General features: G+C 38.3%; 108 protein-coding genes, 1 pseudogene and 3 riboswitches (2 of these 112 cut by a window edge). Of the genes and pseudogenes, 32 read left to right on the top strand and 77 right to left on the bottom strand.

The features are described 5' to 3' along the window. From ACO1DI_RS15215 to nei, 12 genes are all read right to left on the bottom strand, one after another. Positions 1-376 carry the 5' portion of an ABC transporter substrate-binding protein gene (locus ACO1DI_RS15215; RefSeq protein ID WP_243548807.1) on the bottom strand. It extends 635 nt beyond the left edge of the window, so the window shows 376 of its 1,011 coding nt (coding positions 1-376); it begins with the start codon at positions 374-376; the stop codon falls past the left edge of the window. Continuing rightward, positions 373-1,116 (bottom strand): ABC transporter permease, encoded by a 744-nt coding sequence (locus tag ACO1DI_RS15220; RefSeq protein ID WP_014461408.1) that lies wholly within the window; start codon positions 1,114-1,116, stop codon positions 373-375. The genes ACO1DI_RS15215 and ACO1DI_RS15220 overlap by 4 nt, the downstream gene beginning before the upstream one ends. Next, positions 1,113-1,877, bottom strand: coding sequence for an ABC transporter ATP-binding protein (locus ACO1DI_RS15225; RefSeq protein WP_042992303.1), 765 nt, complete (start codon positions 1,875-1,877; stop codon positions 1,113-1,115). Before ACO1DI_RS15225 ends, ACO1DI_RS15220 begins: the two co-directional genes overlap by 4 nt. Continuing rightward, positions 1,870-2,541: a thiaminase II gene (gene tenA, locus ACO1DI_RS15230; protein WP_371905375.1), complete on the bottom strand. Its 672-nt coding sequence runs from the start codon at positions 2,539-2,541 to the stop codon at positions 1,870-1,872. The genes ACO1DI_RS15225 and tenA overlap by 8 nt, the downstream gene beginning before the upstream one ends. Before the next feature lie 5 nt (positions 2,542-2,546). Then, the gene (locus ACO1DI_RS15235) at positions 2,547-3,824 is read right to left on the bottom strand and encodes an acetylornithine deacetylase (protein ID WP_371905374.1); all 1,278 of its coding nucleotides are present in this window, start codon (positions 3,822-3,824) and stop codon (positions 2,547-2,549) included. 114 nt (positions 3,825-3,938) lie between these two features. After that, positions 3,939-4,041: riboswitch (TPP riboswitch) on the bottom strand. Positions 4,042-4,260: 219 nt separating this feature from the next. Next, positions 4,261-5,271: a MupG family TIM beta-alpha barrel fold protein gene (locus ACO1DI_RS15240; RefSeq protein ID WP_014461412.1), complete on the bottom strand. Its 1,011-nt coding sequence runs from the start codon at positions 5,269-5,271 to the stop codon at positions 4,261-4,263. Next, complete coding sequence (locus ACO1DI_RS15245; RefSeq protein WP_423145447.1) at positions 5,268-6,629, bottom strand: PTS transporter subunit EIIC; 1,362 nt, start codon at positions 6,627-6,629, stop codon at positions 5,268-5,270. The genes ACO1DI_RS15240 and ACO1DI_RS15245 overlap by 4 nt, the downstream gene beginning before the upstream one ends. Positions 6,630-6,718: 89 nt before the next feature. Further along, positions 6,719-7,573, bottom strand: a complete 855-nt coding sequence (locus tag ACO1DI_RS15250; RefSeq protein WP_371905373.1) for a MurR/RpiR family transcriptional regulator — start codon at positions 7,571-7,573, stop codon at positions 6,719-6,721. 12 nt (positions 7,574-7,585) lie between these two features. Beyond that, the gene (murQ, locus tag ACO1DI_RS15255; protein ID WP_423145448.1) at positions 7,586-8,440 is read right to left on the bottom strand and encodes an N-acetylmuramic acid 6-phosphate etherase; all 855 of its coding nucleotides are present in this window, start codon (positions 8,438-8,440) and stop codon (positions 7,586-7,588) included. A 205-nt stretch (positions 8,441-8,645) separates the two neighbouring features. After that, positions 8,646-10,025 (bottom strand): DUF6612 family protein, encoded by a 1,380-nt coding sequence (locus ACO1DI_RS15260; protein WP_423145449.1) that lies wholly within the window; start codon positions 10,023-10,025, stop codon positions 8,646-8,648. Between the two features lie 215 nt (positions 10,026-10,240). Then, the gene (locus ACO1DI_RS15265) at positions 10,241-10,618 is read right to left on the bottom strand and encodes an FAS1-like dehydratase domain-containing protein (RefSeq protein ID WP_014461415.1); all 378 of its coding nucleotides are present in this window, start codon (positions 10,616-10,618) and stop codon (positions 10,241-10,243) included. A 104-nt stretch (positions 10,619-10,722) separates the two neighbouring features. Continuing rightward, a complete protein-coding gene (gene nei, locus ACO1DI_RS15270; protein ID WP_014461416.1) occupies positions 10,723-11,541 on the bottom strand; it encodes an endonuclease VIII in 819 nt (272 codons plus the stop codon). A gap of 249 nt (positions 11,542-11,790) precedes the next feature. On the opposite strand from nei, the gene ACO1DI_RS15275 reads away from it, so the two are divergent. Further along, a complete protein-coding gene (locus ACO1DI_RS15275) occupies positions 11,791-12,792 on the top strand; it encodes a DUF3231 family protein (protein WP_014461417.1) in 1,002 nt (333 codons plus the stop codon). Positions 12,793-12,818: 26 nt separating this feature from the next. Here the strand turns inward: ACO1DI_RS15275 and ACO1DI_RS15280 are convergent, their stop codons facing one another. The 13 genes from ACO1DI_RS15280 to ACO1DI_RS15340 all read right to left on the bottom strand — a co-directional run bounded on the left by ACO1DI_RS15280 (position 12,819) and on the right by ACO1DI_RS15340 (position 28,658). Beyond that, positions 12,819-13,835 carry a FecCD family ABC transporter permease gene (locus ACO1DI_RS15280; RefSeq protein WP_115653127.1) on the bottom strand — a complete coding sequence of 339 codons (1,017 nt, stop codon included), beginning with the start codon at positions 13,833-13,835 and terminating at the stop codon, positions 12,819-12,821. Positions 13,836-13,841: 6 nt separating this feature from the next. Beyond that, positions 13,842-14,876: a FecCD family ABC transporter permease gene (locus tag ACO1DI_RS15285; RefSeq protein WP_277549202.1), complete on the bottom strand. Its 1,035-nt coding sequence runs from the start codon at positions 14,874-14,876 to the stop codon at positions 13,842-13,844. Between the two features lie 79 nt (positions 14,877-14,955). Then, complete coding sequence (locus tag ACO1DI_RS15290; protein ID WP_423145450.1) at positions 14,956-15,900, bottom strand: ABC transporter substrate-binding protein; 945 nt, start codon at positions 15,898-15,900, stop codon at positions 14,956-14,958. A gap of 302 nt (positions 15,901-16,202) precedes the next feature. Continuing rightward, the gene (locus ACO1DI_RS15295; RefSeq protein ID WP_423145451.1) at positions 16,203-17,390 is read right to left on the bottom strand and encodes an acyl-CoA dehydrogenase family protein; all 1,188 of its coding nucleotides are present in this window, start codon (positions 17,388-17,390) and stop codon (positions 16,203-16,205) included. A 15-nt stretch (positions 17,391-17,405) separates the two neighbouring features. Beyond that, positions 17,406-18,539, bottom strand: coding sequence for an FMNH2-dependent alkanesulfonate monooxygenase (ssuD, locus tag ACO1DI_RS15300; RefSeq protein WP_042992310.1), 1,134 nt, complete (start codon positions 18,537-18,539; stop codon positions 17,406-17,408). 107 nt (positions 18,540-18,646) lie between these two features. Further along, on the bottom strand, positions 18,647-19,828 hold the full coding sequence (locus tag ACO1DI_RS15305; protein ID WP_115653124.1) for an acyl-CoA dehydrogenase family protein: 1,182 nt from the start codon (positions 19,826-19,828) through the stop codon (positions 18,647-18,649). Then, complete coding sequence (locus ACO1DI_RS15310; RefSeq protein WP_328575073.1) at positions 19,825-21,210, bottom strand: LLM class flavin-dependent oxidoreductase; 1,386 nt, start codon at positions 21,208-21,210, stop codon at positions 19,825-19,827. Before ACO1DI_RS15310 ends, ACO1DI_RS15305 begins: the two co-directional genes overlap by 4 nt. Before the next feature lie 306 nt (positions 21,211-21,516). Then, positions 21,517-22,176, bottom strand: coding sequence for an HAD family hydrolase (locus tag ACO1DI_RS15315; protein ID WP_014461428.1), 660 nt, complete (start codon positions 22,174-22,176; stop codon positions 21,517-21,519). A 113-nt stretch (positions 22,177-22,289) separates the two neighbouring features. Then, positions 22,290-23,669 carry an APC family permease gene (locus tag ACO1DI_RS15320; RefSeq protein ID WP_014461429.1) on the bottom strand — a complete coding sequence of 460 codons (1,380 nt, stop codon included), beginning with the start codon at positions 23,667-23,669 and terminating at the stop codon, positions 22,290-22,292. 300 nt (positions 23,670-23,969) lie between these two features. After that, complete coding sequence (speB, locus tag ACO1DI_RS15325) at positions 23,970-24,926, bottom strand: agmatinase (RefSeq protein WP_014461430.1); 957 nt, start codon at positions 24,924-24,926, stop codon at positions 23,970-23,972. A gap of 122 nt (positions 24,927-25,048) precedes the next feature. After that, the gene (locus ACO1DI_RS15330) at positions 25,049-26,425 is read right to left on the bottom strand and encodes a putrescine aminotransferase (RefSeq protein WP_028412134.1); all 1,377 of its coding nucleotides are present in this window, start codon (positions 26,423-26,425) and stop codon (positions 25,049-25,051) included. A 25-nt stretch (positions 26,426-26,450) separates the two neighbouring features. Further along, the gene (locus ACO1DI_RS15335; RefSeq protein WP_014461432.1) at positions 26,451-27,938 is read right to left on the bottom strand and encodes an aldehyde dehydrogenase family protein; all 1,488 of its coding nucleotides are present in this window, start codon (positions 27,936-27,938) and stop codon (positions 26,451-26,453) included. 135 nt (positions 27,939-28,073) lie between these two features. After that, on the bottom strand, positions 28,074-28,658 hold the full coding sequence (locus tag ACO1DI_RS15340) for a TetR family transcriptional regulator (protein ID WP_014461433.1): 585 nt from the start codon (positions 28,656-28,658) through the stop codon (positions 28,074-28,076). Positions 28,659-29,252: 594 nt separating this feature from the next. On the opposite strand from ACO1DI_RS15340, the gene ACO1DI_RS15345 reads away from it, so the two are divergent. Genes ACO1DI_RS15345 through ACO1DI_RS15355 form a run of 3 tightly spaced genes read left to right on the top strand, consistent with a single transcriptional unit; the run spans position 29,253 to position 32,195 of the window. Next, complete coding sequence (locus ACO1DI_RS15345; protein WP_339995000.1) at positions 29,253-30,116, top strand: glycine betaine ABC transporter substrate-binding protein; 864 nt, start codon at positions 29,253-29,255, stop codon at positions 30,114-30,116. A 35-nt stretch (positions 30,117-30,151) separates the two neighbouring features. Beyond that, entirely contained in the window at positions 30,152-31,357 is a 1,206-nt protein-coding gene (locus ACO1DI_RS15350; RefSeq protein ID WP_013081886.1) for a quaternary amine ABC transporter ATP-binding protein, read from the top strand. After that, positions 31,350-32,195, top strand: a complete 846-nt coding sequence (locus ACO1DI_RS15355) for an ABC transporter permease (protein ID WP_014461436.1) — start codon at positions 31,350-31,352, stop codon at positions 32,193-32,195. The genes ACO1DI_RS15350 and ACO1DI_RS15355 overlap by 8 nt, the downstream gene beginning before the upstream one ends. A gap of 38 nt (positions 32,196-32,233) precedes the next feature. Here the strand turns inward: ACO1DI_RS15355 and ACO1DI_RS15360 are convergent, their stop codons facing one another. Both ACO1DI_RS15360 and ACO1DI_RS15365 read right to left on the bottom strand, forming a co-directional pair. After that, on the bottom strand, positions 32,234-33,007 hold the full coding sequence (locus tag ACO1DI_RS15360) for a class I SAM-dependent methyltransferase (protein ID WP_115653121.1): 774 nt from the start codon (positions 33,005-33,007) through the stop codon (positions 32,234-32,236). A gap of 64 nt (positions 33,008-33,071) precedes the next feature. Continuing rightward, complete coding sequence (locus ACO1DI_RS15365; RefSeq protein ID WP_339994997.1) at positions 33,072-34,190, bottom strand: AbrB family transcriptional regulator; 1,119 nt, start codon at positions 34,188-34,190, stop codon at positions 33,072-33,074. 140 nt (positions 34,191-34,330) lie between these two features. Here ACO1DI_RS15365 and ACO1DI_RS15370 point away from each other — a divergent pair. Next, positions 34,331-35,204 (top strand): annotated as a pseudogene (locus tag ACO1DI_RS15370) (LysR family transcriptional regulator). 346 nt (positions 35,205-35,550) lie between these two features. Here the strand turns inward: ACO1DI_RS15370 and ACO1DI_RS15375 are convergent. The 9 genes from ACO1DI_RS15375 to ACO1DI_RS15415 all read right to left on the bottom strand — a co-directional run bounded on the left by ACO1DI_RS15375 (position 35,551) and on the right by ACO1DI_RS15415 (position 45,224). After that, positions 35,551-36,519: a tripartite tricarboxylate transporter substrate binding protein gene (locus ACO1DI_RS15375; RefSeq protein WP_423145452.1), complete on the bottom strand. Its 969-nt coding sequence runs from the start codon at positions 36,517-36,519 to the stop codon at positions 35,551-35,553. Positions 36,520-36,543: 24 nt separating this feature from the next. After that, entirely contained in the window at positions 36,544-37,215 is a 672-nt protein-coding gene (locus ACO1DI_RS15380) for a response regulator (RefSeq protein ID WP_014461441.1), read from the bottom strand. Positions 37,216-37,242: 27 nt separating this feature from the next. Further along, a complete protein-coding gene (locus ACO1DI_RS15385; RefSeq protein WP_226556120.1) occupies positions 37,243-38,832 on the bottom strand; it encodes an ATP-binding protein in 1,590 nt (529 codons plus the stop codon). A 153-nt stretch (positions 38,833-38,985) separates the two neighbouring features. Then, positions 38,986-40,290: a CitMHS family transporter gene (locus tag ACO1DI_RS15390; RefSeq protein WP_028407583.1), complete on the bottom strand. Its 1,305-nt coding sequence runs from the start codon at positions 40,288-40,290 to the stop codon at positions 38,986-38,988. A 327-nt stretch (positions 40,291-40,617) separates the two neighbouring features. Then, positions 40,618-41,181, bottom strand: a complete 564-nt coding sequence (locus tag ACO1DI_RS15395) for an ImmA/IrrE family metallo-endopeptidase (RefSeq protein WP_014461444.1) — start codon at positions 41,179-41,181, stop codon at positions 40,618-40,620. Positions 41,182-41,409: 228 nt separating this feature from the next. After that, positions 41,410-41,916: a CBO0543 family protein gene (locus tag ACO1DI_RS15400; RefSeq protein ID WP_014461445.1), complete on the bottom strand. Its 507-nt coding sequence runs from the start codon at positions 41,914-41,916 to the stop codon at positions 41,410-41,412. Positions 41,917-42,060: 144 nt separating this feature from the next. After that, complete coding sequence (locus ACO1DI_RS15405; protein WP_115653119.1) at positions 42,061-42,693, bottom strand: fumarylacetoacetate hydrolase family protein; 633 nt, start codon at positions 42,691-42,693, stop codon at positions 42,061-42,063. Between the two features lie 99 nt (positions 42,694-42,792). After that, positions 42,793-43,728, bottom strand: coding sequence for a homocysteine S-methyltransferase (gene mmuM / locus ACO1DI_RS15410; RefSeq protein WP_115653118.1), 936 nt, complete (start codon positions 43,726-43,728; stop codon positions 42,793-42,795). A 134-nt stretch (positions 43,729-43,862) separates the two neighbouring features. Next, positions 43,863-45,224 (bottom strand): PLP-dependent aminotransferase family protein, encoded by a 1,362-nt coding sequence (locus tag ACO1DI_RS15415; RefSeq protein ID WP_226556122.1) that lies wholly within the window; start codon positions 45,222-45,224, stop codon positions 43,863-43,865. Positions 45,225-45,371: 147 nt separating this feature from the next. Here ACO1DI_RS15415 and ACO1DI_RS15420 point away from each other — a divergent pair, with 147 nt between their 5' ends. Both ACO1DI_RS15420 and ACO1DI_RS15425 read left to right on the top strand, forming a co-directional pair. After that, a complete protein-coding gene (locus tag ACO1DI_RS15420; RefSeq protein ID WP_014461449.1) occupies positions 45,372-45,842 on the top strand; it encodes a GNAT family N-acetyltransferase in 471 nt (156 codons plus the stop codon). Positions 45,843-46,071: 229 nt separating this feature from the next. Continuing rightward, positions 46,072-46,272 carry a YolD-like family protein gene (locus ACO1DI_RS15425; protein ID WP_074893948.1) on the top strand — a complete coding sequence of 67 codons (201 nt, stop codon included), beginning with the start codon at positions 46,072-46,074 and terminating at the stop codon, positions 46,270-46,272. Positions 46,273-46,348: 76 nt separating this feature from the next. Here the strand turns inward: ACO1DI_RS15425 and ACO1DI_RS15430 are convergent, their stop codons facing one another. After that, on the bottom strand, positions 46,349-48,277 hold the full coding sequence (locus ACO1DI_RS15430; RefSeq protein ID WP_226700936.1) for an LTA synthase family protein: 1,929 nt from the start codon (positions 48,275-48,277) through the stop codon (positions 46,349-46,351). Positions 48,278-48,670: 393 nt separating this feature from the next. On the opposite strand from ACO1DI_RS15430, the gene ACO1DI_RS15435 reads away from it, so the two are divergent. From ACO1DI_RS15435 to ACO1DI_RS15460, 6 genes are all read left to right on the top strand, one after another. Next, complete coding sequence (locus ACO1DI_RS15435; protein WP_013081871.1) at positions 48,671-48,853, top strand: YolD-like family protein; 183 nt, start codon at positions 48,671-48,673, stop codon at positions 48,851-48,853. A gap of 149 nt (positions 48,854-49,002) precedes the next feature. Beyond that, on the top strand, positions 49,003-49,221 hold the full coding sequence (locus tag ACO1DI_RS15440; RefSeq protein WP_013081870.1) for a helix-turn-helix transcriptional regulator: 219 nt from the start codon (positions 49,003-49,005) through the stop codon (positions 49,219-49,221). Then, positions 49,211-49,681, top strand: coding sequence for an MFS transporter (locus ACO1DI_RS15445; RefSeq protein WP_182421355.1), 471 nt, complete (start codon positions 49,211-49,213; stop codon positions 49,679-49,681). Before ACO1DI_RS15440 ends, ACO1DI_RS15445 begins: the two co-directional genes overlap by 11 nt. A gap of 214 nt (positions 49,682-49,895) precedes the next feature. Continuing rightward, a complete protein-coding gene (locus ACO1DI_RS15450; protein WP_014461453.1) occupies positions 49,896-50,321 on the top strand; it encodes a hypothetical protein in 426 nt (141 codons plus the stop codon). A gap of 12 nt (positions 50,322-50,333) precedes the next feature. Continuing rightward, entirely contained in the window at positions 50,334-51,257 is a 924-nt protein-coding gene (locus ACO1DI_RS15455; protein ID WP_115653115.1) for an FAD:protein FMN transferase, read from the top strand. Beyond that, on the top strand, positions 51,232-51,810 hold the full coding sequence (locus tag ACO1DI_RS15460) for a ferric reductase-like transmembrane domain-containing protein (RefSeq protein WP_226556124.1): 579 nt from the start codon (positions 51,232-51,234) through the stop codon (positions 51,808-51,810). The genes ACO1DI_RS15455 and ACO1DI_RS15460 overlap by 26 nt, the downstream gene beginning before the upstream one ends. Before the next feature lie 32 nt (positions 51,811-51,842). Here ACO1DI_RS15460 and gdh read toward each other — a convergent pair whose 3' ends face one another. From gdh to ACO1DI_RS15480, 4 genes are all read right to left on the bottom strand, one after another. After that, positions 51,843-52,628, bottom strand: a complete 786-nt coding sequence (gene gdh / locus ACO1DI_RS15465; protein ID WP_014461456.1) for a glucose 1-dehydrogenase — start codon at positions 52,626-52,628, stop codon at positions 51,843-51,845. 17 nt (positions 52,629-52,645) lie between these two features. Next, a complete protein-coding gene (locus ACO1DI_RS15470) occupies positions 52,646-53,506 on the bottom strand; it encodes a RhaT/GlcU family sugar-proton symporter (protein ID WP_014461457.1) in 861 nt (286 codons plus the stop codon). A 219-nt stretch (positions 53,507-53,725) separates the two neighbouring features. Continuing rightward, positions 53,726-54,412, bottom strand: coding sequence for a response regulator (locus tag ACO1DI_RS15475; RefSeq protein ID WP_014461458.1), 687 nt, complete (start codon positions 54,410-54,412; stop codon positions 53,726-53,728). Between the two features lie 12 nt (positions 54,413-54,424). Next, positions 54,425-55,993 carry an ATP-binding protein gene (locus ACO1DI_RS15480; protein ID WP_140451632.1) on the bottom strand — a complete coding sequence of 523 codons (1,569 nt, stop codon included), beginning with the start codon at positions 55,991-55,993 and terminating at the stop codon, positions 54,425-54,427. A 108-nt stretch (positions 55,994-56,101) separates the two neighbouring features. Here ACO1DI_RS15480 and ACO1DI_RS15485 point away from each other — a divergent pair, with 108 nt between their 5' ends. Together ACO1DI_RS15485 and ACO1DI_RS15490 are read left to right on the top strand one after the other, a co-directional pair. Continuing rightward, positions 56,102-57,160, top strand: coding sequence for a DctP family TRAP transporter solute-binding subunit (locus ACO1DI_RS15485; protein ID WP_014461460.1), 1,059 nt, complete (start codon positions 56,102-56,104; stop codon positions 57,158-57,160). 147 nt (positions 57,161-57,307) lie between these two features. Next, the gene (locus tag ACO1DI_RS15490) at positions 57,308-58,576 is read left to right on the top strand and encodes a dicarboxylate/amino acid:cation symporter (protein ID WP_014461461.1); all 1,269 of its coding nucleotides are present in this window, start codon (positions 57,308-57,310) and stop codon (positions 58,574-58,576) included. 36 nt (positions 58,577-58,612) lie between these two features. Here the strand turns inward: ACO1DI_RS15490 and ACO1DI_RS15495 are convergent, their stop codons facing one another. Further along, positions 58,613-59,278 carry a TerC family protein gene (locus ACO1DI_RS15495; RefSeq protein ID WP_014461462.1) on the bottom strand — a complete coding sequence of 222 codons (666 nt, stop codon included), beginning with the start codon at positions 59,276-59,278 and terminating at the stop codon, positions 58,613-58,615. 376 nt (positions 59,279-59,654) lie between these two features. Between ACO1DI_RS15495 and ACO1DI_RS15500 the strand changes: the two genes are divergently transcribed. Continuing rightward, positions 59,655-59,837 carry a YolD-like family protein gene (locus tag ACO1DI_RS15500; protein WP_243557481.1) on the top strand — a complete coding sequence of 61 codons (183 nt, stop codon included), beginning with the start codon at positions 59,655-59,657 and terminating at the stop codon, positions 59,835-59,837. A gap of 79 nt (positions 59,838-59,916) precedes the next feature. On the opposite strand, the gene bioA is transcribed toward ACO1DI_RS15500, so the two are convergent. The 5 genes from bioA to ACO1DI_RS15525 form a co-directional block, all read right to left on the bottom strand. Further along, positions 59,917-61,290, bottom strand: coding sequence for an adenosylmethionine--8-amino-7-oxononanoate transaminase (gene bioA, locus ACO1DI_RS15505; RefSeq protein WP_243557483.1), 1,374 nt, complete (start codon positions 61,288-61,290; stop codon positions 59,917-59,919). Continuing rightward, on the bottom strand, positions 61,271-61,993 hold the full coding sequence (gene bioD / locus ACO1DI_RS15510; protein ID WP_423145454.1) for a dethiobiotin synthase: 723 nt from the start codon (positions 61,991-61,993) through the stop codon (positions 61,271-61,273). The genes bioA and bioD overlap by 20 nt, the downstream gene beginning before the upstream one ends. 32 nt (positions 61,994-62,025) lie before the next feature. Further along, positions 62,026-62,589 (bottom strand): biotin transporter BioY, encoded by a 564-nt coding sequence (locus tag ACO1DI_RS15515; protein WP_014461466.1) that lies wholly within the window; start codon positions 62,587-62,589, stop codon positions 62,026-62,028. A 137-nt stretch (positions 62,590-62,726) separates the two neighbouring features. Next, on the bottom strand, positions 62,727-64,163 hold the full coding sequence (locus ACO1DI_RS15520) for an amino acid permease (protein ID WP_013055535.1): 1,437 nt from the start codon (positions 64,161-64,163) through the stop codon (positions 62,727-62,729). Positions 64,164-64,477: 314 nt separating this feature from the next. Beyond that, positions 64,478-65,671: a NupC/NupG family nucleoside CNT transporter gene (locus ACO1DI_RS15525; RefSeq protein ID WP_013055534.1), complete on the bottom strand. Its 1,194-nt coding sequence runs from the start codon at positions 65,669-65,671 to the stop codon at positions 64,478-64,480. 138 nt (positions 65,672-65,809) lie between these two features. Further along, positions 65,810-65,911, bottom strand: a riboswitch (purine riboswitch). 397 nt (positions 65,912-66,308) lie between these two features. On the opposite strand from ACO1DI_RS15525, the gene liaG reads away from it, so the two are divergent. Next, positions 66,309-67,169 (top strand): LiaG family protein, encoded by an 861-nt coding sequence (liaG, locus tag ACO1DI_RS15530; RefSeq protein ID WP_014461467.1) that lies wholly within the window; start codon positions 66,309-66,311, stop codon positions 67,167-67,169. Between the two features lie 26 nt (positions 67,170-67,195). On the opposite strand, the gene ACO1DI_RS15535 is transcribed toward liaG, so the two are convergent. Both ACO1DI_RS15535 and folP read right to left on the bottom strand, forming a co-directional pair. Beyond that, the gene (locus ACO1DI_RS15535) at positions 67,196-67,390 is read right to left on the bottom strand and encodes a hypothetical protein (RefSeq protein WP_013055532.1); all 195 of its coding nucleotides are present in this window, start codon (positions 67,388-67,390) and stop codon (positions 67,196-67,198) included. Positions 67,391-67,674: 284 nt separating this feature from the next. Further along, positions 67,675-68,523, bottom strand: coding sequence for a dihydropteroate synthase (gene folP / locus ACO1DI_RS15540; RefSeq protein ID WP_080564783.1), 849 nt, complete (start codon positions 68,521-68,523; stop codon positions 67,675-67,677). Between the two features lie 353 nt (positions 68,524-68,876). On the opposite strand from folP, the gene ACO1DI_RS15545 reads away from it, so the two are divergent. After that, a complete protein-coding gene (locus tag ACO1DI_RS15545; protein WP_014461470.1) occupies positions 68,877-69,863 on the top strand; it encodes a S8 family peptidase in 987 nt (328 codons plus the stop codon). Positions 69,864-69,960: 97 nt separating this feature from the next. Here the strand turns inward: ACO1DI_RS15545 and ACO1DI_RS15550 are convergent, their stop codons facing one another. The 4 genes from ACO1DI_RS15550 to ACO1DI_RS15565 are packed head-to-tail and all read right to left on the bottom strand — an operon-like array spanning position 69,961 to position 73,657. Beyond that, on the bottom strand, positions 69,961-71,157 hold the full coding sequence (locus tag ACO1DI_RS15550) for an ABC transporter permease (RefSeq protein ID WP_014461471.1): 1,197 nt from the start codon (positions 71,155-71,157) through the stop codon (positions 69,961-69,963). Beyond that, positions 71,154-71,843: an ABC transporter ATP-binding protein gene (locus ACO1DI_RS15555; protein WP_014461472.1), complete on the bottom strand. Its 690-nt coding sequence runs from the start codon at positions 71,841-71,843 to the stop codon at positions 71,154-71,156. Before ACO1DI_RS15555 ends, ACO1DI_RS15550 begins: the two co-directional genes overlap by 4 nt. Beyond that, positions 71,840-72,970, bottom strand: a complete 1,131-nt coding sequence (locus ACO1DI_RS15560; RefSeq protein WP_115653104.1) for an efflux RND transporter periplasmic adaptor subunit — start codon at positions 72,968-72,970, stop codon at positions 71,840-71,842. Before ACO1DI_RS15560 ends, ACO1DI_RS15555 begins: the two co-directional genes overlap by 4 nt. Then, positions 72,971-73,657: a Yip1 family protein gene (locus tag ACO1DI_RS15565; RefSeq protein WP_014461474.1), complete on the bottom strand. Its 687-nt coding sequence runs from the start codon at positions 73,655-73,657 to the stop codon at positions 72,971-72,973. Between the two features lie 345 nt (positions 73,658-74,002). Between ACO1DI_RS15565 and ACO1DI_RS15570 the strand changes: the two genes are divergently transcribed. From ACO1DI_RS15570 to ACO1DI_RS15580, 3 genes are all read left to right on the top strand, one after another. After that, positions 74,003-75,310 carry a homocysteine synthase gene (locus tag ACO1DI_RS15570; RefSeq protein ID WP_014461475.1) on the top strand — a complete coding sequence of 436 codons (1,308 nt, stop codon included), beginning with the start codon at positions 74,003-74,005 and terminating at the stop codon, positions 75,308-75,310. Between the two features lie 97 nt (positions 75,311-75,407). Beyond that, positions 75,408-76,145, top strand: coding sequence for a phosphate ABC transporter ATP-binding protein (locus ACO1DI_RS15575; RefSeq protein WP_423145455.1), 738 nt, complete (start codon positions 75,408-75,410; stop codon positions 76,143-76,145). Then, a complete protein-coding gene (locus ACO1DI_RS15580) occupies positions 76,142-76,897 on the top strand; it encodes an ABC transporter permease (protein WP_014461477.1) in 756 nt (251 codons plus the stop codon). Before ACO1DI_RS15575 ends, ACO1DI_RS15580 begins: the two co-directional genes overlap by 4 nt. A 31-nt stretch (positions 76,898-76,928) precedes the next feature. Here ACO1DI_RS15580 and ACO1DI_RS15585 read toward each other — a convergent pair whose 3' ends face one another. From ACO1DI_RS15585 to ACO1DI_RS15615, 7 genes are all read right to left on the bottom strand, one after another. Then, complete coding sequence (locus ACO1DI_RS15585) at positions 76,929-77,936, bottom strand: aromatic ring-hydroxylating oxygenase subunit alpha (RefSeq protein ID WP_042992318.1); 1,008 nt, start codon at positions 77,934-77,936, stop codon at positions 76,929-76,931. A gap of 392 nt (positions 77,937-78,328) precedes the next feature. Further along, positions 78,329-78,772, bottom strand: a complete 444-nt coding sequence (locus tag ACO1DI_RS15590; protein ID WP_014461480.1) for a hypothetical protein — start codon at positions 78,770-78,772, stop codon at positions 78,329-78,331. A 218-nt stretch (positions 78,773-78,990) separates the two neighbouring features. Beyond that, positions 78,991-81,759, bottom strand: coding sequence for a phosphoenolpyruvate carboxylase (gene ppc, locus ACO1DI_RS15595; protein ID WP_014461481.1), 2,769 nt, complete (start codon positions 81,757-81,759; stop codon positions 78,991-78,993). 135 nt (positions 81,760-81,894) lie between these two features. Continuing rightward, a complete protein-coding gene (locus tag ACO1DI_RS15600) occupies positions 81,895-82,047 on the bottom strand; it encodes a hypothetical protein (protein WP_181170519.1) in 153 nt (50 codons plus the stop codon). 129 nt (positions 82,048-82,176) lie between these two features. Continuing rightward, a complete protein-coding gene (locus tag ACO1DI_RS15605; RefSeq protein ID WP_014461483.1) occupies positions 82,177-82,686 on the bottom strand; it encodes an acyl-CoA thioesterase in 510 nt (169 codons plus the stop codon). A 151-nt stretch (positions 82,687-82,837) separates the two neighbouring features. Further along, the gene (locus ACO1DI_RS15610) at positions 82,838-83,884 is read right to left on the bottom strand and encodes a DUF5105 domain-containing protein (RefSeq protein WP_226313317.1); all 1,047 of its coding nucleotides are present in this window, start codon (positions 83,882-83,884) and stop codon (positions 82,838-82,840) included. A gap of 182 nt (positions 83,885-84,066) precedes the next feature. Beyond that, entirely contained in the window at positions 84,067-85,662 is a 1,596-nt protein-coding gene (locus tag ACO1DI_RS15615; protein ID WP_108674395.1) for an APC family permease, read from the bottom strand. 56 nt (positions 85,663-85,718) lie between these two features. Then, positions 85,719-85,797: riboswitch (ZMP/ZTP riboswitch) on the bottom strand. A gap of 385 nt (positions 85,798-86,182) precedes the next feature. On the opposite strand from ACO1DI_RS15615, the gene ACO1DI_RS15620 reads away from it, so the two are divergent. Then, positions 86,183-86,782, top strand: coding sequence for a cupin domain-containing protein (locus ACO1DI_RS15620; RefSeq protein ID WP_014461487.1), 600 nt, complete (start codon positions 86,183-86,185; stop codon positions 86,780-86,782). 110 nt (positions 86,783-86,892) lie between these two features. Here ACO1DI_RS15620 and ACO1DI_RS15625 read toward each other — a convergent pair whose 3' ends face one another. Then, entirely contained in the window at positions 86,893-87,060 is a 168-nt protein-coding gene (locus tag ACO1DI_RS15625; protein ID WP_423145456.1) for a hypothetical protein, read from the bottom strand. Between the two features lie 99 nt (positions 87,061-87,159). Between ACO1DI_RS15625 and ACO1DI_RS15630 the strand changes: the two genes are divergently transcribed. Both ACO1DI_RS15630 and ACO1DI_RS15635 read left to right on the top strand, forming a co-directional pair. Next, positions 87,160-87,363: a DUF3311 domain-containing protein gene (locus ACO1DI_RS15630; RefSeq protein ID WP_013055514.1), complete on the top strand. Its 204-nt coding sequence runs from the start codon at positions 87,160-87,162 to the stop codon at positions 87,361-87,363. Then, positions 87,363-88,862 carry a sodium:solute symporter family protein gene (locus ACO1DI_RS15635; protein WP_014461488.1) on the top strand — a complete coding sequence of 500 codons (1,500 nt, stop codon included), beginning with the start codon at positions 87,363-87,365 and terminating at the stop codon, positions 88,860-88,862. Before ACO1DI_RS15630 ends, ACO1DI_RS15635 begins: the two co-directional genes overlap by 1 nt. Positions 88,863-88,892: 30 nt before the next feature. On the opposite strand, the gene ACO1DI_RS15640 is transcribed toward ACO1DI_RS15635, so the two are convergent. Then, a complete protein-coding gene (locus ACO1DI_RS15640; protein ID WP_014461489.1) occupies positions 88,893-90,323 on the bottom strand; it encodes an alanine/glycine:cation symporter family protein in 1,431 nt (476 codons plus the stop codon). Between the two features lie 103 nt (positions 90,324-90,426). After that, positions 90,427-91,416: a glutaminase gene (locus ACO1DI_RS15645; RefSeq protein ID WP_014461490.1), complete on the bottom strand. Its 990-nt coding sequence runs from the start codon at positions 91,414-91,416 to the stop codon at positions 90,427-90,429. Between the two features lie 266 nt (positions 91,417-91,682). Here ACO1DI_RS15645 and ACO1DI_RS15650 point away from each other — a divergent pair, with 266 nt between their 5' ends. Both ACO1DI_RS15650 and ACO1DI_RS15655 read left to right on the top strand, forming a co-directional pair. Further along, a complete protein-coding gene (locus tag ACO1DI_RS15650) occupies positions 91,683-92,933 on the top strand; it encodes an ATP-binding protein (RefSeq protein WP_115653095.1) in 1,251 nt (416 codons plus the stop codon). Positions 92,934-92,937: 4 nt separating this feature from the next. Continuing rightward, complete coding sequence (locus ACO1DI_RS15655; RefSeq protein ID WP_115653094.1) at positions 92,938-93,876, top strand: response regulator; 939 nt, start codon at positions 92,938-92,940, stop codon at positions 93,874-93,876. A 39-nt stretch (positions 93,877-93,915) separates the two neighbouring features. On the opposite strand, the gene ACO1DI_RS15660 is transcribed toward ACO1DI_RS15655, so the two are convergent. The 8 genes from ACO1DI_RS15660 to ACO1DI_RS15695 all read right to left on the bottom strand — a co-directional run bounded on the left by ACO1DI_RS15660 (position 93,916) and on the right by ACO1DI_RS15695 (position 102,494). Further along, a complete protein-coding gene (locus tag ACO1DI_RS15660; RefSeq protein WP_042992320.1) occupies positions 93,916-94,524 on the bottom strand; it encodes a malonate decarboxylase holo-ACP synthase in 609 nt (202 codons plus the stop codon). Further along, the gene (gene mdcD / locus ACO1DI_RS15665) at positions 94,512-96,212 is read right to left on the bottom strand and encodes a biotin-independent malonate decarboxylase subunit beta (protein ID WP_243557490.1); all 1,701 of its coding nucleotides are present in this window, start codon (positions 96,210-96,212) and stop codon (positions 94,512-94,514) included. Before mdcD ends, ACO1DI_RS15660 begins: the two co-directional genes overlap by 13 nt. Then, positions 96,199-96,501 (bottom strand): malonate decarboxylase subunit delta, encoded by a 303-nt coding sequence (locus ACO1DI_RS15670; protein ID WP_014461493.1) that lies wholly within the window; start codon positions 96,499-96,501, stop codon positions 96,199-96,201. The genes mdcD and ACO1DI_RS15670 overlap by 14 nt, the downstream gene beginning before the upstream one ends. Positions 96,502-96,524: 23 nt before the next feature. Continuing rightward, complete coding sequence (locus ACO1DI_RS15675; RefSeq protein WP_423145457.1) at positions 96,525-97,394, bottom strand: triphosphoribosyl-dephospho-CoA synthase; 870 nt, start codon at positions 97,392-97,394, stop codon at positions 96,525-96,527. 5 nt (positions 97,395-97,399) lie between these two features. After that, a complete protein-coding gene (gene mdcA, locus ACO1DI_RS15680) occupies positions 97,400-99,052 on the bottom strand; it encodes a malonate decarboxylase subunit alpha (RefSeq protein ID WP_423145458.1) in 1,653 nt (550 codons plus the stop codon). 37 nt (positions 99,053-99,089) lie between these two features. Next, positions 99,090-100,016: an ACP S-malonyltransferase gene (locus tag ACO1DI_RS15685; protein ID WP_014461496.1), complete on the bottom strand. Its 927-nt coding sequence runs from the start codon at positions 100,014-100,016 to the stop codon at positions 99,090-99,092. 264 nt (positions 100,017-100,280) lie between these two features. Then, a complete protein-coding gene (locus ACO1DI_RS15690) occupies positions 100,281-101,237 on the bottom strand; it encodes an LLM class oxidoreductase (protein ID WP_014461497.1) in 957 nt (318 codons plus the stop codon). Positions 101,238-101,294: 57 nt separating this feature from the next. Beyond that, positions 101,295-102,494, bottom strand: a complete 1,200-nt coding sequence (locus ACO1DI_RS15695) for an MFS transporter (protein WP_014461498.1) — start codon at positions 102,492-102,494, stop codon at positions 101,295-101,297. A 329-nt stretch (positions 102,495-102,823) separates the two neighbouring features. Between ACO1DI_RS15695 and ACO1DI_RS15700 the strand changes: the two genes are divergently transcribed. The 6 genes from ACO1DI_RS15700 (at position 102,824) to budA (ending at position 107,315) form a co-directional block, all read left to right on the top strand. Next, positions 102,824-103,192 (top strand): winged helix-turn-helix transcriptional regulator, encoded by a 369-nt coding sequence (locus ACO1DI_RS15700; RefSeq protein ID WP_014461499.1) that lies wholly within the window; start codon positions 102,824-102,826, stop codon positions 103,190-103,192. Between the two features lie 83 nt (positions 103,193-103,275). Continuing rightward, positions 103,276-103,455: a hypothetical protein gene (locus ACO1DI_RS15705; RefSeq protein WP_014461500.1), complete on the top strand. Its 180-nt coding sequence runs from the start codon at positions 103,276-103,278 to the stop codon at positions 103,453-103,455. Further along, positions 103,455-103,652: a YwbE family protein gene (locus ACO1DI_RS15710; protein WP_014461501.1), complete on the top strand. Its 198-nt coding sequence runs from the start codon at positions 103,455-103,457 to the stop codon at positions 103,650-103,652. The genes ACO1DI_RS15705 and ACO1DI_RS15710 overlap by 1 nt, the downstream gene beginning before the upstream one ends. A gap of 862 nt (positions 103,653-104,514) precedes the next feature. Then, positions 104,515-104,679 (top strand): aspartyl-phosphate phosphatase Spo0E family protein, encoded by a 165-nt coding sequence (locus ACO1DI_RS15715; RefSeq protein WP_014461503.1) that lies wholly within the window; start codon positions 104,515-104,517, stop codon positions 104,677-104,679. Positions 104,680-104,908: 229 nt separating this feature from the next. Further along, positions 104,909-106,585 carry an acetolactate synthase AlsS gene (gene alsS, locus ACO1DI_RS15720; RefSeq protein ID WP_014461504.1) on the top strand — a complete coding sequence of 559 codons (1,677 nt, stop codon included), beginning with the start codon at positions 104,909-104,911 and terminating at the stop codon, positions 106,583-106,585. A gap of 16 nt (positions 106,586-106,601) precedes the next feature. Further along, positions 106,602-107,315 carry an acetolactate decarboxylase gene (gene budA, locus ACO1DI_RS15725; protein WP_014461505.1) on the top strand — a complete coding sequence of 238 codons (714 nt, stop codon included), beginning with the start codon at positions 106,602-106,604 and terminating at the stop codon, positions 107,313-107,315. A gap of 107 nt (positions 107,316-107,422) precedes the next feature. Here the strand turns inward: budA and ACO1DI_RS15730 are convergent, their stop codons facing one another. The 6 genes from ACO1DI_RS15730 to ACO1DI_RS15755 all read right to left on the bottom strand — a co-directional run. After that, positions 107,423-107,845, bottom strand: coding sequence for an NUDIX hydrolase (locus tag ACO1DI_RS15730; protein ID WP_014461506.1), 423 nt, complete (start codon positions 107,843-107,845; stop codon positions 107,423-107,425). A 5-nt stretch (positions 107,846-107,850) separates the two neighbouring features. Beyond that, complete coding sequence (locus tag ACO1DI_RS15735) at positions 107,851-109,692, bottom strand: 2-aminoethylphosphonate aminotransferase (RefSeq protein WP_014461507.1); 1,842 nt, start codon at positions 109,690-109,692, stop codon at positions 107,851-107,853. Beyond that, the gene (aepY, locus tag ACO1DI_RS15740) at positions 109,685-110,815 is read right to left on the bottom strand and encodes a phosphonopyruvate decarboxylase (protein ID WP_014461508.1); all 1,131 of its coding nucleotides are present in this window, start codon (positions 110,813-110,815) and stop codon (positions 109,685-109,687) included. The genes ACO1DI_RS15735 and aepY overlap by 8 nt, the downstream gene beginning before the upstream one ends. Beyond that, on the bottom strand, positions 110,808-112,325 hold the full coding sequence (aepX, locus tag ACO1DI_RS15745) for a phosphoenolpyruvate mutase (protein ID WP_014461509.1): 1,518 nt from the start codon (positions 112,323-112,325) through the stop codon (positions 110,808-110,810). The genes aepY and aepX overlap by 8 nt, the downstream gene beginning before the upstream one ends. Positions 112,326-112,338: 13 nt before the next feature. Further along, complete coding sequence (locus ACO1DI_RS15750) at positions 112,339-113,388, bottom strand: Mur ligase family protein (RefSeq protein ID WP_423145459.1); 1,050 nt, start codon at positions 113,386-113,388, stop codon at positions 112,339-112,341. Between the two features lie 355 nt (positions 113,389-113,743). Next, positions 113,744-115,343, bottom strand: the 3' portion of a protein-coding gene (locus ACO1DI_RS15755) for a putative amidoligase domain-containing protein (protein WP_014461511.1). It continues 1,022 nt past the right edge of the window; only the last 1,600 of its 2,622 coding nucleotides appear in the window; the start codon falls outside the window, past its right edge; its stop codon occupies positions 113,744-113,746.

Consider the following 115,343-nt stretch of genomic DNA (forward strand, 5'->3'; position numbering starts at 1 on the left):
ATGCCACAACTCGGTTTAGCGGAGATCTTACAATCGCTCCCACCGACTTTACCGGCACATCTTCATTTGCTCGTGCCATTGCTACATCAGGCTGATAATAAAGGCCGAGCGTAACTTTCCCCGCAGCTGCTAAATTAAGCGAGTCCGTTGGATTAGCAGGAAACTGTACTTTTACATTTAGCCCTTCTTTTTTAAAATATCCTTTTTCTTGTGCAGCGTAAATGAAGCTGTGCACTGCATTTGGGTACCAATCAAGCATAATTGTAACGTCTTTTAATTTTTTACTTTCACCAGCTTTATTTTCCTTGTTCTGACCGCAAGCAGCTAGCATCAAAACAAGCAGCAGGCTTAACCCAATCGCAAACCATTTTTTCATTCTGTTTTCCTCCACTTTAATGAACGTTTTTCGAAACCTACTACAATAATAAAGAATAAAATACCAAGCGCGGATAAAATCACAATTGGTGCAAATACACCAGCTGCATCAAACTGTGTCATCATGCGACGACTGAAATATCCCAAGCCTGCTTGCGCACCTAACCATTCCCCAATGGCAGCACCTATTATACTAAAGGTAACCGCTACTTTGAGCCCTGAATAAAAATGAGGCAGTGCAGAAGGAATGTTCAACTTAAAGAAAATATCTTTTTTTGTTGCTCCCATCGTTAGCATGAGTTCTTTTAATTCTTTGTTTGTGGAACGAAGCCCGTCAAACGTGCTGACGGTAATGGGAAAAAACGTAATTAATACGGTCACAATCACTTTGCTCCAAATAGAGTAGCCAAACCACAGCACAAATACAGGAGCAATGGCAATGGTCGGAATCATTTGCGACGCAATAATAAGCGGATAAAAAGCACGCTCAATAAGCGGGCTCCAATTCATCCATACAGCCAGCATAACTCCCAGCACCACGGATATAACCAGCCCAATTACGACAATAGATAGCGTAGCTGGTAAATGTTTAAACAATAGATCCATTCGCAAATCCCAAAGCTTTGTTAAAATACCGCTGGGCGTTGGTAAAATAAACGGATAGTTTACAATGCGTGCTCCAATTTCCCAAGCAGCCAGCAAAATGAAGACTAAAATCACTGAAGCCCCGTACTTTTTCATGTGTTCACCTTCGATCTTAGCTGTTCAATTAAATAATCTTTCACGTCAAGCACACGCTGTTGATTCAAATCTTTTTGCGTTCGAGGCCTGCTAAGCGGCACTTTAACCTCTTCAAGATAACTTACCGGCTTGTCTGAAAAGATAAAAATACGATCTGACAAAAAAAGCGCTTCGTTTACATCATGAGTGATAAATAAGATGGTGTGCTTACGCTTTTGCCATTGTTCAAGCAGCCATTCCTGCATCGACAAACGCGTAATGGCATCAAGCGCACTAAAAGGCTCATCTAAAAGCAGCACGTTAGAACCGCTTAATACCGTCCGCAGAAACGAAACGCGCTGCTTCATCCCTCCGGATAAATCACTTGGAAAACGGTTTTCATACCCTTTTAGGCCAAACTCTTCAAGCAGCTGAGACACTTGCTGATGAGCACTTGCTTTTGACACATTGTGCAGCTCAAGCGGCAGCGCTGCATTGTCTAAGATTGTACGCCACGGAAGCAGCAAATCTTGCTGCGGCATGTAGCCTACTTTTCCTAGTCGCTTTTCATAAGACTGCCCGTTAATCACGATATCGCCTTCACTCTGCTGTTCAAGACCTGTAATGAGACGAAACAACGTACTTTTTCCAGATCCGCTCGCTCCAACGATACTGACAAACTCGCCTTCTTTCACGTCTAAGTTTAATGATTTTAAAATCGCTTTATCACCATTTTTGTACGTAAAACTGACGTTTTGAAAAGATAACACAGAGTTATTCATGAATTGGCCACATCGCTTCGTTATAAGCCATATCCCAGAACATATACTCAAAACGCGTCGTATTTAAGAAAATTTCTTCGAGCTTTTCTAACTCCGCTTCTGATTTGTCTTCAGTAAGTGAGTCAAATAAGTTGATACACCACGTCGCAAGTTCTCCAAATTCTTCTGAGCTGTACATTTCAATCCACTCGCGGTAAAATTCATTGCTAGCTCCAGGCTTTTCACTGAGTTCTTTTCCTATTTCCCAGTAGCTCCACATACAAGGCAAAAGAGCCGCCACTAATTCAGCTAATGTTCCGCTTTGACCAACGTGTAGCATATAGTGTGTGTATGCAAGCGTTGTAGGCGATGGCTGCGCTTTTTCTAATTCTTTTTCGCTGATTTCAAATTTCTTGGCATACTCACGGTGAAGGCTCATTTCTTCATTTAACGTAGAATCTAAAAGGCCTGCAAATTTCCCCATCGTTTGAAGATCGGTAGCTTTCATGACTCCAATTGCAAATAACTTGGCATAATCAATTAGGTAAAGGTAATCTTGAATCATGTAAAAGCGAAACTTTTCCTTTTCAAGCGTTCCGTCTCCCATTCCCTGTACGAAGGGATGATTATGATTTTGACGCCAAATAGGCTGCAGCTTTTCGTATAATCGTTCACTAAATTTCATGATGATCACTCCTTATGCGTATGCAGCCACGTATAAATGAACTGCACCATCACTTTTGTATATTGAACAAGCTGATTAATATCTAATTGTTCGTTCACAGCATGTGCATTTGCTAAATTTCCCGGACCGTAAATAGCCGCCGGAATTCCCGCATCAGCTAGCCATCCCCCGTCTGTTACGCTAGTTGACACATCAATTGGAGGCTTTTTCCCTTCCATTTGTTCATGAGTCTTTGCAAGCAGCTGCACTCCTGCATGATTTTCATCAATTTCTAATGACGGAAAGATTTCTCCTCTGTCTTCAATCATCGATGTGCCTCCCCATTCAAAGGTTGGCAGATTGTCTTTTAACCATGGATCCGCTTTTGCAATAGCTAAAATGTATTCTTCCACTTCTTTTGATACTTGGTCGTACGATTCATTGGGATAATAGTGAACGGTGATCCACAGCCTGCATTCATCTGCAATAAAAGCAGCATGTCTTCCGCCTTCGATTACTGCTGGATTAATCGTATTTGTCCCTGGCAAAAATCCTGGATAGCTCTTTGTAACAGCCCAGTGACGCTCCAATTCTTGCAGCCCTCCGATCACTTTTGCCATCTTTTCAATAGCGCTTGCGGCTAAAAGCCCTCCTCCAGCATGAATCATACTTCGGCGTGTACCGTCATGATAGGTTTTACTGCTTTTTATCGTAATCCATCCCGTGATCACTCCGCCTTGACCTTGAATATGTAAATCACTCGTATCCGCTACAAGCGCAAAGTCAGCTGTATACCCTTTCTGACAGCATTGCAGCGTACCTGCCTCTCCTACTTCTTCTCCTACAACGGATTCAAAAATCAAGTCTCCCGGCAGTTTGATTCCTGCTTCCGTTAAAAGCTGAACTGCAAACAACGCTCCTGCCAAGCCGCCTTTCATATCAGCAACTCCGCGTCCGATGATTTTATTGTCTTTCACGACAGCTTCAAACGGATCTGTTTCCCATTTTTCATTTTCTTGTACCTCAGCAACATCCATATGACCGTTAATAATCAGGCTTTGATAGTCAGCTGATTTTTGTCCTTTTAACGTACCCACTACGATGGGGTCGTTAGAATATAAGTCCCACATATCAATGGAGAAACCGCAGTTTTTAAGAAAATTCGCTACGTGCAGCTGCGCTTCACGAGAATTTCGTGCAGGAGGCGCTGGCGTTTTATACGAAACAAGCGTTGTTAATAACTGGATTAACTCTCCTTTGCGCTCCTCTACCTGTTTGACAAGCAAATCAATTGTTTCTTCCATTTATGACACCTTCCTTTACGCATAAAAAAACACTTCTTTCGCAGGAAAGAAGTGTTTTTGTTTATGTACACAAAATTATTATAACGAGTTCGTAAGGAAATCCCATACAAAACATGCATTACAATACCTCTTTCCTACGCTAGTATTACCTAGTTCAGGTTATAAGGGTTAAGACTTCTCGTCTCTCTCAGCTTCGAAAGCACCCCTAGTGGTGTTGTATCTCTATGAAATTAATCTATTATCATATGTTTACCTGTAATAGTTTTATCATAGTAAAGCGTTTTATTCAATAGAAAGGTTCATGATAGGGTAATGAAAATAGTTTCCTTTTTAGTAAAATAAAAAGCACACACCTTCTTCAAGCAGTGTGTGCTCTTTGTTTTTGTAAGATTACTAGTTAGCTATTGGCTTCTTTAAAAATACACGTTTTTTCCATTTAGACAGTAATAAGCTCAAGTTTTTGACCCGATCTCACTAACGAAAGCAGTTCATGATCTTCTTCTATCACATGCCCAATCACGTTAACATTAGCATTTGCAGGCAAATTCCTTTTAGCTATTTGAACCTCTCCTCTGTAACGTCCGTAGCCATCATTGTCCATTGTAATTGCTCCAATTCCGCGCTCGACTGTATGATATGGCGGCACTGGTTCTACAGATCGTGTATCCACCAAACGCAGAACGTCTCTTGATATATCCGGACGCACGCTGTACGTTCCCTGTATATGAGGTGAACGAATGCGTAGCGGAATAATGCGGTTTTCTTGATATTGAACTAAACGTTTTAATAAACTTGAACTGGCGTATGGATCTCCAATATAAACCTCCGTTACTCCGCATCCGTATAAATCTACTGCAGAGATAAAAGGACATCTATTACGGTCCTTCTCTCTAGTAGGAAGACCTTGATAAATAGGACCTCTCTTTTCGCCTTCTCCAGGAGTATAAGCACACACTGGAATACAAAGTTCATTGAATAAATCTGTCTGCTGTTGAAAAAACGTTTCTTCAAGCCCTGTTTCAGGCCGCGGATAAAAATTATGCCAAGCAAGCAGCTGATGATGATGAAGGCCTGCAGATAACAGCGCTTCTATTTCTTGTTTTGACAATGTACTTGCATTAAGGGCAATATAAAACTCATTCGCAAGTAAAATCGTTTCTTCTACGCTAAAGCCATCGTCTAGTCTAATACCTGATACGCCAAGTGAAGATAGAGTCATAAGGCTTTCGATACCTAAATGAACTGGTGTATCCTTGGATACATCTGCATACACGCTTATTCCACACTCTCTAGCCACATGAAGCAATTCTTTTGCCCGTTCAGCCAAATCTCCTTTTTCCTCTGGAATGTGAAGTGAAGTGAATGCGCGTGTAACGCCGCATTCACTCGCTTCTACTAATCTTTGTTTGGCATCTCTATCGTTCAAATAAAACGAAATGCCAATCATTCAAACTCCCTCGCCATTTCATCGTTAAATCCAAAGAAATAGGTACAAATAAAGCCTGCTGCGTAAGCAATAACTAATCCAAGTAAATAAAGAAGAATTTGATGCGCATGAACTAAAAACGTAAGCGGTAAACCTGATACTCCCACTGCTACAGTTGCAATATGGAAGTGCGCCTGAAACGCTCCGCCGATTCCAGCTCCAAGACAAGCGGTTAAGAATGGCCGCCCTAAAGGAAGTGTGACTCCAAAAATAAGTGGCTCTCCGATTCCGAGCAGTCCTGAAGGAAGTGCGCCTCCAATTGCTCGCTTTAAACGTTTTTTCTTTGTTTTGATATAAATAGCAAAAGCTGCACCGACCTGACCGGCTCCGCCCATTGCTAGGATAGGAAGAAGCGGATCATCTCCAATTGAATTGATAAGCTCTAAATGAACAGGAGTAAGGCCTTGATGCAGTCCCGTAATGACGAGCGGCAAGAACGTTGCCCCTAAAACAAAGCCTGCTACAACTCCTCCAACCTCTAAAACTCCTAAAAGACCTTTTGTGATTCCGTCTGAAATCAAGCCGCCGATTGGCATGAATACCACATACGTAATAATTCCTGTAATTAACACCGTAACGGTTGGTGTAATAATAATATCCAGTGACTGAGGGACAAATTTACGTACTCGTTTTTCTAACACGGCCATAAAGATTGCTGCAAGCAATACGCCTATTAAGCCACCCCGCCCCGGCAGAAGTGCTTCCCCAAAAAGTTTAATATCAGCTATGGCAGGATTAATGACTAAAATACCGGCTAAGCCTCCTAGAGCTGGCGAACCTCCAAACTCTTTTGCGGCATTAATACCTACTAAAATACCAAGATAAGCAAATAAACCGCTTCCGATAACGGTTAAAAGAATAGCAATCTGTGAATCCGCCGGAAGCCACTTCGCTTGCACAGCTGCTTTTGTCACTCCAGTAATAAGTCCAGATGCTACAAGAGCAGGTATCAACGGAATAAAAATACTTGCAATTCGGCGAAGCAAGAGCTTAAACGGAGTTGCATTTTTTTCTTTTAGCTCCGATTTCCGCTGTGTTGCACGATTTTCTAAGTTAATACCGCCGGATTCATCAATTAGCTTTCCAAACTCCTCTGTTACTTTGTTCACTTTGCCAGGACCAATAATGATTTGCAGCGTCTCTTCTTCCACTAACCCGAGCACGCCTTCAAGTTTTCGTATATCTGCTTTTTTAACGATTGAATCATCTTTTACAGTCACGCGCAGCCGCGTCATACAATGCGTATACGCTTCAATATTGGATGCTCCCCCAAGCATCTCCAAAACAGCCTTTGCTAATTGATGATTATCTAAAGACATGTTAATCCCCCTTTGTATTTTCCTCTTAGATGGATACGCCACTGAGGAAACAGACCACAAAATCCCCTTTTTGCAATCGCTTTCTTTTTTTATTTTTTATCTTTCAAAAACTGAATGGCATCTCTTGTTTTGTCAATATACTCAATCGTCTGGTCGTACTGCTGCGCTGCAATACTTAAAAATAAAACATCAATCACATAAAGCTGGGCTAAACGAGACGATGTAGCTGCGCTTCGAAACGGCGCTTCTTGAGAATAAGACGTATACAAACAAATATCTGCTAAAGACGAAACGGTAGACTGTCCGTACTTAGTTAAGCTAATCGTCTTTACTCCGCGATTTTTAGCTAAAGATAAGACATTGCTTACTTCAGGCGTCTCTCCTGAAAAAGAGATGCCCACAACTACATCGTCTTTACTTGCATTTGCGATGAGTGTAGCTGCTAGATGGCTATCTGTAAAAGCCGTCGCATTTTTATTAATTCGAAGAAATTTTTGTTGCGCATCCATAGCAATAATATGTGAAGCACCGATTCCAAAAAAATGAATGTTTTTGGCTTCAATCAATGTCAAAACAGCCCGCTCTGCTTCTTTATAATTCACAAGCTCGGCCGTATCACTTAAACTTTGAATGCTGTTGCTTACTGTTTTTTTGACAATAGTTTGAATCGTTTCGTTTGTTTCAATATCGCGGTATCCTTGTTCTGTATCTTTAGCTAAATCACCGGCTACTCTTACCTTTAATTCTTGAAAGCCGCTAACCCCGATAGATTTACACAAACGAATAACAGCGGCACTGCTCGCATTCGCTAGTCTTCCTAGTTCCCCAGCCGTACTGTTTACCACAGTATGCGGGTTGTTTAAAATATATTCAGCAATTTTCCTCTCCGAATCCGGAAGCTTAGCCACCGTGTTTTTAATCATTGTTAATCCGCCTGTTGACATCGTTTCTCTCCTTTATACGTAATGTTCAATCGCTTTTCTCACATAACCCCCCGCATTATTCAGTAACGTCTTTGCGGTATCGTAATTTTCATTTGTTTTGATCATAATCACTGCTGTTTTTACCTCATTATTTGCTTCTTCAAGCGTTTGACTTGCTTGCTCATAAGAAACACCTGTAATTTTACAAATAATACCTATCGCTCGCTCTTTAAGCTTTTCATTACTCACATGAACATCTATCATTAAGTTTTCATACGCTTTTCCTACTTTGATCATAGCCGCGGTAGAAATCATGTTGAGAATCATTTTATGAGCGCTTGCTGCTTTTAACCTTGTGGAACCTGTTAGCACTTCTGGACCTACTACCACCTCAATACTATGGTCCGCTTCTTTTCCAATAAGAGAATTACCATTGCAAGACAGCGCCACCGTTTTAGCTTTTACAGATTTTGCATATCTTAATGCACCAATCACATAAGGAGTACGTCCGCTTGCAGCAATTCCAATGACTGTGTCTCGTTCATTCAAATGAATTTTTTGTAAATCTGCTGCTCCCAATTCTTCTTTATCTTCTGCACCTTCAACTGCTTTCACAAATGCTTTTTCTCCTCCAGCCATCAGTCCCTGTACCTGATTGGGATTGGTACTGAAAGTAGGGGGACATTCAACAGCATCCAATACTCCCAGTCGTCCGCTTGTTCCCGCACCGACATAAATAAGCCGGCCTTCCTTTTGAAATAATTCACTTACAAACTCAACTGCTACCTCTACGTTTGGAAGTACTTCTTGCACAGCCAGCGCCACTTTTTGATCTTCTTTATTCATTACGTGCAAAATTTCTTTTGTACTAGCCGTATCTATCTTCATGGTCTGCTCATTTTGGGACTCTGTGTTAACAATGTAAGCTGTTCATTCATTTTTTTAGCTACTTTTTCATCATGTAGTGAAGTTATGGTTATTATAATTCCTTTAAAATATAATTTCAATAATTTGTTTTATTTTTAAAATTATATTTTAAACGAACATAGAAAAAGACTTCAGGCATATAGCTGAAATCTTTTTCTATGTCTATTTATGATTGTTGAGCAAATGTTAACAGATACTCATCTTGCATTAAAACTTCGTAATCTTTTTCACCATTTCTTATAACGTGTACAGGGACTGTTTTTGTCGGAAGTAATTCAACTGGCTCACGATAGCGTTTTGCTACTCCGTTAATAAGTTCGTTTACTAACTGCTCGTTACTCAGCTCACCCGCCTGATATTTTTCTGCAAGTGGTGTCATGACTTCCGCTAATACACTTGCATCGTTAAATCCTTGAATTTCGACTTGTACAACGTACGCATCATCTTCAGCACTATACGCTGCATCTTTAATGTTATATTTTGTAGATGAAAGAGCTTTTAGAAAAGCGCTGCTTACTTCGTTTAACTGCTCATCGGTTATATTTGAGCTCAATGATGATAAAGCACCTTTAAAATTCGTTTCAAAAAACTCTACAAACGAACTCTTTTGGAACTCCCCTTTTTCTTTTACCTGCTTCTTATCTTGCTGATTCGGATGTTTAGCAACAAATTGATCTGTATTTTGATAAACAGTTGCTTGAATTAAAGCATCCACGTATTGTCCCGCTTCCTTGGCATAGGCAGCTTGCTTTTCTTTACTTGGCGTTTCGGTGCTGCTATCTTTAGAAGCAGCAGCGGATTTTGCTTCCACTTTTGGTTTTGTTACATTGTCTAATTGATTATATGTATACGTATACGTTTGCTTAGACTTTGAATTTTCTGTTTTTCCGTCTACTTTAACTGAATACGACTGTTTTTTCTCTACTTTCTTTACTTGCTTCGTTTCTTTATCAATTGTCACAACAAGTGAAAAATCTTTTCCTTTAATTTGATCAAGATCTACAGCAGTATCGTTGCCTTGATTTGTTATTTTATAATAAGCTTTAGCATCATCTGCTACAATTTTTTGCTTTTTGTCTTTGTCTCCGTTGAATGTTAATACATACTCTTTGTCTTTCTCGGTAACGTCAAATTCATTTGGAAGATTTTTATCATATTTTTGATAGTAGCGTATTGGATTTTGTTGAAGCTCCATAGCATTATTAATTAAAGCCGTAACGTACTTTTTTTCTTCTCCCTGTACTTTTGTGCTTTCTTCTCCAGCCACAGCTAACGTTTCATCTCCGTCATGATACATCTTTAGTTCTTCGCCGTTCATTCTTGTGTTAATGTAACCTGCTTTGCTTTTAAAATCAAACTCTTGTACTCCGTTGACTTTGTAATCAGAGGATCCTTCTTCTTTCCCAGTGACTTTCACTTGAACATTTTTCACCTTTTCTTGTGCTTCTTTCACGTCACCCGTTAATTCCTCTGAAGACGGCATCCCACATGCCGAAAGCAATAGAGCGAATGATAGTGCTAAGCCTGTATTCATTATTTTTTTCATGTAAGAAACTCCTTTTTAAATATTTACCAAAATTAAGAATCTATGTACTTAGTAAATACACATTTTTACCATTTATGAAACTCAACTTTACTAATTTACCATATTTACATTTAAATGGTAAATGACAAAAGAAGGAAAATGAACAGCAAAAAAAGTCACGGGTTCGTGACTTTTCTAACCATATTCATAACTCACATTTTGTTAACGCTTTCAATTTAATCTCGAATAATTCCATTACTTGTCCCTATCAGTACTTCTTTACCTTGTTGATTTCGATACACTGATTTGATTTTCACTTTTTGAAAACCATCTGCTTTTTCTACTTCAGTTAATACGCATTCACAGGTAATCGTATCTCCTGCAAAAACTGGACGAAGAAATTCACTCACCATTTCTCTTGCAATGTAGTTTAAGTCTCCCCCTATTTTTGTCCCAATACTAGCAGTCATAAGTCCATGCACCATTAGCCGCCCTTTTTCGTCACGTTCTATATGATGTTTGCCCCGGTCTCCAGTCATCTCCGCAAACTGCATGATTTCTTCCTCTTGAAACGTTCTTTGCCACGTAAATGTATCTCCTGCTTTACATTCCATCTTATCCCTCCCCTTAAGAATATGCCTTTACTTTTTAACTATATCACAAGAATGAACAGCCGTTCATTTTCACATCAAAAAAATAGCAGAATAAATATATCCTGCTATTTTTGACAAGTAGGACAGTAATAAAGCCTTCTAGAAGCAGCCTGCACTTTTAAGATAGGCGTGCCGTCAATTCGGCAAGCTTCTCCTTCACGGTTAAAAACCCAGTGGCGGTATTCAGAGCGCTTTTGGCCTTTCTTTTTTAACGTTTCAGCAAGCTCTACGTCATTTGTAATGCCACCTGTTTCATAGGACTGTTTTACAAGAGAAATGGTTGCTTCAGCTGCCTTTTTAAGCTGTTCTTCCGTGCAGTCTACTGGACGAGCTGCAGGATTAATTCCCGCTACAAATAGAATTTCACTGCGCAAATAATTTCCAATCCCCGCTATAAAGCTTTGGTCTAGCAGCAGCGACGCCCATTTTCTGCGGTAAAATGCCTTAGAGTAAAAGCGGTCTAAAAGCTCGCCTGCCGTTACTTCTTCACTTAAAATATCCGGACCTACTCTTGATACAAAAGGATGAGCAGAAACTTCTTCATCACGCAATACTTCAATATCAGAAGCGCTATAGAGCAGCGCTGATTTCTTTTCATTATGAATAGCAAGACGCAGCTGTCTGTTTGTAGATGGATAATTGTAAGATGAACGTACATACCATTTTCCATAAAGCTGATTATGTGAATAAATGGTATAGCCGTTGTCAAAACGAATAAGCATAGCCTTCCCTTTTGTATCTACCCTTTTAATACGAGCACCCGTTAATACTTCTTCGTAATGCTGTAAAGATGGAAAAGCAAACCATATCTCTCTAACGGGAAGACTGATAATCGCTTTTTCCACTTCATCGGCTGCTCGTCTAATTTCTGGACCTTCTGGCATATAATGAAACTCCTTTCTTGCCTGACTTTCTTCATTTATTATTTCGGTTTTATTTCTGCTTTGCAAGAAAGAAGCGGTTGAGCTCTTCTTTTCCTAAAAGAACCTTTAAATTATGCATGAAGGTTACTCTTATAGTAAAATGTTGATACCTTTTTTTACTTTCTATAGTGTTTATCTTACTTCCTTTGACTTATACTAGTTAATAACCTTTTAGAAACTTGTTAATTATCTATATATGAGGAGTTTATTATGAACAATCAATCATTTTCTCCACTGTCAGCCGCCGAGATGGCTGTTATTTGGAAGCAATATATGAACGATAAAGCAATTTCTTGTATGCTTAAACATTTTCTGTATCATGTAGACGATTTGGATATTCAAAAAGCGATTCAAGGTACACTGCACATCACAACCAAAAACAGTGATGCGCTCACTGCTATCTTTTTAAAAGAAAATATGCCAATTCCGCTTGGCTTCGGAGACGAAGACGTTGATGCTGAAGCACCAAAGTTGTTCTCGGACTCCTTTTATTTGCTTTATTTGAAGCATATTTCAAATGTCCTTCTGCTGTCAGCAACTACGGGCGTCGATGTTGCCGCAAGAAATGATGTACGGTCTTTTTTTCGCAGCTTGCTGCTAAAAGCGGAAAAGCTCAATCAAACGATTACAGATTTGCTGTTAGAAAAACAAATCTTTATAGAGCTTCCTCCTATTCCGATTGCAGATGCGTCTGATATGAACGACAAAGAACTCTTTCTAGGGAGCTATTTTGATGAAAAGCGCCCGTTAACCGTCATTGAAATTTCTCATATCGTATCAAGTATACAGACGAATTTGATTGCAAAAGATTTAATTTTAGGATTTGCTCAAATAGCTCCTTCTCAGGACATTCAGGCTTTTTTATTAAAGGGTAGAGAACTTGTGCAGCAGCATATTGAATCCCTGTCACAACCGCTGATGGTAGAAAACATACCGGTCACAATGAAGTGGGATTACGGAGTAGAAAAGTCTTCCGTTCCTCCATTTTCAGAAAAACTCATGATGTTTCACCTAGCCGCGATGATTACTGAAAATGTACGTGGATACGGGCTGGCGATGTCAACGAGCCCGCGTTTAGATCTCGCGTTAAATTATACAAACTTCACAACTGAAATTTTGGAATATGCCAAAGAAGTATCAAGAATAAGTATTGAACAAGGATGGCTAGAAGAGCCTCCGCATATTCCATTCCCAAAAATTCATTTGGAATAAAAATAAGCTCGCTCTAAAGCGCGAGCTTATTTTTTAGATTCTCTCCACAATAAATAAAGAAAATACGGAGCGCCGATAATGCCAATGATTAATCCGGCCGGAATTTCAATCGGAGGAGCAATTCCTCGCCCAATTAAATCTGCTGCTAGTACAAACAAAGCGCCAAGTAAAGCGGCTGTAGGAATTAGTTGTTTATGTCTCGGTCCCACTAACCGTTTGGCCACATGAGGAATAATAAGCCCTACAAAGCCAATAGTGCCAACAACCGACACAACAGCAGCCGTCATTGCCACTGCGCTTGCTAGTAATACTAGACGAATTAACTCTACTCTAGCCCCTAGTCCTCGAGCCACTTCATCACCTAAATGAATTAAATCTAACCGAGCAGCTAACAGCCAAATCAGCGGTACTAGTATAACGACCCACGGAAGTAAACCAATCAATTGATCCCATGTTCTTCCCCATAAGCTGCCGCTCAGCCAAATGAGTGCCGCATTGACGTTTGGATTTGCTTTTGAAATTAACAAGTGAATACCCGATGAACAAAAAGCGCTGACTGCTACACCTATTAATGCAAATCGAATAGGTTCTACTCCTTTTTTATAAGCAAGCAAATAGACGATTACAAAGACAATAGAGCCTCCTGCAAACGCAGCGACTGATAAAACAGACGGGCTTGCTAAAGGCAGTAAAATAGTGACTGCAACAGCAGCTAACCCTGATCCGCTTGAAAGACCTAATGTATCTGGACTGGCGAGCGGATTTCTCATAATAGACTGTACGACGACTCCGGACACAGCTAGGCCGATTCCCGTTAAAATAGCCAGCAAAATACGAGGCAGGCGAAATTCTACCAAAATAGACGTCAAGTCAGGATCGCCAATGCCAATAAAAGACGTAATAATATCTAATGGCGGTATGTTAATGTCTCCTAAGCTAAGGCTTATCACGCTTAGCGCTATAATTAAGACAGAAAGAATGATAAACAGGCCGACAGACTTGAATCGAGATGGCTGCTTTTTTGTTTTATTGACAGTCTGCATATATACTCATGCCTTCCTTTCTGTTTTTTTGCTTCTCGCCAAGTAAATAAAGTACGGTGTTCCAAGCAATGCTGTTACTGCACCTACAGGGGTCTCATACGGATATGTAATAAATCGCGACAATACGTCTGCTAATAGCAATAAAGATGCACCAAGCAGCGCGCTCATTGGCAAAACAACTCGGTAATCTACACCTATTAAATAACGAACCATATGCGGAACAACAAGCCCTACAAAGCCAATGGGACCCGCAATTGCCACAGAAACACCTGCTAATACAATCACAACAACTGCAGTGAACGCTCTAATGGCAAAGACTCGCTGCCCGAGTCCTCTAGCTACATCATCTCCTAAAGATAACAAAGAAGACGCTCTTCCCAGACCAAACGCAATAAGCAGACCCACAATGCTAAAAGGAAGCAACACGTGAACATGTCCCCAATCCCGCCCAATAACTGAGCCGGTGAGCCAAAACATAACGCCTTCTGTTTTGCTTTCATTAAAAATTAACAGCGTTTGCGTAAGAGACATAAGCATACCTTGTATAGCGACACCCGTTAAAGCAAGCTTTACATCGCTGTCTCCTCCTTTAATCAACGAACTCATGACGTAGACAATAACAGCAGCAAAGGCGCCTCCTAAAAATGCTCCAAATACCCCACCAATCATGCTTACACTCGGAACTAAAACCGTTAAAAATACCATTGCCGCTGATGCCCCGGCATTAATACCAAAAATACCAGGAGAAGCTAATGGGTTTCTAGTTAATGCTTGCATCAACGCTCCGGCGACAGCCAAATTAGCGCCAACAAATGCCGTTACCAATAAGCGAGGCAGACGGACAGTTTGAATAATAGATTGTTCTTTTGATCCGTCAAAATTTAGTATAGCTTGCTTAATCGTTCCAAAAGAAATATGTATAGAACCGATGGAAATAGATAAAAACATAGAAATCAGTAAAAGAATAATAACCGCAAGGAAAATAGCTATTATACGAAGTGGAGATTTGTTTCTTTTGGATAAACCGTGAACAGCTTTCATAATAGACTGCGCCTCCTTTCATTTGAAAGTTCAATAAAAAGAAAAAAACAACCCCGCTGGATTGTTCTTTTCTTCGTTATTATTTGCCTTCAAATAATAACTTTTCTGCTTCATCTGCAATACCATTTGCACCTTGTACACTTCGGCGAAGAGACCATTTAAATACATCAACTTCATACACTTGATTGTTTTTAACCGCTTTTAGCTCTTTCCATAATGGCTGTTTTGCTAAAGGCGTATGACCTTTTTCATTTCGCATAACAATGAGTTTGTCCGGATCTGCTTTTACCAGCTGTTCCATTGTCATTTTTACACTGTACTCTTTTGTAGGATCTGTTAATGCATTTTTGAAGCCTAATTGCTCAAGAACACCCGTTGTAAAGAAATTTGAAGTTCTAGCATTAATATTACCATTTGCATCAGCGATAACAAGTACATTGCCCGGATTTTTTGGTGCTTTTGCTTTTAAATCCTTCATTTTTTGCTTATGCTCTTCTACCACTTTTTCAACTTTTGCTTTCTTGCCAACCGCTTCTCCTACTTTTAACTCCGTATTTAGTAAATCATCGTAATTAGCATTTAAGTTTTTTAACTCAATCGTTGGCGCGATTTTTGATAATTCTTTATATACATTTTTATGACGTTCTGAATCAGCGATAATCAAATCTGGCTTCAACAGTTTAATCAATTCCAAGCTTGGCTGTGCTCGCGTGCCAACTGATTTGTATCCTTTAATTTCTTTTAGTACATCTTTATCAATAAGCTGTTCTGCTTTATCATCATCAGCTACTCCTACAGGTTTAATCCCAGCATCTAACAATGCATCAATAAAACCTAACTCTAATACGACTACTCGCTTTGGATTTTCTTTTACTTTTGTCTCTCCAAGCTCATGTTTAACCACTCTTGTTTTTTCATTTTTTTCATCGGCTGAATTTTCCTTGTTCGTGCTGCTGCAGCCGATAAGCATTCCGATTGCCAGCATTGTAATAAAAGCCAGCAGTCCTATTTTTTTCTTATTCAAATGTCATTCCTCCTGCTTGTATCTTTATGTAGATAATTGACTCTTGAAACTGATAATCGTTATCATTATATCAGTTTTATCTATTTAAACAAGCTGATTCGTTATTTTTTAATTAAAAAAGTTATACCTATTCTAGTAAAAAAGAAATAGCTACATAATGAAATCCACCCAATCAACAGCTAGAAGCAACTCAATATAAGAAACCTACGTTCACTCTAACCATGAAAAAATCCGAACGATTCATCGTTCGGATCTTCCTTCAATTAAAATACTTTTGTCCCAGCCTCTTTTTAGCAGACTTTCTATGAATATGGGGTAATCGGCGGCAGTTCACTGCTAAGATACCATTTACCTATGTCACGCAGCTTGTAAGCAACAGGATCGTGTAAGCTAATTGTTCGTGCGTTGCGCCAGTAGCGATCAAATTTATACTGATCAGACGTGGCTCTAGCCCCCATCCCATCAAATATAGTGGAAGTAATATGTAAGGCCGTTTTGGCAGTAAATGTTTTAGCCATCGCAATGGCAACTCCGCACTCGCCCCGCTGCTGTTTCGTTAACGCGTCTTCTTTTTTCCATGCATGATCAAATTCTGCAACAGCTTTTTCGATAAGTGCTGAACAAGCATGAAGATTTAAACTCATTTCACCGTATTGCTGAATAATATAAGGATCTTGCTCTGCTGCTTCAACATCTGAACTTAGCCACGGTTTTGTATGAGCCTTCACGTAAGCTTTTGATTCTTCCAAAGCGCCTTGAGCAATACCGTACAATAAGTGAGTGAGCATAAGCTGAGCCAAATGCGTTCGTACCGTAGGAAAAACCTTTTGCTCTTCAGCTGCTTTATGCAATATTTCTTCTTCATACACGATAACACCTTCAAACTTTACGCTTCCGCTATCCGTTTGGCGCTGTCCAAATCCGTCCCAATTATCTTCAGTAACAATTCCGGCTCTATGAGTAGGAAGTACACATAGCAATACCTCACCGTTTTCTTCTTGAGCCGATACTAACAAACGATCGGAATCCGTTGCCCCAGAACAAAAACTCTTGCTTCCGCTGAGCATTAATCGTCCATTTTCTCGAACTGCTTTCAGCCCCGAATCTCTAGGATTAAAGGCATTGCCCCAAAAAAGCTGCTGAGCTGCCGTTTCTTTGTAAAAAGTTTTGTACTGCTGAGTACTTCCAAACAGAAACGTCGAACAAATCGTCAAATAATGATAACCCAACAAGTGTGCAAGTGAACTATCTGCTTTCGCAATGATATTCACGATTTTAAAAACAATCGGCCAGTCGGCTCCATAACCTCCGTATTCCTTAGGAATTGGGAAGGCTAAAAGACCGCTTTTTCTAAGCAGATTACGCTCATGTAGAGGCGTTCCGCCTTCTCTATCTCTTTTTACAGCAGTTTTGGAAAACTCTTTAGCCAACCGGTTAGCCAATTCAAGGATCTTTTCTTGAGACACTGCAATCGTTTGGGTATTGTTCACTGTTTCCCTCCTTTCTCACCTTTTAGCCGGTGTTTTATCATTCACTTTCACTTCACCAAATGGACTGATAAATGTGCGCTCGTTCTCATCGTGCTTACGCTTAACTGGAAGCCTTGGAAACAAAAGCTCTGCTGTTCGATATGCTTCTTCTAAATGAGGATACCCGGATAAAATAAATGTTTCAATACCTAACTCTGCATATTCTTTGATTCGTTGTGCCACTGTATCAGCATCTCCTACTAAAGCAGTCCCTGCTCCTCCTCGAACTAACCCTACACCAGCCCATAGATTAGGGCTTACCTCTAAGTTTGAACGGTCGCCTTGATGCAAGGCGCTCATACGTTTTTGACCTTCTGAATCCATTCGAGAAAATACTTTTTGGGCTGATTTAACGGCTTCTTCATCAACATGTTGAATCAGTTCATCTGCCGCTTTCCAGGCTTGTTCTTCAGTTTCACGAACAATGACATGAAGCCTGATGCCAAATCGAATTTCTCTTCCTGTCTGCCTGGCTTTTTCTTTCATTCGTTCAATTTTTTCTTTTACTTGTGCAGGAGGCTCTCCCCAAGTCAAATAGACGTCTATATGCCTTGAGGCAACGTCCATCGCTACAGGAGAAGAGCCTCCAAAATAAAGGGAAGGATACGGTTTTTGGATCGGCGGATAAAGTACGTCTCCACCTTTAACACTCAAGTAGTCTCCGTCGAAGTGAACATCCGATTCATTTAATACCCTTCTCCATATGGTTAAAAATTCATCTGTCAGCTCATAGCGATCGTGATGGTTTAAAAACACTCCGTCTCCTTCTAACTCAACGGGATCTCCTCCTGCTACAACATTAATAAGAAGCCTTCCTTTAGAAAATCGGTCAAATGTTGCAGCCATTCTTGCGGCTTGTGTAGGCGACATTAAACCCGGGCGTACTGCTACTAAAAACTTCAGATTGTCAGTGACGGGCACTAAAGTAGATGCAGCAATCCACGCGTCTTCACATGACTTTCCCGTCGGAAGCAAGACCCCGCTATAGCCTAGCTCATCCGCAGCTTGTGCAACTTGTTTGCAATAAGAATAGCTTGCAGCCCTGGCTCCTTCATGGCTTCCTAAATAACGTCCATCCCCATACGTTGGAATAAACCAAAACAACTCCACTTGTATTCGCCCCTTTTTAAAGCTACATAAAAAAACTCCGTTATTACAAATAAACTGCAATAAGGAGCCTCAGTTGTCTGATAGCTTCATTTTTTACTATTTTTAAATCAAGCATACGGATTAGGTGTAGGGTACTGCTGATTCAACACCCAGTCCCCAACCGTTCGAAGCTTGTATTCAGCTGGATTATGAAGAGTATGAGTTCTTACATTACGCCAGAATCGGTCGTATCCGTATTCAGCATGAACCGAACGCGCTCCCATAACTTCAAATATCTTACTTGTGATATCCAGTGCGGCATTACCAGCAAAAACATTGGCAGCCGCTACGTGAACTGCTAGATTTCCACGTTCTTCTTCCGTTAGTTTTTTGCCTTTTTCCCACGCTTCATCCAATATGAGAGCTGCTTCATCTGCAAGTGCACTGGCTGCTTTCGCTTGAATCCAGAGTTCACCGTATTTTCGCAGTATACCTGGATCATCCGAAGCTTTTTTTACTCCTGATGTTAACCAAGGCCTTGTTTTAGAAGCCGTGTAGTTTTGTGCTTCTTCAATTGCTCCAAAAGCGCTTCCTATAAAGACATTCGTTAAAATAATTTGCGACAGCGAGGCTCCAATAGTTGAAAAAGGAGTAGGATTTTCAACAAAATCTTGAACCACTTCATGTTCTTCTATTCGTACATTTTTAAAATCTACATTTCCACTTCCCGTCTGTCTTTGTCCCATCGCATTCCAATCATCTTTGACGGTAATGCCTGTTCTGTCAGTAGGCACGACTCCGTTTAAATATTGCCCCGTTTCCCTGTCATTAAACGATAGCCATAAGTACTGAGAATCAGGTGAACCAGAACCGAAAGCTTTCGTTCCATTTAATAGATAACCTTGTGATTGCTTATCGCCTTTTAGACTTTCTACTAAAGGATTAGAGGCATTTCCCCAAAAAGCTTGCTGCTGAACAGATAAAGGATAAAAATAGGCCTGCTGTTCTTCTGTACCTTTGATTCGGATATCTGAGACAAACAAGGAGTGATAGCCATATAAGTGACCTAATGCTGCATCGCCTTTCGCCAACTCTCGAACAATAGCCAAAGCCGTTGACCATTTCCCGCCTTCTCCGCCATATTTTTGAGGAATTAATAAATTTAACAGCCCGCTTTGGCGAATAGCATCTTTTTGCTGTTTCGGTGTTCCCCCTTCTTTATCTCTTTGTGCTGCATCCTTTGCAAAAGAAACGGACAGCTTTTTTGCTTGATCAAGATAAATTTCTTCCTTTACAGTGGTCACAGTCATGTTAAACTCTCCTTTTGGCTCGTCTTTCGATATCGAGCGCCATAGTGTTCATCAGGCAAGAATTGTGATTTTTCAAATAGCTTTTCTCTATAAGTTCCTTCACTGTAATCCGTTTTGAATAAATCTCTTTCCTGCAAAACAGGAATCACTAAATCAATAAAATCAGCAAACGTCCCCGGTGTGGTTACATAAGCCATATTAAACCCATCCATGCCCGTATCGTTTATCCATTCTTCCATAAAATCAGCTACTTGTTCTGGACTCCCCACAGTAACTGGGCCCATCCCTCCGATACTGACAAATTTCACTACTTCTTCTACCGTCCACTTTCTATCCGGATCACTTATTGTAAATTTCTCTAAAGCGGAACGGACTGAATTTGTCGCAATAAATTCAATGAGCTGTTCTGGTTCATAGGCAGAAACATCGATTCCCGTCCAGCCGCTAAACAGCGTAGCTGCCCCTTCAAAATTCACATAGCTTTCAAAACGAGCAAGCTTCTCTTCAGCCTCTTTTTCTGTTCGTCCAACAATTGGGGTAAATAAATTAAAAATTAATACGCTATCTGGGTCTCTGCCCTCTGCAGCAATTTGAGTGCGCATTTTTTTCACATAATCTGAGGCTACTTTTTTAGTAGGAAAACTTGTAAAGATACATTCAGCGTGTTTGGCAGCAAATTCTCTTCCTGGTGCAGAAGCTCCTGCTTGGAATAAAACTGGAGTTCGCTGCGGTGAAGGTTCTGACAAATGTACGCCTGGAACACTAAACCACTTCCCTTTATGATTAATAGGATGAACCCGGTCTGGAAGTGTAAAGATCCCTTTTTCTTTATCTTTTACAACAGCTCCTTCCTCCCAACTTCCTTCCCATAACTTATAGCAGACTTCTAAAAATTCATCGGCAATATCATAGCGGGTTTCATGCGTAAAGTGTTCTTCTAATCCTAGATTGATTGATCCACTTTCAAGGTATGAAGTCACAATATTCCATGCAATACGGCCATTTGTTAAATGATCCAATGTCGAAAATTTACGCGCAAACGCATAAGGCTTCTCATAAGTAGTAGATACCGTTACCCCAAACCCTAAATGGTTTGTAGCATACGCCATAGCGGAAATAAGCGCAGTTGGTTCATTCACGGGAAGCTGAGTAGCTTGTTTAAGAGCTCCTTCGTTACTTTGCCTATAAACGTCATAAATGCCTAATACATCGGCTAAAAACAAACCGTCAAACTTTCCTTTTTCCAATAGCTTAGCTAACTCTACCCAGTAATCTAACGTTTTATATTCGGACGCCTGATCACTTGGGTACGTCCACAAACCAGGTGTCTGATGTACAACACAATTCATATCAAACGCATTTAAATAAATATGTTTCCCCATAGCAACCTCCAAAACTAATTAAATACATAAATTAACTAAGAATTAAATCTGTTTGGAAGTAATCTTAAAACATATTCTTCCAGAGTGTCAATGAAACTTCTTGCCTTATAACGAAACATAAATGAAGCTATTACTAATACTGAATTAGGATTTCTTTAAAGGTTATTGACTTATTATTCTAATAACTAAAAAGCATTACGACGGTGTCTATAACCCTGTAGATAATCCTTTTGATTTGACTGAAGAAGCAGTAAAACAATAAAAAAAGCGGTACATTTTCTTTTGGAAAATGTGCCGCTTTTAGCTTTAGTCTTCAATACAAAGATACTGAATCACTTCTTTTAAACTTTTCTCTTTCATCGATTCGATATGTAAGTGATATCTTTCGAATGACAGGTGTTTAGTTAACGGATTTGGTACAATTACACAGCGCAAGCCTGCTGCCATGGCAGCTTTTGCTCCATTAGAAGAATCTTCAAATGCTAAAGCTTCAGAGGGTTCTACTCCTAGCTTTTCAATTGCATTTCGGTAAAGAGCCGGATCTGGCTTCACTTTTTCTACATCATCGCGCGTTTGAATGACTTCAAAATAGTGCAGCAAATCTAGCTCTTTTAAAAATGCTGTTACCCAGTCGCGATACGAGCTGCTTGCTAAACCAATTTTTAATCCAAGTTCTTTTGCTTCTGCCAAGTACTCTGCTACACCTTCTCGGGCTACTAATGATTTCATTTTTTCTTGATGACGTCTTAACGATTCTTGAGCCAGTTCCTCTTTCGTGAACTCATTGTTAAACTGCTGAAGCAAGTAATCGTAAAGTGCCGTAGCATCCGTTCCCACATAAGAAGCAAACGTTGCAATTGGTAGATCTACTCCCCTGTCTTCTAACATTTCGCGGTACACTTCGTACCACACTGATTCTGTATCAATAATTAACCCATCAAAATCAAATACAACTGCTTTAATCATAATTTACCTACCTTTTTCTATCTTATCGTTCTTACATAGTAACACGTTCAAAATACGTAATCCATAAATGTGGCTTCTTTAATAAGATAGGCTTAAACAGGTAGTTTCTATCCTTACTTTTCTCCGACTTTCATCAAAGGTGACATTTCTTCTGTTTCCTTAAACTCAATGGAAGACAGCTGTCTTCTAAAACCTTTCGTTGCATACACTAAATAAACTAAACCGGCAATCGCCCAGCCAATACCAAGTAAAAATGAATTGCGCTCCAAGTTAAGCCATAAAACGCCAATCGCCGCTGCTCCTAATAGTGGCATAATAATGTATGACCAAAAACCCTTAGCCGACCGGTGCTGCTTTTGATGAACAGCATAGTGCGCAATAACCGAAATATTAACAAAAGAAAACGCAATGAGTGCTCCAAAATTAATAAATGACGTAGCCGTTGCCAGACTAAAGAAAATGGCAGTTGCTGATACCACTCCGACTAATACAATATTTCGCGAAGGTGTACGCAGCTTAGGATGAACATAACCAAAAAATGACTGAGGTAAAATTCGGTCGCGTCCCATTACGTATAATAAACGCGAAACGCTTGCATGCGATGACATGCCTGATGATAATGTTCCTGCAATTCCTCCAGCTAAAAAGACAATTTGAAACAGCGTACCGCTCACATACATAGCAATTTCAGGAGCCGCAGCGTCTGGATGCTTGAATCCTTCTAACGTCGGAAAAACCGCTTGAATAAAATAAGATGTCACGGTAAACATGACTCCTCCGATTAACGCAACTAAAAAAATAGCTCGCGGAATCGTTTTTTTAGGATTGGGCGTTTCTTCTGATAACATAGCCACTGCATCAAACCCTAAATAGGAAAAACACATAAGTGTAGCTCCTGCTATTAGCCCTGATGACGTCATGTTCTGATTAAAGAAGGGCTTCATAGAAAAAAGTGTTCCTTCCCCCATTCCGCCTAGCAAGGCTTTGATTGAAACAGCAACAAACAATACTAAAATCGTCATTTGAAATACAACAAGAAACGTATTGAAATTGGCAGTGAAATTAACGCTTCGTAAATTTAACAGCGTAACGATAATAACGAAGCTGACAACCCAAATCCACGATGGTACAGAAGGGAAAATAGATGATAAATAAATTTGAAAAATAAGTGCGTTAACCATCGGTAAAAAGAGATAATCCATTAGTGCAGACCAGCCAACTAAGAACCCTAAATGTGGATTGATTGTCTTTTGCGTATATGTATAAGCTGATCCTGCATTTGGAAACACTTGAATCATCTTTTTGTAGCTTACTGCCGTGAGAAGCATCCCGACAAGGGCTATGATATAAGACGTGGGAACGTGTCCATTAGTCATATCAGACGCAATCCCAAACGTATCAAACACTACCATCGGAGTCATATATCCGATCCCCATTAATACAATCTGCCATAATTTCAACGACCTTTTTAATGTTACTGTTTCATGTTTCATTTATCTTCCCCCTTCACTTTATTAAGAACATTCTGACAATTTAATCCATAAATGCATATGATTTAATTTCTTTATATAAAAATGAATGACTTTCATTCATTTTTATATAAAGGGTTGTTACGTTTACTATAGCAAATATATGATTTATTTCTTTAAGTTGGTAAGGGTTGCTAACAAACTATCTTTTTCTTTTATCATATTATGAAAGCGCTTTATTTTAAATAGCTATATGTTCCTAATCTCCTGCTATATCAACGCAGAAATACCCTCTGAATGAGAGGGATTTCTGCTTACAAGCCATTATTCAATCGTCGTATCCAATGACTTTCTTTTCGTTTTCACTGCAACTAAACTAGCAAAATCATGAATGATTGTAGCTGCAAGCAAAGAGGTTATCTGAGTTGGATCATAAGATGGCAGCACTTCTACTAGGTCAAATCCAACATAGTTAAATCCCGTTAGAGAACGGATCATTTGCAGCGTTTCTCTGCTGCTGAATCCGCCTACTTCAAGCGTTCCCGTGCCTGGTGCACAAGAAGGATCAACAAAATCAATATCAAATGTTAAAAAGCACGGCGTATCTCCAATCGCTGTCTTCATTTGCTCCAAAATCATTGAAAACCCCTGACGTTCAAGCTCTCCTGCCGTTACTACATGGTAACCGAGGTCTTTGCTTTCTTGAACATCTCCCGGATGATTTAATGTCCCGCGAATACCAATTTGAAAAACTTTCTTCGGATCTACTAGCCCTTCTTCATATGCGCGTATAAAAGGAGATCCGTGCCAATATTTTTCATCATAATACGTATCCCACGTATCTGTATGAGAATCAAAATGAATCATAGCCACTGGGCCATATCTTTTAGCAGCAGCACGAAGGCTTGCTAAAGTAACGGAATGATCTCCTCCAATTCCAATTGGAACGATTCCTCTATCCATAAGAGCTCCTACCGCTTCTTCCATCAATTCATAGCTTCTGTGAATATTATGCGGAATAACCGGCACATCACCAATATCAATGGCATTTGTATCATCAAATGGGTATACGTCGTGTACCGGGTGATAAGGAAACAGCGTCATGGAAGCTTGCCGAATGGCTTGAGGTGCAAAACGCGCACCTACTCTGAAAGATGCCGCCGTATCAAACGGCATCCCTACTAGCCCTACTTTTGCATTTCCTCTTTCCGCTGGAAGCCTCATAAATGAGCCTGTTGTACAAAATTCTGGTTTGACATCTGGGGACAATGGATATTTCATGATTTACTCCTCCGTTTCGATAATTTCAGTTAGTCGCTAGGCATTTGTACTACTAAAATCATCGAAAGCAATACGGGAATAAGAAACGTTTGACGATTCATATTCATTGCTCCTTGTTACATTTATTGGTTACTTAGCTCATTTAATACTTTTTCAAATGTAGAAATGACTTGATCTACTTCTTCCGCTGAAATAGTCAACGGTGGCTCAATACGAATTGTTTTAGAGTTTACAAGCGTCCCAGCTACTAGAATTCCTTCATCAAACATACCTTTAGAAAGCGCGTAGCCAATTTCATCTTGGTGAAATTCAATTCCAATCATTAAACCTTGCCCTCTGATTTCAAGTACTTTATCTCCATGTTTTTCAGCAGCTTTCTTTAAACCAGCAAGGAAGTATTCCCCTAGCTCTTTCGCGCGGTTTGGCAGCTGTTCTTCAATCAACACGTTAATAGTTGCAATAGCCGCTGCGCAGGCAAGCGGGTTGCCTCCAAACGTTGTTGTGTGCATAAACGGATTATCAAAGAAGCTTGAAAACACTTTTTCTTTTGCTACAACCGCGCCAGCAGGCATAACTCCTCCTCCAAACGCTTTAGCAAGACATAAAATATCGGGTACAACATCATATAGTTCTGATGCAAACATTTCACCGGTACGTCCCATACCTGTTTGAACTTCATCAAAAATTAAGATAGCGTCGTACTCATCACACAGTGCACGCACTTCTTTTAAATAATTTTCAGGAGGAAGAATAATGCCGCCCTCTCCTTGAATTGGTTCTAATAAAACAGCTGCCACATCTTCCCCTACAAGCGCGCACGTTTCAAATGTTTTGCGCATCATGTCAATATCACCAAACGGTACGTGACGGAAACCTGGAATTAACGGCAGAAATGGTTTACGGAACATTCCTTTTGCCGTACCTGATAAAGAACCTAGACTTTTTCCATGAAAAGAACGTGTTGTGGAAATAAACGTTGTTCGATCACTATACATTTTCGCTAGTTTTAAAGCGGCTTCTACGCTTTCTGTTCCGCTGTTTGTGAAAAAGGAATACTTCAAATCCCCCGGTGTAATATCTGCTAAAATTTTCGCAAGCATCGCACGAAGTGGATCTAATAAGTCTTGGCTATGGAGCGCTTGACGCTGAAGCTGATCTTGAACAGCTTTGACTACTTTAGGATGACGGTGCCCCACGTTATAAATTCCAAATCCGCCCAAACAATCAATGTATTTTTTACCGTTTACATCAGTAAAACAAGAACCTTCATCTGACCATTCAACAGCTGCGAACTGCGTATCCACCGTTACCGTTTTACGATATTCTAAAAAGCCTGGGTTGACATGCTCACGAAATCCGTCTACTGTTTCTTTCGTAATCCACTGTGCTTCTTCAGCTGATACTTCGCTTTTTTCAATAAGTCCCAGCACTTTGTTGATATATTCGTTTACTTCACCATATGCTTTGTTTACCTCTTGATTTTTTGTCACTGTATTCATTTTAATATCGCTCCTTCTCTACTTTTTAATTTTTAAACCAGCCGATTGGCTCTACTTGTAAATTAATATTAATTTGTTTTACTTCTTGAAATTCTTCCAAACCAAACGTTCCTAGTCCTCGACCAATTCCGCTCTGCTTATATCCGCCCCAAGGCGCTTCGTTAAATGTAAAATGATACGTGTTTACCCAAGTGATACCCGCACGAAGCTTTTTAATCACCCGAAGAGCTTTTGCACCGTCGGTTGTAAACACGCTGCCTGCTAAACCGTATTCCGTATCATTTGCAAGCTTAATAGCTTCTTTTTCATCTTTAAACGTTTGAATAACGACAACAGGCCCAAAGATTTCATCTTGCACAATTTTCATATTTGACGTAACGTTACTAAAAACCGTAGGTTCTACAAAAAAACCTTTTTCCAACCCACTGCTGGTGATTCGATTGCCTCCGCATACAAGGCGAGCGCCTTCTTGCTTTCCAATTTCGATGTACTTTAATACTTTTTTCATATGTTCTTCACTTACAAGAGGGCCCATTTCAATCTCTTGATCCATTCCATTTCCTACTTTAATTTTTTGAGCACGCTCTGCAAAACGTTCGATAAATCGCTCAGCAATGCTTTCTTCTACTAAAATACGAGAACCTGCAGCGCAAATTTGGCCGCTCCCTGCAAAAATTCCAAACAAGGCATAATCTACAGCTGTTTCAAAATCAGCGTCAGCAAATATAATGTTCGGTGACTTTCCTCCAAGTTCTAAAGAGACTTTCGTTACATTTTCTGCTGCTTGACGCATAATGTGTTTTCCAGTTACCGTTCCGCCTGTAAAAGAAATCTTATCAACACGCTTATCTTGAATAAGCGTATTTCCCACAGTATCTCCGGCTCCCATAACAAGATTTGCTACTCCTTTTGGCAATCCTACGCTTTCTAAAATCTCAAAAAGTTTTGTAGGAGTAACTGGTGTCACTTCAGAAGGTTTAAATACAATCGTATTTCCTGCAGCTAAAGCAGGTGCAATTTTCCACACGCTCATCAAGAGCGGATAATTCCAAGGTACAATCAGTCCGCACACCCCGATTGGTTCTTTTATAACCATTGCTTGCATAGGTGCAGGAACACTGTACGTTTGACCGTCTGGTTTTGTAATTAACCCAGCGTAATACCTAAAACAAGCAGCTGCATCTTCCACATCAGCCTCAGCTTCACGATATGGCTTTCCGTTATCCATTGTTTCTAGCGCTGCTAATTCCTCTTTCGCTTCCTCAAGCTTATCGGCAATTTTGAATAAGATGGCTGCTCTTTCAGATGCAGAAGTCTCAGACCAAATTCCGCTGTCAAAGGCTTCTCGTGCTGCTTCAATTGCTGCTTTCATATCTTCTGCGCTGCCTTCTGCAGCATATCCAATTACTTCACCTGTCGCTGGGTTAACAGTTGGACGCTGCTTCTCTGCTTTTCTCCACTCTCCATTTATGTACATATTCAAAGCTAAAGTTTTAACGGCTGTACGATCCATAAGATACCTCCTTATCAAATAACGACTGATTGTCAGTCATTTTAAACCTTTAAAAACTTATAATTCTGATAACTAATTGTATATTTTGAATGAATGTCAGTCATTTTAATGGGTGTAATATTAGCATCGCTAATATTACAATGGCACAAGAGAACGCTTTAAGAATTGAAAAAGTTCTTCCTTCGATTGTTCAAGTGTGACATCTTGCTCTCGCCCGATATAAAAAAGTTCAGCAGCGTTTTCAATCAAATTAATCATCGTCTTAGCTGTCCATTTAACGTTAAGCTGCTTGATGACTTCTTCTTTTTTCACTGCCTCATTTAATACCTCTTCAAACCAGTTGTAATAAGGTAAATAAATAGCTTCCCATGTTTCTAATGAATAGTCAAAAGCGAGCCCCGAATAGCATAAAACAAGAACATCTCTATATTCATCTGTTGTTTTATACGTTTCGTCAATCATCACCTCTAATGTACTTAAAAAATTTGTTGCTGTTTTAGCTCTTTCTTTAATTTTTTCAAGCGACAAAGAAAGTAAGTTTTCTGCAATAGCAGGAACAAGGGCATTTTTGGATCTGAAATAAAGATAAAAAGTTCCTTGAGCTACGCCTGCACGCTTTACAATGTCTGAAATTGATGTTTTATCAAGTCCTTTTTCAGATATAACTTCAATCGCTGCCTGTAAAATCTTATCGTATTTTTCACTTGTGCTTGTAACCAAATCTTTCCCTCCACCTATAAAATGAATGACTTTCATTCATTTTACTATAAGCAGCAGAAATTATGCAAGATAAAATTTTCTGAATCTTTAAATTTAATTAAAAAATCAGCCGTATACTGGCTTCATAAATATTTTTTATTTTATCAATTTTCCCTTACGCTTCTTATATGACTTGTTGCTATTTCTACTCCTTTTACAATTCAAGGTAAAAGCTGATACAACGCACTTTAAGCACCAAATCTTCTGAAATAATAACTTTATTAGAAAGATACTTTTCTGCGTTTATTTATACAGCTTGATCTCCTAATTACTCCTCACTTAAAGTTGACGGAGTAAAAAAAAGAGTGATAACATGTAAGACTGATTCTACAGTCACTTATTTTATCCATTTATTTCCCATAATTTCTCTTAACTACGATGTACATTTTTAGCTAAAAATAACTTTACAACGCCGAAAAATCACCCACTCTATTTCACATTTTATATTTTCTATGTTTATCACCTAAAAAAACCGGGTATACACTTCGTTGTGTTTAGCATCCGTTCTACATATCAGTCATATTGATTTAAAACTTTATAAAGGAGTTACATTGCATGAAGAAACTATTTTTAATCAGCATGATTTGTTTTCTTCTAGTTATTACTTCAGCTTGCGGCAACGGTAATGGCGCCTTTAAAGATAAAAAAACCATTACCATCGGCATGAATAACTATACTGAAAACATTGCCTACACGTACGTATGGAAACAGATTTTAGAAGATCAAGGTTATAAGGTTAGAACTGTTTTCTTAGAGAAAGCCGGTGTTTGGGTAGGAACAGCTAATGACGACATTGACATTTCGTTTGCACCATGGCTTCCTACAACAGATGCGCCTTTTTACAAAAAGTATAAAGACCAAGTGAATATCGAAGACCCTTGGCTTAAAAACGCACGCTTAGGATTTGCAGTTCCCGCCTACATGAAAGATGTGAACACAACGGAAGACCTTGCTAAGGTTGCTTCTGATGTCGATAACAAAGTTATTGGAATTGACCCAGGCTCCAGCATTAACGGATTAGCCGAACAGGCGTTAAAAGATTATAACCTTAAAAGCTATACGCTTGTAAAATCGTCTGAGGCAGCTATGCTCAGTGAACTGCGCAAAGCCTATGATGCCAAAAGACCAATTGTTGTTACTATGTGGAATCCTCACTGGGCTTTTGCAGACTTTGACATCAAATACTTAAAAGATCCTAAAAATTCGTTTGGAGACCCTGACAACATTTACACAATGACAAGCAAGGAATTTAAAAAGACAAACCCTCAAGTCATAAAATGGATGAATAATGCACAGATGAACGATAAATTAATCAGTCCTCTTCTGTCACAAGTTGAAAAATCTTCAAACCCTGAAGAAGCAGCACAGAAATGGGTAAAAAAACATAAAAAGTTAATCGACAGTTGGACGAAAGAGTAATGAACGTAAAAGAAAACAACAATTGAGGTGGACATATGGAACACGTAAAATTAAAAGTACAAAATATAACCAAAGTGTTTGGTAAGAATCCGTCAAAAGCGATTGATTTACTTCAAAAAGGAAAAACAAAAAAAGAAATTTTAGAAGAAACAGGAATGACAATTGGAGTTAATCAAGCAAACTTCGAAATCAAGTCCGGTGAAATCTTCGTCATTATGGGCCTGTCCGGAAGCGGTAAATCCACTTTAGTTCGCATGTTTAACCGCCTTGTTGAACCAACGTCTGGATCTCTTATTTTAGACGGTGACGATGTAGTAAAAATGAACAAAGAGGAACTTCGCGACATGCGCCGAAAAAAAATGAGCATGGTTTTCCAAAACTTTGCCTTATTCCCTCACCGTACGGTTCTTGATAACACAGAATACGGATTAGAAGTTCAAGGTACACCAAAAGCCGAACGTGAAAAGAAAGCAAAAGAAGCGCTTGAATTAGTAGGTTTAAAAGGATACGAAAATCAATATCCCGGTGAACTGAGCGGCGGTATGCAGCAGCGTGTCGGACTGGCCAGAGCACTTGCCAATGACCCTGACATTTTATTAATGGATGAAGCATTCAGTGCATTAGATCCCCTTATTCGTAAAGACATGCAAGATTTTTTACTAGAGCTTCAAGAAAAAATGGAGCGTACAATCATTTTTATTACCCATGATCTTGATGAAGCTCTTCGAATTGGAGATCGGATCGTATTAATGAAAGACGGCAGTGTTGTTCAAGTAGGAACACCCGAAGAGATTATGACAAACCCTGCCAATGATTATGTCGAGCGCTTTGTGGAAGACGTTAATGTAGCTAAAGTATACACAGCTGAAAGCGTGATGAATCGTGCCGAATCCATTACCGTAGACCGAGGTCCGCGTGTAGCTCTTAAAATTATGCAAGAAGCTGGTTATTCAAGCATCTACGTCGTAGACAAGAAAAAAACTCTTCTAGGAGTTGTAACGGCAGATGATATTAGCCGTGCGATTAAACAAGATAAACTGACAGCAGACGTATTAGATACGGATATTCCAACTGTTACAACAGATACGCTACTAGAAAACTTGTACGACAAAATGGTTATCAGCCGTTTTCCGCTACCGGTTGTAGATGAAAACCATCGTCTGCGCGGCATCATTAAAAAAGAACGAGTGATTGAAGCACTCGCCGGTACTGATAGTAATGAGGTGAACGTAAATGAATAGTATTCCTAAAATTCCCGTTGGCAATTGGATTGACCATTTTGTCACGTTTTTAAATGATAATATCAAAGGGTTTTTTGATGTTATTTCAGCTATTGTCGATGGTATTGTAAGTTTTATTGTACTAGTGCTAACCTTTCCACCAGCATTAATTTTAATCTTAATTGTCGGAATCATTGCTTGGTTTTCAAGTAAAAAATGGTCATTTACTATTTTATCGATGATTGGTCTATTATTTATTCTTAATCTTGGCTACTGGCAAGAAACAATGGACACACTAGCCCTCGTTTTAACAAGCGTACTGATTTCGATTATAGTAGGAATTCCGCTTGGCATTTGGGCATCTCAAAGCGAAAAGACAGCTCGGATTATTACGCCAATCTTAGACTTTATGCAAACGATGCCTGCATTTGTTTATTTGATTCCAGCACTTTTCTTCTTTGGAATTGGGGTGGTACCAGGTGTTATCTCATCTGTGATCTTTGCAATGCCTCCAACGATTCGCTTAACGAACCTAGGTATTCGTGAAGTACCCGCTGACTTAGTAGAAGCAGCAAATGCCTACGGTTCAACAACAAAACAAAAATTATTTAAAGTACAGCTTCCATTAGCTACAAAAACAATCATGGCCGGAATTAACCAAAGCATCATGCTATCTCTTTCAATGGTTGTTATTGCTTCTCTTGTAGGTGCTCCGGGACTTGGTGCGGAGGTATATCGTGCAGTTTCTCGACTTGAAGTCGGCACGGGCTTTGAAGCTGGAATTTCAATCGTTATTTTAGCGATTATTTTAGACCGTATTACGCAATATTTTGGAAATCGTTCAAAACAACGAGCATAAGTAAAAAAAGAAGCCAACTCCGGTGAGTTGGCTTCTTTTTATTTATTTTTGTAACACGCTACAAAGATTGCTTCTCCTTGAAACGATTCAATTCCCTGTTGATTCGTTTTGATGTCGAAAAACTGTTTAAATCCGCTTGGTATATTCAGCATATATTGAGTAAGCTCACGCTTTGTCTCTTCCGGAACATTCATCATTCCACACCAGTCATCAAATAAAAAGCGCTTTGGAAAAGTTGTCAGCACTTCTGTACGGAATCCTTGCATTTCAAGCATAGAAAGCCACTCTGTTTTTTTATAAGCACGATAATGGCTTGGATCTCTTGTCTTTTCAACTCGATTATAAAACTCGTCATAGGCATTCACTTCCGGCGCTACATTATCAATGAGCAAGAACTGTCCGCCTGGCTTTAACACTCGGTATACCTCTTTGATGAACTGTTTAATATTAGGAAAATGGTGCGGTGCAATTCTGCACGTTACCGTATCAAACTCGTCATCTTGAAATGGCATATCCTCAGCATCTCCTTGAACAAACGATACATTTTCATGACCATTTTCTTTAATGAAGCCTTCAGCACTTTGCAACATTTGAGGAGTTAAGTCAAAAGCCGTTACTTCTTGAAAGACAGGTGCTAACTTATTTGCCACGTGTCCTCCTCCTGTTGCTACATCAAGCAGCTTTCCCCCTCTATTTTCTTCAGCAATTTCCGCTAAAACAGCTAAATCTTTGCCTTTCGCATGACCTTTACTTTTGACGTACTTTCCAGCATTCCCCCCGAACTGACTGACCACCATTTCTTTATTACTCATCTATTCTCCCCCATTTCCCTCTTTAAAACTCACCCTTACTTTGCCTAGTGCATTCACATATTTATTATGAAACGTGTGAATGTATTCTTTTTCTTTCTCCCCACTGATGAAACAATCGAAATAGCGGAGGAAGAAGAAGCCAAATGGTTAAAATTCGAAGCACTTGGACCGCTACTACTAACGTCGAATCAGCCTGCAGTACAATGGATGTAGTCGCCATTTCTGCAATGCCTCCAGGAGCAAACGCTAAAATAGACGTGATAAGCTCAATTCCAGTTATTTTGGAGACTACTAGTGCACATACGAACATAGCGGCGATTAAGCCGATTGTATTAATAAGCGCGACAACCATAATTTTTTTTACGCCAATAAACATTTCTTTATGAAAGCGAGAACCAATGCTTGAAGCAATAAAAATTTGCGATAAAATCATCACAGAATGAGGCCAGTATGCTTGAAGGTTATACCCCATGTACGATGAAGCAGCTGTTTGAACAATCGCAACAGTAAGCATTCCTCCTACTAACCAAGGAGCAGGAAATTTTAGTTTTTTTCCTATATAATAGCCTACTACTGCTGTAACGATTAAAACGCCTGTCCATAACAGTGATCCCCACCCAAAAACACTTGGAGTAACTGACACTGCATGCCGTCCTGTATTACTTCCCCAATAGACCACAAATAAAGGAACAGCAAGCACAACTAAAAACACGCGCATCGTTTGAATGATGCTTACAACTGCCGTATTGGCTCCTACCTCTTCAGCCATACCTGGCATTGCGCTCATTCCACCCGGAGTCGTACCGAAAAAGCTTGTTAATAAGTCTGTGGAACTGAACTTCCATAGCAAATAACCGGATAAAAGAGAAAATACAACGGACAGCAAAAGCATAATCGTAATGGTGGACCAGTGAGATTGAAACGTAGTTAACACAGACAAGTTAATCTTTTGACCTAATTCAATCCCTAAAATGCACTGTCCAGCGTACAGCCAATATTTTGGAATACCTTTTTTGCTTGTTTGAGATAAAAAACGCGGCTTTCGAAAAGCTAGAATAGCAGCTAAAATGAGAGTACCAAGCATCCAGCCAATGGATAAGCCTGTTAACGATAAAAGAAATCCTCCCACGCTTGTTAATAGAATAAAAAATATAGACTGTAAAAAAACAACTCTTGCGTTCATACCTACTTCCTTCCTTCTACAAGGCTTTTCTTTCTTACACCGAACATTCCTCTTCTTAACTATAGTATAATTTTAGAGATAATTAAAATATCGAAATTTTATTATAAACCATTCATTTTTTTTATTCCTGGAGGGGTAGTATGGACGATCGAGATTGGCTTATTCTACAAGTGTTGTATTCGAGAAAAAAACATTACAAAAGCAGCCAAGGAGCTATTTATATCTCAGCCTGCGCTTACGCATAGACTGCAGCAGATGGAGAAGGAATTTCATGTTCAGATCGTGAACAGAGGGCGCCGCGGAGTTCAATTTACACCGCAGGGAGAATATTTAGTGAAGTGCGCAGAAGAAATGCTGCTTACGGTTCAAAAAATAAAAGAAAATGTGTTAAACATGGATGATCAATTAACCGGTACTTTACGTCTAGGAGTGTCTAACTTTTTTACTGACTACAAACTCCCTGGACTATTACGCTTATTTAAAGAGCGATTTCCTGACGTTGAATTCAAAGTCACGACCGGATGGAGCAGCGACATGGCCCACTTACTTTATAAGCACGATGTTCATATTGCGTTTGTAAAAGGGGATTATAACTGGCAAGATCAGAAAGAGCTGCTTTTTAAAGAAACAATTTGCATTGCGTCTGCACAGCCTGTCGACATAAACAATCTTCCCAATCTACCTCGAATTGATTATCATCAAGATCGTTTTTTAAAAACATCCGTTGATAACTGGTGGGCTGAAAATTACTCTCAGCCTCCCCTTGTCAGCATTGAAGTAGATAAAGCAGAAACATGCAAAAAGATGGTTGTAAACGGACTCGGTTATGCGATTTTGCCGAGTATGCTGCTTGATGACGCAGCAGAGATTTACAGATACACGTTAAAAACAAAAGACCAGCAGCCTTTAACGCGCAGCACATGGATGTTTTACCATGAAGATTCCTTAAAAATTAACATCGTAAAAGCTTTTATTGAGTTCATTCAAAACTTGGATTTAAAAGATGTACACTGATAGAAAGGGATTGAAACATAACGAAATGAATCCAATTCTAAAGACGAACAAATGAGATATATGAGCTGAACTGCTTTTGACACCGCAGTTGATTTCCGTGCAAGACTTCGCTTTCCGCGGGCGGCCGTTGAGCCTCCTCGTCGCTTACGCTCCTGTGGGGTCTCACCTGTTCCGCTTTTCCCGCAGGAGTCTTCGTCTTGCTCTCCAATCTACTGCTAGAAGGAACGAAACAGATGAAACTACACTTACCACAACAAAAAAACGAACCAAGAATTAAAAACTTTAATCAATGGTTCGTTTTTCACTCCATCTAAAATCCTTTTGTCCCAACCTCTTTCTATTGTATTTATTCATCATTTGTTCCGCCCATTAAGTCAGAATACAGCTTGCTTTGCTGTTCAAGAAAGACTTTAGCACCGCTGCTATTTTTATAAAAAGAGGTTAAATCGTTATCTTTAAGCAGCTGTTCCCATTCTTTTGTATGAACCATGTCATACACGGCCTTATTCCAATATGCTACCTGCTCTTTTGTCATATTAGCCGGCCCCATTAGACCTCTCCAATGGCTAAATGTTACGTCAATTCCCGCTTCTTTCCACGTTGGAATCTCTTTTAACTCTTCTAGCCTGCTGGGAGAAGAAACGGCGAGTATTCTTACCTGCCCTTGTTCATACTGCTTTTTTACTTCTGATAATGACATCGGTGCTACATCTAGCTGATGATGAACGAGTGCATCAATCACTTTATGACTGCTGTTGTAAACGAAAAACTCAAGTTTGGAAGAATCTACACCTGCTTTTTTATTCAGCTGCATAAACGATAAATGATCATCGTTTCCTAAGCGGGGCGATATCCCCACTTTAATATTGGACTCACTTTGGTCTAAAGTGCGTATGAGCTGTTTTAAATTATATATAGGAGAGTTAGCAGGGACTACGATGACCTCCCATTCAGATGTTAAAATAGCGAGCGGAGTAAAGTCTTTATAGGTTAATTGACTTTGCCCTAGCAAATTATTTGTAATCAGCAAACTAGAATTTCCGGAAACAATATTTCCCTCTTTTCTCTGTTTGATATATTTCCACCCTTCTTCACCTTGCCCACCTATTTTATTGCTCACAGAAACGGGGACCTTCACAATCTTCTTTTCCGTTAGCACTTGTTGAATAGCTCTCACTGTTGCATCTGCCCCTCCGCCTTTTGCACCGGCTGCCACAATTTCAATTTTCTCCATATCAATACGATCCTTTTTAGAAGGAGAAGAGCAGCTAACAAGACATATACTTATAAACACTATCATGAGCTTTTTGATCATATATACCATCCTTCAAGGGGAATGCTACGCTAAATAGTACTTGCGCTCCGGCCGTCCAATAATCCCATAATCATATTCAACGTGACACTCACCAGTTGATACTAGATACTCTAAATATCGTCTAGCGGTCGTGCGAGATACTCCCATGTGCTGCCCCATCTCTTCAATCGTAATTCCTTTGATGCTTTTTAAAATGTCTTTTGACTTTTGTAATGTGATACCATCAATACCTGAAGGAAGAGATTTATCCGCTTTTGGCTTTGTTCTGACATGTCCAAAGTACGCATCAATAAATGATTGATCAACTTCTTCATGCGTACTAAATAGTTCCTTTTTCTCTTGATATTGTTTAATAGCATTGATGAAGGATTCCATCATAACCGGCTTAATCAAATAATTAACGACGCCGTTTCTCAAACAGATTTCTACAATGTTTTTTTCTGTTGCAGCCGTTACCACGATAACGTCAACTTGTGGAAACTGCGCTCTAATTTTCGGCAGTAAATCCGTCCCCATTTCATCTGGCATATAAATGTCTAAAAGGAGCAAATCAACTTTCTTCTCCTTTAGCATTTCAAGCGTCTCTTTTGCATTCAACGCTTTGCCTACAACTTCTATACCATCTACTTCTAATAAAAATCGCTCTTGAACTTGAGCAATTCGAAAATCGTCTTCTGCAATTGCGACTCGTAACATTTCGACTCTCCCCTTACTTCTCATGATTCAGTTTTTTGGAAGGTAAACTGAAAAAATGGCTCCTCCTTCCGGCTGATTATACACTTCAATAGATCCTCCAAGTTCATCTATCATTTTCTTTATATTTGCCAGTCCGTATCCTCTGTCTGTACCTTTGGTTGAAAACCCTTTTGTGAAAATTTGATTTAGTACTTCTTCTGATATACCGGGTCCGTTATCCATCACTTCAATAATTAAATCATGACCAATATCGGTAATAAAAAACGACACTTCTTTTTTAGACTGCTGACTCACGGCTTCAAATGCATTATCAATTAAGTTCCCAATAATGATAATGAGATGCGAAATTTCAATATGTTCTGGGAGCGTATCGAGTGTACTCTCCGGATCAACCGAAAAATGAATTTTCTTTTCAGATGCTTTTCCAATCTTCCCAAGCAATATTGCTTGGACTTTGGAATCTAATATCTGATCAAATAGAATACGATTTTGCGTTTGGTGTACAGCTGATTCTTTTTGAATAAACTCCAATGCATCTTTGTACTGCCCTAACTGCAGCAAACCCGACAAAACATACAGCTTATTCGTAAACTCATGCGTTTGAGCTCGTAAATCCTCTGAATATTTTCGTACTTCTGAAATCGTATTGATTAAGCTTTTTAATTCTGTCTTATCACGAAAACTAGCGACCACTCCTACAATTCGCTGATGTTCAATAATGGGTGTTAAGTTTAAGATAAACGTTTTTTCATTCAAAAAAATCTCTTGATCGCTTCGGGCTATTCCTGTATCTAGCACTTCAATCATATTCGTATAAGGAAATACTTCAATAATATGATGCTGTAAGTATTCCGTCTGTAACCCCAGCATATTTTTAGCTGATGTATTCATCATCGTAATAAAGCCTTGATGATCAATAGCAATAATTCCTTCTTTTATCGAAAGTAAAATTGCATTTCGTTCACGGTATAAAGAAGCGATTTCATGGGGTTCAAGACCGAGAGTATCTTTTTTAATACTTTTAGCTAAAAAAACACCCCCGATCATACCAAGCAATAAAACAGCTAGTGAAAATAGGATAATTTGCTGAATACGCGTAATGAGCTGAGCATGAACATGAGACTTTAAAAACTCAACCGTCACCACTCCCACGACTTCCGTATACTTTCCGTGACTGATGACAATAGGCGCTTTCCCCATAATAGCAGGACCTGTAGTTCCCTCTCCGTCAAGCGTATAATATCCGCCAAACAGCAGTGCTCTATCGTTAACCGCTTCTTTATTTTTCTTTCCTATCCATTTTTGATTAGAATGAGAATAAATGATTTGCTCACGGTTTTGAACCACAATACTTGCTGCTCCGATTTGTTCCCTGACCTGCTCTGCGAGAGGCTGAATATAGCGACTCGGCTGTTTTTTTTGAAAAGCAGCTTTGACTTCCGGCATAAACGATATTGATTTGGCTGCTTGAAGAGCCAGCTGCTCGGCTTGCCTTTTAGATTCTACAAACTGCATGTAAGAGAAAATACTCGCTAAAAGAACAATAACAGTGATGATTAATGCTGCGGATAAACCTACGATTTTTGTTTGCAGCGATACTTGAAACCATTTTTTCATTTCATCGCACCTTTAGCCTTTACCTTATAGTTCTATTCCTCTTTTATTTTATCAAAATTTTTTGTATATCCGCTTCTTATTCTAAAAGCTTTTTAGACAAAAAAACTTATCAATTCCAAAAGCGGAATTGATAAGTTTTTAAGTTCGTGATCTTTACAGCGTAATAACTCCTGTAATAATAGCTACTAAAAGCATCACCATCGCTGTTCCAATCGTCCACTTTAAAGTAAAGCGCTGAAATTCACCAAGCTCGACTTTTGCCATACCGACCAATAGATACGTAGAAGCAACTAAAGGACTTAGTAAGTGAACAGGTTGACCAATCAATGAAGCACGGCCAATTTCTGCAGCATCAATACCGTATGCTGAAGCTGCTTGAGCAATAATTGGTAAAATCCCATAGTAGTAAGCATCATTTGACATAAAGAACGTAAATGGCATACTTGTGATGGCTGTAATCACAGACATGTAAGGCCCTAACGCATCTGGAATTAATCCTACTAAACTATTACCCATTGCATCTACCATTTTTGTACCTGATAAAATGCCTGTGAATACGCCTGCTGCGAATACAAGAGACACAACAGCAAGTACATTACCAGCATGTGCTGTGATACGCTCTTTTTGAACTTCTAGATTTGGATAGTTAATCATGATAGCGATTGCAAATCCAATCATAAATAGAATTTGAAGCGGCATAACTGCTGTGATGAGTCCTACTAATAATAAAGCTGTTAAAGCAAAGTTTACCCATAAAAGCTTCGGACGCTTGTACTCGATTCCTTCAGCGGCTGCTGCTTCTGCAAAAGCTACTTGAGCATTTGTAACATCTTGAATATCAATAACACCTAGGCGCTGGCGCTCTTTTTTCCCAAAGTAGTAAGCCGTGAATAATAACCAAACGGCTCCACCAATCATGGCTGGAATCAGTGGTGTAAACACCTGTGAAGCATCTAACTTCAATGCACTCATCACACGAGCAGTTGGTCCTCCCCAAGGTGTTAAGTTCATAACCCCACTACCCATAATCGCGATACAAGCTAAAATCATCGGCTTCATATTTAGCTTTTTATAAAGCGGAAGCATCGCTGAGAGCGTGATCATATATGTTGTTGTTCCGTCTCCGTCTAATGAAATAATAAGAACTAAAATAGCTGTACCAATTGTGATCTTTAGTGGATCACCTTTTACAATTTTCAAAATTCTTCCTACAACTGGATCAAACAAACCAGCATCAATCATAATTCCAAAATATAAAATAGCAAACATTAACATAACGCCTGTAGGCGCTAATTCTTTTACACCATTTAAAGCCATTTCTCCAATATCACTTGTGAATCCCCCTATGATTGCAAACAATACTGGAATAACCATTAAAGCAATAAGCGGCGTTAATCGTTTTGTCATAATCAGAAACATAAATGTACAAACCATCAAAAACCCAAGAATAGCTAACATTATTACCCCTCCTATTTTTGAATCCGCTTTCATAATAGTGGAAGCGATTCGTTTGTATGTATGACTCGCATATGTATGCCAGTTTGTCTATACGATTACAACATCGCTTGTTCACTATTAAGTTGTACCTTAAAACTTTAAAATTTTCTGTTTTTTCTTAAAATAATCATAATTTACAGGAGGGTATAGTGTAAATAATTCGTACTATAAAAACTTTTAAAACTTTATGAGTAATTAAATCCTTTTTGTTCATTGAAAGGATAAAAGAGAGAAAGAGGAAAAAGACAGGAAAGTAAAAAACGGAGAGAAAGGAACTATTCTCATGAATTATTCAATTTGAACTCTAAGAGAATACGCTCCAGGGTGAGGAGTTTTATTCCATTGAGTAAGAGATTCCTCTAAAAATGGAATGTTTTTCAACTTCTTTGTTTGGAACTTTTCTATTTTTGAATATTTCTCTAAAGCATACGTATTAGCAAACATTTCTTGCGTTCTATTTCCTTCTTTTAAAAGCGTTCCATTTGTCATACGATCCACATGATGGCCTAATTCATGCAAAATGATAAAAGCAAATTGATGAGGCTTTTTATTTTTTGTTGTATCGATAAAGATAATCGGGCATTCCGTTACTGTATATTTAATATAGTCAATTTCAAACTGAAGTTTGCGCTTCTCTTTTGGAAGGTTATCATTAAATTGGCCATAGTACACGCCTAGCACATCTTTTCCTTGCACCTTTACACTGCCTAAGCAATACACACCTTTTAGCCCATCCCAGTCCTTTTCGTCTGTTACATTAGCAATTTCCTGCAGGGCGGCTTTTTGCTTCGCACTCATGACTCCATGAAACGTTACGCCATGAATTTGGATTTTTTCACTACGCTTAAACATCTTCTTGCCTCCTTTACTAAATTCCTTCTACAACATATTATTTATTAATAAGTATATTCATTCACAATACATGGTTAAAAACATGAAGTTAATGTCAAGATTCCCGTTTTGATGTTTTTTAACCCTGCTTATATGCTGCTTCATTTATTTTCTATTTTTACTATATTACATATGTAGCCATTAATAAAATATCATTTTTTTATGATTTATCATTACTTTTTTTTATTTCTATTTTTGCTTATCGATAACCTGGAGCCTGCGTATCATTTTTAAATTTAAAACCATTGCTATATAAAGAAACGGATAGCAAAAAAACGAGTATAGAATCTTCCATCCATTATAATAAAACACTTCCGTTTGGGTAGAAATGTACTCAAACAATGTCGTAAGAATTACCCACACTGTAATATATAAAGCTTTTCTAAACAGACTCTTGCCTTGTGGATAAAAATTCAAAAATACACTATTTGTCGCAGGATAAATAAAAATAAAAATTAAAAGATATTCAAAATCTACTCCTTTTGTAAAAAATCCATAAAGATCATATTTAACATCAAGATATATATCTGCTACCGATCCTAAAAACATGACAAACAAAGACGTTGTGTATATTTCTATCCAGCTGATGCGCTTTGGCATAACTAGTACACTCAGAATAGAAATCACCGTTGTAAGGATTAAGAGCACCATAATGAGGACCTCGTTTCCTATAGGAGATAAAAACAGCTTTCCCATTGGTTATTAAATTCATTCCTAAGCCTACATTCACCATCGCAATAAAAAATCCGAACAGGTTGGATTCTCTATCAAGAACCTCGATTCACCGTTCGGATTTTCCTTCAATTAAAACTACAAACTACTTTTTCTCAGCCTCTTTTTTTAACGAAAGGAAATGATGCAAGAACCAAGCTCTTGCTCTCCCCATTTAAGTGAAAGATGATCCTGATGTGAAAGCGGACCTACTCCTTCAGGTGTACCTGTAAAAATAAGATCTCCTTTATCAAGACCAAAATGTTTTCCTGTAAAATCAATAATCGTTTGTAAATCAAAAATCAAATCTTTGATATTTCCCAGCTGCACGCGTTTATTGTTTTTCACTAACGAAAAGTCTTTCTCCTTAGATGCTTCTACTCCTTCAAACGGCAGAAATTTTCCCACGACCGCTGAATGTTTAAATCCTTTTGCAAGCAGCCAAGGGTGCTTTTTTTGTTTTAATTCGCTCTGTACATCTCGAAGCGTCAAGTCTAATCCAATCGTCATCTCGTCAACAAGTTCATCCACTGCTATGCCTTCTTTGTAAGATTGTCCAATATGAAGAATCAGTTCGGTTTCAAAGTGCACCTCTCCTTGGTCGCTAGGAAGAGTGATTGATTGTCCAGCTGCTTCAACGAGAGCGTGAGTAGGTTTGGAAAATAAAAAAGGTGATGTTGGAATATCATTATGTAATTCTTTTGCATGCAGTGCGTAGTTTCGGCCTACACAATAAATATTTTTAATATCTTTCACTTTCATCATCCCTTCTTTCGTTAAAATAAACCCTTTTCAACTTTTCTTCTTTTATTTTACAAGAAGAAAAGAAGATTACAATGAATCTTCTTTTCTTTCAATCCGTTATTTTCTAGCCCATTTTGTAATGCCTTTAATATCATCTGGAGTTGTGCGACAGCACCCTCCAATTAACTGAGCTCCTGCTTCATACCAGCTGTGAGCGCTGCACCCGTAGGTTTCACCCGCAGATGTTCCGTTCCATGTTTTAGATTCAGCGTCATAATGCTCCCCTGAATTTGGATACACAATGACTGGCTTATCCGTTTGAGATTTAATTTCTTTAATAAGTGAAGAAATATATTGAGGCGGTGTACAGTTAACTCCAAGAGCCGCTATTTGCTCATAAGAATTCAGATAGCGGGCACACTCCGAGATTAATGTTCCGCTGCTAATGTGCAGGTCATCTTTTGCGCTGAACGTAATCCATGCGTACGCTCCTTCAAATTCTTCTAGCAGCCTCGCAATGGCTCTTGCTTCTATTACATTAGGAATGGTTTCACAAGCTAATACGTCCGCTCCAGCTTCAATTAATGCTTTCATACGAGGACGATGAAATTCCATTAACTCTTCTTCTGTTACGTCATACTGTCCAGTATATTCCGATCCGTTTGCTAAAAATGCTCCGTAAGGACCTACCGAAGCAGCAACAATTGGTTTTGGACGATTAAGACGATTCTCTTCTTGCTGCCAAAATTCATCTCTTGCTTCAGCCGCAATTTTTACAGATGCTTGAATTAGCTCGCGAGCCTCTGCTTCACTCAAGCCACGTTTAGCAAAACCTTCAAATGTGCTTTGATAACTTGCTGTAATTGCACAGTCAGCTCCGGCTGCAAAGTAGTCTTGGTGCACTCTCTTAATCAGTTCGGGCTGCTCCATCAACACTTTTGCAGACCATAAGCTGTCATTTAAATCACAGCCATATCTTTCAAGTTCAGTTGCCATTGCACCATCTAGTACAATCACAGGGAATGTATGTAAAATTTGTTGGATAGGATTCATTGTTTAATCTAGGGTTGTCCACTAGCAGTTAGCTTCGATTACCCTATCCTCCTTTCAGATAATTTAAAATATATGCAAAAAAGTCTAAAGGACTAGGCAACTTTTGTCAAGAAACCGAAAAAATGAGCATGGATTTATGACCAAGCTTTTTTTAACCGACGTATTCCTTCTTCTATTTCTTCTTTCCCCAAACTTCCGAAGCCTAACAAAATATGAGGCTTTTGTTTAGGTACTTCCGTAAGCCAATAACGAGAGGTACCGTAGACGGAGACATCTTGCTTTCGAGCTGCGTTAATTAATTGCTGTTCTTTCATATCGTTGCGCACGCGTACAAGTATATGTAAACCTGCAAATTCACCTGATATCGTAATGTTTTCATTAAACTCTTTCTGTAAAGCTGCTAAAAGAGTACCGTGTTTCAGTTGATAAGCAGTTCTCACTCTTCTTAAATGCTTATTCCACTCTCCATTTTTCATTATCAGCCCGAGCGTCTGTTGATGGAGAGTTGGAACAGCTTGCTCGTATAAAGAGAAACGTTCATGATATTCTTTTAGAAGAACTTCAGGTAATACAAGATAGCTGATTCTTAAAGAAGGCATAAAAGATTTTGAAAATGTACCTGTATAAATGACGCGCCCCTTAGTGTCTAAGCTTTGCAATGAAGGGATGGGAGAGCCTTTATAACGAAATTCTCCATCATAATCATCTTCAATAACAAATCCATTGCAGTCATTCGCCCATTTAAGAAGCTCTATTCTTCTTGAAACAGGCATGATCATTCCATATGGAAACTGATGAGATGGTGTAACATAAACAGCTCGTGCTTGGCTATCATAAAGCTCTTGAATGTTTATGCCTTTGTTATTAAGCGACACGGGCTTTAAGGAAAATCCATGCTGCTTAAATACAAAGCTAGCCCCGTCATAACAAGGATTTTCAAAGGCAATATCTCTGATGCTTTGCTTTAACATCTGCGCTAATAAACTGAGTGATTGCTGCGTACCTGCTCCAATAATAATTTGATGTTTTGAACAAGCCACTCCTCTTGACTGATAAAGGTACGTCGCAATTTCTTCACGCAGTGATTCTTCTCCTTGACTTTCTTGGTACGTGAACAAAGCTTCTCTATAAGTTTGAAGACTTTCATTGTATCGTTTTTTCCACTCATTCAAGGGAAACAAACGGCTATCAACTTTTCCATACCGAAAATCATAGGTACACGACTTTGTTTCTGAGTGAGGGTGTAAAAATACAGTCGGCTTTCTATCTGTTTGCAGTAAATCAAACTGTGTATTCGTTACGTACAGTCCACTTTTGGGCCTGCTTTCTACATACCCTTCAGCTAAAAGCTGCTGATAGGCCATATCTACAGTATTTCGACTTACGTTTAAGTAATCAGCAAGAGACCGGATAGAAGGCAGTTTGTCATTCACTTCTACCCTGCTGGATACAATTTCTTTTTTTATATATTCATATAGCTGGTGATATAAAGGCATATCATTCCTTCGGTTTAATAAAGGTGTGAACTTCACGCTAGCTCCTTTCATCTGTCCCTGTTTTATTTTTCAAATCTGGCTCTTTTAGAGGGGATACATTTCTTTTACTATAAGTGTAGATCATCTAATTAAAAAGGAGAAGATTTAATGACTACTATTACAATTCGTCAAGCTAATGCTGCTGACATGGAAGCACTTATTTCATTAATGAACGAATACATTGTTGGTTTTTACAAGCGCCCTCAGCCTGCCAAAAAACAGCTGAGAAATTTAATTGATCACTTGTTTCAACGTCCCGATACTGGCGTTCAGTTTATCGCGACTCAAAATGACGAGGCAGTAGGTTTTTCAACGCTTTATTTTACATTTAGCACCACGCGTGTAAAGCCTGTAGCGATTTTAAATGACTTGTACGTTACTGAAAAAGCAAGAGGTCAAAAAATTGGGGAAAAGTTATTTTCGATTAGTCACCAGTATACAAAAGAACATCAGTATGCAGCTATGTCTTGGGAAACGGCTTATGATAATACAAGAGCCCAAATGCTTTACAGAAAGATGGGCGGAAATGTAACGAACGATGAGTGGATTCACTACGACATTTCAAACGATATTTTATAATATTTTTCCATCCATAAAGTTTTAACATGTTCTTAATACTCCTTTCATAAATGTGTTTTATGATGAATACGACAAATAAATCAGTTTCTGTATGTATTTGTCACATTCTCTGTTAAAGTTTTCACAAAGTGTTCAAACTTTTAGTGAAAACGCTTTCTATTTTTGTGTATAATAAAAATATGCAAATGAAAATGAATGTTACAGCTCGTTAATCATACACATTTTAAATATGGAAGGAGTTTTGAAAATGATTTTAAAAGCATTAAGAAAAAACGGGGCCGTTACAATTAACTATTATAAAAACGGTTTGCTTCAAACATTTAAAGGAAAAGTACAGCGCTTAGATTTAACAGACCAAACGCTTTCATTAAAAGATGAACAGCAAAATACTTTCTCTATTCGCTTATCGGGAATTAAAGAAATTTATTGATGAATAGTTTACAGTAAAAAAGAACATGATGCTCATTCTGCTTTGCAGAAGTCATCATGTTCTTTTGATTTTAGCTTTATTTAGCTGATGTTTCTGTTTCTTCTTTCCCGTACATATATTTCGAAGGGTCGACTGTTTGGAAATCCTTCAGCTTGTGGAAACGAAGTAAGTCTCCATAAAGCACTTGATCAGATAACTCTAGTTCTTTCGCTACCTTCTGTTTATAAGCCTTCATTTGATTATTTTCTTTAAGCGTTTGGCCCGTCTTAGAATCATAATACGTTCCATCCACTAATGTATACTTCGGAGATACGTAGTTGCCATTACGGAATGCCACTACATCATCATGATTTTTAGAAAATAAATCTGTACCAAATTGGATAAATTCTTTGCTGTCAATCCCTACTAAATGAAGAAGAGTTGGCACAACGTCAATTTCTCCACCGTACGTATGATTAACTCCACCTTTTACTCCAGGAACGTGAATGAATAGAGGTACACGCTGCAGCTGAGCATTTTCATAAGGCGTAATTTCTTTGCCCATTACTTTTTCCATTGCCGCATTATGATTTTCAGAAATACCGTAGTGATCTCCATAAATCATAATCACAGAATTATCATAAAGCCCAGAGGCTTTCAGTTCTTGGAAGAAAGATTGCAATGATTCGTCTAAATAACGAGCCGTTTGGAAATAACGGTCAACTGTTGCATCCCCCGTGTTAGCCGGCTGTATGCTTGCCTCATTGTTTCCAAGTAAAAATGGAAAATGGTTTGTTAACGTAATTAAATGCGCATAGAACGGCTGTGGTAAAGACTGCAGCATTGGAACAGATTCTTTAAAGAACGGTTTGTCTTTTAAGCCATAATTAATTTTATTTTCACCCGTCATATTGTAATAACTTGCATCAAAAAACTTATCTACACCGAACTGCTTGTAAATTTCGTTACGGTTCCAAAACGTCTTATAGTCTCCGTGCAGCACAGCGCTCGTATAGCCAGCTTTTTGATCTAAAATAGCTGGTGCTGCCTGATACGTATTGCTTCCTTTCAGCACAAAGGCAGAACCTTGAGGAAGGCCGTATAGAGAGTTGTCCATCATTAGTTCAGCATCTGATGTTTTTCCTTGTCCTGTTTGATGAAAGAAGTTATCAAAATACGTAAAGTCATTTCCATGGGCCAACGAATTTAAGAACGGTGTCACTTCCTGGCCATTTAATTTGTAATCAATTAAAAAAGATTGAAATGATTCCAAATGGATTTTAATAATATTTTTCCCTTTAGCTTTTCCAAAATAAACGGGGTTAGGTTCCGCATAGTGACTATTTTTAAAATTAACGACGTTCGTTAAATCATTGCTGCTTGCAAATGCTCGCTGTTTAGAGTTTTGAGCAGTCTGAACACCATCATACATCGTATAATTATAGGCGCCTAAATACTTTACTAAATAATTGCGGTCAAAAGTTCGAGATAGAAGCTGCGGGCGATCAATTTCTGCTAATGTTAAGTTGACAGAAAAAACCATGAATCCTAAAGAAAGAATGGTTACAGCATTTTTAACCGATACTTTTTCATTATTCCAGTCAATTTTTTTACTAAAAAAGAAGAAAAAATAAATAATAAAATCAGTAAAATAAAAAACATCATGTGCTTTTAATAAATCCATAATGCTTCCGCCCATACTTCCTGCATTACTTGTCTGCAACAGTGTGGGAAGCGTTACAAAATCGTTAAAAAAACGATAATAGAGAATGTTACTGTACAACAGCAGCGTCATAATGAAACTGCCTGCAAGAATCCAAGCTCCTGCTTTCTTTCCTTTAAAAAATAAGCCGATTCCTAAAAAAATCAGCACTGAACTTACAGGGTTTATGAACAGCAGCATTTGCTGCATTACGCCGCTTACGCCTAAGTTAAATTCAGTTTTATAAGCCACGTACGACTTTATCCACATTAAAACAGCGGCTAATATGAAATAGTGCAGCGGCTTAGAAACGATTCGCTTCATTTTGATTTTCCTTTCTCGATTAGTTTATGAGTAGATTCACAAAGAACATATAGAAAACCTTTATCATTATACTCATAGAAAATGAAAATTAAATGAAATCCTAGCCTTCACAACTATAGATAGATTCTTTAAATTCATCTACTAGTTTACCTAATACCCACAAATAAATAAACTAAAATCACCTTTTTTATCATAAAACCCCTCCTCCCCTCATATACTGTATTCTGTTGCAACACCCGTACTGCAAACTTGTGCATTTTTTCACAATTTATCTACAAACTATTCTCATCTTGCTGTATAATAATAATTCTGCCTTGAGCATTCTCCAAATTCGTATGCTTAAGCCACAGCTTTCTTTTCATAACAGATGCACACATGAAAGGAGATGAATAAATGATTTTAAAAGCGTTAAAGAAAAACAAACATGTAACCGTGAATTATTACGAAAATGGCCTGCTTCAAACCTTCAAAGGAAAAATCCAAAATTTAAACCTAACCGACCAAACCCTCTCCCTACGAGATGAAAAACAAAACATTTTTTCCATTCGTTTGTCTGGCATTAAAGAAATTTATTAACAAAAAAGATCCTGAAGAATTCTTCTAGGATCTTTTTTTGTATTTTTTATCCATTACTTATTGAAAAATCATCCAATTGATGTTAAATTAACTTTACATAATGTTAAATCAACTTAACAAATTTATTAAAAAGGCAGCGGGTGATCATATTGACTCTTATTAATCACGTAAAAGAGCTTAGAGCTAAACATGGATATACGCAAGGAGATTTAGCTGAAAAAGTTGGAGCCACTCGCCAAACCATTGCAGCTATTGAAAAGGGAAATTACGTTCCCTCCCTACTACTTGGTTTAACAATTTGTGATGTCTTTCAATTAAAAATGGAAGATGTTTTTACACTTCAAAAGGAGGAGAAAAATGTTGAGTAATGTTATTAAATCTTATTTGTTGAATGTAGTGTCTCTGTTGTGCGTAGGTTGGTTTTTATACGATTTTTTAAGCCTAAATATTCAATTTAGTGAAGTTATGACCACCCCTGAACCCCCGTGGGAAATTACTATGTCTATAGGCTCTTTTGCTTCTTTAATTGTGCTTTTAATCGTCTCATTTTTTTACTACCGCGCGCGTAAAAAGACGAAGAACGTGTCGCCTTTATTGTTCCCTTTTGAATTTGCAGAAGAAGATGAACGTGAAAAGATGATAACAGCAGAAGCTTGTAAAAAAGCCTTTGTTTTTCTCCTATTTTCTATTCCTATAGGTGCTATCTTAATCGCTTTTTATCCGCTGTTACCAAATTCTTTTAGCTTCTATCCCATTGCCGTTCTTTTGCTTCTTTCTCTTGTACAGTTAACGGTTTATTACGTATCAATTAGTAAAATTTATCGCTGAATAAAAAAGGTTTGTTCTAAAAAGAACAAACCTTTTTTATTCTAATAGTTCACTTCATTCCTCATAAAAATAATCCACCCTACATCTATTTCACTATTTTTTCATTTTTTCTGTCTATATTGAACTATAACAATTGAACGATGTATGTTACCTTCCACTGCAATTTTTCTTCAGTGTTCAGTTGCAAAATATGAAAGATAAAAGGAGCATATCAATGGCAGCTAATAAATGGACAAAATGGATGGTTGGTTTATCGAGCGTTGCTGCATTTACAACATTTGTAGGGCTTTCTCAAAAATATGATCAAACAAATTCAACAGCTACAGCAATAAATAACGATACATCAGCCAATCATTCATCTCAAACTCAAACGGAAGATGAGACGGACCTATTTCCAGATTCAGGATCAAACTCCAATACAGAAAACGGAACCAACGGGCAAGATCAATGGTCAAATGATAACTCTAATGAACAGGGCGATCAATGGTCGGATGATAATTCAAACAGTCAAGAGGACCGATGGGGGAATGACGACGATTCGAGTAGCCAGCAAGATCAGTGGTCAAACAATGATTCCACAAATGGTCAGGATAATTGGGGCAATAATGATGATTCTTCTATGCAAACAAGACCTTCTTAAGGATGTGAAGACATGAGCTACTCATTTAAAGCGATGAATACCACATTTAATGTATATCAGCTTGAAACGCCTGTCAGCAAAAAAGTAGAGAGCTGGTGTTATCTTGTAGAAGAAACGCTAAGCCGCTTTCTTTCAACAAGCGAGCTTTCACAGCTTAATTCGCTGAACGGAAGATTATTTTTACCGTCAAAAATGCTGTATGAAGCTGTAAAAGCAGCCTATTACTATTACAATGAGACAAATGGAATTTTCAATCCATTTCTGTATCATCCGATTCAAACTCTAGGATATGACCAAAGCTTTGAGCAGTTGCCTACCGATCAGCTTCCTCAAAAAGTAGCAGCTTTTGATGCTGTCAACCCTATTATGATTCATAAAGGAATGAGAAGTATTCAGCTTGCTTCTAATGTCGGTCTTGATTTAGGGGGAATCGCAAAAGGTTGGAGCATTCAGCAAATGGCCAATCAATTAAAGAAAAAAGGAACTTCACTAGGAGCAATCGATGGAGGCGGAGATATTGTAACGTGGGGGCCTGCTAGCAAGCACTGGTCCATTTCTCTCTCTCATCCATTTGATGCATCAAAAAACCTCACGACCATTAAAGTAAAGAGCAACAGCGGTATTGCCACAAGCAGTGTAGGCAAGCGTTCGTGGAAAGTGAACGGACACACTCACCATCATATTATTGACGGCAGAAATAGCAAGCCTAGTTCATCAGAGCTTCTGCAAGTAACGGTCGTTTCTGAAGACTTGACCGTTTCTGAAGTCTATGCAAAGTGCATACTTATTCTCGGCTGGGACGCTGGATTAAAGTTAGCTAAAAGGCATCACCCTTCTTTAGAAGTAATTGCGGTTACGAAAGAAGGCAACGTACTAATCGAAAAACATGTGAAAGGTCAGGTATACCATTATGGCTACTCTCCTCGCGCAATTTAGTGCTCATTTTCCCGTATGGAACACCATTCGGGCAGCCGGCTTAACTTCTTATTTACTAATGTTTGTATCAGTTGCCGCTGGCATTTCTCACAGTTTTTCGTTTTTTAAACCAAAACGAAAAAAGCAGCTTTTGCTGGTTCATCAATCATCAGGGTGGTTCGGGTTATTGTTTGGCATGATTCACGGACTTGTTTTATCATTTGATCAATCTGTTCATTTTTCACTTTCTGACATTTTAATTCCGTTCACTTCCGATTACAAACCAATTAGCACAGGTCTTGGTACTATTTCGCTCTACATTTTATTTGTACTAATTATTACATCCGACTTTATAAAACAGCTTGGGAGAAAAACATGGAAAGCCATTCATTTTCTTGCTTTTCCAGGCTATTTACTGGCACTGTATCACGGCATTACTTCTGGAACAGATACACAGCACCCCCTTGTTCTTGGGATGTACAGCATCACTGGCGTTATCGTTTTAATCTTGCTTTTCTTACGAATTCAACACCAGTCAGCTCCTAAGAACCAAAAAAAAGCTCAGGAAAACTAAAAAACGCACTCTATCATAGAGTGCGTTTTTTCTTATCCGCGTCCTGCTTGGAATGATGGGTACTGTGTCATACCGCCGTCAGCAAAGAGCGTAATTCCTGTTACATAACTCGCCTCTGAAGAAGCTAGCCATGCAGCAACCGCTGCAATTTCTTCCGGCTCTCCGATGTATCCCATTGGAATCATGCTTTCTACATCTGCACGCTGCTCAGGATCAGCAAATTTCTCAGCGTTAATCGGTGTATTAATCGCTCCCGGTCCAATGTTATTTACACGAATACCTTTTGGAGCGTATTCTAATGCCAGTGTTTCAGTCATGAGCTTCATACCGCCTTTACTTGCTGCATAATGAACAAATAATGGCCAAGGAATTTTCTCGTGAACACTCGACATGTTAATAACTGTTCCCTTAATATCATTTTCAACAAAATATTTAATCGCTTCACGGCTGCCTAAGAAAGCTCCCGTTAAGTTCGTATCAATTACTTTATTCCAATCGCTTAAAGACATTTCATGAGATGAAACCGGATTTTCTAGTCCTGCGTTGTTAATCATAACGTCTAACTTTCCAAATTCTTTAATTGCAGATTGAACTAAATTGATTACGTCAGACTCAACTGTTACGTCACCTTTAACGGCAATAGCTTCTCCGCCAACTTTTTTAATTTCTTCTAAAACGCTGTTAGCTTCGTCTTCTTTAGAACGATAATTCACAACTACTTTGGCTTTTTCTGTTGCAAAACGAATCGCCATTGCTTTTCCTAAACCGGTAGATGAACCTGTGATGACAACTACTTTTCCTTCTAAATCTTTATACATTGTTAATACCCTCCTAGTTAGCTTTTGGCGAGCCCTAACATGACTCCTGCTATGATGATCAGTATAATTCCAATAATAATCCCAACTAACTGACGCTTCGTTTTCTTCTCACCTAAAATAATGATTCCGCCTAATGTTGAAATGACGATTCCCATTTGGGAAAGCGAAAAGCTTGTCGCTACGCCTACTTTAGGTTGTGAGATGAATAAAAACATATTACCAGCGGCCCAAATAAGACCTGGGATAATGTTGCGAATTGCATATTTATTAAATGGCTTATGCTTAAACGTCAGCAATACTCCCCCAATAACCATACCAATTGCTTGAGGTAATAAAGCCGACCATCCGTCTACATTAAATAGACGGGCTACTACAACATAAACTAAATAACCCACGGTTGAAATTAATAAAATAACAATTCCTTTTTTGAAGTTTCCTTTTCCTTCTTCAGCCTCTTTCTCTTCTTTGCTTTGAAGTGATGTTAAAATAATCCCTACAATAATAAAGATAAGAGCGAGCACACCAAGAATGATTGAAGTTTTTGTAGACCACTCGTGAAACACAATTACTCCAAATAATGAAGTGGAAACTAACTGAAGCCCAGTTGAAATAGGCATCGTTTTAGAAACTCCAATTAAATCAATACTTTTCAGCTGATTACTTTGTCCAACTGCCCAAAATAACCCGGATACAACTCCAACGCCAAAGATTAAAGGTGTAAGGGTAGGGTGTACAAAAATATAAATACCGATGGAGAAAATCAAAGCTCCCAATGTGGTTCCAAGCGTTTGACTATAAGGTCCTCCGCCTAGTTTCACATTGAAAAGCACAATGCTTCCCCAAAATATGGCTGGTAAGACGGCTAAAAATATGTCCATGTTTCAAAACCTTCCTGTGCTAAAATTAAATGTCAAAGTGCATATTCCCCGATTTTTCCGCCATTAATCCTTTTTCAGGGACATTTTATGAATTAATGACCGCACGAAATATTCTTTGGATAGCGAAAACTGTATACCTTAATTTGTTCTAGGAGAGAAAAAGATATACTTTCTAACGCAAAAAAACAGCTTTTCCAAATAAAAGCTGTTCTGTATGATTTAATTTATTTTTAACATATAGCGATTAATAGGTCTCCCCACTCTGCCGTATTCAACTGATAATTTCAGCTCGTTTTCCTGTTCCAAAAACTCTAAATACCTTCTTGCTGTAACACGCGCAATTCCTACACCGTCCGCCACTTCTTCAGCAGAAATTGGATGATTTTGTTCTGAAAGATATTGTTGTATCCTCCTTAACGTAACTGCATTTAGCCCTTTTGGAAGCAAATCGGCTTTTTCTTCGAATTGCTGAAACAGCATAGAATCTAATTCAGACTGAGTAATATGTTCTTTTTGACTTATTTTAACTTGAAAAGAACGATACTGCTCAAGCGCTTGCTTCATTCGCTCAAACTTGAACGGCTTCATAATATAATCCACCGCGCCGTATTGAAGAACTTTCCGTACCGTTTCAATATCGCTTGCAGCCGTAACTGCAATGACATCTGTTTTATAGCCATTTGCTCGAATTTGCTGTAAGGTGGTTAAACCATCTTGACTAGGCATATACATATCAATGATTGTTAAATCAGGCTGATGCTGTTTAATGAGCTGTATACCCTCTAAACCATTCGAAGCTGCAGCGATAACGGTGAACCCTTCAACTTGTTCAATAAATTGGCGGTTCACTTCTTGTACCATAGGATCGTCTTCTATTAGAAGCACCGTCCATTCTTTTTTATTCATTTCCCACTCCCCCTATAAAAAGAATGTAATGATAAAAGTCGTTCCAACACCTACTTCTGACTCTACTTCAATCTGACCGTTTCCTTTTTCAACAATTTGTTTTACTAAATGCAAACCAATTCCTCTATTTTCCTTTGCTTTGGTTGAAAATCCTTCATCAAAGATTCTCTCTACTTGATCCTCATTCATGCCACATCCGTTATCTTCAACTAATATAGAAAGAATGCCGTCATTTTGTTCCATACTTATATAGATCTTCCGTTCACGACGCTCTATATGCTGATACGAATCAAAAGCATTCTCAATTAAGTTACCAATAATAATCACAAAATCATGATGATCTAAGTATAGAGGAAATGAGTGAAGCTCGCTGTGGCGATCAATAGCTAACTCAATTCCAAGTTCTTTGGCACGGCTGACTTTACTCAACAGCAATCCCGATATACTTTCATCTTTAATATGCTTATGAAGAAATTGCGTGAGCTCTTCTTGCTGTTCAGACACTTGAAAAACGTACTGAAGAGCCTTGTCTTTATTTCCAAGCTGGATAAGCCCTGCAATCGTATGAAGCTTATTCATGTATTCATGGTTTTGAACTCTAAGAGCGCTTACAAATGATTTAACTCCTGTTAACTCTTCGGCTAATTTTTTAACTTCTGTTCTGTCTTGAAAAATAGCGACCGCACCGACTGTGTGATTATTAACCTTAATCGGCACACGATTGCTTAAAATATTCAAATTCCGAACTTGAAGCTCTCGATTATAAACAGGCTGATTAAGCTGCAGAATTTCTGGAAGCCTTGTATCTGGAATCACATCATAGATCTTTTTTCCAATTACCTCATCGGGTACATCCATCATAATTTTCGCTTTATGATTAAAAATAGTGATGTTCTCCTCTTTATCAATGGCGATGACTCCTTCATGCATGGCATTAAAAGTCTCCGTTCGTTCTACGAACAAACGAGCAATTTCATGAGGTTCAAGCTCAAACATCTCTTTTTTAATACGAGATGCAAGAGCCCACGCTCCCCATCCTCCAAAAAAAAGAGCAAGACCTGAGATAAGAAAAATTTCTTTTTTTAAACTTAAAATAACCTCTGTAAATTTCGGAAGAAGATAGCCTGAGACAACGACTCCTACTTGTTCATGCTGATCGTTTACAACGGGCACAAAAGAGCGAATGACCATTCCGCCTTCTCCTTTTGCTTTATCAGTATAGGTATGTTCTGCAAAAGCCTGGCCCTCGTCCTCTCCTTTAGAAATTTTCCCAATCATGCTTTGCAAAGGGTGAGACAAACGTTCGTGATTCATGTTCATAACCACTACATAATAAGCACCGTGAATAATGCGAATCGGCTCTACAATTTGATTAATGTTCTTGCTATCTTTTTCAATTTTTTCTCGAATTTCAGGCATTTCAGCAACTGTTCTCGAAGTGATCAAAGCCCTTTGCTCTAAATCATTTTCTTTTGACTGCACAAAATTATTAATCACGACAATACTTGCTAAAAACAACGAAAAGACCACGATAAAAAAGATTAACCCCGTCATTTTCGTTTGCATCGATAAGCGCATCATAGCGGAACACCTACTGCTGATTGAAGTTTATTTTAATTTTACCACGTTGAGAAATTGCGTGTTAGAATATTTGTAGAGAAAAATTATTGAATCGCGGGGTTGGACATTTTGAAGATGTTTATAGGGGCAAGCATCATTGTTAGCGTTTTCTTGATGATCTATGTTTTTTTGCAGTATACGGTTATAAATCAGGATAATGTGTATCATGATGATGAGCAAAAAGGATTAAATAAGCAAATTGTGATTAATTTTAGCCACGTTGTAGCTGAAAACACCCCTAAAGGCTTAGCCGCTCAAAAATTTGCTGAAATCGTTAATCAAAAATCGGATGGCAAAGTTAAAATTGAAGTATATTCAAACGGTGTATTATATTCAGACGACGAAGAACTTGCCGCCCTTCGCCGAAATGATGTACAAATGATTGCGCCTTCCATTTCAAAGCTAAGTGACCTCTCCCCTACGTGGCAACTTTTTGATCTTCCCTTCATTTTCGATGGTTACAGCGAGGCAAAACAAGTGTTTACCGGAAAAATCGGACAGGATTTGTTAAGTACGCTGCAAGAGAAAAACATTAAAGGGCTTGCTTTATGGAGCAACGGATTTAAACAAATGACTAGCAATACGAAACCTTTGCTCCATCCAGCAGATTTTCAAGGTCAAACGTTTCGGATTATGCCGAGTGAAGTAATCAAAAAACAATTCGAACTTCTTGGCGCTAAGCCTCAGGCTGTCTCGTTTAATAAAGTATATCAATCCCTTGAACGACAGGAATTTGATGGACAGGAAAATACGATTTCTAATATTTATTCAAAACGTTTGTACGAGCTGCAAAAATATATGACCATCAGCAACCATGGATACTTGGGCTATGCTGTTTTAATGGATCAAAAATATTGGGACAGCCTCCCTGAAGATGTAAAACAACTATTAAGTGATGCAATGGTAGAGACAACTAACTGGATTTGGACTCAATCAAAAATGATGAACGATGAACAGCTGCAGCACATAAAAAATAAATCTGGCATGCGCGTTTATTACTTAAATGATACACAGAAAGCCGAATGGAAAAAGCAGTTCAACTCTCTTTATCAATCGTTTGAAGCCAATGCAACAAAACAAACGCTTGATATCATTCAGCAAATAAAAAATATCGAAAGCAAAAAGTGATGACTATATGTTCATCACTTTTTTTTGACCAAAATGACCAAAAAGAACATTATCACCAGAAATATAAATAGTTAAAATTATCAGTTAATATAAGGATAAGAATAATGTAAGCGTTAACAAAAAACATTCTCGAAAGGAGTATTACATATGAAATTAAGTTTTAAAAACCTAACTGTTCAAGTTGTCATTGGTATCCTTCTTGGTATTGCAATTGGCTTCATGTTTCCTGAATTTGGAGCTAAATTAAAAGTATTGGCTGATATCTTCATTAAACTAATTAAGATGGTGATTGCCCCAATCATTTTCTTAACAGTGGTCATCGGTATCGGAAGCATGGGAGATTTAAAGAAAGTGGGACGAATTGGAGGTAAAGCTCTTTTATACTTTGAGATTGTCACTACTTTTGCCTTAGCAATTGGAATTATTGTTGTAAACTTTATCAAACCTGGGGCTGGCTTTAATATCAATGGCGCAAGCGGAGCTGATGTTACTCAATATACGCAGCAAGCAGCTGAAGCGGAGCATGGCTTTATGGAGTTTATCATGGGAATTATTCCAGACAGCGTATTTGGCGCAATGGCAAATGGTGAATTATTGCCAATCTTATTCTTCGCCGTACTATTTGGGATGGCTACAGCTACACTCGGCGAAAAAGCGGCTCCTGTCATTACATTCTTTGAACGCTGTACAGATATTTTCTTTGGCATTGTTAATATGATTATGAAACTTTCACCTATTGCGGCGTTCGGAGCGATGGCTTATACGATCGGTAACTTTGGAATAGGCTCTCTTCAAAAACTCGGTTTCTTAATGGGATCTGTTTACATTACTATGTTCTTATTTATTGTATTTGTACTTGGAAGCATTGCTAAGATTTATGGATTTAATATTTTTAAATTCATTGCTTTTATTAAAGAAGAAATTCTTCTTGTATTAGGTACATCTTCTTCGGAATCTGCACTGCCAAAAATGATGGACAAAATGGAGAAGTACGGATGTTCAAAATCTGTAGTAGGACTTGTCATTCCAACTGGTTACTCATTTAACCTAGATGGAACAGCAATCTACTTATCCATGGCTGCTATCTTTATCGCTCAAGCGTATGGAGTCGACCTGTCGTTAATGCAAGAGATTACGCTACTTGGTATTTTAATGCTAACGTCTAAAGGAGCTGCCGGAGTTACTGGCTCTGGATTTATTACACTAGCCGCTACGCTTGCTGCGTTCCCGATGATTCCAGTTGAAGGAATCGCGTTGTTAATTGGGGTAGACCGCTTCATGTCGGAAGCTCGTGCCATTACAAACTTAATTGGAAATGGTGTAGCAACTGTAGTTGTATCAAAAATGGAAAATGAATTTCATCCTCCTGTAGAGACGATACAAGACGTTAATTCCGCACCTCCATTAGCTAAGTAATAAAAAAAGACCCCCTCACAGGGGTCTTTTTTATTATTAATGCGTTTCTTTTTTAGAACGTCCGCTAAGTTTCCCAACAACAACAACTAAAATAGCTAACAAAATAGGAACAATCGTATGCAAATGCGGATTTAATCCTTCTAATATATGTCCTACCGCTTTGTCTTTAAAGATCATTTCACCAGCAGTATAGCCAAGAAGCGCTGCTCCGGCAATGATGATAATCGGGAATTTTTCCATGATTTTCATTAAAAGCTGACTTCCCCAAATGATTAACGGAATGCTGATAACAAGACCAAGGATAATGAGTAGAATATTGCCGTTAGCCGCACCCGCAACCGCTACTACGTTATCCAAACTCATAACAAGATCCGCTATAATAATTGTTTTAATAGCACCTGCTAGAGTTGAATTCGCTTTAATATCTCCGTCATCTTCACCTTTTAAAAGACTAATCGCAATCCATAGAAGCAGCAGGCCTCCAATGAAATTTAAAAATGGAATTGTTAATAAATATACAGCGACAAACGTTAGCCCTACACGTAATACAACCGCTCCTAATGTACCGAAAACAACCGCTTTGTTTCGATGCTCGTCCGGAAGATTCCGACAAGCTAAAGCAATCACGACTGCGTTATCGCCACTCAGTACAATGTTAATTAGTAAAATTTCTAAAAGATTTAAAATAAAACTCTGATCCATAAAAAAACTCCTTGATTGATTTTTATTAGTCTATTTCTCTATCTCTTATTTCATTACTAGAAATAGAGAACTAAAACTCTATCAATATAACCCGTTCTTACCCTTTAATGAAAAGAAGTAGTTATTTCACTAACAGTATTTTATCACTAAAAAGAACTTTGAAATAGGTATTTATAAAGGAAAAGTCAGTTCATTACAATAAATCAAACCTTATTCTTTATCTTTCATCTGTTTTTCACCATCATCCTCTACTATTAGTAGCAGGAGAGCATTTATAAAAAACAGAGTAATTTTTATAAATAATACAAGCCTCCAATGCTTCTTCATTATTTTGTAGTTTTTCGTCAGCTACGATATAAGAAGGGAGAAAATAGGTATGATTTTAAAAGCATTAAAAACGAATAAATTACTAACTATTAACTATCAAAACAACGGTTTTATTAAAACGGTCAAAGGTTATATTCAAAACTTAAACTTGCTCGAACAAACTCTTCTATTAAAAGATGAAAATCAGCATGTGCGATCACTTCGACTATCAAGTATTAAAAACATTTATTGATTGAAAAAAGATCCGAACGATTCATCGTTCGGATCTTTTTTCAATTAAATAAAATATTTTTGTCTGACCCTCTTTTTATTTAGCTCACTGTATAGCGTGCGATTACTTCTTTAATCGATTCATATACAATTTCAACCATTGTTTTTAATTCTTCGTCTGTCATTGAAAGAATAGGCATCATCGTAATCACAGGACCTAGCTCTCTAATAATTAAACCTTTTTGGCGAGCCGCTAAAATAATGTCTCCCATCACTTTTTTATCTTCAAAAATAGACTTTGTTTGGCGGTCTTTCACAACTTCGATTCCTGCCATTAATCCTCTTTGTCTAATGTCTCCCACGTTAGGCAGTTCATAAAGCTTTAATAGATAACGTTTAAAAACTTTTGACTTTTCTTTTACGCTACGGATTAACTCTCTTTCTTCCATCAGTTCAATATTTCTAAGCGCTACTGTACAGGCCAATTGATTTCCCGTATACGTATGTCCATGAAAGAAGGTTTTATTTTCATCTGGATGAGCTAAAAAAGCATTAAATATCTGTTCGCTTGTTAACGTAGCAGCAAGCGGCATATACCCTCCTGTTATCCCTTTTCCTACACACATAATGTCCGGTACAACATCTTCTTGTTCACATGCAAACAGCGTCCCTGTTCGCCCGAATCCGACAGCTACTTCGTCACAAATGAGCAATACCCCGTACGCTTTGCACAGACGCTCTACTTGTTTTAAAAAACCGGGAGGATGTGTAATAATACCCGCTGCTCCTTGCACAAGCGGTTCAATAATCAAACCGGCTACTTCTTCTCCTTTGTTCTGCAAGAGCTTCTCTAGCTGGTGAATACAGTAAGCTGAAGCTTGCTCTTCCGTTTCTAACTCGTCCATACGGTAAGTATAAGGTGAAGGTGTAGGAATTCGTTCAAACAGCAAAGGCTTAAAGATGCGATGAAATAAATCCATGCCTCCTACACTGACTGCCCCAATTGTATCTCCGTGATATGCCTCATTCAATGAGATAAATTTACTTTTGTTTTTGTACTTTACAGAGTCGAGATTTTGCCAATATTGATAGGCAATTTTCAACGCAATTTCGACAGCGGCGGAACCTGTATCGGAGTAGAAGACTTTCGATAAGCTGCCAGGAGTAATTTCCGCTAGCTTTTTGGCTAACAAAATGGATGGAACGTTTGCGGATCCAAGCAGCGTAGAATGCGCTAATTTTTCCACTTGTATATGTAAAGCTGTATTTAATTCCGGATCATTATGTCCATGCACGTTCACCCATAGAGAAGCATATCCGTCTAAATATTTGTTTCCCTCTACATCGTATAAATAGCTTCCTTCTCCCCTTTCAATAATAAGAGGACTCGATTGACGGTAAGCTTTCATTTGTGTAAACGGATGCCATACGTATTCTTTATCCCATTTCTCCAGCTCAGCTTTGTGATACGGCACAGTCAAACACCTCCTGAATATGTTGAATAACACTTTTTTGCCTCATCATTTTCTCAATATATACATCTAACTCTTCATCTATATGTGTGAATACTGGAACGGTCATTAAAGATGATAGTTGAAGCAGCTTTTCAATTGTTCGAACATTATCGTTATGAATGATACTGCTGTGATTAAAACGATTAAAAATCAGTCCTTTGATGTTAAGCTGATGCTCACTTGCATATGAAAAGGTAGAAAGCGCATCGTGAATAGCTCCTAATCCCGTTGTTCCAACAGCAATAACCGGCATTTGTGCATCTATGACCAAATCTTTAGTCATATAAAACGCTGTTTCCTCTTCAATTAAAGGGACGGCAAGGCCTCCCGCTCCTTCCACGAGTACTATGTCAAATTCCTTTTTTAATTCATCAATGCATTTTAAGACGATTGAAGGCTCTACCTTCCTGTTGCTCAGTGCAATAGCCAAATGAGGCGACGTCTCCGGCTTTAACTGATAAATACCTGTATTTGCTACTCCTATCTTCGTTTCAAACCAGTGAATATCTGGATAACCTCCAATTTTTTCTTGGTAGCCGGTTTGAAATGGTTTACAAATTGTCGTTTTTATTCCTAGACGGCCAAGTATTTTATACAAAATACTTGTAACCAGGGTTTTTCCAATATCTGTTCCAGTTCCCGTAATAAAATACGCTTTGCCCATTTTCTTTTTTCTCCTTTTTTTCTATGTCTTAGTTACCCCGCTTTAACCCGCTTTGATGACAAACGGCTAAACTGAGGCTGCATTCGGTGAATCAGCACTGAACATAAAATACACAACAAAAGATCTCCAGGCATTGGCAAAACAGCTCCAAAAAGAAGTGTATCCCTCAGTGAAAGAGGCTTGTCAATTATCCATTTCATTGCTCCGTAAAGCCAGAAGCAGCCGACTGCATACACAATAGCTAACGTAGATAAATTAGCTGAAAAGATAGCAAAAGGTTTCCTTAAGTCATATTTTTGAATAAGGTAGCCGTTGATAAATGCACCTGCAGCATAGCCAATTAAATAGCCAAACGTTGGTTTGAAAATATACCCTAAACCTCCTCCTTCTGCAAAAACCGGAACACCAATTAACCCAATACCTATGTAGCATAGCTGACTATACAAACCTAAACGCGGACCTAGCAGCGCACCGGCTAAATAAACAGGAACAATTTGAAGAGTAAACGGTATGTAGGGAATAGGAATTTTTATAAATGCACCGATCGCCGTTAAAGCTGCAAATAAAGACACATACGCAATTGTCTTCGGTTTCATATTCACCCTCCTTTCTCTTTTCGCTGCTTTAAGTTTGCAATAATTTCTTTTTATTTGTCAACTTAATTTTATTTTAAGTTTACAAATAAACAATAAAAAAAGACGCAAAAACCTGGGCTTTTGCGTCTTTTTGATTTTTATAAAATTACTTTTTTGTCGTCTTTAAGCTGCACTTCTTGACGGCTAATAGATAAATCAACTTTCTTTTTTACACGTGCATGATAATAAGCATAAAACAGCAGCGCTAGTGGAATACCGACATACAGTGCCATTCGCTGTTCTGCATCAAATGCCATGCTTCCCAATACGATTGTATTTAATACTAATGCGATTAAAGGTAATACCGGGTAAAGAGGGACTTTAAATTTTAAATCCTCGATTTGCCCTCCTTGATTTATATATCTTTTTCTAAATGCAAGCAGTGATGCAGCAATCGTAATCCAGCCGATTTGTGCACCTAAACCCGCTGCAGAAATGAGCCATACAAATACTGTTTCTTGAGCAAAGAATCCTGAAAGTAGAGATAAAAGCGCAATGCCTAAAGTTAAAAGCAAGGCGTTCATCGGCACACCGCGTTTATTTACTTTCATGAAAGCTGAACTTGCCATGTTATCTTTTGACAATGAATACAGCATACGCGTTGCTGCATAAAGACCTGAGTTAGCTACAGATAACAGTGCCGTTAGGATAACAAAGTTCATAATATCTGCTGCATATGGAATACCAATTTGATCAAATACAACAACAAATGGACTCTCCACTACGCCTGCTTTTTCAAGCGGAATCATACCTGCTAAGACAGCTACAGCTAGTACAAAAAATACAAGCGTTCTCCATACTGTTTGTTTAATTGCTCTTGGTACAGTCTTGTCTGGGTTTTCACTTTCCCCAGCCGCTACACCAATAAGCTCCGTACCTTGGAATGAGAAGTTAACTGTAATCATGGTAATCAACACGGCACTAATTCCGTGAGGGAACACGCCGTGAGCCGTATAATTAGAGAAAAGCGGTGCGCTGTCTCCATTACTTAATGGAAGAAAACCAAACATAGCAGCTCCACCAAGCACGATAAATAAAATAATAGCTAACACTTTAATGCTCGCAAACCAAAACTCCGCTTCACCAAATGCTTTAGCTGACAGTGCATTTAATGAGAATAATAAAAGCGCAAATATAGCGCACCAGATCCATACAGGAGAATCAGGAAACCATCTTTGCATGAGCTGACCTGCTGATAAAAATTCTAATGCAACCGTTACAGCCCAGCCCAACCAATATAACCATCCAAAAGCGAAACCAACACCAGGGCCAATAAATTTTGTTGTATATGTCTGAAACGAACCGGAAACTGGCATTGCTACTGCAAGTTCCCCTAAGCAAAGCATTGTTAAGTACATAATGAAGCCACCTACAATAAACGAAAGGATAGCTCCAATCGCTCCTGCTTGGCTAATCGTGTATCCTGTTCCTAAAAAGAAACCTGTACCGATAACCCCGCCGAGCGAAATCATAAACAAATGTCTGCTTTTCATCGTCTTTTTTAATTCATTTGTTTGCTGTTGTCCTTCTATCATATTAACGACATTTCCTTTCAACCTATTTATTACGAGATATTACCTAGAAAAAAATTAATAAACCTTTGTTTTCTATGCATATTTACTTACATATTTATGCGGCGTTCTCAATTTAAATGAAACAGCCATTTGTAATCTTAACATAATGCTCACTAGATTTAAAATGTTTTTCTGAAAAAGTAAAATGAATTTTTCTTGAATAGTGTGATTTTCTTTTACTGTTGATATTCATAACCGTTTTTCTTTAAATGAATAGAGGATGCAACAAGAAAAAAGCTGTGCTTTCGTCTTCGAAAGCACAGCTTTTTCACTCTTTACCAAACAAACAATCCAACAATCATAGCACTTAATAAAGAAACAGCGATACCGCTCACAAGCAGTTTCCATACGTTTTTTCCAATAATCGTTGATTTACCTTCTGATAACGTAGAATTATACGTCCCATAAATCATACCAACCGTACTGAAGTTAGCAAAAGATGTTAAGAATGTTGTAGCAACTGCAATCGTATGCGGTGGAAGTGTATCTAGATTTTTCTTCAAATCCATCATTGCCACGAATTCATTTGTTGCTAGCTTGATACCCATCAGCTGAGCTACGTACATTGCATCATGTCCCGTTAGCCCTAGTAAGAATGCGAATGGACTAAAGATATAAGAGAAAATCTTTTGTACAGTCAAGCCGTCTACGATAACGCCTAAAATACCGTTAAGCGCAGATGTAAGAGCTACATATCCAATAACCATCGCTAAAATAACAATTACCATGTTCATTCCGACTAACATACTGTTTGAAATGGTAGAGAAAAAGTCTTTTTTCTCCGACTTTGGCGGTACGTAAATCATATCTTCTTCTTTTGTAACATGAACTGGATTCAATAAGCTGACTAAAATAAGCGCGTTTAAACAGTTCAGTGGAATTGCTGTAAACACGTACGTAGCGGGAACCATTGTTAAATAAGCACCGATAATAGATCCGCTAATACTGCTCATACTCATAATTCCAAACGTAAGCAAACGGTTGTCTTTTAACACAGAAAGTTGATTACGAATAACTGCTAATGCTTCCGTATTTCCTAAGAACATCATTTGAATAGCGAAAAAGCTTTCTAATTTAGGCAAACGAGAAACTTTCGAAATGACCCAGCCTACTTTATCAATAATCCACGTTAAAATACCAAAGTAAGATAAAATATCAAAGAACGTCACGACAAAGATTATAGGCAGTAATGCACTGAAGAAAAAGTCAACCGTTTCATTCCCCATTACGGATGGGAACGCAAAAGCAATTCCATCGTTAGCACAGGAAATCAGCCAAGTAAAGAACGAAGCAATTTTATTAATAATCCATGTTCCGATTGAAGTTCCTAACATAAACCAAGTAATGAGGACTTCAACGACCAACAGTGAAGCAATCGGACGCCACTTTATTTCTTTCTTTTTAGGAGAACATAAGAAGACGACACCCATTACTACAAAAACGCCTAATAAATTTAATAAAAAGTACATGCAAGCCACTCCCAGGTGTGTATTTGAAAAACAAAAAAAGCTCTTACTTTTCATAAATTCTGACAATAACAGAAAGTATGAAAAGTAAGAGCTTTGAAAGAAGGCTGTATCTATGATAATACGCCCTTCTTTTTGCTGCTTATATCCAAACTTTCTTGTAGTCTAGTTTTTTACGGTTACTAGGTAGAGACTATCAGACCATATTACTGATAATATACAAGATCGTAATCTTAGCTGTATTCAATTGATATGAACAAATTCTACCCTTTATTTTTTTAATAATCAACACTTTAAAAGTTTTTCGGAATAATAAAATTGGTATGAAAATTCTATTTATTTATCACTTCTTTTGAACTACCCGTCGGAAAATTACACAAAAAAAGTGAATTTAATCGTCCTTTTAACTCAATTATTTTCCTATTTTTGAAACAAAGAAATTGATTCTTTAATGAGTATGTTTAAATATCTACTTCGCTTTTCATTTAATTCCTCGAAAAAAATGTTTCATTTTTACGACTTGAGACGTAGAAAAAAATAATCCTGCTGTTCGTTGAATTTAACCGCTTTTCAATTTACACTTTATGGTAGAAGAAAACAAACTTAATTTAGGTAGAAAGCGGGTTATAACGTGAAAAAAATGTTGGCTTTTATTTTAGTGATAGGTGGTACTGCAGTTCTCTTTTCTACTGCATTTGCGCCTTCCTCTTGGTCGTTAAGTTCATTCAAGACGTCCAAGTCTGAAGCGGCGTTATCAAGTGATATTCAGCATATTCAAATTGACTCTCCAAGCATCAGTACAACTGTCGTGCCGCAAGATCGTCAAGATATTAAAACAAAAGTAGAAGGTAAAGGAAAAGTAGATGTAAAGCAAAATGGAGACACCCTAGTCGTCACTTATCAAAAAAGTCCTTTTCAATGGCTTTCTATTTTTTCAAACACAAAAGTGACAATCTACATTCCTAGAGATTACCACCACAATCTTGCGCTTACGGTAGGTTCTGGAGACCTTCAAGTTGCTACACAGCCTGAGCAAGCGCTTCAGCTGAAAGATGTTTCGATTAAAGTAGGCTCTGGAAATGCAAGTATTTCAAACTTGAGCAGCACCTCTCTTGGTACGGATGTCAATTCTGGAGATTTACAGCTGAGTAATGTTGAAAGCCAAACGGCTAAATTTGCTGTAGGCTCTGGGGAAATTAAAGGAACAAACTATAAAGGAAAACTTCAGGCGCGCATTGGATCTGGTGATCTCTATATGGATTTTAAAAAGCTAGAAGAAGCCGTTTCTGTAGATGTAGGATCTGGAGATGCCATGTTGGTTCTTCCGAAAAGCGCTGGTTTTAAAGTGAATGGAAAAGTAAGCAGCGGTGATATAAACAATGACTTTAAGTTAAGCAATGCAACCGTAACAGAAGATGTATTAAAAGGAAAGCATGGAAATGGAAAATATCCTATTGATGCAGCTGTTTCAAGCGGAGAGTTAACGTTAAAATCAAAATAAAACGAACACGGAAGTGTTCGTTTTATTTATGGTCTCACTGCAATATACCATGCTACTCCTACAATTGATCCTATGAATACGACTCCGTAAATAATAGATAAATTCACTATACTTTTCTTTTTAGATTTCCCGTAATCTTCATCTACTTTCTTTGCAGCACTGATCGTACCTGCAAGGGCAGCAACGCCGATAATAATGACAAGAAGCAATGCTAATTTCATTCATTCTCTCCTCCATATTTCGGTGATTGAATAAGATTGAATACCAAGATATTATTTATTTCATTTTAAGCAGCACGATTTAATCAGAATATGAAAGCGTTATATCTTCTCTTTCTATCATAAAGCTAAATTATGTAAAATCAACCATCCAATCGTACATTATTTTCCTCCGCCACTTTACATACATAAAAAATTCCCGAGCTTCACTGCTCAGGAATCTTTACCTAATAGACATGACATTTTAAGGTTTTAAAATGACTTTAATGCAGTTATCTTGATGATTATTAAAACTGAAAGACATGTTTTCCTACCAGTACATCTGCCATCTTTACAAAGCGCTTAATTTCTAATACGTCATGAACCCGAACTATTTGTACGCCTTGTGCAATCCCAGCATATACAGTAGCTGCGGTTCCTTCCATTCTTTCCGTAGGAGGAGCATCGACTATTTGTCCAATAAATCCTTTACGAGAAGTAGCAAGCAGCACCGGATAACCCATATTCGTCAGCTGATCTAAATGCTGAATTGCTTCTACATTATGGGCAGCCGTTTTTCCAAAACCAACGCCTGGATCTAAAATAATTTGATCATCTCGAACTCCTGCAGTCTTTGCAATGGAGATGCTTTCTTTTAAATCACTTATCATATCTGTAATCAGATTTGTATAATTGGGCTCATGGCGATTATGCATTAAAATAATAGGAACATTATAGTCAGCTGCAACTTGAGCCATTTTGGGATCAGCCTTTGCGCCCCATATATCGTTAATAATATGTGCTCCTGCTTCTAGCGCATGCTTGGCCACTTCCGACTTGTATGTATCTACGGAAATCGGCACCTCTACGCGCTTAGCCACTTCAGAAATAACGGGTACAATCCGTTTAATCTCTTCTTCATCGCTAATTCTTGTATAACCAGGACGAGTTGATTCTCCTCCGATATCAATGATGTCTGCTCCGTGCTTCACCATTTCCTCAGCATGAGCAACTGCTTTATCTACATCGTAGTATTTTCCGCCATCTGAAAATGAATCCGGGTTTACGTTTAAAATCCCCATAATAAGCGTACGGTCCGCATAATTCAGTTCATACTTTCCGCATTTAATGACGGATTGAGACGTTAAAGTTGACACTATACTCAGCCCCTTCGTAATTTGCAAATTGATGTATATTTATAAATATCATGTATTTTGAGAATGTCATACCGTTCGTAATTATATCAAAAGTCACCAGTTCTATGTTATTTTTCTTGGAGTTTCTTTCTTCTATAGTGTGAGATAAACATTAAAAGCGAATACACAGATAACATTAAAAATCTTTGTAGGGCTTGTCTTTAGGGTCTTTTTTCCTCTTCTCACATCTTTTATGAGTCTTTTTATTCAAAAAGAAAGGAATCGCATAAAAAGCGTTTAATTTATAGCAATAGTTGGGAATTTATAATTAAGCAACTTCCATTTTTATGGAATTCATTTTAAGGAGGATGACTATGACTCAACAACCGTTACAAGTCAAATTAATTCCTTATACAATTGAGTCGATTATCGACTCAACAAACGAAACGCCTAAAGGAGTAAGCTTAATTCAAGCGCCGTCTATTTGGGAACAAAGCAATCAAGGGGAAGGCATTGTAATTGCAGTTATCGACACTGGTGTTGACACAAATCATCCTGACTTAAAAGATTGTATTATCGGAGGAAGAAATTTCACTTCCGATCATAATGGAGATTCTTCTATATTTGAAGACAATAATGGGCATGGTACTCACGTATCGGGTACCATTGCTGCTGCGCTCAATAATGAAGGGGTAGTAGGGGTGGCGCCCAAAGCAAAAATTTTAAGCTTAAAAGTACTTACCGGTGAAGGATCTGGAAATTACGAATGGATTATTGACGCTATTAACTACGCCGTCGAATGGCGCGGTCCTAACAATGAGCGAGCGCGAGTTATTTCCATGTCACTGGGTGGACCACAAGACGTTCCAGAACTGCACAAAGCTGTTCAAGATGCTGTTAATAAAGATGTTTCTGTCGTTGTTGCAGCTGGAAACGAAGGCGATGACCGCGAAGAAACACTTGAATATTCGTACCCAGGAAGTTACAACGAAGTGATTCAAGTAGGAGCCGTAGACAGCAACCTAGACTTAGCTCCTTTTACCAATGTTAATGAAGAAGTAGACTTGGTCGCACCTGGTGTTGACATTATCTCTACTTATTTAGAAGGTAAGTACGCTACGCTTTCAGGAACTTCTATGGCAACTCCCCACGTTGCAGGAGCTGTAGCACTATTAATTAATTTATGTGAGAAAGAATTTGGACGCTCTTTAATTGAAGCTGAAATCTATGCTCAACTTGTAAGAAGGACGCTTCCTCTTGGATATCGAAAAAGCTCCGAAGGAAATGGATTTCTCATGCTTAATCTAGTGGAAAAAATACACGATATTATCAACGTAGCCCGCATCAATATTAGTAAGTGACAAATAAGAAAAAGCGGATCATATAATGGTCCGCTTTTTCAAAAATGATTGGAAAGCTTTTCGTCAGTTTGAAATAAAAACATGCAAATGAATGTCTCTATTCATACCTTAATGCTTCAATTGGATCTAGCTTCGCCGCTTTATTTGCAGGAAGCATACCGAATACAATACCAATCGTCATGGAGAACAATACTCCTCCGAGCACTACTTGCCACGAAATTAATGATGGCCATCCAGCAAATAATGAAACAAGAGCTGCCCCGCCTGCGCCGAGGCCAATGCCAAGCAAACCACCAATAAGCGTGAGCGTAATGGATTCAATCAAAAACTGAGTTAAAATTTGTCTTTTGGATGCGCCTAGTGCTTTACGAATCCCAATTTCCCTTGTGCGTTCCGTTACAGAAACCAGCATAATGTTCATAACGCCAATTCCTCCAACAAGCAGTGAAATGCCTGCAATTGAACCAATAATTGTGGTCATAATGCGCGTTACATTTCCAATACTATCTGCTATTTCTTCTAAGTTCTGCACTTGGTAAGCATCTTCCGCATCATGCAAGTTATTTAACAAATCCGTTGCGTCATTGCCTACTTTTTTTAGCTGATCAGAGCTTTTTGCTTGAACGCTAAGGTTTGTGTAGTCAAGCTTACCGAAGCTTGATTTATACGTATTGTCTGGAATATAAATAGTTGGCATTTCAAATGCCAAAAACCCCGTTGGCTTTTTTGTCACACCAACAATTTTGATAGGCTGTCCTTGAACCCATACTACTTGTCCAAGGGCTTCTTTTTTATCAAACAGCTCTTTTTTCATATCGCTTGTGATAACACCTACTCGATTACCTGATAAAAAATCAGAGCTGTCTAACATTCTTCCTTTTGAAACTTCCAGCTGATTAACTTCAATATACCCTTCATTAATTGCATTAACAGTCGTATCTGATTCCTTGTCTCTATATCTTATTCCCATTCCCATTGAGCTAGAAGCCACCACATTCTTCACGCCGGGAATAGTCGAAAGAGCTTTAATGTCATCCTCTGTAAAGATCGGCTCCCCCATCATTGAAAGGTCATCAGCTTGCATCTCGTCTTCAGGAGGCTGATAGTATACATCAACTGTATTGCTTGCTCCTGTTATTTCCGACTTAATCATCTGTTCTCCGCCTTGACCAATGGCTACAACGATAATAACAGCCGCTACGCCAATGATAATACCAAGCATCGTCAAAACAGAGCGCATTTTATGAGCAAGAACCGAAGAGAGAGCCATGCGAATATTTTCTATCAAACTCATAAGCTATCGTTCTCCTTATCGCTATGACTTAGCACTTTACCGTCACGAACGATAACTGTACGCGATGTGTATTCTGCCACTTCAGGTTCATGGGTAATGACTACCACTGTTGTGCCGTCTGCATTAAGTTTAGAAAATTGCTCCATAATATCAGCACTTGTTTTTGTATCTAGAGCTCCTGTTGGTTCATCTGCTAAAATAAGCGTCGGATTGTTAACAATAGAACGAGCAATAGCAACGCGCTGCTTTTGCCCTCCTGATAGCTCGCTCGGTAAATGTTTCATCCGCTCACTCAGCCCTACTTTTTCAAGCGCAGCTTCTGCTCTGGCGCGTCTTTCCTTACGAGATACGCCGGCGTATACCATTGGAAGCTCTACGTTTTCTACCGCTGTTAAACGCGGCAACAGCTGAAATTGCTGAAAAACAAAACCAATATGAATATTTCTTACTTTTGCCAGCTCCTCATCACTATAAGTGGAGATTTCTTGTTCATTTAATAAATAGGAGCCTGAAGAAGCGCGGTCTAAACATCCGATAATGTTCATTAGTGTTGATTTACCGGAGCCTGAAGGACCCATAATCGCAACAAACTCACCGTCGTAAATCTTCAAATTAATATCTTTTAAAATTGGCACTTCCTCTTTGCCCAGATGATAACTTTTATGAATATTTACAAGTTCAATCATTGAACAGTCACTTCCGCACCTTCAGTTAAGTCCTTTGAAGGATTTGTAATGACTTTGTCTTTAGAAGAAACGCCGCTTTTGATTTCAATAAATTTATTTGTTGTTTCTCCAATCTTTACTTCCTTACGAACCGCCTTTTTATTTTTCACTACGTATACATATTTTTCTCCGTCTTCATTTACAACTGCTTTTATCGGCAGTGATGAAGCTTTTTTACTGCTTGTTTCAATCTCGAGCAGCAGCTTGAATCCCGGCTTAATCATCGTAATATCCTGGTCATCTACTTTTACTTCAATTGGATATTGATTAGCCGCATCATTGCCGGCTTCTGCTGATGCCTGCTGCTGAGGTAGATAGTCAATTTGTTTTACGCTCCCTGCCCATTCTTTATCAGGCAAAACATCTGATGTAATTTTGACAGCTTGACCGGTTTTAATTTTTAATGCATCGTACTCAGACAGCACACCAGTAGCTAAGTATTCATCGGTATTACCAATATGTATAAGCGGTTTTTGAACGTCACTTGTGTTATTAACCGCTTCTTTATCTACTTCTAGCACCGTCCCATTAATATCACTCGCTACATCTAAATTACGTTCTTTTTTAGCAATTGATTTGGCTTCTAGTTTGTTTCGTTCTAAATCAATTTTAGCCGTTTCTAAATCGAGATTGAGCTGCGTACGCTCCGTGTCGATTTGATCTCTCGCTTCTTGCTTACTCATTTCTTTTTCTAATTCTTTTTGTTTTTTATTTAAATTAGAAAGCTGTTTGCTTACTGAGTCAATTTGCAGCTGACTCGATTTTTTTTCTAGCTTGTTTTGTTCTTGCTCTAAATCAAGCGCATCGCTTTCGTACGTTACAAGAGAGGTTCCCTGCTGTACACGAGAACCTTCTGTTACGTGAAATCGTTCAACCTCGCCTTTTTCAGCATCAAAATAGACATATTGCTCATCAGCAAGCTTTAGCGTACCCGGAACCATAACTGTATTTCTTAACTTTTTTTCCTTTATATTCGCTACGTGAACATTGATTGCTTTCCCACTTACACTTTGTGCACGATATACGTTAATCCCAATAACCGCAACAATAACAACTGCTACAGCTGTAATAATTATTCCTTTTTTCATTTACAACCCTGCTCCTTTAAGCGCTTCTGAAGCAGCTCCTCCAACTCCTGAAATAGCCGCTCCTAAGATGAATAAAATAATCACTGTGATAATAGAAGCAGCTTTTGATACATTCGCCACTTTTTGTAGTCCTACTGCTGTCAGAATAAGTCCCCAAATAGAAAAGATTTCAATGGAATTAAATACTCCTCCCATAGCACCTTTAGCCCCAACCATTCCATTTAACGAAGTCACATTCGCTGAAGTATGTGCTAGTGCAGCGACTCCCGTATTAATTAGCTGACCGATTGTTGTGATGAACGTAACAAACAAATTCAAACTAAACATTTGGCGGTACGTTGTTTTTCCAGTTCCTAACTTTGCAATTAAAAACAGAATCAAACTTGTGAATGCCAGTGTAGCAACTACTGCAATAACTCCGCCAATTGCTCCGCCAATCATACTAAATGTTGAATTCACTTCAATGCCAGCTTCTTTTTGCTGTTGCAGCGCCTCTTGTGCCTGAGGGGTATAGACGGCTAGAATCGTTGTTGCAGCTGTTAAGATGAGGATAAGTAAAAGAGGTCCCCAGATGATCGGATTACTTTTCATTTTCTCAAACTGTACAACCGGACTCGTAATAAAACCAAAAATAGAAGGCTTTCCTTTCTCTTGGACTTCGGAAGATACGTTAACTTCTGTACTCATAATCAAACTCCTTTTATTTTGTTTTGTTAGTAGCTCTTAAGACCCGTCTTTCACTACTTTTTCAAGGCTTCTAGCAAAATCGACTCTGTCTAAAAAACTCTCAAACACCTAATATTCTAACATAATTATACAAATATATTGACATTTTTCTTACATTTTATATTTTTTATGGTATTTTTAACAATTAAAGAGATACATCGACACTGAATTATAGTATTGATCTTATTTATAATTTCTAAATATTCTAATTATTATTTGACATCATTCAGTAGAATTCGTATATTATGATTAAAGTTTATTATTCCTATGTTTTTTATACGTTTTTATATCTAAGGAGGAGTTTCAATGTCTGCTAAGAAACCATTTCGTCCTGAAACACAAGCCATCCATTCTGGTCAACAGCTCGATCCTGCTACTTTTTCGCGTGCCGTACCTATTTATCAAACAAGCTCATTTGGATTTAAAGATACGGAGCATGCTGCTTCTTTATTTAATTTAAGTGAACAAGGCTATATCTACACTCGAATTGTAAACCCTACTACGGACGTTTTTGAACAGCGAATTGCTGAATTAGAAGGCGGAGTTGGTGCTCTAGGAGTAGCTTCGGGTCAGTCAGCTACTACCTTTTCCATTTTGAATATCGCTTCCGCAGGAGATGAAATTGTATCAGCAAGCAGTTTATATGGGGGAACATATAACCTCTTTTCGTCTACGCTTCCTAAACTAGGCATTACTGTAAAATTTATAAACGCCGATAATCCAGAAAATTTTAGAAGTGCAATCACTTCCAAAACAAAGGCAATTTATGCTGAATCCGTTGGAAATCCGCAGGGAAATGTGCTAGACATCGAGGCAGTTGCAGACATTGCCCACGAACATGGAATTCCTCTTATTATTGATAATACTGTTCCAAGCCCTTACCTTCTTCGTCCCATCAATTTCGGAGCAGATATTGTCGTTCATTCTGCTACTAAGTTTCTTGGGGGGCATGGAACAGCAATTGGCGGTGTTATCGTAGACAGTGGAAAATTTGATTGGGAAGCGAGCGGGAAATTTCCAGACTTAACAACTCCAGATCCAAGTTACCATGGCCTCGTATACACAGAAGCCGCCGGTGAAGCTGCTTATATTACAAAAGCGCGCGTTCAGCTTTTACGAGATATTGGCGCTGCTTTATCACCTTTTAATTCCTTTTTACTCCTTCAAGGGGTAGAAACACTCCATCTGCGATTAGAGCGTCACAGCGAAAACGCATTAAAGGTAGCGAAATTTTTAGAGCAGCATGAATTAGTAGACTGGGTACATTATGCGGGGCTTCCTTCTCACCCTTCCTATTCATTGGCAAAAAAATACTTACCTAAAGGACAAGGAGCCATTTTAACCTTTGGTGTAAGGGGAGGAAAAAACGCTGCGGCTAAGTTAATTGATTCCGTTCAGTTATTTTCTCATTTAGCCAATATCGGCGACTCGAAGTCACTCATTATTCACCCGGCAAGCACCACTCATCAACAGCTATCTGAAGATGAACAAAAAGCTTCCGGCGTGACGCCAGAACTCATTCGTCTATCGGTTGGAACAGAAGCAATCGATGACCTTCTTGAAGATTTAGATTATGCCTTAAAAGCCAGCCAAAAAGTGAATACAACTGTTTAAAAGCTGTGATTTTTCACAGCTTTTTTTATATCGCCCAATAACTTTTTATACTTTCGCTTATGCTACAATAAACAAAACGAATGAAAAAGGAGCTACTATGAACACGTTCAATTCAATACCTGCTATTACATTTACAGACGTTCATAAAACATTTAAAGATAAAGAACATAGTGTTTTAAAAGGCATATCGGGTACAGTGATGCAAGGCTCGCTCGTCATGATGGTAGGGCCATCAGGATCCGGAAAAAGCACCCTTCTTTCCATGTGCAATCTACTTTCTGCACCTGATGAAGGAAGTATTGAAGTATATGGTAAAGACATTAGCAAATGGAATATTTCTGATTTACGAAAAAAAGTGGGCATTGCTTTTCAATCAGCTCCTGTTATTGATGGAACAGTACGAGAGAATATGATGCTTGTTCAAAAACTGCATGGCAAACAGGATATTATGCCTGACGAACTCTGTGCCTTAACCGGCCTTTCCCCTGACTTGTTAGAGCAGGATGCAAGAGATTTATCCGGTGGTCAAAGACAGAGGTTATCATTAGCGCGCACGCTGTCGAACGGATCGGACCTTTTACTTTTAGACGAAATCACTTCCGCTTTGGATGCCACTTCTGCTCATGAAATTGAACAGCTTATTTCTCATTTACATAAAGAACAGAATAAAACGATTATTTGGGTTACTCATAACTTAGATCAAGCCAAACGTTTAGGAGAGGAAGTCTGGCTTTTAATGAACGGAGTGATTATAGAAAAAGCGAAGACGGAGACCTTTTTTCATGCTCCTGTAAAAGCTGAAACAAAACAATTTATTGAAGGAGCCTTTCTATGAGTTCACTTTCACTGATTTTCACCATTGTTTTTGTTTTTATTGCTCTTTTTTTATCAAAATCTTTTCGTATAGGACTCGAAAAAGATATTATCATTGCGAGTATTCGAGCAGCCGTTCAGCTGTTAGTGATAGGATATGTTTTATCTTTTATTTTTGACGCGAATCACCCTGCTTTTATGATTCTCATTTTATTTCTTATGCTGACGGTCGCTTCCCAAAATGTTGTAAAGAAAAAAAAGCAGGGGTTTAAAGCTTTCTTTCGTGTATTTGTCACTCTTTTTATTGTAGAAATCCTGACCCAAAGCGTTATGCTCGGCCTACATATTATCCCTGCTACTCCGCGATATGTCATTCCTGTCAGCGGTATGATTATTGGAAATTCGATGATTTTGGCCAATTTATTTTTAAATCGGTTAGACGCTGAAGTAAATAGAAGACGAGACGAAATTCAATTGATTCTGGCACTTGGCGGCACTCCTAAACAAGCTATTCATAGTATTTTAAATGCCGCAATCAAAGCTAGCATGATTCCTACTGTAGAAAGCCAAAAAACAATTGGACTCGTTCAGCTTCCCGGCATGATGACAGGCCAGATTATTGGAGGGGCAGATCCGATACAAGCAGTCAAATTCCAGCTGCTCATCGTTTTTACTATTCTAGCGTCTGCTACGCTTTCCTGCGTCATCTTAAGCCGCTTAACATATCCTACCCTTTTTAATAGCTATCAGCAGCTTATCCGTGAACATACATAAAAAAAGAAGAAAGGAGTCTCCTTTCTTCTTTTTATTGAGCAGCTTTTTTTAACCTTGTTCCTATGTCACTTCCAAAGGTCACTCCTAAATCACCGAGCCATCTTCTATAGGCAATACTCAGTCGGTCCGGATTCAAATGAAGCTCTGCTTGTAAGTCAAGCGGCAGCTCTTCCGGTTTTTGACTTTCTACAATGCTCGTATCTTGTTCAATAATAAGCTGCTGAAAATCACGGAAATATTGATCAGGTTCATCAAACGAATAGTTTCTAGAAACCAATGCAAACACGGTCGACTTTCTTTCCTCTTCAGGTAAAACCGCAAACAGCATCGAAAAGATTTCACCCGTTTCATAGTTCACTTTTTTCAACCTTGCAACGGTAGGACGAAGAATTTCAAAAGTATAATAAATAGTTGCAAAGTTACCCGTACCATCTGCATCTGCGTACACAGCGATTTCATCAGAAACGTATCGGTTATCTTTCCAATGTACCTTATAATCAGGAATTTCGGCGTAGTCCGAGTGTCCAAGGCTTCCTTCGTGAACAAAAGCCAAATGGCTTACATCTAAAAAGTTTTCTACTACACGAGGAGCTGCTGCCTGCAGAGTATGAGGGTTGGCGCAAACCGTTTTAAATCCGGGGTTAAGGTATTCGTCATACTGAGGAAGAGGAGTATCACTTGCCTCGCTGTTCATCTTCACCCATATAATCCCGTACTTTTCAACGCAATCATATACCTGTGCTTTTGCTTTTGAAGGAATAGCTCTTCCCGGCGGCTGTTGAGGAATTTTCACACAAGCCCCGGCTTCATCGTATTTCCATCCGTGATAAGGGCACACAATGCAATCATCTACTACTTTTCCAAGAGATAATGCTGCACCACGATGGATGCACAAATCTTTAAATGCTTTAATGGCATTAGTTGTGCGAAAAAGCGCAACTCGCTCTTCTAAAATCGTTACTTGCAAGGGCTGATCCGTTAAATCATGTGAATAAGCTGCAGGCAGCCATTCCTTAGCCAATACTAAATCTTTAATCATCTGCATCGCCTCCGTACGATAAGTGAATTTATTTCTTGTTTATAAAAAAAACCGCAGAAATAGAAGGAGTTCTTCTAATTCCGCAGCTTTTTCATTCCGTAAAACAGACTATAAGCACGCGAAGATTTTACATAATTGCAGATAGAGCGACCTTAGCACTTCATCTACAATGACAATACGTATTCATCGCTATTTTTTTAATCTCAAAACCTAACCCTTATATATTGAATAAAGAGCGGCCAGCCGCTAAAAGCTTTTCTGTCCACTGATTTCTCTTATTTTCACTTTATCAATTTCCCACGGAAAAATCTCTTGCTTTGTAAGCATCTCTAACATAATTTTTTCGGTTAAACGAATAAAAGCTGCGGTTTTAAAAACCGCAGCTTCCTTTATCATGAGCTCATATAACTGGCTGTATATTTTTTCGTCTGTTTTTGTATTTCTTGATTTAAATGTTTGAAAAATGAGAGGGTTTCTTCATAATCCGTCGCTTTTTCATGAAACTTCAATGTAAGATTTTCTTCAAACAACGTTTCTCCTTGATGACCGACCGCTTTCAGCTGAACATCTGTAACAATACCTTGCGAAATTGAACATAATAAATAATTAAAGCAATGAACCGGAACGATATGCATCAGATGGAAATCATCGATAGTTCTATCACTTTTTGTTTTCTTAAATTCCACAGTGAGTTCTTCCGGATGAATAAACACATTTATATGCTGTTTGGACAAACAAGTAGGATTCATTTTTTGTGTATACTCACAAAATTCTAGTCCAATAAATACAGAATTCTCGGAGTCAGCTTCAATGAAAATTTGCGAATTTTTTACCATTATCCTCGTCCTCCATATTCAATCTAGTTACCCCACCACTGGCATTTGCTTGTAGAATATTACCATTTCCTCTCTATTTTATCATTGATTTTTCTCAGTGCCTATTTAACAAGCGGAAGTTCTCTTTAAAAGAGAGGGAACTGACAGGCAGTTCTTTATGTGAGAATAATAAAAAAAAAGACACCTCTTTTGTTTTCTTGAGGTGTCCTTTAATATCATCAACCTGTGTTACGCAACCCTGCTGCAATGCCGTTAATCGTTAATAACGCTTCTTTTAAAAGTTCTTCATTTAACGTTTCAGCCTCATCTTCACGCAGCTTGGAAATGACCTTAACTTGTAAGAAGGTTAGAGGGTCCACATACGGATTTCGTAATTTAATAGATTCTTTAATCGTAGGAAGATGATCCATTAATTCTTTTTGACCCGTGATTTGAAGAATCATTTCTTTCGTAACATTATACTCTGTTTTAATAGCGGTAAAAATCCGCTCTGAAATAACCGGGTCTTGTACCATTTCCGTATATTCTTTTGCTGCCATTAAATCTGCTTTTGTTAAGGCCATTTGCAGATTATCAACGGTCGAGCGGAAAAATGGCCATTCTTTATACATTTGCTGAAGAAGCTGTATATCTCCGGATTTCTCTACTAAGTGCTGTAAGCCCGTACCTGCAGCGTACCAGGCTGGAAGCAGCTGTCTGCTTTGCGTCCATGCAAATACCCACGGAATCGCTCGTAAGTCTTCAAAGCGATCACTTCCTTTTCGACTCATTGGACGTGACCCGATATTTAAAGCCCCCAGCTCAGGAAGAGGTGTAGCTTGTTTAAAATACGTTAAAAAGTCTGGATCTTTGAAAACAAGCTCTTGATATTTACGTAATGAAGCAGTTGAAATCTCGTCCATTGTTTCTTCCCATTCATGTGTACGAATATCACATTGTTCAGCTTCTTGGGAAACATTTGCTGCCGCTGTAAGAAGAGCTGAGACCGCTTGCTCAAGACTTCGGTAAGCAATGTCATATAAAGAGTATCTAGAAGAAAGAACTTCTCCTTGCTCTGTAATTTTAACGCCGTCTCCTAGTGTCTCAACAGGCTGAGATAAAATACTTCGGTTTAACGGGCCACCTCCTCGGCCTAGTGAGCCGCCTCGACCGTGGAAAAACTTCAGACGAACTTGATACTTCCTCGCCATATCGTGAATTTCCTGCTGCGCTTTGTAGAGCTTCCAATTAGCGGTAAGCGTTCCTCCGTCTTTGCTTCCATCTGAGTAGCCAAGCATGATTTCTTGCAAATCCTGCTGTTTTCTTAAGTGCTCTCGATAAAAATCTAATTGAAATAGCTGTTCCATAATTTTAGGGCCTGCTGTGAGATCATCGATTGTTTCAAGCAGCGGAGCTATATTTAACTTACTTTCAATGCGGCCATCTGCATGAAGGCGATAAATACCCGCTTCTTTGGCAAGTACCATGACTTCTAACAAATCACTTGCAGACTGGGTCATACTGATTAAATAGACTTCAATAGATCTTTCTCCAAATTCTTTATGTGCTCGATGAATCATGTTAAATACTTCAATTACTTGCTGCGTTTCTTTGGAGTAATTCTCTACAAACGATATCACAGGTCTTGGATCTTGAAGCACCTTCCCTAGCAGCTTAACTTTTTCCTCTTCTGTTAAGGCTGAATAATCTTCAGCTAAAGAAACAGCATGGAAAATTTCTTTGATCGCCGCTTCATGTTCTCCGCTGTGATTACGGATATCAAGCGTTGCTAAATGAAAACCAAACAGCTCAACTTGGCGAATTAATTTGCATAAGCTTTTTAACTGATAATCCTGAGGCTGGTGCTTTTGCAAGCTATCTTTGATTAGAAATAAATCATGTAGAAGTTCTTCCGACCTTTGATAACCTGCTTCTGACTCTCCAACTAAATTTAATTTATGAAGCATAATCGTAAGCTTGCAGCGGTATACTTCGTGTTTGATTCTCCATCGCTTTTTCTCAGGCAGCAGGGATATTTCTTGATTAATAGAATCAAGAAGGTTATCTGAAACTGCGACTCTTTTTGTAGACTGACTTAACCTTTGTCTCAATTGAGTAAGCGACTCTTTATATTTACGAATAGCTAACTTCCTTTGTTTGACAAGCGTTTGCCACGTTACTTTGGGAGTTACGTTTGGATTTCCATCTCGGTCTCCGCCAATCCATGAACCAAATCGAAGGATATTAGGCACCTTCCAATTTTCTTCGGGGTAATTCTCCTTCAAGGAATTTTCCAATTCCTGATGAAGTTGAGGAAGCACTTCAAATAACGTTTCATCAAAATAATATAATCCATTGGATACTTCATCCATTACGGTTGGTTTGCGATCTCGCAGCTCATTTGTTTGCCATAAAATCAACACTTCGCTAAACAGTCTTTCTTCAATTTCCGTACGTTCACGTTTTGTTAACGTTGGATTATCTAAGTTTTTCAGAAGCTCAGCCATTCGTTTATGAATATCAAGAACACTTCGCCTAGTGGCTTCTGTTGGATGAGCCGTAATGATGAGCTCTAGAGATAAAGTTTGAAGCAAGTTAGCAATTACGTCTGGTGCCACGCCATTATTTTTAAGGGAAACAACGGCACTTTCCAATGAGCCCGGCTGCATAATAGAATCTTCTTGCTGCTGATATTCGCGTCTGCGACGAATTCGATGATTTTGCTCTGCAATATTAACTAAATGAAAATAAACTGCAAACGCCCGAATAACCTGCTCGCGCATCGGCTGTTCAAGAGTAACGATTTCATTTTTTATTTCTTTATAGATAGCTTCATCTTTGTTTTCTCTAAGTGATTTTGCCACTTCGCGTATTTTTTCTACTTTGTTGAGCAGTTCTTCTCCACCTTGGTGAACCAGAACTTTCCCCAACAATTGACCGAGAAACTTTACATCACGGCGCAGAGCAGTGCTGCTGTTTTGTCTTTCTGCTGCTTCTACTGTTACCATTAGACTCGACACCTTTCTTCATAAATGTTGTACTTTTTAAACTTTTTAGAAAATTATATTAAATTCATATTACCATGAACGAAAATAAATTTCATATAATTTTATTTCCTCCTCTCGGTTAGGAGGAAAGATTCATCAAATATAAAAAAGAGGTCGAGACATAACGAAATGAATCCAATCTAAAGACGAACAAATGGGATACATAGGCTGAACCGCTTGTGACACCGCAGTTGGTTTCCGTGCAAGACTTCGCTTTCCGCGGGAGTCTTCGCCTTGCCCTCCAATCAACTGCTAGAAGTACCTACACACACGAAAGCTACGTTTAACACAACAAAAAAAACGAACCACTAATCAAGCATCTTGATCAATGGTTCGTTTTTCACTTGAGCTAAAACACTTTTCAGCCTCTCTTTTATCCTACCAAGGTTGTCCTAAATCCAATACCGAGGCTAGTTCATTGCTTTTTTTACGCACTTGTTTACGCGTGGCAGCGCGATCTGCCCCCGTTTGAAACAGGTATTTTTCTTCTTCTGTTTCTGGAATAAGCTCCGGTACTGTTCGGGGCTTTCCATCATCATCCATTGCCACAAAAGTTAAAAATGATGTGGCTGCAATTTGACGCTCCCCGGTTTTTAAATTTTCTTTAATCACTTTCACAAATACTTCCATGGATGAACGACCTGTCCATGATACGTATGACTCCAAACATACAGAATCCTGAGGCGTAATAGGGTGCAGAAAATGAATAGAGTCTGCTGAAGCTGTCACACACTCTGTACGACTGTGACGATAAGCTGAAATAGACGCAATCATATCAATATCACTCATTAACTTTCCGCCAAATAACGTATTGTGATTATTAATATCATTAGGAAAAATGCGGCTCGTTCGAACGGCCTTTGTATCTTTACAATAATTTGCTTTCATTAGTAAGAACCTCCATTGATGCCTATCATAATAAGAATAAAAGAATGAATGAACCTATACTAGCATATTTTGATAAATTTAGCTTTACAAAAAACTCGTTGATTTATTTACAGAAAACAAAAAAGAGAAGAAAAATTCTTCTCTTTTTTGTCTATCGAATATAGCTTGATCCAAACGTTTTACCTAAAGAATCACTGTATAGGTCACTTGACTTTACAGTCCATTTCCCATCTTCTTTCACCATAAAAATTCGTAGGGGACGACTTCCGTCTTTCGTTTCTAACTCATTTACAATATCTTTGAATTTAGAAGCCGCAAACTCTTCAGAGTGTTCTGTATCGTAATCTTTCGTTTCATCTGTATATGCTCTCTTAAGCTGCGATACGTATGAATATAAGTCTGATAAATTAAGAGTAGTGTACTCCACTTCTACTACGGCTTTATTATTTGCATTCGCAATCACATTTGTTTTCACGCTTGCTTTTTCTTTTAAAACATCTTTATACATGTTAAAAAAATCTTTTTTTGCGTTGTCGGTTAAACTGTTAGAAAAAGCACCTTTTAATTCCTCATTAAACGCTTTTTTCTGTTCTTCTATGACAGCTGTTTTGTCTGCTGTTACATATTTATCATAGTCTACGTTTTCTTTGTTTAAGTAAAGGACTTCTGTATAAGCTTGCAGAGCTTTTTCTGGGTCTTGCAGCTTATTATAGCTTTTCGCGTATTTTTTCGTATCCAGTGTTAATGTCACTTCGTCAATTTTTTCATCATAATCAGATGATGTTGGCTGAAGCCCAATTTTGTACTTTTTATCTTTTTTGACTTCAAAGACAAACGTTAAATTTTTTTGCTTTCCAGCGCCAATCTTGTCAGATGTACTGTTTTCTAGTCCGAGCTCACGACTGTTCACTCCCGTTTTTGGGGACAATTGTTCATCTCCTTCGTATAAATACACACCGTCATAATCTGATAAGGATATACTGTTTTTGGATACATTTTTCACTTTCAAATCAACTTTCAACAGCCCTTTTTCTTCACTTGTAGCTCCTTCATCACTATCTACTAAAATATAAGAAGCGCTGTCAATGGATGCTTCAATCGTCTTATTTTTAGCCGAAGTGGATCCTCCCGTTTCCTTAGAACTGTTGCAAGCCGCTAATACTAGCATAAGTACAAAAGCCAAAGCCAAAACATTCATTTTTTTCACAGCTGCCTAATCCCCTTTATTTTGTTTTTTTAGAACTTTATCCCAAATAAAGGTTCCCTCTATATAAATACTTAAACCTTAAAATCTATATTTTTTACAATATTTTGATAAAAACTAAGTCTAAATTCTCCTCTCATCTAAATAAAAAAAACACGAGCATCAGCTCGTGTTTTTTATTTAGATTGAAAATTTTCTTGATTGATTTGTTCAGCTTCTTTCATATATCGGTTAGATTTGCCACTTTTAATTCCCCAGTAATAAAAAGCTAATGATACACAAGCAATCACTACCATATCCCATCCGAAAGGCAAAATATTTTTGCCTCCGAATTTTTCGCTTCCTATGTAGGAAATAAAAATCATGCACGCTAAATAGATAATCATCCAAGCCCCGGTTAAAAATTCTTTTTTAAAGCCTACCCATTTATTTTTCGCTTGGTAATAAAAATAAATGGGCAGGCCAATTGCCATAATAAAGATCACTTCACCTGTAAGCGGCCACCTTGCCCAGTAAAGCGTCAAAGAAGCAAAAACGAAGCCGCATGGCGCAATAACTGATGCCCCTTTTAAATAAAATGGACGGTAAAAGTGTGAAGCCGTTTTTCTTAATGTTATAAGCGCTACAGGGCCCATAATATAAGAGATAAGCGTCGCTACTGAGATCACTTCTGCTAAGACACCCCATCCTCTAAATAAAAAGAGAAACAAAAAGCAAGCTGCTAAATTTAGCCACATAGCTGGGCGCGGAACATTGTAAAGTGGATGAAGAGTACCAAATATCTTTGGCAAATATCCATTTTTCTGCATCCCGTATAACATTCTAGAAGTAGTTGCCGTATATGTAGCACCTGTGCCGGAAGGGGAAACAAATGCATCTGCGTATAACACAATTGTTAGCCAGTTAATTCCAAGTGCAATCGCTAAATCAGCAAAAGGAGAATTAAAATTCAAATGATTCCATCCATCAGCAATTGATGACGGACTTACTGCTCCGATAAAAACAATTTGCAATATAATGTATACAATTCCAGCAATAAAAATTGAACCAATTACAGCTACCGGAATTGATTTATTAGGTGATTTTGCTTCTCCTGCCATATTTACAGGACTTTGAAACCCGTTAAATGCAAACACAATACCTGATGTTGCAACTGCCGTTAAAACACTGGCCCAACCATAAGGAGCAACCCCATGCTCACTTGAAAAGTTTCCACTATGAAAACCAGCAAAAAATAAAGCCCCTGCCGTTAAACCAGGAATAATCAATTTAACAATCGTAATAAATGAGTTTGCTTTAGCAAAAAGATTTACCGTCCAATAATTCACAAAAAAGTAAACGAATAATAACAAAGACGCAACTGCCAAGCCCTTGGGCGTTAAAATGCCATTATCTACTAATTCATGAGTCCAGCGAGCCCATTTCCACGGCCAAGTACTCATATATTGCACAGATGCAATAGCCTCCACTGTTATCGTTGAAGCGATTGAAATCCAGTTAGCCCAAGCAGCCAAAAACCCAATAAATGATCCGTGTGAATACTGAGGATATTTAACCATCCCCCCTGCTTGTGGAAACATGGCGCCCAGTTCAGCATATGATAGAGCAATGGTCAAAATAACCACCATTCCAATAACCCATGAAAAAATAGCCGCGGGTCCCGCAATTTGAGCTGCTTTCCATGCTCCAAACAGCCATCCCGAACCAATAATCGAACCTATGCCTGTCATGGTTAAAGCAAATGTTCCCATCTTCCTTTGCATATTGCTCATCCAAATCTACTCCTCTTCCCTAGGAAAATAAAAAAAACACTTGCGAAATTTTCTCAAGTGTTTGCCCAGGCGCGCGGCTTATACGCTATATGCTCCCCCATGGTCATCCATGTTGCGCCAGTCACATATAGGAATATATTTTTTATCAGTATATAATATTCATTACTATTACTCAATACACAAAAATATTTACATTGCTTTTCTAAAAATAATAAATTATTCGTAAAATTTCGAATAATCCTTCTGAAAACCTCTTTTAAATTACAAAAAGAACTAAAATCCTAACTTTCTCTATCATTTAATTTTTTTACTCCACGAGCAAATTACCTTCTACAAATTATATTAATATATATTATTCATTTACAAAATAAGAATTAACAGCTATATATCCATAGAATTCTTGCACTAGACCCTTTACTTATATACAATATGAAGAAAAGATACTAAAGTGAACTGCCCACCACTTAGCTACGCTTGAAGTGGGACACTGCTTTTGGGAAAACGTTAAAACCTACATATCATGCACTTCGCAACGAATGAAGTACTTCGAGCAAACTTCTCTGTTTACACAAGCAAAAAACAGGGAAAATTACGAAAAAAGATTGTTAGAGGGATGCTTATGAATTATGCAAATGTAAAAGTTCTTTATTTTGATGACGACGGAACCATTCCAAATCACCCTCGTCTCCCAGTTTTGTTGTATGAACACGTATTTATTAGTAAGAAAGAGAAAGTGGAGAGCATTTTTAATTCTCACAACTGGAAAAACAGCTGGGTAGGCGGCATATATGATTTCCACCATTACCACAGCAATTCTCATGAAGCACTAGGTGTAATTAGCGGATCTGCACGTTTAAAACTAGGTGGACATATGGGGGAAAATATCGTGGTGCATGCTGGCGATGTGCTCGTACTTCCTGCAGGCACAGGGCACATGCGTCTGCAGTCAACTGCTGATTTTAAAGTGGTTGGAGCTTATCCTGAGGGCATGGATTACAATTTACGAACAGGAAAACAAACTGATCGCCCTCACGTATTTGATGAAATTGCCCAAGTACCTATTCCTACAACAGATCCTGTTTATGGCGACAAAGGACCATTGACAGAGTGGTGGAACTAGACAAGCACTTATTGTCTAGTTTTTTTATTTGCTCTGTTTTATTCTTCCCATGAATCTCTATTGGAACATACAAATTCTTTTCTTATGATGCAATAGCAATATACTTTATCTCATCGAAATAACAAAAATTTCTCGGTCAAAACTAAATTTCTTCTTTTCCATTTTCTTTTTGCTTCAAGAGCAACTTCGCTTAGATTCCTCCCCTTTTTTTCTTTCATAATCATTTCAAATATACTCTCATTATAAGCTCTTTTTTGTTTTTCTAAAAAAATTTCCATGGATTATAACGAAATTTTCAAAAAACTTATTGCTTTACCATGTCAGACTTGCTATCATAGTGAACATTGTTAGATAAATTTTTAGTAGGAGGAGTAAAATTGAACAGAAAATTCATAATTTTTATTTTATTCATCATTCCATTTATTGCTCAATTCGCTTTTTTACCTTTTGTAAATAACATTCATCCAATTATTTTTGGATTACCTCTTTTGCATTTATGGTTATTTTTATGGGTCTTCTTAACGCCTGTGTGTACATTTATTATTTATCGTTTACAAAAATCTTGGGGGGACATTGAATAATGCAAGGAAATTTAACAGCACTTTTAATCACATCAGCAATTGTTCTTGTCGTTATCGCAATTGGCTTTATAGCGGGACGTGACAAATCATCTAGAAGCTCAGTTGAAGAGTGGGCTGTAGGTGGAAGACGTTTTGGAAGCCTGCTTGTCTGGCTTTTAGTAGGAGCAGATTTATATACTGCTTATACATTCCTAGGTCTTACGAGTACAGCTTATCAGGGAGGAAGCATCGCATTTTTTGCCATCCCTTACTCTGTTTTAGCCTTTTTAATTTCATACTTTTTTCTTCCAAAGCTTTGGACTGTTGCTAAAAAGCACAAACTTACTACGCTTGCTGATTATGCCAGAGAACGTTTTAGCAGTAAATTTCTCTCCTCTTTAATTGCCATAGTAGGTGTATTGATGCTTATTCCATATATTGATCTTCAGCTTAGCGGTATTCAAGATACTCTTCGCGTTGCAGGAACTGGCTACATTAACGTAAAAGCTGTCGTTATTCTTTCATTCTTTCTTGTGGCTCTTTATACCTTTTTCAGCGGAATTAAAGGTCCCACATATACGGCAATTATTAAAGATATTTTAGTATGGGCGATTATGTTATTTATGGTTGTTTCTCTGCCAATTATGCATTTTGGAAGCTGGGGCAACATGATCGACAATGTTGCAAAGGATGCGCCTCAGCTATTAACGGTCCCAACACAAGGACCTAAAGGCATTCCATGGTTTATTACAGCATCACTCGTATCTGCTTTAGCTTTATTCATGTGGGCCCACGCTGCTACAGGTGTTTTCACTGCTAAAAGTGCAGATTCGCTTCGTAAAAATGCTATTTTCTTACCGCTTTACAATATTGTTTTAATTCTAGTCATCTTCTTAGGATTTATTGCTTATCAAGTATTACCTCAAGATACAACGGATCCTAGATTAGCATTATTAACCTTAATTCAATATTCATATGGCGGCATTGGCCAAGGGTTAGCTTATGCAACGATTGCTCTTGCTTCATTAATTCCATGTTCTATCATGGCTATCGGAGCGTCTAACTTATTTGCAAATAATATATTCAGAGATTTAATTAATCCAAATGTACAGGGTAAAACATTAACAATGGTTACTCGTTCTATGGTTTTCGTTGTTATTGGACTGGCACTTTTATTCGGTTTATTATTCCCTCAAGCACTTGTTTCCCTACAGTTACTAGGGGTATCCGGTATGGTACAAATCTTCCCGGCTATCGTTATCAGCCTGTTTTGGCGAAATCAATCGAAAGAAAGTACGATTGCTGGATTAGTAGTAGGGCTGGTTGTAACGTTTACCGTCCATGCCACAGGAAATTCATTTGGTCTTTATGAAGGGTTCTGGGGATTATTATCTAACCTACTCGTAGTTGTTATTTTAAATCCAATCTTTTCGGCAAAAACGAAAGCAGCAACAAATGGCGTGAAAGAAACATTATTTTCTAAAGGCACTACGCAAACTGAATTAAAGAAAAACGCATAAAAAAAGTTCAGCCGACTGGCTGAACTTTTTTTAGATAATATTCTCTTTTTCAGAAGGGGATGAAGTCGATTCTCTTTCCCAACATTCAATATTTTGATTGTTTTCTAACGCATCTTTATAAAAGACTGGATTTTTCCCTTCCTTTTTCTGCTGATTATAATCATGCAAGGCAGAAAACGCCACTTTCGATAATAGAAAAATAGCAATTAAGTTCACCACTACCATCATCCCCATAAATAAGTCTGCCAAATTCCATACAAGCTGAAGCTGAGCGACCGACCCAAAAATAACCATCGCTAAAACACCTACACGATAAGACCAAAGCCACATCTTATTTGAATTTAAAAATTCAATATTCGTTTCTCCATAATAATAATTGCCAATTAACGTACTAAAAGCAAATAGAAATACCATGATAGCTAAAAACCCTGATGCCCAAGAACCGATATGTGTACTAAGAGAAGCTTGGGTTAATTCAATGCCGCTTAGTCCCTGCTTATAGGCGGGGGATAAGAGAACGATAAATGCTGTGCTTGTACAAATCACGAGTGTGTCCGTCAAGACACCAAATGCTTGGATAAGACCTTGTTTAACTGGGTGACTCGTCACTGCAGTTGCCGCCGCGTTGGGAGCACTTCCCATCCCTGCTTCATTGGAAAACAGTCCGCGCTTTACTCCGTTGATTAACGTTGCACCAATTGATCCCCCAAGCGCCTGTTCAAATCCAAATGCATTTTTCACAATTAGAGATAGAACGGCAGGCATTTGATCAATATTTTTAAAGATAATGAACAGAGCCATTCCAATGTATAAAACGGCTAATACGACAACGATGTATTCCGATATCTTGGCGATGCGTTTGATCCCGCCAAAAATAATTACCGCAAATATAACTGTCATAATAATCCCAATCAACAAGCGGCTCGTTCCGAAAGAGTTCTCAAATGCCAGCGTAATCGTATTAGACTGCACAGCGTTAAACACCAGGCCAAATGATAGTGTAATGAGTACAGCAAATAGACCGCCCATCCATCTTTTATTTAACCCTTTTTCCATATAGTAAGCGGGTCCTCCTCGAAATCCGTTTGACCCTTTTACTTTATAGATTTGAGCGAGTGTACTTTCTACAAAACTTGATACTGAACCGATAATAGCAATAATCCACATCCAAAATACAGCACCCGGTCCACCAAGAGCAATAGCAATCGCTATACCGGTAATATTTCCCGTCCCTACCCGAGCTGCCATGCTTATGCAAAAAGCTTGAAACGGAGAGACTCCCCCACCTTTAGCCGCTCGTCCTTCTTTCAAAACAAGTACCATTTCTTTCAACATGCGAAACTGCAAAAAACGAGAGCGAATCGTAAAATAAATACCAATTGATACAAGTAAAATAATTAATAAATTCGACCAAAAAAAATCATTGATGACGCTAATCATACTTTCGATTGCTTGTTGCATGCCTATCACCTCATTAAAAAATTTGGTAGAACAAATGCAAAACATGAAAGTTTTTTCTCTTGGTGTTTATATTATTGAAGCGAATGAAGAGTACGTAAATAGGCTAAAAAATACTCAAATCCCATTCTTTTGCGATTTTTTTTAGCAGCATAACGCCTTTTACGCTATTCCCGTACTCATCAATAGCTGGACTGTAAATTCCGATACCGCATCCGTCAGGAAATGGAGACTGCTTTTTCGTATTAGGTGGCACCAATGACATGATTCCTCCTGATACACCGCTTTTAGCTGGCATACCAACAAATGCCGCAAACTTTCCGGAGGCATTATACATACCGCATGTAAGCATGAGCGCTTTTGTTAATTTAGCTACTTCTTTTGGAATGACTTGTTTGTGAAACACTGGATGATATCCGTCTAATGACAGAATTAATCCAATCAGTGCAATATCTTCAGTCGTTACTTCAATTGAGCACTGCTTTAAGTAAACCTCTAGCACTTCTTCTACTTCTCCTTGTAAGTAGTTTGTTTCTTTTAAATAGTAGGCAAGCGCACGATTTCGATGAGACGTTTGCCATTCTGATTCAAAGACGGTTTCATTAATGAGCGGTGTTTTCCCGGTAAGCATTGTTATCACATCAAACAAATAGCTTAATTTTTCTTTTGCCGTCTCCCCAGATAAAAGAGATGAAACCGTTAAAGCACCGGCGTTAATCATAGGATTGAACGGCTTTCCTGGTTTATGCATTTCCAGTCTTATAATAGAATTAAATGCATCTCCAGTTGGCTCTACATCCACTCTCTCTAGTACATAAGGAATGCCGCAGCATAAGCAGGCTGCTATAAAGCTAATGACTTTAGAAATACTTTGAAGAGTAAATACCGCTTCATAATCGCCAGACTGGATAACCGTTCCGTCAGCACCAATCAAACAAATACCTAATTGAGACGAGTCCATACCTTTCAGTGCTGGAATGTAATCAGCCGTTTTTCCTTCTGACGAAAATTCTTTTATTTGTTGCACCCACTCCTGTAACCGGTCTTTTGCAGTGAGCTGTAAGTAAGACATTTCCTGTTCAATTTCTCTTTTCATTAAAATCACCTCATCACTTCATTAACTTTTTATTTTAAAGCGCTTTCATAAAGCGGGATTTCATTTTCGTTTTTAATGTACAATGCAACCTACGAGAGCATACAAAAACCTACAAAACTTTTTGGAATTATATTTTTATCTTTGGCACTCTTCTCCATTGTGCTGGACGCTGTCACAATGTATACTAATTCACGAATCACTTCAGGAGGTGTAATTATCTGAATTTTAAATCTTTCATTCAAAAAGATCCGTACATTTTATTGCTCATGCTCATTACTGTTCCGCTGGCGGGAGAGCTAAAATTTTATCCGTTAAATGAAACATTTCGAATTACATTTGGAGCTCCAACATTTTTCTTTTTCCTATTGCTTTTAAAACGGAAAACCGTTTTATCTGGCGGCTTGTTAACCGCTTTAAGCGTCGTTCTCTTTCGCATCATGCTCGATTATATCACGCTCGATCATTTTCAATTTGCGGCTTCTGCACATACGCATTACCCTACGTTTTTCTTTTACTTTACGTATGCACTTTTATTTTTTATTTTTAAAGTAAGCCGCATGAACTATAGTGCTATTGTGATTGGATTAATTGGACTCATCATTGAAATAGCTGCTGATATAGTCGAACTAACTGCGCAGTATATCGTTTTGCACACAACCATTCATATCGATTCATTATCCGACATGGCCGTTATTGCTTTTGCTCACAGCTTTATTGTACTTAGCTTTTTTAATATGATGACAATTTATGAATCACAGTCGCGAGAACGTCAAATTCGCAAACAAAATGAGCACATGCTAATGCTTATTACAAGCCTTTATGAAGAAACCGTTCATTTAAAAAAGACCCTTCATAATACAGAAGTGATTACAAAAGCCTCGTACGATTTATACCGTGTATTAAATCAGCAAGAAAAAGATCATTCTGTGCTAAACCAAACGCTCAGTAAAAAAGCGCTTCGGATTGCCGGAGATATTCACGAAGTAAAAAAAGACAACCAGCGTATTTTTGCGGGCTTATCTAAAACAATTTCAAATGAAAGTTTCCAAAATTATATGAAAGCAGAGGAATTAATCGAGCTGATCGTACGCATTAACAAAAAATATGCCGATTCCCTTCACAAACAAATTACCTTTTTTTCCTCTGTAAACGGGGAACATTTCAGCTACCACGTTTATACCATTTTATCGATCATTAATAACTTGGTAGCAAACGCAGTGGAAGCGATTAAAGATGAAGGAAGGATTGTTTTATCGGTACATAGACAAGCTGAACATGTAGAATTCCATGTACAAGACAACGGTCCTGGCGTGCCTTTGAAGTACGAAAAAGCTATTTTTGAACCTGGTTTCACCTCAAAATACGATCAATTTGGAAACCCCTCTACTGGCATTGGCCTTTCTTATGTAAAAGATATTGTTCAAGAGCTTGAAGGTACGATTAAAGCTACACAAGAAGACAGCGGAATGACGTTTATCATTCAAATCCCCCTTCGTAATCTAATTCAGAAAGGATGAGTTTATGCGATTTTGTATTACAGATGACGATTCAGCTATTCGTTCAACGCTCAGTCAGCTGATTGAAGATGAGGATTTAGGAGAAGTTGTAGAAGAAGTCGTCGACGGAAGCTTTTTAGATGCTTCTATGTTAAATTTAAAACAAATTGATATTTTATTTATCGATTTACTTATGCCAGGACGGGATGGGATCGAAACGATCCGTCATTTAAAAGATTCATTTAACGGAAAAATGATTATGATTTCACAGGTAGAGTCCAAAGAATTGATAGGAGAAGCCTATTCATTAGGAATTGAATACTATATTACAAAACCAATTAATCGAATTGAAATTTTAACGGTTATTCGAAAAGTAATGGAACGAATCTCCCTTGAGAAATCAATCGATGATATTAAAACCTCCTTGAACAGTTTAGCGACAGCTCATCACGCTCCCCCTTCAAGCCAGCCGATAACGAAACAAGTCCATCTATACGATGTAGGAAAATTCTTATTAGCCGAGTTAGGTATTGTAGGAGAAAATGGTGCAAAAGATTTACTGGATATTTTACAGTTTCTGTACACTTATGACCAAAGAGAAAGTGTGGAAAAACATTTCCCTTCTCTAAAAAATATTTTTGTGAATGTTGCTGAGAAAAAATTGGGAGCTCACGCGTCTTCCATTGAAATTAATCGTGAAACCAAAGCTTGTGAACAGCGAATAAGACGAGCAGTTACTCACTCACTAAATCACTTTGCTTCTATTGGATTAACAGATTTTTCAAATCCAAAGTTTGAAAATTATGCTTCTAAGTTTTTTGACTTTACAGCCGTTCGTAAAAAAATGAAAGAATTGCAGGGAGATTCTAAAATTTTGCCGATTCGCATTAACACCAAAAAGTTCATTCAAATATTCTTTTTTGAAGCAAAGCGCTTGTTAAGCAAGGAGAAAAGCTGGTATTGATATAAAAGACGGAAAAGGTGCAAATACCTCTTCCGTCTTTTATGCTAATTGATTCAGTTTTACTAAGGAAGGTCCATATACAGTACGCAGAAGCAGCGTCTCTTCGCCCTTTGCATATTCCGCTAGAGAAAATGCTCCTTTTTCTGTTTCTACCTGTACATCTACAGAAACTGAGCACCTCTTTAGCTTACTGACTATCATTTCCGCTTGTTTCACCGACAAATAAGAAGAAAGGCGAATAAGTACATCTAAATCACTGGTTGTCGTGACAACTTCTTCACCGCTTGCAAGCTCGAACCCTACACTGCCGGTTGGTCCCCACACAAATTTTTCAAAAATAATAGCCACCTTTTCTAAAGCGCGTATAGCTGGCATGTTTCTGGACTGGACGTTTTGAAAAAGTGAAACGAGATCTTCCGGCCTAATCCTTTGTTTAACGTTCTGCTCTGATACAAATGCTCCAAAACGCTGATTTCTTCTTTCTCCTCTTACTCCAACAGGTATCATGGTATCTCGGTGAACAGCCCGTCTTACAACTACAAACGGAGCCTTCGCTAAAGAATGCTCCACCCAATCGGGGATAGGGGTATAACTGATAAGCTTTGCTTCCTCTTTTAACTGAAGCAAATCATGAACTATATATTCCATTGTTTTTCCAACTCATCTCTTACTAATAAAGAAGCTTTTCGCCCTTCCTTTCTTGCTTGCTCACTGTATAGCCGGGTGCTTAAATCGTACACACCTTCACGGCGTATATCTTCTACTGCTCCGGTCAAAATATCTTGAATCGTTTGAACGTCGCGCTCTGTGGGCTGCTCTGCTTGAATACCGCTAACCAACTCATATAAAGCACCAAGTGAGGCAAAGGATTCAATATCATAAGCCATGGACGGGACTTTCTTTGAAGCTTCTTCAAGTTCTTTTATACTTCTTTTAGTAATGCGCGCTGCCGACTGTTTGGACATGGCGTGAACATTCACTCCTTCGTCTTTTAAAGCCACAATTCGGTTTGATTGGTATCCATGAGCCAAAAATGCTCCTGAAATTGCTTTTCCGACAATTAACGTGATAACCGGATGACCTGCTAAGCGCGCTGCTGCATAAGCATCAGCCGCAGCACCGCAAGCATAGTGAATACCTAGAAGTTCTTCATGATAGCCATACGCTTGACTCGGTACGTCCACAATGGCAATTATAGGGCGCGGAGATTGATTTCGATCTTCTTTTATTACTTCACGAACGTGCTTGGCAATTGCCCAGCCTTCATCTAGTCCTACTTCCCCTTTTCGTGCACGTAAGAAACGATTATAAGGATTAGGTACAACCGATATATATCGGACCTTTTCTCTTCCTAGCAATGCGTCTTTATAAAGAACGGAAGGAATGTAAAAATCTGCTTCTTCATCATTTATTAAGGCGTTGATCCACACTCGGCCGCGGCTGTTGGGCATGTTACCTGGAACTTCATTCAGCGAGTAAGAGACTGTTGAAGAGATAGGTTCATTTTTTGTTGCTTTATACAATTCTTGAAGCTGATCAGGAGCCATTTTTTTTGAAGGGTCAACCTTACTAAGCAAATGTCTGTAAAAATCTACTTGTTCTGTTTTACTAGTTACTTTTTCTTTCTTTTGAAACGTCTCTTGAACCGCTCGTTGAATAGCAGTGACATCATCCTGTGCTAAGGCATCTGCAAACCCGGTTTCATAGCGTTGAATACCGCCAATCGTTTTCCATATTAAGCTTCGGTCCCTTGCATCAAACTCTTCAACACCTGCTTCTTGTTCGATCACTTCAGGGCCATTAAGGCCAAACCTTGCTTCTTTTGTCATAATAAGATAACTAAAGAGTGAAGCAGTGATAGACATTCCTCCAAAGCAGCCTACATTTCCTGAAATAACTCCGACAACAGGTGTATGCTCACGCAAAGCAACCACAGCTGAGCCAATTTCAGATATCGACAAAAGTCCATAATTCGCTTCTTGGAGCCTTACCCCTCCTGTATCGAATAGAAAAACAGGTCTAACAGGAACACCTTTTTTATGATTATTAAGGGCTAGTTCTAAAGCTCCTGCAATTTTAGCTCCCGATACTTCACCAATGCCTCCTCCTTGGAACCCTCCTTCTATTGAAATGACAATGGCTGGCTCTCCTGCTATTAGCCCACTTGCTATGATGACACCGTCATCGCTTTGAGGAACAATATCTTGCTTAGGTAAATGAGGCGATTCGATCCCGTCAAAAGGGCCGAGCAGCTCACAGAATGTGCCTTTATCTAAAATTGCCTGTGCTCGTTCTCTTCCATTTAACTCAATAAAGCTTTGATTATTCACTCCCATTTTCACTCACCTCCAAAGCTTGTGCAAGACGCAAAGCGACTACACCAGGCGTAGCACCGAAATCATTGATGACAATTTCCGCTTGAATCGTATGAACATTAAAGAATCGGTCTAATACGGCTTTCCATGTTTCACTAAACCCTTCACTTCCTGTTCGTACTGATACGCAAGCATGTTCTTCATCAGAAGGAACCATTAAAATTTCTAAATCTCCTGAACCAACAACGCCTACATGTGCACGCTGACTTAACTTTCGATCGGCTTTATATTTAAACACTAACGTTTCCATTGGCCACTCCTCCCTGCAGACGTTTACGATTCTTTAAAAAGAGATATTCGGTCTAAAAATAATACGGCAGCCAGTAAATCTGCGCTTCCACCTGGAGAAGCGTTAGATGATAGAAGCATATGATCCAACGCTTCTAGCCGCTGTTTTCCCATTAATGTAGCTACCCCTCCAGCTTCTAACACATTGGATGCAGCCATTTTAACCTCCTCCAACACAACCGGACCAGCACGATGCAAAATACACGTATCATCAAGGTTGGCGATTAATGTTACTAAAGTATCAATCCTTGCTGATGTTTCATGTATGCCTAGCTTGCGAGCTTTATGTAAAGCAGGCAAGCCTATGTGAATCACATGGGGAAACCCTTGCTGCGCTTCTCCAGCCGCTCCTTTTACGCCATACTGTTTTTTTACACGAAGTCCATTAGATGAATGCAGAGGACAGAAACGATCTGCATAACGAGCAATTTGTCCTGCAGCTTCTGCGATGGATGCTGGTGACGCTTGAATACCGCAAACTGCTGTTGCGGAAGCAAGGAGACCTAATGCCCAAATAGCTCCTTTGTGTGTATTAACACCATGCGTAGCTGCGTACATAATTTGTTCGCCCTCGCGTCCAATTCGAGCAATTTCTTCTCTTAGCGTCTGACTTGGCTGCTTTCCTTGGCTATATAATGCAATCTGTGTAAAGGTCGGTTGTAAAGCATAAGCCGAAGTTAACAGCGTCTCAATATTCATGTCTTGATGAGATCCAGTTGTTGCTGCATCTACGAGCCCAGGCTTAGGTGTAAGTACGGCTTCATCAACTAGAGCAGTAACAGCCATTTTGGCTATTAGACGTGAATAAAATACAGCAGCTGTTTTTGACTCTTCTTGAATACTCTGCATACGCATATTCCTTACCAGCTCCTAAATTTAGCAGGAGGACTATACAAACCATCTGACCATTCTACTAAATCTTCTACACTTCTTGCAGCCAATAATGAACGCTTTGCTTCTGTACGGCGAATCTGTAAATCTTCAGGAAAAGCCACCAGGCCATCTCTGCGCATCTTTTCTACTTTATCTTGGTTGTGCCGCAATCCTATAGGCGTTACCCCTGCTACTGCTGCAAGCGCTGCTTTTCTTTCATCTAAGCTTTGTGCTTTGTATAAATAGGCAATTCCTTCTTCCGTCACAACATGCGTTACATCATTCCCGTAAATCATAACAGGAGCGGTAGCTAAATTTGCCTGTTTAGCTACATTTATTGCATCCAAAGACTCCACAAAAACAGGCTCATTTCCCGCTTGAAAGGTTTCAACCATTTGAACAACTAGCTTTCTGCCTCTTGCTAGTTCGTGCTGCTCGTTTATCATATCCAACCAAGCAGGCGTAGAATGTCGGCGACCTCTAGGGTCATGCCCCATGTTAGGCGCTCCGCCAAATCCTGACAAACGTCCGGATGTGACGGTAGAAGAATTTCCTTCTCCATCTATTTGCAAAGTTGATCCTACAAAAGCATCTACCGCATATTGACCAGCTACTTGACACATCGCACGGTTTGAACGCAGGCTGCCGTCGCGTCCTGTAAAAAACACATCTGGACGTGCCGCTGTGTATTGTTCCATTCCTACTTCTCCACCAAAGCAGTGCACGCTCTCAATCCATCCGCTTTCAATAGCTGGAATTAACGTGGGATGAGGGTTCAGCGCCCAATGCTTGCATATTTTACCTTTCAATCCTAACTTTTCTCCATAAGTAGGCAACAAAAGCTCGATAGCAGCTGTATTAAAGCCAATGCCATGATTTAATGATTGTACGCTGTGGCGCTCATAGATCCCCCGAATTGTCATCATGCCCATTAAAATCTGAAGCTCTGTAATATGACGAGGATCTCGTGTAAATAAAGCTTCCAATTGATAGGGTTGGTCCGCCACGACGATGCAATCAACCCAAGAAGCTGGAATATCGACTCTTGGAAGTTCTTCCACTAGTTCATTTACCTGCACAATAACAATTCCATCCTTAAACGCGGTTGCTTCTATAATGGTCGGTGTTTCTTCCGTATTTGCTCCTGTATATAAATTACCTTGTGCATCCGCTTTGTCAGCAGCCACTAAGGCAATGTTAGGAATTAAATCAATGAAAAGGCGTCCGTAAAGCTCTAGATATGTATGAATTTCTCCCATTTTCAACGTATCATCTTCAATCATTTGAGACACGCGAAGGCTTTGAGCACCTGCGTACGAAAAATCAATTTTTTCAGCAATTCCTTTTTCAAATATGTCGAGATGTTCCGGACGTGAAATACTAGACATAATCATATGAAGGCCATTTATTTTATCAGCGCTTACTCCATTCAGCGCCTTTGATAAAAAAGATGCTTGCTTTTGATTGTCTCCTTCAAGCACTACTTTATCTCCGGGTGATATAAGCAATTCTAACGCTTCAATAATGTGTTCATTACCCAATAACTTTCCTTTAAGAAGATGATCTATTTTCGCAAGGCGAGCTGCTTTTTGATCTCGGCGAGTTGTCCATGATTTTGAAGTTTTTTTTATGCCACTCATGTTCTAGCTCCTTTCTTCTATCCCTAAATTAAGGCGCTTACATTTTTTCTTTTTCCATTAAAATTAACACAGACTTCATGGTAGATTCGGCTGCCGAAATAGCCCTTGCTTCCGGAAAGCTCTTAGCAGTCAAATCCGTTAGTACTCTTCCTGGAGCCATTTCAATATATAATCTTGTACCCATTTCATACATAACTTCCGTCGCATCATGCCAACGAACGGGTAGTGCAACACTCGCTGCCAAATCTTCCTTAACATCAGCAGCTTTCCATAATTTCCGAGCTTTACAATTACCTATAAAAGGAACGACCGGGTCTTTTCCTTTCACTTCAGTTATTGTTTTTCGTAACTCGCTCGAAACTCCTTCCATAAGAGGACAGTGAGAAGGCACCGTTACATGAAGTATTTTAGTTTTTCTAGCCCCTTTTTTAGATGCTTTTTCAAGAACTTTCTCAATTGCTTTTAAGGTGCCAGAAATCGTTATTTGATCAGGAGCATTTAGATTCGCTACGTAAACAGGAGCTGCATCAGTTGATATTTCATGTACAATAGAGAGAAGCTGATGTTCGCGCAGTCCCATTACAACCCCCATACCATAATCATCAGGATAAGCTTTTTCCATCAGTTCCCCTCTTTTTTTCACAAGAAGAAGAGCTTCTTTAAAAGATAACACTTCAGATGTAACTGCTGCTCCAAACGCCCCTATTGAATGCCCTCCTACTACGTCTGGCGAGTATCCTGCCTTTTTAAACGCTCTAGCCGTAGCCACTCCTGCAACAAAAAGACATACCTGAACATTTTTATTATATTTTAATTTTTCTGACGAATCTAACGATAATACATCTTGATGTAAAGCCTCACTTGCTTCTTCAAACGTACTCGCTAATCCCCATTTATTTTTTATATCATGAAGCATATCAGCATATTGTGCGCCTTGTCCTGGAAATAAAAATGCAACACTCATCGTGTTTCTCCTTTCGACTTTGTATCATCCAAGGAGATAATGGATACTTTTATTATAAAGAACATAGGATCAATAACTCTAATACATATTTCTTATATATCCTATAACTTGAAATATATAAAAAGAGATTGAGACATAACGAAATCAATGAAATCTACGTTCATCCTACCAATAAAAAATCCGAACGAGTTAGATTCTCCATTAAGAATCTAACTCGTTCGGATTTTCCTTTAACTAAACTGCTTTTGTCCCAGCCTCTTTTTGCTACATATGACCTGGAAAATGCGGAAGCACTTCTTCACCAAGCTCATGTATGACTTCTTCAGCCGGACGCTTACTATCAAAAAGAGCAAAAAAGAGGTGATTAACTCCTATTTCTTTATAAATAGAAAGAAGCTCAATTAATGTATTACGACCTGCTCGAAATCCTAAACGAATTGGCGTTGGCATTTCATTTGGATCTTCTGCCAAATCTAGATGCATAGGCTGTGTAAAAGGTTTAAAAACGCCTGGATGATAGCTGTCAACCAGTTTCCTCCATTGTGTAATAGCTTCTGCCTGAAAATGCGGATGACGAGGATAATACATCCAGCCGTCTCCATACTGTGCAAACCACTCCATATTTTGCTGACTGTATCCCGTAATCATCGTTGGAATACGTTTCGTTGGCTTAGGAACAACGTTTGCTCCTTGAATGGATCCCAAAGCAGACTGGATAGATGGAAATTCTTTATTTAACGCTTCTTCTAAATAATGAAAAGCCTCTACAAATCGCTTTCCTCTTTCTTCATGAGGAATACCTAACCCTCGAAAATCTGCTTGACGGTCTCCAGAAGATACGCCCATAATCAAACGCTCAGGAAAAAGCTGATCAATGGTTGCCATTTCTTTAGCTATACGAAGCGGATGGCGTAAAGGCAGCACAATAGCAGATGTACTAAGCGCAATTTCTTTTGTTTGACTAGCAAGATAAGTCAAATAAATAAGCATATCATAAATTTGACCCGTGGCTGGATCACCAAATGATGGATCTTGAAGAAGGACATCACGGAACCATAAGCTTGTAAACCCATATTGTTCTGCAAGCTGCGTGAGCTCTACTTGTTTCTCCATCGTAGGCGTCGCATACTGATAATTTTCAAGCGGCATATGCAAACCTAATGTTAACTCATTTTCCTTGTACATACGACGATATGCCTTGTGATCTTGAAATGTAGTCATTTGCTTCCTCTCCTTTTATAACTAAGAGATCATCGCAAAAAGCGATGATCTCTTTTTTTATTTTGCTTTTGCTTCTATTGAACGGCTCCATGCCGTTAATAAGACCGCTCCTAAAACCATAACTCCTCCAATCCAGGGAGTATGAACAAGACCAATGGAATCAACGATTAGGCCACCTACAAAAGAACCAATGGCAATCCCAACGTTAAATGCAGCAATATTAAGCGCAGAGGCTACATTTACTGCTGAAGGGACATACTTTTCAGCTAAGTTCACGACCAGCACTTGCAGTCCAGGTACGTTCATAAATGCCAATAAGCCCATGGCAAAAATCGTGATTGTTCCCGCTACTTTAAACGACGCGGTAAACGATAAAATAACTAAGATAACTGCTTGAATTAAAAACATCCAAAACAATGCTTTTAATGGATTTTTATTAGCAGCTTTTCCTCCGATCGTATTTCCGATAGCTACCGCTACACCATATACCAGTAGCAAGATACTAACTGCGCTTGGTGCGTATCCTGTTAGCTTTTCAAGAATAGGCGCTAAATACGTATAAGCTACAAACGTTCCCCCATACCCTAAAGCAGTAATAGCAAACGATAGTAAAAGCGGCCCGTTTTTTAAAATTTTCAATTGATCACTAAACTTTGCCGGCGGCGCTTCTTTTAAGTTTTTAGGTACTAAAAGAGCACTTGCAATAATAGCAATAACGCCAAGTAAAGCTACACCCCAAAATGTTGCTCGCCAACCGAAAGCTTGTCCAATAAATGTACCAAGCGGAACACCTGTAACAGTTGCAACTGTCAAACCTGTAAACATTAAAGCAATGGCACTTGCCCGCTTATCTTCCGGCACCAAATCAGCAGCGATAGTCGCACCGATAGAAAAGAAAATCCCGTGTGAAAATGCAGTAATAATTCGTGCTATAAGCAGCAGACCAAAGCTTGTTGATAAAGCTGCTACTGAGTTTCCTACGATAAAAATAACCATCAATAGCATCAACAGTGATTTTCTGCTCATTTTACTTGTTAAAGCTGTTAATACGGGAGCTCCAAATGCAACCCCCATTGCGTATCCTGAAATTAATAACCCTGCTAGTGTGATGGAAATATTTAAATCATCTGCAAGCGATGATAATAAACCTACTGGAACAAACTCTGTAGTCCCGATTCCAAAGGCGCTAATAGCTAGCGCTAATAGCGGCAAAGCACCGCTTTTTTTACTTTGTTGCGTTTGTGAAAGTGTGTTCACTTCTTAACGCCTCCTGTTCATTATAATAACTTCTTTATAATAGCTTCTTTTACGGCTGATTAGCTTAGGTACCTTTCATATATTCGCTAACTCGCCATCAACAATTGTTATTATGAGCGATGTAAAACCAAAGAAAAAGTACGCACTTTCAAGTGATATAGGTACCTGGAGGTTACAATAAGCGTAAATACTAAAGTCATGAACTATTGGGTATTCTAAAAAAATGCTTACACCTAGAAAATTCTGCGCTATAGTGGTATGATAAACATCAGAAAAAATGCGAAACCATGCATTTAACCGTTATCTCTAGAACAAGGAGAGTTGTTAACGTGAAAAAATATAATATTCCAGTGGAAGCGGCACTAGAAGTCATTGGAGGCAAGTGGAAAGTCGTTATTCTTTGCCACTTAATTAAAGGGACAAAGCGCCCTGGAGAATTAAAAAGAATTATGCCGCGCGTTACACAAAAAGTATTAACGCAGCAGCTTCGCGAACTTGAAGCAGACGGCATCATTGTTAGAAAGATATACAATGAAATGCCGCCTCGAGTAGAATATTCTTTAACAGATTACGGATGGTCTTTAAAAAGCATTCTTGATTCATTATGCTCTTGGGGAGAACATCATATTGAAAAAACGTACCCTGATAAAGAAGCTGTACTTATGCAGCCTGTAGAAGAAGTCACTGTTTCTAATTAAAAAAAGCTGACTAGATAGTCAGCTTTTTCATTCCCTTACTTTCGTTGTTTTTTAAACGATGTACGTATTCAGGAGGAACCCTTATGACAGAACAACTTAAAAAGAAAATTAGTCTTCAAGATGCTATCAAACAGCAGCTTGCTAATAAGAAAAATCAATCTTCAAATAAAGCTAAGAACGGCAGCACCAATCAAGCAACCAAAAAGCTGACGAGTCAACAAACCAAAAAAACGAATAATCAGCGAAAGAGAACAGGTGTATAATGAACGGTCAAAATAGAAAAGACATAGCTCCTGGAACTAAAGTCGACATTGTTTTAAAAGCAGATCAGCGTTCTGGAAAACTTACACACGGAACGGTCAAAGACATTCTGACCAATTCAAGCTTTCATCCACACGGCATCAAAGTCCGTTTAACAGATGGACAAGTCGGACGTATAAAAGAAATTTACCCAAATTAAAAAAGCATGTATTCTACATGCTTTTTTAATTTACACTTTAAATAAATCTACTTATTATTTCCTACTTTTGTTAAAATAAAGAAGCACTGTCGTCCCCTTTCTTTCCCTTGGGAATTCACGCAAGGAAGAAAAAGGTGGTGGATAGTCTGAGACGAATCCTCAAGTCATTTTTCCTAGATGCTGAGAATGTTCAGCTCCTAACGGCTTACGTAGAGCTTTTAGGAGCCATAGTCGCTCTTATTTTGCTATTTTTCCAGTAGTAAAATAAGTAATCACCGATAAGTATCCTCTAAAAGGTTCTTCATCCATAAGGCTCGTGTGCTGATTGTCTTTAGGGAATCGTGTTTGGCGGCACTTCCCTATAGTAAAAAGACAGCTTCCTTGCAGAAATGGACAAGGTGTAATCAACTACGGCCGATTATGGGTGCGGGACCTTTTTCTTTATTAGTCTATGTCTTTTTTAAATTTCCATACACAAAAATAAAAAAACCTCCGAGTTGGCGGTCTCGAAGGTTTTTTCTAGTGAATCGTTTTCGACAAATCCTCATCCGGGCTAACAAGGTTCAGATCCAATAAGATTATGTGATGAATTTCTTCACCTTACAAGTTACACTTGTCAAAGCTAAGAATTCATTCGCTTGTTAAGAATAACTGAACGTGCGCTCCAGATTATCATTTTTCCTAGCCTCAGTATATCATACTTGTTGAAAACAGGTAAAAAAAGTGTTCGACAAAACTTGTCAGCAGCTCTTCACCTATGTCATATTTTTCAAAACAAAAAACATTTTACAAATATGAAGGAATTTCATACTATTAGATAAAAGATAAAAGATAGAAGTATTCTGACTTGGAGAGGATTTCAATGAAGCAACCTCAGTTAGAAAAAGAAATTCGAGCCTTACAATCAGATATTTACCAATTAGCTAAGAAAACAAGCAGCTATTCTCACGGTGAGATTTTAAAATTAAGTCAAAAACTAGATCAAAAAATTGTTAGTTACCAAAAGCTTTTTAACCATACCAAATAAGAGCCGCGTAGGACTTTCACTTGCTATCCCTCAAGTACCATAAACCTACAAATAAAACAGACATGTTTTATTCGCAATAGGTACATCTCTGCTTCCCTAATTAATAGGGAAGCTTTTTATTTAGAAAATTAAAACCTTCTCCTTTCCTTTGGTTAGTTGTCATACAAATTGGGTATTCAATCAGTAGACCTTAAAACTTATTTAAGAAACATAAAGGAGAGAATGCACGATGAGTAATGCCGATACTACTGAAACAAAAAAAGGCGCCGATTTACTAGTAGAAAGTTTGGCAAGTCAGAATGTGCCTTATATTTTTGGCATTCCAGGAGCCAAAATTGATGGCGTATTTGATGTTTTGAAAGAGAAAGGACCAGAAGTAATTGTTTGCCGCCATGAACAAAATGCTGCGTTTATGGCAGCTGCTATGGGAAGACTGACAGGTACGCCGGGCGTTTGCCTTGTCACATCAGGTCCAGGTGCCGCAAATCTAGCCACTGGCCTTGTTACTGCTACTTCTGAAGGTGATCCAGTGGTAGCCCTAGCAGGAGCCGTCCCAAGAGCAGATCGATTAAAAAAGACGCATCAATCAATGGATAATGAAGGACTATTTAAATCTATCGCCAAATTCAGCGTTGAGGTAGAAGATGCTGCAAACGTTCCAGAAGTGATAACAGACGCCTTTCGCGAAGCTGTTTCTTCTCCTTCAGGAGCATCTTTTGTCAGCTTGCCGCAGGATGTAATGGATAGCGAAACATCAGCTTCCACTCTATCCGTTCTAAAAACTCCTACGATTGGCGCTGCTAATTTAGACGCTGTTGCCCAAGCTATACACACTATTCGCACAGCAAAATTACCTGTTTTACTTTTAGGTATGAGAGCAAGTAAATCTAAAGCAGTGGAATCAATCCGTCAACTTATAGAAGAACATGACCTTCCTGTGGTGGAAACGTTCCAAGGTGCGGGAGCTGTTTCAAGAGAGCTTGAAACTCACTTTTTTGGACGAGTAGGTCTTTTTCGCAATCAGCCTGGAGACGTCTTATTGAAGCATGCTGACGTCGTCTTAACAATCGGATATGACCCAATTGAATACCCTCCTTCTCTTTGGAACTCAGAAAGTCAAAGAAGCATTATTCATTTAGATGATGTACAAGCGCAAGCTGACCACCATTATCAGCCGGAAATTGAGTTAGTAGGGGATATTCCAAGCACAATTGACATATTAACGGATAAACTCCCACATTTAATACGTTCAAAAGAAAGTGCTTCTTTTTTAAAAACATTAAAAAGCAAACTTGAACAACCTGACGATCAGTACGAGTTTTCTAATGACACTCACCTTCATCCCCTACAATTAATTGAAATTTTGCAGAACTTTGTTGAAGATGACACTACCATCACATGTGACGTTGGTTCGCATTACATATGGATGGCTCGTTATTTTCGTTCCTATGAACCTCAGCATTTACTATTCAGCAACGGCATGCAGACGCTAGGTGTTGCTTTGCCTTGGGCTATTTCAGCTGCACTCGTTCGCCCCCATAAAAAAGTTCTGTCCATGTCTGGAGACGGCGGTTTTTTATTTTCAGCTATGGAGCTCGAGACAGCCGTTCGGTTAAACTTACCAATTGTTCACATTATCTGGAACGATCAAACCTACGATATGGTTGGCTTTCAACAGCAGATTAAATATGGCCGAAAATCTGCGGTAGAGTTCGGCAGTGTAGACTTTGTTACGCTTGCTGAAAGTTTTGGTGCCAAAGGATTTAGAGTTAACTCACCAGAAGAATTTTCGGACACTCTAGCAAGCGCTTTTCGTGAACAATGCCCCGTTATCATCGATGTGCCTGTAGATTATAAAGATAATGAAAAATTAAATACACAGCTACTGCCAGATCAAATTAACTGAAAGGACTGAGTAAAGAATGAGCAATGAAGAAAAATTAACGATTTACCAAACTTCCACTATGATCGCTTTATTAGACGGAGTATTTGACGGTGTTGTCACTTACAAGGACTTAGCTAAAAAGGGTGATTTCGGCATCGGTACGTTTAATCAATTGGATGGTGAAATGATTGCCTTTGACGGAGAATTTTATCATATTGCTGATGGGAAAGCCGCCCCTATTAGCGAAGATGCAAAAACACCATTTGCCATTATGACAACCTTTTATGAAGATATCTCTTACCGTGTAGAAAAGGAAATGAACCGTGAACAACTAGAAACCTTAATGAACAAGCTTATTCCAAGCCCTAATTTATTCTATGCAGTTCGCATTGACGGGAAGTTCAAAGAAGTAAAAACCCGCACGGTTGCAAAGCAAGAGAAGCCCTATCCTTCTATGGTAGATGCAGCGGCTAATCAGCCTACATTTACATCTTCTGATGTAAATGGAACACTAGCAGGTTTTTACACGCCAGAATATTCCTCAGGCATCGGTGTTCCCGGCTATCACCTGCATTTCATTGATGAATATAAAAAAGAAGGTGGACATGTTTTAGACGTCTCCGTTCAGGATGTTACAATTCAAATCTGCAAAAAAACGAAATTAAATCTCAATTTATCGGAAACAAGTGAATTTTTAAATGCTAATTTAGAAGACCATGATGTAGAAGAAGAAATTGCGACGGCTGAATAAGCAACGATACTTTTACTGTAAAAAAACTCTCATCGTTACGCATGACGATGAGAGTTTTTTCACTAGGGTTCACCCCGCATATCTATCACAACACAGAAACCTTCCGCCTATACGTAAAAAGAATCCGTGTCTTTTAAAACATAGAAAAAAGGTATTTCAGTCTCATTTAGACATCTAGTCATTCGATCCTTAAAGTTATCTAATTTAATGATGCCTTTTGCTTCTTCGAACGTAAAATATCCTACATCCTGCGTTTCACTAGAAACTGAAATTTCCCCGCTAATCGCTTTTCCCTTTAATAAAATAACAGTAGTAGATCGTTTAACATCTTGTTCTACTCCGAGAAAGTTTGTCACTTCAATAACAATTCCAGATTCTTCTTTAACTTCTCGTATACCCGCATCTGTTATCGATTCATCTGCTTCGACAAAACCACCGGGAAATTCCCATCCCCGTCTATGGTTTTTGACTAGAAGCACGTGATGATCTTGATTTACCACCATAACTGCTACAGCTAATTTTTGATTCACTTTTTTCACTCTCCTTTTAAAGTGTTAAGATATTGTTCAAGAAGGTGAAGAAATCTTTCTATATCTCTATACGTGATATTACCAATATTGGCTATTCGAAACGTTTCTAATTTATCGATTTTACCGGGATAAATAGTAAATCCTTGTTTATAAAAAAAATCATGCATGATATCAAAATTATAATTTTGATAGGAAGGTTCGAGGATAGAGGTAATAATTTTAGAATGATGTGTTTCAGGAACCAAATAGGTCAACCCAAGCCGAGTAATTCCATCCGTTAAAGTAGTCCATGATTTTGAATAGCGTTCATATCGTCTCTCGATTCCTTCCCACTGAGTTTCTATAATTGCCTGCTTTAAGGCATACATAGTCTGAACAGGAGGAGTAAAACGCATTTGTTTATTCATTTGGAAATAGCGATACTGATCATATAAATGAAGATAAAGGTTGCGAGGCTTCATTTTCTTCGTTTTTTCTAACCTTTCTTTATTTGCTATAACAAACGACACGCCTGCCATTCCTTGAAGGTTTTTATTTGCACTTGCGGCCAGATAGCTTATATTCATTTTTTGCATGTCAATTGGAACAGCTGCATAGGAACTCATTGCATCTACAATCATCTCGATATTTTCCACTGCGCAAAGTTTCCCAATTTGCTCAATATCATTAAGAAGCCCTGTTGACGTTTCACAATGAACAAGCGCCAGATAAGAAACGTTCGCCGAAATCTTTTTTATAAAAACTTCTAAGTCATTCATATCAATAGCCCGCTCAGCGGAGCTTTTATATTCTGCATAATCCAGCCCATAAATTTCAGCGATTTTACACATTCTTTCACCGTATGGACCATTATTAATAATAACAACCGTACCGTTATCAATTACTGAACTTAAAATCGATTCCACGGCCGCCGTTCCAGATCCGCCGAATAGTACCGTAGTATATTTATCTGAATTCCCAACAAACTTTGTTAATTCAGCAGAGATAAACTCCATCGTCTCTCCAAATTCTTTTTCTCTCGGGCAAATGTCTTCCACTATTTGAGCATATTTTACGGTGTCTGTTGTAGTTGCCGGTCCAGGATTCAGGAGGATATTTCTTTTAACGGCGTGCGGAATACCTTCACGAGCTTTAATAATCGGATAAACAATAGTAGTTGCTCTTGCCCAGTGATCTTCATCATCCACTTCACACCATGCCAAATTATCCAGTTTATGAACATACACATTTGCTTTTTCGGAAATTTTAACAAGCCCGTATTCATAATCAATCGCTTGATTTAGCTGAAACAGCGTATTTGCTTCATCACAAAGTCTCTGAAATGTAGCATAAGAGAGTTTGGTTAAACCAACTAGTTCTGCATAAATACTATTCAACTCTTCTTTTTGTTTTGACATATTCTTAAGGTTATTATTTTCATCAGCTTCGATATACACTTCATCGCCAGCATCGTTCAATTTACTCGCTAGTATAACATCTGATCTCGAATGATTTATTAATGTTTTCAACGCACTCTTTTCATAAATTACATCTGATTCCAATAGTAAAAAATCTTCTTTAATATAACTTTTAAATTGATACAGCGTAAACAGACTTCCCGTTGTTTCGTATCTAGAATTATAAACACATTTTATTTGAGGGTATCTAACCATTAGCTTTTCATATTCTTCTTTCATATAACCTGTTCCAATAAAAATCGTCTTAACTCCTGCTTCTATTAACTTTGAAATGGAATGTTCAATAATCGATTTTTCATCAATCATCAAAAAACCTTTAGGGCGGTTTCCAGCTCTTTTACGAATCCTGCTCCCCATCCCCGCAGCTAGAATAACAGCTGTCTTAATCATCTAAAAACACCTGCAGTCTTTCTCTGACTTCATAAGGCTTCATTTCAGGACGCCCCAGGTTCTTTTTAGATCCCTTCGCTATTTTAAGATATAAAAATGTTAATTTTTTATCATTTTTCCACTGTTTGATATACATCTCTAACTCATTTAAGTTATGAACATGAATGGAATTTTGATACCCACAGGAAGAAGCAATATCTACAAAATTAATGTTATGAGAGACCGTATGTTGTCCCCCTGTAGAATCATGGGTTTGATTGTCTAAAAGAATGTGTAATAAATTTTCCGGACAATAGTATCCGTTGGTTGCTAGATTTCCCATGCGCATAAGCAAAGCTCCGTCTCCATCAATCGTAATGATGTTCTTTTCATTTCTGCTCAAAGCTAAGCCCAAACCAATGGAACTAACGCACCCCATAGATCCAACCATATAAAAATTATTTTTTGCGTCTTCTATTTCGTAAAGCTCTCTTCCCGTTTTTCCTGTAGCGGCCAATTGAATGGTATCATTGTCCTTTATTGAATTAACTACTTGTAGTGCCTCATACCTTGAAGGTAACTCGTCGGTTGTTATCTGTTCACTTTTCATTTTAGGAGTAACGTTTTTCATTGATTTTTCTGAAAGCTTAACTGACTCAAACGTTCCTTTTTTCACAATAAAGAAGTAGCTTTCATTATTTTCAATAGCTTGATTAGCCCGCCGTAATTGGTTTTTAACTTCGGTAAAATCAAAAGATAAATATTCCCATTTTATTTTCATTGTATTTAGCAGAGCAGGAGTAATTTCTCCCATTAATTCATGCTGTGGTTCATCCGGAAATCCAGGTTCTCCGCGAAAACTGACAAATCCAAGGACAGGAATTTTAAACGGATGAATAAGAGAGGTTAAAGGGGAAACAGCATTTGCTAATCCGGAGTTCTGCATTAAAACAACCGCTTTCTTGCCAGCAATTGATGCGCCAGCAGCAATTGCTACTGCTTCTCCTTCATTTGCTGCTGCAACGTATTCACATTCGTTGATAGCGTAATTAATTAGAGGTTTAAGATAGGAACAAGGAACCCCACTATAAAATTGAAAACCTAGTTTTTTTAATTGATTCCCAAATAATGATGTACTAATCATTTTTCCCACCATCTTTTTGAAGCTTTATATACGTTTCGGTATCTATCCATGATCCCATCGTATATTTAACAGCAACCGGATGAATTAAATTAATATAATTAAAAAAATCAGAGAACGTGAGCTGAGCAAAATCTTCTCTTTGTGCCAGTTCTTCCAAAACTTTTTTTACAACCTCAGTGCCTTTTCCGGAAACTTTCCAAAGACCAATGAATTCACCATGAATGTTTTTAGAATTTGGACTGGATGACATTTGAATTAAGTCTACTGTTTTGGAATAAAGCTTTTTGGAATAGGGAAATTCAGCCGTTACATAAGATGTTTGATCCCCTTTTAAATCATAATCAGCTCCTGCTACGATAGTGATATCACCACTTTCATGAATTAACTCCTCAAAAACATGAGTTTTATACACGATGTTACTATCACTGATTAAAGTAGCCGTTCCTAGCTTATCTCTTGCAGCATAAAGATCATATAATTCTCCTTGATTAGGAGACTCCTTGTCTTCCATAGCTTTGTTACTGTCTACTTTTATACTATTTGTCACGCCAACTTTTTTTAATTGATTCATTTGCTCAGTTATTAAAACGTCATTTGCTGATTTTTTTACCAGAATCATAGCGTTAATACTATGATTGGCAGAGCTTAAATAAAGTTTCTCTGCCATATCGAGCTCTTCAGCTTTTTGAAGACGGAAAACTTCCTCAAGCGGAGAGACATTTTTTTCTACGTTAATCAAACTTTTATCGTAATAAATCTGAGCGGACGTTTTCTGCATAGCTGTAATAGAAGATCTTAAATTATGGTTGGCCCAAATGCTTAAGCTAATTCCTAAATCACTAAATTTATCAGTTGGAACCGAATAATATTTGGTTGGAACAATAATAACCGGAAGCCTGTTTCCCCACTCTTTCATAAAAGCTTCAATCTCTGTCATATCTGACCTTTTACTATGAATCAAAACGGCATCGGTTCCCGCTTGGCGATAAGCTTCTGCACGTTTTAAAGCTTCTTTCAGCCCCCACCCTGCAATAAATGCTTCTACACGCGATACCACTACAAAATCTTCGTCATTTTGGCTATCTTTCATTGCTTTAATTTTGCCGCAAAATTCATTAATATCTGCGAGCGGCTGTGCTTCACCTTTAATAAATGAGTTTGTTTTTGGAAACAATTTATCTTCAATACATACGCCTGGAATGTCTCGCTGCTCCAACTTCTTAACTAATCTTCTTGCATTATTAAAATTCCCATAGCCTGTATCACCATCCAGAAGAATGGGAACGGACGTTGCATCACTCATAAACTCTAAGATATCTAATACCTGTGTCCACGAAGCCTCATTATTATCTCTTACACCCAGTGCTGCGGATAAAGACAGGCCGCTGGCCCATATCCCTTTGAACCCTGCTTCTTCTACAATCTTTGCAGATAGCGCACTGTGAGCCTCCATAATAAACTCTAGCTGCTTGCTTTCTATCAACTCTCTTAGCTGTTTGGTCTTCTTCATGTCTATCCTCCTTTTACTCTTCGTTGTCTAGAATAAGTTTATTTCTTAATTCTTTAAAAGTAGGTTTTGTCATAACACAATGTGTTACTTTTAATAAAATTATTGTATTTTCATTTAAATATGGAGCTAGCACATTGTATACTTCATCACCAGTTTTACAAAAATAGACTCTATTAGGGTCCATTCCATATTTTAAAGCTCCTGTTCCAATAGCTTTTGCTTCATCTCCCACTGCAACTAGAATGTCAATTTTGGATTCCGCTGCTTTTTTTCCCATATCTTCATATTGTTTAATTGCATAAGGTCCTTCTCCTAGCTGAGGCATGTAGCCTAATAAAGCGATAGATTGTTTCTCTTTTGACATATCACTGAGAACTCCAAGAGCTGTAGCCATCGATAAAGGTGAAGAGTTCCATGTGTCGTTAATTACCGTACATTCATTCATTCCTCTTTTAAATTCCAAATGTTCTTCTACTTGTTCAAATAAGCTTAGTCTTTGTATGGCAACGGAAATATCAACGCCCACATAAGATACTGCAGCAATGGCAGCCAGTGCATTATACACATTATGTTCACCATATCCAGGGATAAAAGCATCGTATTCTTTGTTTTTGTGCTTTAAAGTAAAAGTCATTCCCCCATTAGCATATTTAATATCTTTTGCTTGAAATTGGGAATCATTATTCTTACCTATATATACAACATTTTGAAGATGCTTTACATCAAGCACTCTCTTAATATTTTCGTCATCTGCGTTTAAAATTAAAATGCCGCTATTTGGATCTAAGCCTTCTACAATTTCGGCTTTTGCTTTCATATATTCTTCAGGTGTTTCACAATCAGCAAGATGGTGCACGCCTATATTTAATAGAATTCGTATTTGTGGCTGAAAGTAGCGGCACGCAACTTTTAAATAACCTGGATAAGCGACCGGCATTTCAAAAACAGCTACTTCTGTCGTATCATCAATACCTGTTAAATAACGTAGATTTACAGACATAGAATTCATACTCATCCACGTAGCTTTCACTTTATAGTCTTCAATTAATATTTGTCGGATCATCTCTTTCGTGGTCGTTTTTCCACAAGTTCCTGTAACTCCAATAACAGGAAGATCAAAAAGCCCTCGGTAGTATTCGATAAATTTCCAATAAGCCTCTTCTAATTGAGCTGTTTTAACAAGAATAATATCTCCCTCTAAGTTTGTGCACAGCTCAGGGTGATCTGTTATAACGACAATTGAATGATTTTCTTTCCAATACTTTCCTCTAATCGGTTCTCTATCTAAATGAAAGATGAGTGTATGATCCTCTATATCCTTTTTAGCGTAGTTTATAGCATGTTTAATAACAGGATTTCCTGATCCATAACAAAGGTCTCCCCCGTTTGTTTAAGGATTTCATTTAATGTAAAGTGCTTCATGTTAAATCCTCCTTTTCTTCTTCGTAACCAGCCAGTGAAGACGCATAATTAAGCAGACGAATCCCCGCCAAAGTACGCAGCTTATAAGCTCTAATTTGTGAGAACAGACTATCTGGTTTTGCATTTATTTCAAGCAACTTTATGGAACCGTACTGATCTATACATAAATCTACCGCTAGCTCTCCAAAAGGACCCACTTTCTCTTCTACTGTTGCCACAATATTTTTAGATATTTTAGCTAATTGGTTTATAATGAGCCTCCTGTCTGTTGGATCGGGATATAAACTATTCAATATTTTACTGAGACGCATATTCGTTTCTGAATCTTCCGTTAGCACATCTTCACCGGTGAGACGCGCAACCATGCCCGTTCGAAGCCAAATTTGCTTTTCATTTTTTTGCATATAAACCCGTATTTCTAAATTTTTATCTTTATGCTGTTTTCTGCGAATTCCTTCTTGAACAAGATAAGGATTGTTTTTCATCAAAGGGGAGAGCAAAGTAAATAATTCTTCCATATTACTGAATTGATGCAGCTCTTTTTTATTAAGATCAAACCAAAAGATGCCTGTTGGTCGGCGAACGATGCGCATGACTCCTTTACTTAAGGCCCCGCCAAGCGGTTTTAAATAAACTTCTCCGTACCTATCAAGCATTTCTGCAATGTCTTTAGGACTTTGTACGAGACGTGACTCTGGAAGAAATTCTTCATATTCTTTCATAAGAAGTTCATATGTTGCCCACTTATCTCCCGTAAGCTGAAACAAGTTTGAAGAATTAACAAAAGGAATTTTATAAATCGCCTGAAGTTTTGCTCTTACTTCATCTATTAAAATATTTTTTCTGCCATCTATGAAATAACGGTCATAAATAACAGCAGGAAAAGGAAAGAGCCCTTCACCGTTAATGGTTGTTCCTTTAACCAATTTTTTCTCCCAATCAATATCTTCGGGTTCAAACACATATACAAGCATTCGCTTTTCATTTGCTAAGCGACATAGATGGTGGAAATAAGTTGTTTGTCTTTCAAAAGGACGGTTAGCAAGAATGCCAATGATAGGACCTAAAGTTATAATGCCTTCTGAAGCTGATAGCTTGGGGCACCAATCTTTTGGGAGAGATAGTTTATCACGGAGAGATTTAGAGAGTTGAACCATATTTGGATGGCGAAATGAAAAAGGATAAGAATGCACAGTTGCCGTTGATATTGCCTTTCCTGCACTAATAATCGTAGACTGCCCCTCTTGGAGGCCGTATTTTAAACGGAGCTTTTTGGGGATTTGGATAATATGTCCGCGGTCATAGATTTCTTTAGAAATTTTTGCATTCCAATTCCTGCGAATATCATTTGATTCATCACAAGGAATTTCTTTTTCGATCATTTCAAATAGAAAAGATAGTTCATTTTGATAGTATGAATAGCTGGATGTTTTCATAAGATTGGCCTTGATATCTTTCCACATTCGTTTAAGAAAGATTTTATTCCCTTGATAGTAGGCACGCTGCGTAAGTGGATGAAATAAAAATTCGCTTTTTAATTCATGATGATGGGTAGCAACTAGCTGAGCAAGAGCTAAAGTGGAGAGAGTAATTCTA

Source organism: Priestia sp. 40 (assembly GCF_049368575.1).
In the GTDB taxonomy this organism is placed as follows: Bacteria; Bacillota; Bacilli; order Bacillales; family Bacillaceae_H; genus Priestia; species Priestia zanthoxyli.

Excerpts from the sequence above, each read along its gene's own strand:
- ACO1DI_RS15225 (WP_042992303.1), bottom strand. The coding sequence starts at position 1,877 with ATGAATAACTCTGTGTTATCTTTTCAAAACGTCAGTTTTACGTACAAA.
- ACO1DI_RS15670 (WP_014461493.1), bottom strand. The coding sequence starts at position 96,501 with ATGGAAACGTTAGTGTTTAAATATAAAGCCGATCGAAAGTTAAGTCAG.
- ACO1DI_RS15480 (WP_140451632.1), bottom strand. The coding sequence starts at position 55,993 with ATGATGCGCTTATCGATGCAAACGAAAATGACGGGGTTAATCTTTTTT.
- aepX (WP_014461509.1), bottom strand. The coding sequence starts at position 112,325 with ATGAAGAAGACCAAACAGCTAAGAGAGTTGATAGAAAGCAAGCAGCTA.
- liaG (WP_014461467.1), top strand. The coding sequence starts at position 66,309 with ATGTTGGCTTTTATTTTAGTGATAGGTGGTACTGCAGTTCTCTTTTCT.
- ACO1DI_RS15445 (WP_182421355.1), top strand. The coding sequence starts at position 49,211 with ATGTTGAGTAATGTTATTAAATCTTATTTGTTGAATGTAGTGTCTCTG.
- ACO1DI_RS15395 (WP_014461444.1), bottom strand. The coding sequence starts at position 41,181 with ATGTTTAAGCGTAGTGAAAAAATCCAAATTCATGGCGTAACGTTTCAT.
- ACO1DI_RS15610 (WP_226313317.1), bottom strand. The coding sequence starts at position 83,884 with ATGAATGTTTTGGCTTTGGCTTTTGTACTTATGCTAGTATTAGCGGCT.
- mdcA (WP_423145458.1), bottom strand. The coding sequence starts at position 99,052 with ATGAGTGGCATAAAAAAAACTTCAAAATCATGGACAACTCGCCGAGAT.
- ACO1DI_RS15425 (WP_074893948.1), top strand. The coding sequence starts at position 46,072 with ATGGAAGGAGTTTTGAAAATGATTTTAAAAGCATTAAGAAAAAACGGG.
- ACO1DI_RS15525 (WP_013055534.1), bottom strand. The coding sequence starts at position 65,671 with ATGTACTTTTTATTAAATTTATTAGGCGTTTTTGTAGTAATGGGTGTC.
- ACO1DI_RS15685 (WP_014461496.1), bottom strand. The coding sequence starts at position 100,016 with ATGAGTGTTGCATTTTTATTTCCAGGACAAGGCGCACAATATGCTGAT.
- gdh (WP_014461456.1), bottom strand. The coding sequence starts at position 52,628 with ATGTATAAAGATTTAGAAGGAAAAGTAGTTGTCATCACAGGTTCATCT.
- ACO1DI_RS15380 (WP_014461441.1), bottom strand. The coding sequence starts at position 37,215 with ATGTTACGAGTCGCAATTGCAGAAGACGATTTTCGAATTGCTCAAGTT.
- ACO1DI_RS15220 (WP_014461408.1), bottom strand. The coding sequence starts at position 1,116 with ATGAAAAAGTACGGGGCTTCAGTGATTTTAGTCTTCATTTTGCTGGCT.
- ACO1DI_RS15735 (WP_014461507.1), bottom strand. The coding sequence starts at position 109,692 with ATGATTAAGACAGCTGTTATTCTAGCTGCGGGGATGGGGAGCAGGATT.
- ACO1DI_RS15620 (WP_014461487.1), top strand. The coding sequence starts at position 86,183 with ATGCACTTCGCAACGAATGAAGTACTTCGAGCAAACTTCTCTGTTTAC.
- ACO1DI_RS15550 (WP_014461471.1), bottom strand. The coding sequence starts at position 71,157 with ATGAGTTTGATAGAAAATATTCGCATGGCTCTCTCTTCGGTTCTTGCT.
- ACO1DI_RS15690 (WP_014461497.1), bottom strand. The coding sequence starts at position 101,237 with ATGACTACATTTCAAGATCACAAGGCATATCGTCGTATGTACAAGGAA.
- ACO1DI_RS15275 (WP_014461417.1), top strand. The coding sequence starts at position 11,791 with ATGAACAATCAATCATTTTCTCCACTGTCAGCCGCCGAGATGGCTGTT.
- ACO1DI_RS15650 (WP_115653095.1), top strand. The coding sequence starts at position 91,683 with ATGCTCATTACTGTTCCGCTGGCGGGAGAGCTAAAATTTTATCCGTTA.
- ACO1DI_RS15430 (WP_226700936.1), bottom strand. The coding sequence starts at position 48,277 with ATGAAGCGAATCGTTTCTAAGCCGCTGCACTATTTCATATTAGCCGCT.
- ACO1DI_RS15355 (WP_014461436.1), top strand. The coding sequence starts at position 31,350 with ATGAATAGTATTCCTAAAATTCCCGTTGGCAATTGGATTGACCATTTT.
- ACO1DI_RS15360 (WP_115653121.1), bottom strand. The coding sequence starts at position 33,007 with ATGAGTAATAAAGAAATGGTGGTCAGTCAGTTCGGGGGGAATGCTGGA.
- ACO1DI_RS15460 (WP_226556124.1), top strand. The coding sequence starts at position 51,232 with ATGGCTACTCTCCTCGCGCAATTTAGTGCTCATTTTCCCGTATGGAAC.
- ppc (WP_014461481.1), bottom strand. The coding sequence starts at position 81,759 with ATGGTAACAGTAGAAGCAGCAGAAAGACAAAACAGCAGCACTGCTCTG.
- ACO1DI_RS15315 (WP_014461428.1), bottom strand. The coding sequence starts at position 22,176 with ATGATTAAAGCAGTTGTATTTGATTTTGATGGGTTAATTATTGATACA.
- ACO1DI_RS15375 (WP_423145452.1), bottom strand. The coding sequence starts at position 36,519 with ATGATCAAAAAGCTCATGATAGTGTTTATAAGTATATGTCTTGTTAGC.
- ACO1DI_RS15335 (WP_014461432.1), bottom strand. The coding sequence starts at position 27,938 with ATGGATCGTACAGCCGTTAAAACTTTAGCTTTGAATATGTACATAAAT.
- aepY (WP_014461508.1), bottom strand. The coding sequence starts at position 110,815 with ATGATTAGTACATCATTATTTGGGAATCAATTAAAAAAACTAGGTTTT.
- ACO1DI_RS15675 (WP_423145457.1), bottom strand. The coding sequence starts at position 97,394 with ATGCGTATGCAGAGTATTCAAGAAGAGTCAAAAACAGCTGCTGTATTT.
- ACO1DI_RS15415 (WP_226556122.1), bottom strand. The coding sequence starts at position 45,224 with ATGCCTTTATATCACCAGCTATATGAATATATAAAAAAAGAAATTGTA.
- ACO1DI_RS15585 (WP_042992318.1), bottom strand. The coding sequence starts at position 77,936 with ATGATTAAAGATTTAGTATTGGCTAAGGAATGGCTGCCTGCAGCTTAT.
- ACO1DI_RS15555 (WP_014461472.1), bottom strand. The coding sequence starts at position 71,843 with ATGATTGAACTTGTAAATATTCATAAAAGTTATCATCTGGGCAAAGAG.
- ACO1DI_RS15345 (WP_339995000.1), top strand. The coding sequence starts at position 29,253 with ATGAAGAAACTATTTTTAATCAGCATGATTTGTTTTCTTCTAGTTATT.
- ACO1DI_RS15310 (WP_328575073.1), bottom strand. The coding sequence starts at position 21,210 with ATGGGGAAACATATTTATTTAAATGCGTTTGATATGAATTGTGTTGTA.
- ACO1DI_RS15350 (WP_013081886.1), top strand. The coding sequence starts at position 30,152 with ATGGAACACGTAAAATTAAAAGTACAAAATATAACCAAAGTGTTTGGT.
- ACO1DI_RS15435 (WP_013081871.1), top strand. The coding sequence starts at position 48,671 with ATGATTTTAAAAGCGTTAAAGAAAAACAAACATGTAACCGTGAATTAT.
- ACO1DI_RS15250 (WP_371905373.1), bottom strand. The coding sequence starts at position 7,573 with ATGTCAACAGGCGGATTAACAATGATTAAAAACACGGTGGCTAAGCTT.
- alsS (WP_014461504.1), top strand. The coding sequence starts at position 104,909 with ATGAGTAATGCCGATACTACTGAAACAAAAAAAGGCGCCGATTTACTA.
- ACO1DI_RS15280 (WP_115653127.1), bottom strand. The coding sequence starts at position 13,835 with ATGCAGACTGTCAATAAAACAAAAAAGCAGCCATCTCGATTCAAGTCT.
- ACO1DI_RS15240 (WP_014461412.1), bottom strand. The coding sequence starts at position 5,271 with ATGATTGGCATTTCGTTTTATTTGAACGATAGAGATGCCAAACAAAGA.
- ACO1DI_RS15260 (WP_423145449.1), bottom strand. The coding sequence starts at position 10,025 with ATGAAAAAAATAATGAATACAGGCTTAGCACTATCATTCGCTCTATTG.
- ACO1DI_RS15575 (WP_423145455.1), top strand. The coding sequence starts at position 75,408 with ATGAACACGTTCAATTCAATACCTGCTATTACATTTACAGACGTTCAT.
- ACO1DI_RS15400 (WP_014461445.1), bottom strand. The coding sequence starts at position 41,916 with ATGGGAAAGCTGTTTTTATCTCCTATAGGAAACGAGGTCCTCATTATG.
- ACO1DI_RS15535 (WP_013055532.1), bottom strand. The coding sequence starts at position 67,390 with ATGAAATTAGCATTGCTTCTTGTCATTATTATCGGCGTTGCTGCCCTT.
- ACO1DI_RS15245 (WP_423145447.1), bottom strand. The coding sequence starts at position 6,629 with ATGTCTTTAGATAATCATCAATTAGCAAAGGCTGTTTTGGAGATGCTT.
- tenA (WP_371905375.1), bottom strand. The coding sequence starts at position 2,541 with ATGAAATTTAGTGAACGATTATACGAAAAGCTGCAGCCTATTTGGCGT.
- ACO1DI_RS15420 (WP_014461449.1), top strand. The coding sequence starts at position 45,372 with ATGACTACTATTACAATTCGTCAAGCTAATGCTGCTGACATGGAAGCA.
- ACO1DI_RS15565 (WP_014461474.1), bottom strand. The coding sequence starts at position 73,657 with ATGAGTACAGAAGTTAACGTATCTTCCGAAGTCCAAGAGAAAGGAAAG.
- ACO1DI_RS15660 (WP_042992320.1), bottom strand. The coding sequence starts at position 94,524 with ATGGAATATATAGTTCATGATTTGCTTCAGTTAAAAGAGGAAGCAAAG.
- murQ (WP_423145448.1), bottom strand. The coding sequence starts at position 8,440 with ATGAAGATAGATACGGCTAGTACAAAAGAAATTTTGCACGTAATGAAT.
- ACO1DI_RS15580 (WP_014461477.1), top strand. The coding sequence starts at position 76,142 with ATGAGTTCACTTTCACTGATTTTCACCATTGTTTTTGTTTTTATTGCT.
- nei (WP_014461416.1), bottom strand. The coding sequence starts at position 11,541 with ATGCCAGAAGGTCCAGAAATTAGACGAGCAGCCGATGAAGTGGAAAAA.
- ACO1DI_RS15330 (WP_028412134.1), bottom strand. The coding sequence starts at position 26,425 with ATGAATACAGTGACAAAAAATCAAGAGGTAAACAAAGCATATGGTGAA.
- ACO1DI_RS15520 (WP_013055535.1), bottom strand. The coding sequence starts at position 64,163 with ATGATAGAAGGACAACAGCAAACAAATGAATTAAAAAAGACGATGAAA.
- ACO1DI_RS15545 (WP_014461470.1), top strand. The coding sequence starts at position 68,877 with ATGACTCAACAACCGTTACAAGTCAAATTAATTCCTTATACAATTGAG.
- ACO1DI_RS15495 (WP_014461462.1), bottom strand. The coding sequence starts at position 59,278 with ATGGATCAGAGTTTTATTTTAAATCTTTTAGAAATTTTACTAATTAAC.
- ACO1DI_RS15715 (WP_014461503.1), top strand. The coding sequence starts at position 104,515 with ATGAAGCAACCTCAGTTAGAAAAAGAAATTCGAGCCTTACAATCAGAT.
- mmuM (WP_115653118.1), bottom strand. The coding sequence starts at position 43,728 with ATGAATCCTATCCAACAAATTTTACATACATTCCCTGTGATTGTACTA.
- ACO1DI_RS15305 (WP_115653124.1), bottom strand. The coding sequence starts at position 19,828 with ATGACTGTGACCACTGTAAAGGAAGAAATTTATCTTGATCAAGCAAAA.
- speB (WP_014461430.1), bottom strand. The coding sequence starts at position 24,926 with ATGAAATATCCATTGTCCCCAGATGTCAAACCAGAATTTTGTACAACA.
- ACO1DI_RS15705 (WP_014461500.1), top strand. The coding sequence starts at position 103,276 with ATGACAGAACAACTTAAAAAGAAAATTAGTCTTCAAGATGCTATCAAA.
- ACO1DI_RS15385 (WP_226556120.1), bottom strand. The coding sequence starts at position 38,832 with ATGAAAAAATGGTTTCAAGTATCGCTGCAAACAAAAATCGTAGGTTTA.
- ACO1DI_RS15590 (WP_014461480.1), bottom strand. The coding sequence starts at position 78,772 with ATGGTAAAAAATTCGCAAATTTTCATTGAAGCTGACTCCGAGAATTCT.
- ACO1DI_RS15235 (WP_371905374.1), bottom strand. The coding sequence starts at position 3,824 with ATGGAAGAAACAATTGATTTGCTTGTCAAACAGGTAGAGGAGCGCAAA.
- ACO1DI_RS15470 (WP_014461457.1), bottom strand. The coding sequence starts at position 53,506 with ATGGACATATTTTTAGCCGTCTTACCAGCCATATTTTGGGGAAGCATT.
- ACO1DI_RS15265 (WP_014461415.1), bottom strand. The coding sequence starts at position 10,618 with ATGGAATGTAAAGCAGGAGATACATTTACGTGGCAAAGAACGTTTCAA.
- ACO1DI_RS15635 (WP_014461488.1), top strand. The coding sequence starts at position 87,363 with ATGCAAGGAAATTTAACAGCACTTTTAATCACATCAGCAATTGTTCTT.
- ACO1DI_RS15515 (WP_014461466.1), bottom strand. The coding sequence starts at position 62,589 with ATGAAACCGAAGACAATTGCGTATGTGTCTTTATTTGCAGCTTTAACG.
- ACO1DI_RS15450 (WP_014461453.1), top strand. The coding sequence starts at position 49,896 with ATGGCAGCTAATAAATGGACAAAATGGATGGTTGGTTTATCGAGCGTT.
- ACO1DI_RS15390 (WP_028407583.1), bottom strand. The coding sequence starts at position 40,290 with ATGTTAGCTATTCTTGGGTTTTTGATGGTTTGTACATTTATGTTTCTG.
- ACO1DI_RS15605 (WP_014461483.1), bottom strand. The coding sequence starts at position 82,686 with ATGAAAGCAAATTATTGTAAAGATACAAAGGCCGTTCGAACGAGCCGC.
- ACO1DI_RS15750 (WP_423145459.1), bottom strand. The coding sequence starts at position 113,388 with ATGATCCGACAAATATTAATTGAAGACTATAAAGTGAAAGCTACGTGG.
- ACO1DI_RS15365 (WP_339994997.1), bottom strand. The coding sequence starts at position 34,190 with ATGAACGCAAGAGTTGTTTTTTTACAGTCTATATTTTTTATTCTATTA.
- budA (WP_014461505.1), top strand. The coding sequence starts at position 106,602 with ATGAGCAATGAAGAAAAATTAACGATTTACCAAACTTCCACTATGATC.
- ACO1DI_RS15560 (WP_115653104.1), bottom strand. The coding sequence starts at position 72,970 with ATGAAAAAAGGAATAATTATTACAGCTGTAGCAGTTGTTATTGTTGCG.
- ACO1DI_RS15615 (WP_108674395.1), bottom strand. The coding sequence starts at position 85,662 with ATGAGCAATATGCAAAGGAAGATGGGAACATTTGCTTTAACCATGACA.
- ACO1DI_RS15320 (WP_014461429.1), bottom strand. The coding sequence starts at position 23,669 with ATGAAACATGAAACAGTAACATTAAAAAGGTCGTTGAAATTATGGCAG.
- mdcD (WP_243557490.1), bottom strand. The coding sequence starts at position 96,212 with ATGGGAGTGAATAATCAAAGCTTTATTGAGTTAAATGGAAGAGAACGA.
- ACO1DI_RS15490 (WP_014461461.1), top strand. The coding sequence starts at position 57,308 with ATGAAATTAAGTTTTAAAAACCTAACTGTTCAAGTTGTCATTGGTATC.
- ACO1DI_RS15645 (WP_014461490.1), bottom strand. The coding sequence starts at position 91,416 with ATGAAAAGAGAAATTGAACAGGAAATGTCTTACTTACAGCTCACTGCA.
- ACO1DI_RS15625 (WP_423145456.1), bottom strand. The coding sequence starts at position 87,060 with ATGGAAATTTTTTTAGAAAAACAAAAAAGAGCTTATAATGAGAGTATA.
- ACO1DI_RS15285 (WP_277549202.1), bottom strand. The coding sequence starts at position 14,876 with ATGAAAGCTGTTCACGGTTTATCCAAAAGAAACAAATCTCCACTTCGT.
- ACO1DI_RS15710 (WP_014461501.1), top strand. The coding sequence starts at position 103,455 with ATGAACGGTCAAAATAGAAAAGACATAGCTCCTGGAACTAAAGTCGAC.
- bioD (WP_423145454.1), bottom strand. The coding sequence starts at position 61,993 with ATGGGCAAAGCGTATTTTATTACGGGAACTGGAACAGATATTGGAAAA.
- ACO1DI_RS15455 (WP_115653115.1), top strand. The coding sequence starts at position 50,334 with ATGAGCTACTCATTTAAAGCGATGAATACCACATTTAATGTATATCAG.
- ACO1DI_RS15570 (WP_014461475.1), top strand. The coding sequence starts at position 74,003 with ATGTCTGCTAAGAAACCATTTCGTCCTGAAACACAAGCCATCCATTCT.
- ACO1DI_RS15500 (WP_243557481.1), top strand. The coding sequence starts at position 59,655 with ATGATTTTAAAAGCATTAAAAACGAATAAATTACTAACTATTAACTAT.
- ACO1DI_RS15655 (WP_115653094.1), top strand. The coding sequence starts at position 92,938 with ATGCGATTTTGTATTACAGATGACGATTCAGCTATTCGTTCAACGCTC.
- ACO1DI_RS15475 (WP_014461458.1), bottom strand. The coding sequence starts at position 54,412 with ATGAATAAAAAAGAATGGACGGTGCTTCTAATAGAAGACGATCCTATG.
- ACO1DI_RS15640 (WP_014461489.1), bottom strand. The coding sequence starts at position 90,323 with ATGCAACAAGCAATCGAAAGTATGATTAGCGTCATCAATGATTTTTTT.
- ACO1DI_RS15405 (WP_115653119.1), bottom strand. The coding sequence starts at position 42,693 with ATGAAAGTGAAAGATATTAAAAATATTTATTGTGTAGGCCGAAACTAC.